This is a genomic window from Blastococcus sp. TF02A-26 (genome assembly GCF_003319125.1).
Taxonomy (GTDB): Bacteria; Actinomycetota; Actinomycetes; order Mycobacteriales; family Geodermatophilaceae; genus Trujillonella.
This window is the reverse complement of record NZ_QOHG01000019.1, coordinates 1-88236: the sequence shown is the minus strand read 5'-3', so window position 1 is coordinate 88236 and position 88236 is coordinate 1. Positions and strand designations below refer to the sequence as shown.

Sequence of the window (88236 nt, the reverse complement as noted above, 5' to 3'; positions counted from 1 at the left end):
GAGGACCTCCGGAGCTCGTGGAATGGGTGCCTTCAGCAGCTCCACTCCACGTCCGGAGGTCCTCCCCGAACAAGATCAATCAGATCGTGTCGTCACACGTCCTCGACCAACGTCTCCGGTCAGTACACCTAGCGGAGTCGCTCGAGTGCGTTTTCCGCACTCGAGCGACTCCACTCACTCTTCGCGGTGGACCTTGTGCTGGGCGGCCTGGGCCCGGGGACGGACGACGAGCAGGTCGACGTTCACGTGGTGCGGCCGGGTCAGCGCCCAGGCGATGCAGTCGGCGACGTCCTCGGCGACCAGCGGTTCGCGCACCCCGCGGTAGACCGCCGCGGCCGACTCCGCCGACCCGGTGCGGTTGAGCGCGAACTCGTCGGTGCGGACCATCCCCGGCGCGATCTCGATGACGCGGATCGGCTCGGCGACCAGCTCCAGCCGGAGCGTCCCCGCCAGCGTGTGCACCCCGTGCTTGGCCGCCGTGTACGAGGCGCCGCCCTCGTAGCTGACCATCCCCGCGGTCGAGCCGACGAAGAGGACGTCGCCGGCCCCCGACGCCCGCAGCGCCGGCAGCAGCGCCTTGGTCAGCCGGACGGCCCCCAGCACGTTCACGTCGAACGCGCGCTGCCACGAGTCGAGGTCGGCGTCGGCGACCGGCTTCGCGTCGAACGCGCCGCCGGCGTTGTTCACCAGGACGTCGACCCGGTCCAGCGCCGCGACGAACTCCTCGACCGACGCGGGGTCGGTCACGTCCAGCGGCAGCGCCCGCCCGCCGATCCGCTCGGCCAGCGCGGTCAGCCGGTCCAGCCGCCGGGCGCCGAGGACGACGTCGAAGCCCTCGGCGGTCAGGCGCTCGGCGGTCGCGGCCCCGATGCCGCTGGAGGCGCCCGTGACGACGGCGGTGCGCCCGGATCCGGGCAGGTCGGCGGGGGGACGTGACGAACCGGACATGCCCCCATCCTGGCGCTGTTGCAGGATGGGAGGTCGACAGGGGTGCCACACCGGCACCACGGCTCGCATCCCCCGCAGGTCCGGTCAGGAGGTCGCACGCGCGTGGTCTCCCGCCTGCACACCCCCGGTCCGCTGCGCCGGGTGGCCACGCTCTCGGTGCACACCAGCCCGCTCGACCAGCCCGGTGCCGGTGACGCCGGAGGGATGAACGTCTACATCGTCGAGGTCTCCCGCCGGCTGGCCGCCCGCGGCATCGACGTCGAGGTCTTCACCCGCGCCACCTCCAGCGACCTGCCGCCCGTGGTGGAGATGAGCCCCGGCGTGCTCGTCCGCCACGTCACCGCGGGGCCGTTCGAGGGTCTGGGCAAGGAGGAGCTGCCGGCCCAGCTGTGCGCGTTCACCGCGGCGGTGCTGCGCGAGGAGGCCCAGCACGAGCCGGGCCACTACGACGTCGTCCACTCGCACTACTGGCTCTCCGGGCAGGTCGGCTACCTGGCGCGCGACCGGTGGAGCGTGCCGCTGATCCACAGCGCGCACACCCTCGCGAAGGTGAAGAACGCCGCGCTCGCCGCCGGGGACCGCCCCGAGCCGCGGGCCCGCGTCATCGGCGAGGAGCAGGTCGTCGCCGAGGCCGACCGGCTGATCGCCAACACCGAGGACGAGGCCGCGCAGCTCGTCCGCCACTACGGCGCCGATCCGCGCCGCACCCTCGTCGTCCCCCCGGGGGTCGACCTGGACCGGTTCCGGCCCGGCGACCGCAGCGCCGCCCGCCGGGCGGTCGGCCTGCCGGACGACGCCGTCGTCCTGCTGTTCGTGGGCCGGATCCAGCCGCTCAAGGCCCCCGACCTGCTGCTCGAGACCGCCGCCCGGATGCTGGCCGACGACCCGGCGCTGCGCGACCGGCTGCGCGTGCAGGTGGTCGGCGCGCCCAGCGGCTCCGGGCTGGAGGCGCCGCGGCAGCTGCAGGAGCTGGCGGTCTCCCTCGGCATCGCCGACCTGGTGCGGTTCCTCCCGCCGCAGCCACCCGACCGGCTGGCCGAGCACTACCGCGCCGCCGACGTCGCCGTCGTCCCCAGCCACAACGAGTCCTTCGGGCTGGTGGCCCTGGAGGCGCAGGCCTGCGGGACCCCCGTGGTCGCCGCCGCGGTCGGAGGGCTCCCGACCGCCGTGCGCGACGGGTTCTCCGGGGTCCTGGTCGAGGGCCGCGACCCGGCGGACTACGCCGCCGCCGTCCGGTCCGTGCTGGCCCGCCGCGAGCTGCTCTCGGCCGGTGCGCGCCGGCACGCGGCCGCCCTCTCCTGGGACCGGACCGCGGACTCGCTGGTCGACGCCTACACCTCCGCGGCGGCCGAGATGGCCGGGGCGCCGCGCCGCCGGCGCAGCGGGCTGCTGCGGGCCGTGGGCAGCGCGCAGGTGGCCCGGTGACCCGGCGCTCGGTCGAGGAGCTCGATGCGGTGATCGCCGCGACGCTGCGCGACAGCGAGCTCGTCCACGAGCACCCCGCGCCCGGGCAGTGGCTGGTCGACCTCCCCGGCACCAAGAAGCTGAAGACCGTGTGCGGGCTGGTGGTCGGCGACCACGCGCTGCGGGTCGAGGCGTTCGTCTGCCGCCAGCCCGACGAGAACCGCGAGCAGCTGTGGACCTACCTGCTGCAGCACAACGCCCGGATGTACGGGGTGGCGTTCTCGATCGACGCCGTGGGCGACGTCTACCTGACCGGCCGGCTGCCGCACGCCGCGGTCACCGCCGAGGAGCTCGACCGGGTCCTCGGCTCGGTGCTCAGCTACGCCGACGACCACTTCAACATGATGCTCGAGATCGGCTTCGGGACCTCGATCAAGCGGGAGTGGGCCTGGCGGGTCAAGCGCGGGGAGTCCCTGCGCAACCTCGAGGCGTTCGCCGACTTCGCCGACCCCACCCGGCGCTCGGGGGCGGGCCCGGCCTCCTGAGCCGGCGTCGGGCAGGATGATCGCCGTGACCGGGACTCTGGTGCTGCTCCGCCACGGCGAGAGCGAGTGGAACAAGGCCAACCTCTTCACCGGCTGGGTCGACGTGCACCTGTCGGAGAAGGGCCGGGCCGAGGCCACCCGCGGCGGGGAGCTGCTCGCCGCGGCCGGGCTGCTGCCCGACGTGCTGCACACCTCCCTGCTGCGGCGCGCGATCACCACGGCCGAGCTGGCGCTGGCCGCCGCCGACCGGCACTGGATCCCGGTGAAGCGGTCATGGCGGCTCAACGAGCGGCACTACGGCGCGCTGCAGGGCAAGGACAAGGCCGCCACGCTCGCCGAGTACGGCGAGGAGCAGTTCATGATCTGGCGCCGCTCCTACGACACCCCGCCGCCGCCGATCGAGGCCGGCAGCGAGTACAGCCAGGACGGCGACGCGCGCTACGCGTTCCTGCCGCCCGAGGTCCGTCCGGCCACGGAGTGCCTGGCCGACGTCGTCGTCCGGATGCTCCCGTACTGGTACGACGCCATAGTCCCGGACCTGCGCGAGGGCAAGACCGTGCTGGTCGCCGCGCACGGCAACAGCCTGCGGGCGCTGGTGAAGCACCTCGACGGCATGGGCGAGGACGAGGTCGTCGGCCTCAACATCCCCACCGGCGTGCCGCTGCGCTACGACCTCGACGACGACCTGAAGCCGCTGAAGCCGGGCGGCGAGTACCTGGACCCCGAGGCCGCGGCCGCCGCCATCGAGGCGGTCAAGAACCAGGGCAAGAAGTAGCGCCCCTCCCGAGGCATGGGTACCGATACCCCCTCTGGCGGGCGCCAGGACGCAGGTATCGGTACCCATGCCTCGGGGGAGGCGTCGCTCAGCGGGTGCGCAACTGCTGGGCCCGCTCCCGGTACGCCGCGAGCACGGCAACTCGCACACCCTCGGGGTCGCGCACGACGTCCGCGTAGCTGAAGCGGAGTACGACCCAGCCGAGTGCGGCGAGCGCGCGGTCGCGCGCCAGGTCACGGCGGCGGTCCTCCGGCGAGGTGTGGTGCGCCGCGCCGTCCAGCTCCACGACGAGCTTGACCTCGGGCCAACAGCGGTCCAGGAACACGTCGCCCGTCGGCAATGTGACCCGGAACTGGCCGACGCTGCGCGGCAGCGACCGGTGCCGGAAGACCCGCAGCACGCCATGGGCCTCCAGCTCGCTCTGCACGCCGTCAGCGATGAGGTCGACCGTCTGAGCGAGAGCGCGTCGACCGGCGACGTTGGGACGCTCGGCGAGCGCGTCCCTCACCTGGTCGGCCGTGACGAGACGGCGCCGGGCGACGTCCAGCAGCAGCGGACGACGCTCCTCGGTCGGGAGCAGAGGCCAGGAGTCGACCAGTGCCCGGGCCAGCTGTGTCACGCGCAGACCCCGTCTCTCCACGCACTGCGCGGAGGTCGGATCGAACGAGAGCCGCCGGTGCACCACGAGGTCGGGTGCACCCACGCGCTGGAGACCGTGGTCGACGGTCAGGTGAAGGGGGCGCTCCAGGGTGCGGACCCCCCACACCGCCAGGGCCGTGGTGTGGCTCAGGGCGGATACCGGCCCAGCGTGCACGAGCGCGGCACGCAGCACCATGTGCTCGTCGACCGCGGCGTCCCGGAGCCGGTAGACGTGGGGGAACACGCGCACGAGGTTGCGCCGCCCGATGTGCCCGTCGAGGACGAGGGCCGGGACGTGCCCGAGCAGTTGCCGCCGCGTCGCCAGCTGCCCGTGCTCCGCCATCGCCGTCCGGATCGCCGCTCGCCAGTCCACGGCCGCAGCGTGACCAACTCGCCGGGTCCTCGGGCGAAGGGCCGGCGTCCTGTGGACAACCCCCGGCGAGTCACGACGGCCGTGCGCACCCAGGCATGGGTACCGATACCTACGCCCACGACCTCCGGAGCGCAGGTATCGGTACCCATGCCCGGGAAGGAGGCGTCACACCGAGCTGCGCATCTCCATCTCGCCGGTCACCAGGTAGACCACGCGGCGGGCGACGCTGACGGCGTGGTCGGCGAAGCGCTCGTAGTACCGGCCGAGCAGCGTCACGTCGATCGCCTGCTCCATGCCGTGCGGCCAGCTGTCGGACAGCAACTCGCGGAACAGCTGCCGGTGCACCTGGTCCATGAGGTCGTCCTCGGCCTCGAGCTGCGCCGCGGCCTCGACGTCCAGCTTGGCGATCACCGTGGCGGTCTTGCTGACCAGGCTTTCGGCGATGTGGCCGGCGTCGAGGAACAGCGGCCGGACCTCCTGCGGCACGGCCGGGTCCGGGAACCGCATCCGGGCCACCTTGGCCACGTGGACGGCGAGGTCGCCCATCCGCTCGAGGTCGGCGACGATCCGCATCGCGGCGGTGACGGTGCGCAGGTCGGTGGCGACCGGCTGCTGGCGGGCGAGCAGGGCGAAGCACCGCTGCTCGATGCTCTCGCGCACCGCGTCGATGTGCTCGTCGCCGGCGATCACGCGGTCGGCCAGGGCGACGTCGGCGTCGAGCAGCGCCGTGGTGGCGGTGCTCATGGCGGAACCGACGGAGTTCGCCATCTCCACCAGGCAGGAGTTGATGTCCTCGAGTTCCTCGCGGTAGTGCTCGCGCACGGCTGGTCCCTCCTCGTCGGCCCGCCACGGGCCGGGGGCGGCCTGGGACGGCCGCCGGTCGCTCCGGCGTCCACGCTCCGGGCCCCGAGGGTAGGCCGGGCTCTCTGACGTCGTCGGCGCGGTGAGGTGAACGAGGGGGCACGGGGACGTGAACAGTCCCGCGACCCCGTCGTGGCACCACTCGCACGGGGGATGACGGGAGATCCCCCCGGCCTAGCATCGGCCTCGTGAGCCCGACGGTCGCCCTCGTGACCGGCCTCGTCCTGGGTGCTGTCCTGGTCGGGGCCGTCGTCGTCACGCGCCGTCGGCTGGCCGAGGAGCCGGTGCGGGTCCAGCCGGACCCGACCCTCGAGCAGCTGCTCTCGCGGCGGCTGCTCGACCTGATGGACCCCGCGGTCGTGGTCGTCGACCTCGACGAGGCCGTGCTCCTGGCCAACCCGGCCGCGCGGGCGCTCGGCATCGTGCGTGGGACGCGCCTGCTGGTCCCGGAGCTGCTCCAGGTGGTGCGCGACGTCCGCGACGGCGGCAGCCGCCGGGCCGACGTCTCGCTGCCCGGAGACCTCGTGGGATCGGGCCCGCGGCGGGTGGGGGTGCACGGGGTCCGGCTGGAGAGCGGTTCCGCCCCCGTGCCCGGACCCGTCGCCCTCGTGCTGCAGGACGTGACGGAGGCCCGCCGCGTGGAGGAGGTCCGCCGGGACTTCGTCGCCAACGTCGGCCACGAGCTGAAGACGCCGGTGGGCGCGCTCGCGCTGCTGGCCGAGGCCGTGCAGGACGCCGCCGACGACCCGGAGACGGTGCAGCGGTTCGCCACCCGCATGTCGCACGAGGCCGACCGGCTGGCGCGGCTGGTCCGCGAGCTGGTCGACCTCTCCCGCCTGCAGGGCGGGGAGCCGCTGCCCGAGCTGGTCCCGGTCGACGTCGACACCGTGCTCCACGAGTCGACCGACCGCACCGGCCTCGCCGCCGCGGCCAAGAAGATCGACCTGGTGGTGGGCGGGGAGCGCGGGCTCGTCGTGCGCGGCGTCGAGGCCCAGCTGGCCACCGCCGTCACCAACCTGCTGGCCAACGCGGTGCACTACAGCCCGGAGAACACCCGCATCGCGGTCGCCGCGCGCGCCCGCTCGGGCTTCGCCGAGATCGCGGTCACCGACAGCGGCATCGGCATCCCGCGGGAGGACCGGGCCCGCGTCTTCGAGCGCTTCTACCGCGTCGACCAGTCCCGGGCCTCGAGCACCGGCGGCACCGGTCTCGGCCTGGCCATCGTCAAGCACGTCGCCAGCAACCACGGCGGCTCGGTCTCGGTGTGGAGCGAGGAGGGCCTGGGGTCGACCTTCACCCTGCGGATCCCGCTGGCCGCCGCCGACGCCCCGGACACCGCCGGGCAGACCCCCACAGACACCGGCAGCGAACCCGCCGCCGCGCAGGAGTCCCCGTCCGCCGTCTCGCATGCCGGCGGACACACGGAAGGACGGCCATGACCCGGGTGCTCGTGGTGGAGGACGAGGAGTCCTTCTCCGACGCGTTGTCGTACATGCTGCGCCGGGAGGGCTTCGACGCCGTCGTGGCCTCCACCGGCCCGCAGGCGCTCGACGAGTTCGACCGGCAGGGCGCCGACATCGTGCTGCTCGACCTGATGCTCCCCGGACTGCCCGGCACCGAGGTCTGCCGGACGCTGCGCAGCCGCAGCAACGTCCCGATCATCATGCTGACCGCCAAGGACGGCGAGATCGACAAGGTCGTCGGCCTGGAGCTCGGCGCCGACGACTACGTCACCAAGCCGTACTCCGCGCGCGAGCTCGTCGCCCGCATCCGGGCCGTGCTGCGCCGTCGCGGCGAGCCCGAGGTCACGGCCGACGGGGCGCTCGAGGCCGGCCCCGTGCGGATGGACGTCGACCGGCACGTCGTCTCCGTGGAGGGGCAGCCGGTGTCGCTGCCGCTCAAGGAGTTCGACCTGCTCGAGCTGCTGCTGCGCAACGCCGGCCGGGTGCTCACCCGCGCCCAGCTCATCGACCGCATCTGGGGCTCGGACTACGTCGGGGACACCAAGACCCTCGACGTCCACGTGAAGCGGCTCCGGGCCAAGATCGAGCCGGATCCGGCCAACCCCGAGTACCTGGTGACGGTCCGCGGCCTCGGCTACAAGTTCGAGGCCTAGGAGCTCGCCGGCCGGGGCTACTGGCCCCGGCCGGTCTCCTCCTGGAGCTCGTCGATCTTCACCGAGGCGTCGGCCTTGGTGATGTCGTCGGGCACCTCCTCACCGGCCTCGCGGGCCAGGGTGTTGAGGTAGCTCTTCTGCGCCCCGGTGGCCGGCTCGTCCCCGGTCACCCAGTCCTTCGGGTCCTTCTCGGTGCTGTTGGCTTCGCTCATGTGTTCGAGCCTAGGCCCGGGTGAGCTCCTGCGCAGCCCGAGCCGAGGCGGCGGTCGCCGCGGCCGTGGCCGAACGGGTGTCGGCCTCGGCGACCCGGCGGCGGGCGTCCTCCCAGCGCCGGCCGGTGCGGTAGACGTGCACGCTGCCGCAGGCGGGGCACTCGACCGAGAGGGCGACGTGCGTCGGGTGGTTGACGACCGACCGGATGCGCCGGTCGGCGACGAGCTCGTCGGACTGCGAGACGGGGCAGGTGATCAGCAACATGCGATCAGCCTGGCCGTCGGTGATCGCACCCACGAGTGGCCGGAGTGACACGGATCGCGTCATTCCTGCCATAGTGACTGCATGACCACTGCGCAGCGCCCGGTCGTCGTCAGCGCCATCGTCGCCGACGGCCTCGTCGGCACCTTCGGCATCGGGGTCGTCGCCGAGGTGTTCGGCTACGACCGCACCGCCATGGGGCTCCCGCCGTTCGACTTCGCGCTGGTCACCGACGAGCCGGGGATCATCCGGACCGACATCGGCATGCCGATCGTGGTCGAGCACGGGTTCGAGCGGCTGGCGATCTCCGACGTGGTGCTCATGACCGCGTGGGAGGGCATGTACGACAACCCGCCCGGCGAGCTCCTCGACGCCCTGCGTGCGGCCCACGCCCGCGGCGCGATCATCGTCAGCCACTGCACCGGCGCCTTCGCCGTCGCCGCGGCGGGGCTGCTCGACGGCTGCCGCGCGACGACCCACTGGCGCTACGCCGGCGAGCTCGCGGCCCGCTACCCGGCGGTGGACGTCGACCCCGCCGTCCTCTACGTCGACTGCGGGCAGATCATCACCGGCGCGGGCACCGCGGCCGGCGTGGACGCGATGCTCCACCTCGTCCGCCGGGAGTGGGGAGCCGCCGCCGCCAACGCGCTGGCCCGCGAGATGGTCGTGCCGCCGCACCGCGACGGTGGCCAGGCGCAGTTCATCGACGCCCCGGTCGCCGCGTGCGAGGACGACCTGCTCGGCGTGGTCCTCGAGTGGGCCCGCGGCCACCTGGCCGAGGAGATCACCGTCGAGGTGCTGGCCCGCCGGGCCCTCATGAGCCCGCGCAGCTTCGCCCGGCGGTTCAAGGCCACCACCGGCACCACCCCGCACGCCTGGCTGCTCGCCCAGCGGTTGTCCGCCGCGGAGACGCTGCTGGAGGAGAGCGACGCCCCGATCGAGGAGATCGCCCGGCTCGTCGGGTTCGGCACCGCGGCCGGGTTCCGCGACCAGTTCGCGCGGCGCCGCGGCGTCTCCCCGCGGGCCTACCGGCAGACCTTCCGCCGGGCGGTGCGGGCCGACAGCATCCCCGCGGACGACGACGCCGCGGCCTGACTAAGGAGCCCGCTGCCCCCCGCGCCTCGCGAGCTCGCCGCGGGCCCCTGCAGCGGGGCCGACCTCGACCGGCGGCGCCGTGCCCGCTGGGGGCGGACCGGCGCGGCCGGGGAAGCGCAGGCCGAGGAGGGTCCCGACCCGCTGGCGGACCGCCGGCGAGACCAGTCCGACCCCGGTCTCCCGCGCCTCGGCGCCCAGCTCCTCCCCGGCGACGACGACGTAGCGGTCCGGAGCGGCGTCCGCACGGCCGACGAACGCGCGGCGCACCGCGGCCGGGTCGGCGTCGACCGGCGCCTCGGTGACCGGTGCGTCGACGACGACGGTGAGGTCGGGGAGCAGGCCGCGGGTGGCCCACATCGAGGTCCGCAGGATGCGCTCGGCGTCCAGGCCCTGCCCGGCGCCGTGGAAGGCGATCGAGGCGTCGACGTAGTGCGAGCTGATCACCACCTGCTCGGCGGCCAGCGCCGGGCGGATGACGGTGGCCACGTGCTGGGCGCGGTCGGCGGCGGCGAGCAGGGCCGCGGTGTAGGCCTCCACCCGGGGGCCCTCGCCGTCGTCCCCCCGTGCGGGGCGGGGGACCGGCGCGGGCCAGCCGGGCTCGTGCGACGTCGTCGCCGGCCGCGGCGGGTAGAGCAGGCGGCCGACCCGACGGCCCAGGTCGGTGTCGCTGGGCTCGGACGTGACGACGACGGGACAGCCGCGGTCGCGGACGACGTCGGCCAGCGCCTCGGTGTACCGCCGGGTCAGCTCGCGGTCGGCGCCCTCGACGACGAGGAACAGCCCGGCCGACTGCGAGGTGCTGGTGAGGATGTCGGAGCTGCCCCACAGCAGCCGCAGGATGTCCCGCGCGCGGCTGCGGTGCCGGGGCGCCACCTGCCGGGTGGCGTAGACGCTGACCAGGAGCGCGATGGCGCTGCCGACCAGCAGGGTGAGCCCGGGGCCGGTGACGCTGAACAGCAGGTCGCCGATCCAGAACTCGTGCGAGCCGAGGACGCCGGCGAGACCGGGGCCGACCGCGACGGCCAGCAGCAGCACGATCCGGACCGAGGAGACGACGAAGGAGAAGACCCGGCCACGCAGCCGGTCCTCGACCTCCAGGCCGATCAGCGTGTAGCCGATGATCCAGCTCATCCCGGCGAACAGGCCCACGAGGAAGGCCGCGGCCGTGGCGAGGACGAAGTCCTGCAGCAGGCTCATCGCCAGCAGCGCCAGGCCGGCCATGCCGATGGCGCGGCCGAAGAGGGTGCGCCGCGGCACCGTCGGCAGGATGCGCGGTCCGACCAGCATGCCGAGCGCCAGGCCGGTGAACACGGTGCCGAAGATGATCCCGTAGCCGGCCGGCCCGGCCCGCAGCGTGGCGATGTAGAGCTGGGCCACGCCGATGATCAGCCCGCCGGCGCCGAACGCCCCGACGGTGCCGATGTAGAGCGCGCGCATGGTCGGCTGCCCGCGGAGGAACGAGACCCCCTCGACGATCAGCGAGAAGACGTTCGTCCCCTCGCTGCGTTCGGCGGCCCGCCCGGGCAGCAGGTGACGGGACAGGAAGATCGTGGACGCCGTCACCCCGTAGGTCAGCGCGTCGAAGACGAGCGCGACCTGGATCGCCGTCTGCTCGGCGCCGGGGCCGTCGGAGACGGCACGTGTCAGCGTCGACAGCAGGGCGAAGGCCAGCGCCGCGATCGGGACGGCGCCGTAGATGGAGAACTGCATCAGCTGGTTGGCCGTCGCCAGCCGCTCGCGGGGGACGATCGCCACCTGCATGGCCTGCTTGGCCGGGTTCGTGAACAGCCCGACCGCCTCGACCAGGAACTGGGCGACGTAGAGCCAGGTCAGCTCGTAGCTGACGGCGATCGACAGGTACAGGCCGAGCGCCAGCAGGTCGCCGACGACGGCGGTCACCCGCCGGTCGAGCTTGTCCGCGAGGGCTCCGGCCAGCGGGGCGAGCAGCAGGTCCGGCAGCAGCCGGGTCAGGATCACGCCGGAGATCGCCGCGCCCTGGACGGCCACCGACTCCTGCCGGGTGAGCTGTGCGGCCATCGCGGTGGTGGCGAGCAGGCCGAGCCAGTCGCCGAGGCTGGAGACGGTGACGGCCAGCCACAGCCGGCGGAACACCGGGATCCGGACGAGGCCCAGGAGCCCGCTGTCGGGCGGCGCGGGACCCCGGGGAGGACGCGCGCTCGCGTGGTCCTCGGTCACTGGCCTCGCCGTTCGCTCGTCGGTCGGTACGACGGGGAGGGTAGTGGCGGGGCTCCCCCGATCAGGGCTCCTGGAGCCCGGGGGAGTGGATTCCACCCGGACGGCGGACCTGCAGCGTCACGGGCTGCGGCTGCCGTCGCGGCGGCGGGCTGGCCGGGTGCGGGGCGACCATGCCGAGGTCCAGGCGGGCCTCGGCGAGCCGCCGGAGCTCCTCGTAGGCGGGGGCGCCGATGAGCGCGATCAGCTCGGCGGCGTAGGTGAGCACCATCGGCTCGGGGGAGACGTGGGCGGCCGGTGAGCCGGTGCACCACCAGTGCAGGTCGGCCCCGCCGGGGCCCCAGCCGCGGCGGTCGAACTCGCCGAGCGTCGTCACCAGGACGCGGCTGCCGTCGGGGCGGTCGACCACCTCCTGCTCGCGGCGGACCGGCAGCTGCCAGCACACGTCGGGCTTGGTGGTGAGCGGGTGCAGGTCCTCGCGCACCGCCATCCGGTGCAGCGCGCAGCCGGCGCCCCCGGGGAACCCGGGCCGGTTGAGGAACACGCAGGCGCCGTCGACCAGCCGGGTGCGCAGGGCCCGGGCGCCGTCCTCGGCGTCGGGGGCCTGCCCCTCGTCAGCACTGTCGGCCTCGGTCCACGCGCCGCGGCCCACCGGCGCGAGCTGCCAGTCCTCGTCGGTGAGCTCGGCCACCGCGGCGGTGACCCGCAGGAGGTCGTCCTCCTCGCTGAAGAACGCGCCGTGGCTGCAGCAGCCGTCGTCGGCGCGGCCCTCGACCACGCCGGCGCAGCCGCGGCCGAAGACGCACGTCCAGGCGGAGTTCAGCCAGGTCAGGTCGGCGCGGACGACGCGGCCCGGGTCGGCCGGGTCGGGGAACTCCAGCCACTCGCGGGGGTGGTCGGGGTCCACCTCGACCGGGACCTCGGGGTCGTTCTCGTGCGGCACGGACCCAGGGTAGGGAGCCCGGCGCCGGTGCCCGCGCGGCCGCGCTCGCGGGCGCCCGGCAGACTGACCGCATGCGGCTCGGGGTGCTGGACGTCGGATCGAACACCGTCCACCTCCTCGTGGTCGACGCCCACCGGGGTGGTCACCCCACCCCGACGCACGACGACCGGTGGCTGCTGCGCCTGGCCGAGCACGTCGGCGACGACGACCTGCTGTCCAAGGCGGGGGAGAAGGCGCTGATCCGCGCCGTGCGCGAGGCGTGCGCCCAGGCCGAGGAGCTGGGCTGCGAGGAGCTGCTGGGGCTGGTGACCTCGGCGATCCGGGAGGCCCGCAACGGCATGGAGGTCCTCGAGCGGGTGCGGGCCGAGACCGGCGTCGAGCTGCAGGTGACCAGCGGCGAGGACGAGGCCCGGCTGACCTTCCTCGCCGTCCGGCGCTGGTTCGGCTGGAGCGCCGGGCGGCTGCTCGTGCTCGACATCGGCGGCGGGTCGCTCGAGTTGGCAGCCGGCATGGACGAGGACCCGGATGTCGCGCTCTCCCTCCCGCTGGGTGCCGGCCGGATGACCCGGCGCTTCCTCCCGGAGGCCGCCTCGGGTGGCCGGCCCGACCTGGCTGCGCTGCGCGAGCTCCAGGAGCACGCGGACGACCTGCTGGCGCCCGCGGCCAAGAAGCTCCGGGCGGTGGGACCGCCCGACCTCGTCGTCGCGACCAGCAAGACCTTCCGGACCCTCGCCCGGCTGACCGGCGCGGCGCCCTACTCCGCCGGTCTGCGTGTCCCGCGCGAGCTGACCGCCGACGGGCTGGGGCAGCTGCTCGGCTTCGTCTCCCGCATCGAGAGCTCCGCGCTGGCCGAGCTGCAGGGCGTGTCGCCCGACCGCGCGCACCAAGTCCCTGCCGGCGCCGTGGTGGCGCAGGCGGCGATGCGCGCCCTGGAAGTACCGTTCGTCCGCATCGGTCCGTGGGCGTTGCGGGAGGGCGTCATCCTCCGGCGGCTGGATTCTCTGGGAGGCGTGTGATGTCCGCTCCGCGCAGGGACCCCGACACCGGGGGCCGGTCGCTGGCGGACATCCTCCGCGAGGCCGGGGTCGAGTCGCCGCGGACCGGCCGGCGCCGTCGCGGGGACAGCGTCGAGGAGCCCGTCGTCCGGCAGCGCGGCTCCCGGGGCGACGGCGACACCGGCCGGGTCGCCGACGGGCCGGCGTTCGGCCGCCGGGCGGGGGACACCGGCAAGACCCCGCCGATCGCGCCCGCCGACCCGGTGAAGGCCCGGGGACGGGTCCCCGCCGACCCGCTCGCCGGCCGGGTCCGCCCGCCGTCGCCCGACCTGCCCGCCTCTCGCGGGCGCGACTCGGGCGGGCCGTCGACCGCGGCCATCCCCGGACTGCGCCCCTCCCGCAAGCCCGGGGTGCCCGGCGCGCCGGGCGAGGACTCCGGGCCCTCGACCGGTCCGATCCCCGTCGTCCGGGACGACGACCCGCCGCTGCTGGAGGACGAGCCCGCCGGCGGCGCGCTCGCCTGGCTGCGGTTCGCCGGCGAGATGGTCGTCGCGCTGGCGGCCGGTGTCGGGATCTACCTGCTGTTCACCGTGCTCTGGGAGCAGCTGCCCCGGGCCACCGTCGTGATCGCCCCCCTCGCGGTCACCGCCCTGGTCGGCGCGGTCGGCGCCTGGCGGCACCGGTTCGGCGGCGAGCCCCTGGGGTTGCGCCTGGTCGTCGTCCTCGTCTTCGCCGGGACGCTGCTGACGGTGGCACCGGCCGCGGCGCTGGTGAACCGGATCTGAGCCCCTAGGCCTGCTCCTCCTCGGGATCGGTCTCGGCGTCGGCCCGGGCGAAGACGTCCACGATGGCGGCTCCGAACGCGTCGAGGTCGTCGGGGTTGCGGCTGGTCACCAGCGTCCCGTCGACGACGACCTCCTCGTCCACCCACGTGGCGCCCGCGTTGCGCAGGTCGGTCTGCAGTGACGGCCACGAGGTCATGCGCCGTCCCCGGACGACGTCGGCCTCGGCCAGCACCCAGGGGGCGTGGCAGATGGCGGCGACCGGCTTGCCGGCGTCGAAGAAGGCCTTCACGAACGCGACGGCGTCGGCGTCGGCCCGGACGAAGTCGCCGTTGATGACCCCGCCCGGGAGCACCAGAGCGGCGTAGTCGTCGGGATCGGCGTCGCCCACGGTGGTGTCGACCTTCCTGGGGTCGCCCTTGTCGATGTGCTGGTACATGGTGATCTGCCCCGAGTCCAGGGACACCAGCTCCGGCTCGGCTCCGGCCTCCTCGAGCGTCTGCCAGGGCCGCTCCAGCTCGACCTGCTCGACCCCGTCGGTCGCCAGGACGGCGACCCTCATCCCGCTCAGCTCGTCAGACATGGGGCGGCGGCTACCCCGCGACCCCGGGCGGCACACCCGGCCGGCAGACGGCGCCCGGATACGGTTCGGCTCCTGGTCCCGCGGACGGCGGGAGCAGCGGACGAGCGAGGGAGAGCGGGCGCATGACCGGACCGGTGCAGAGGCGAACCGGTGTGGCCGTCGTCGGCGGCGGCAAGATGGGCGAGGCGCTGCTGGCCGGGCTCGTCGCGCGGAGCGGCCCCGGCGAGGTCGTCGTCTGCGAGCGCAGCGAGGCGCGGGCCGCCGAGCTGACCGCCCGCCACGGCGTCGAGGTGCTCGGGCTGACCGAGGCGGCCGCGCGGTGCCGGGTGCTGCTGCTGGCGGTGAAGCCGCAGGACGTCGACTCCCTGCTGAGCGCGCTCGCCGGCTCGGTGGACGCCGGCCACCTCGTGGTGTCGGTGGCCGCGGGCGTCCCGACGGCCCGGATCGAGGCCGCGCTCCCGGCCGGTGTGCCCGTCGTCCGCGTCATGCCGAACACCCCGGCCCTGGTCGGGGAGGGCATGAGCGTGGTCTCCGCCGGTGCCCACGCGGGCGAGCAGCACCTGGACGAGGCCGAGGCGCTGCTGGCCGCCGTCGGCGCGGTGCGGCGGGTCCCCGAGGCGCAGCAGGACGCGGTGACCGCGCTGTCGGGCAGCGGGCCGGCCTACTTCTTCTACGTCGTCGAGGCCCTGGTCGACGCGGGTGTGCTGCTCGGCCTGCCCCGGACGCTCGCCGCCGACCTGGTCGTGCAGACCGCCGTCGGCGCCGCGGCGATGCTCCGGGACTCCGGCGAGCACCCGGTGCAGCTGCGCGAGGCGGTGACCAGCCCGGGCGGGACGACGGCGGCCGCGCTGCGCGCGCTGGAGGCGCACGGCGTCCGCGCCGCGCTCGCCGCAGCGGCCGAGGCCGCGCACGCCCGGAGCCTCGAGCTGGGCGCGCAGAACCCCTCAAGATAGGGGTCGACGGGCCCTCCGCGGCGCATCCGGGAGGCATGTCGCGCGCGCGGGTCGGCCGACGCGCCCGAGGGACATGTCGACAGAGCTACATAGGTGTATTTCTGCCCAGGACGGACCGGTCCGCATGTCCGTTTCATACGTCGCATCTGTCACGCCGGCCCCCCTACTCTCTGTATCAGCACGTGCGTGTCCCGTAGCCGGTGGGGAAGCCGGCACCCGATACGTGCTAGTCCGGAGACGAAGTCATGACCATGCCCCAGCAGCGTCACGCAGCCCAGTACGCCGCCCCCCGCCAGGGCGTCCCGGCTCCGCGTCCCGTCGGCCGGCCCATCTCGGCCGCCACGATGGCCCGCCCGGTCGGCCCGCAGCACCCGGCCGCGATGCCCGTCGGCCGCCCGGCCGCTCCGGCCCCCCGCGCCTCGGTCACCTTCCTGACCGTCGCCGAGGTCGCCAGCATGATGCGCGTCTCCAAGATGACCGTGTACCGCCTCGTCCACGCCGGCGAGCTCTCCGCCGTCCGCGTCGGCCGCTCCTTCCGCGTGCCGGAGCGCGCCGTGCAGGACTACCTGCGCGACGCCTACACCGACATCGCCTGAGGAAGGACCCCCTTCGTCCCCACCCTTCGCAGGCTCCGGGTGGGCCCCTGGGAGGGGGCGGAGGTGTGGCGGTCGGTCAGCTGCCTCACCCTCGAGCGGGGTGTCTCCGGCTCCCGCGGCAGCGTGGCCGCGGGCCTGCCGGGTATCCTCGGCGCGATGCGGCTCGGGGCACCGTCCCCGACCGGCCGCGCACGAGCTGATCACCCCCCGTGGCACCTGTCGACCTCACGGTCGCGGTGCCGCACCCGTAGACCTCAGGAGCACAGACCATGGGTTCGGTCATCAAGAAGCGCCGCAAGCGGATGGCGAAGAAGAAGCACCGCAAGCTCCTGAAGAAGACCCGCGTCCAGCGTCGCAACAAGAAGTGAGCTGACGCTCGTGCCGCCCGCGGTCGTCCTGGTCACCGGTGTCAGCCGGTGGCTGGGTGGTGCGCTGGCGGCCGAGCTCGCCCACGATCCCGCCGTCGGGCGGGTGATCGGGGTGGACACCGTCCCCCCGTCGGCGGAGATGCTGCGCCGGTTGGGCCGCACCGAGTTCGTGCGCGCCGACATCCGCAACCCGCTGATCGGCAAGGTGATCACGACGGCGTCGGTCGACACCGTCGTGCACATGAACATCAGCTCCACCCCGGCCGGGGCCGGTGGCCGCGGACCGATGAAGGAACTCAACGTCATCGGGACCATGCAGCTGCTGGCGGCCTGCCAGCGCGCGCCCTCGGTGCGCCGGCTGGTGCTGAAGTCGACGAGCGCCGTCTACGGGGCGTCCCCGCGTGATCCCGCCGTCTTCACCGAGGCGATGCCGGCCCGGCGGGTGCCGTCCGGTGGCTTCGCCAAGGACAGCCTCGACATCGAGAGCTACGTGCGGTCCTTCTCGCGCCGCCGTCCCGACGTGGGCGTGGCGGTGCTGCGCTTCACCAACTTCATCGGGCCGCGGATCGACTCGCTGCTCACCGGCTTCCTGCGGATGCCGGTCGTCCCGACGGCGCTCGGCTACGACGCCCGGGTCCAGCTCCTGCACGAGGACGACGCCCTGTCCGTGCTGACCCGCGCCACCACCGGGGACTTCGCCGGCACGGTGAACGTCGGTGGCGACGGGACGCTGCTGCTCTCCCAGGTGATCCGGCGGCTCGGCCGGTTGCAGGTGCCGCTGCCCTCACCCACCCTGGGCTCCCTGGGCCGGCTCACCCGCCGGTTCGGCTTCATCGACTACTCCCCGGAACAGATGCGCTTCCTCAACTTCGGCCGCGTCGTCGACACCTCCGTGCTGCGCACCGAGTTCGGCTACACGCCCCGGTACACCACCGAGGAGGCGCTCGCCGACTACGCGCGGACGGTCTCCCCCGTGGTCTCGCCCGAGCTCGTCGCCGGGGTGACCGGCCGGGCCGAGCGGGTGATCGGGCGCCTGGGGCACACCGCCGCCTCCGTGGGGGACCGGCTGCGCCCGGCCCCGCCGGCGCCGGGGCTGCGGGCGGTGCGCGATGCCTGAGGCCCGCGTCATCCCGCTGCGGCCCGACGACGACGAGCCGCACGTCCCGCCGTCGTCGCCGCCGAGCTGGGACCGGCAGCTCACCGACACCCTCGAGTTCCTGCAACGCCGACTGACCGGCGAGTACGCGACGGACGAGTTCGGGTTCGACCCCGACCTCACCGACAACGTGCTGCTGCCGATGCTCCGGCCGCTGTTCAACCGCTGGTTCCGGGTGGAGACCCACGGCGTCGAGAACGTGCCGGCCACCGGCGGCGCGCTCGTCGTGGCGAACCACTCCGGCACCATCCCGGTCGACGGGCTGATGACCACCGTCGCCCTCCACGACGACCACCCCGCGCAGCGGCGGTTCCGCCTGCTGGGCGCGGACCTGGTCTTCGAGCTGCCGTTCATCGGTGCGATGGCTCGCAAGTTCGGTGCCACCCTGGCCTGCAGCGAGGACGCCGAGCGGCTCCTCACCGACGGCGAGCTGGTCGGGGTCTTCCCCGAGGGCTTCAAGGGAGTCGGGAAGCCGTTCCGCGACCGCTACACGCTGCAGCGGTTCGGTCGGGGCGGTTTCGTCACAGCGGCTCTGCGGACCGGCGTGCCGATCATCCCCTGCGCCATCGTCGGGGCCGAGGAGATCTACCCGATGATCGGCAACGCCAAGACGGCCGCGCGGCTGTTCGGGCTGCCCTACCTGCCGATCACCCCGACGTTCCCGCTCCTCGGCCCGCTGGGTCTGGTGCCGCTGCCCTCGAAGTGGCTCATCGCGTTCGGCGAGCCCATCGAGACCGCCTCCTACGGTCCCGCCGCCGCCGAGGACCCGATGCTCGTGTTCAACCTGACCGACCAGGTCCGCGAGACCATCCAGCAGTCGCTCTACCAGCTCCTGCTGAAGCGCCCCTCCGTCTTCGGCTGACCGCTCAGAAGAGGCGGGCGAGCAGGCGCTTCGGGGCCGGGGGCGGCGGCGCGACCGGCTGGTTGCGGCGGCGGATCGCCAGCGTGCCGCCGACGACGCCGCCGGACAGCGCGGCCGCGGCCAGCGTCGGGATGCCGATCTTGGCGGCCTTGCGTCCGGTCCGGAAGTCGCGGATCTGCCAGCCGCGCGACCGCGCCACCGCGCGCAGCTCCGTGTCGGGGTTCACCGCGACCGCGGTCCCGGTGAGCGTGAGCATCGGCAGGTCGTTGGACGAGTCGCTGTAGGCCGTGCAGCGGGACAGGTCCAGCCCCTCGCGCTCGGCGAGCGCGCGCACGGCCTCGGCCTTGGCCTCGCCGTGCATCAGCTCGCCGACCAGGCGCCCGGTGTAGTGGCCGTCGCGGACCTCGGCGACGGTGCCGAGGGCGCCGGTCAGCCCGAGGCGCTGGGCGATGATGCTGGCCAGCTCCACCGGCGTCGCCGTCACCAGCCACACCCGCTGGCCGGCGTCGAGGTGCTTCTGCGCGAGCACCCGGGTGCCGGCCCAGATCCGGTCGGCCATCAGCTCGTCGTAGATCTCCTCGCCGGCCTCGATGATCTCGCTGACCGGTCGTCCGGTGACGAACGCCAGGGCGTTCTCCCGGATGGTGTGCATGTCGTCGGCGCTCTCGTTGCCGGCCATCCGGAACTTCGCCTGCTGCCAGGCGAAGCGGGCCAGGTCGCGCGCGGTGAAGTACTTCCGCGCCGCCAGTCCCCGGGCGAACCAGAACAGCGACGCGCCCATCATCATCGTGTTGTCGACGTCGAAGAAGGCGGCGCCGGTGGCGTCGGGGACGACCGCGGCCGGTGGCTCGACCTCGGCCGCGGCGGCGGAGGCGGCGCCGGCGACCGACGCCCGTGACTCCTCGCCGACTCCCGGGTTCTCCGGGACCCGGCGGCCGCGGAAGGGCAGGACCGGCACGGGCGACCTCCTCGGCTCCGGGCCCGCCACGAGCTGCAGCGGACCTGCACCCTGGACCCTAGTGCGACCCCGGGCCCCGCTCAGCTCAGCGGTCGCAGAGCAGCCCGAGGATGCACGGCAGCGGGAGGTCGATCAGCGGCGGGGGCAGGCCCGGCGTCGTCGTCGCGGTGGGCAGCGACGGCACGGTCGGCGTCGTCCCGCCCGGACCGGGCAGCGGCAGGGGCAGCGACGGCGCCGGCGGGCGCGGAGCGGTGGACGGCGCCCCACCCCCGGAGCCGGTGCCGCTCCCGGTGCCCGCCGGGGGAGCCGGCGGACCGGACGGTGCCGCGCTGGGCGCCGACGGGGCCGGCGGCTGCTCGCCGGCCGGAGGACCCGCCGGGTCGGCCGGGGGAGCGGGCGCCGCCGACGGCGGGGCGACGACCTCGCAGACGCCGGGGATCGGCCCCAGGTCGTCGCTGCCACGGCTGGGCGGGAGGGCGGCGCACCCGAGCGCGGCCTGGACGGCGGCGACCCGGGCGTCGACGGCGTCCAGCAGCTCGAGCGACGCCTGTGCCGCGCCGGTCGTGGCCGCGGGCAGGGCGGGCTGCAGCTCCGCCAGGGCGGTCGACTGCTCCTCGCTCCAGGCGGCCAGCCGGTCGACGGGTGCCGCGGACCCGGACCCGAGCGCGGAACCGACCAGCAGGGCGGTGCCCTCGGCGGTCTGCTCGTCCATCGTCGCGAGCGTCTGGACGACCAGCTCGGGGTCCTCGGGGGTGGCGGCCAGCTCGTCGAGCCGGGTGCTCGCGAACTCCAGCAGCGTGAGCGCCCGGTCGTCGCCGGCCAGCGCGAGCTGCGTCTGCTCGGTGCCCCGCTTCAGCGGGTACAGCAGGTCGCCCGGCTGGGCGTCGGCGGAGAGGGCGACGAGGGTGCCCAGGGCGCTGACGGCGAGCGCGGCGCCGGCGAGCCCGGCGGTGACCCGGGTGCGCCAGCGCGACCGCGGGCCGTCCGACGCCCGCGCACGGAGCAGCCGCCCGGCGAGACCCTCGGGCGCCGGCTCGGGGGACCGGACCGCGGCCATCGCCACCAGGCGGGCGCGAGTCGCGGCGCGGAAGTCGGCCGAGGGCTCGTCGTCCAGCGCGGTGCTCAGGTTCCGGAGCCGCTCGACGACCAGCTCCTCCCGGTCCCGCGCGCCGGCGGAACGGAAGGGGGGTACGGCGCTGTCCTCCGTCCTCATCGCGTCCCTCCGGTCGATCCCCGGCGGATCCCACTCCCCGGGACCCGCATCCGGCAGACCAACGACCCCTGACGGGGAGTCGTTACGGGGTACTCACGGGTAACCACAGAAATTCTCCCGGCCGGCCCCGCGCTCACCGCAGACCCTCCGGGAGCAGGCTCGCCAGCCGACGGACGGCGCGGTGCTGCAGGGCCTTGATCGCGCCGTCCTTCTTCCCCATGACCGCCGCGGTCTCGGCCACCGACAGCCCCTGCAGGAACCGCAGCGAGATGCACTCCTGCTGCTCGCTGCCCAGCTGCCGGACGCAAGCCAGGAGCTGCTCGTGCGTGAGCCGGGAGACGACGGCGTCCTCGGGGCCCTCGGTCGCCCGGTCGGCGTCGCGCATGTCCGCGGTCGCCACCTCCAGCCGGTACCGGCTGCTCTTCACGTGGTCCCGGACGATGTTGCGCGCGATCGTGACCAGCCAGGCGCCCACGTCGCGGCCCTGGAACGACAGCGAGTCGATCCGGCGCAGCGCCCGCACGAAGGTCTCGCTGGTGAAGTCCTCGGCCAGGGTCCGGTCGCCCACGCGGTGGTAGAGGTACCGGAAGACCATCGTCACGTAGTGGTCGTAGAGCCGGCCGAAGGCCTCGGCGTCGCCCTCCTGCGCCAGCCGGACCAGTTCCCAGACGTCGACCTGGTCGTCGGGCAGCGCGTCGGTGAGCGCGGCGTCCTCCGCCTCCGACTCCGCCTCCGACTCCGCCTCGGCGGTCGGGTCGTCGGCGAGGGCGCTGGGGTCGGTGTGCTCGGGGGCGTCCCCGACGGGTGCCGTCGGTGCCGGGGCGGGCAGCGGCGCCAGGTCCGCCACCACGTTCGGCAGCCGGGGCGGCGCGGCCACCGACTCCCCGCTGACCCGGGGGTGCGGCGTGGGCCGGGGTCGGGGGCTGGGCCGGCGCGGGGCGGGAGCCAGCCCCGTGGCCCCTTCCGGGACGGCGGCGGACCGCTCGTCCAGGGGTCGGGAGGAGGCCATGCGCGGCGTCGACCTCCTCGTCGGCCCGGGGGGATCGGGACCGGCTCGTCCGGGGCGCGCCCCGTCCGGAGGCCGCGCGCGTGCTGCGGTGCTGGTCACATGGTGACAACATCGCGGGAGCCCGTCCACGCCACCCGGGGAGCCGCCCCTCGCGGGTGTCCCTCCGCCGGGTGGAGACCCCGCGCGCCACGGAGGAGATGCCCAGTGTCCGGAGCACCGCCCTCGCTCTCCGCGCTGGTCCGCACCGCCGCGCGCGAGCGACCCGAGGCGCCCGCGGTGGTCGCCGGCGACGCCCGCCTGACCTGGTCGGAGCTGGACGCGCTGGTCGACCGCGCCGCCGCCGGGTACGCCGAGCGCGGCATGGCGCCCGGCGAGCGGGTCGCCGTCCAGCTGCCCAACGGCCTGGCGTGGCTGCGCGCCACGCTCGGCGCGCTGCGCGCGGGACTGGTCGTCGTCCCGGTGAACACGGCCTACACCGATCCCGAGCTCGAGCACGTCCTCACCGACTCCGGCGCGACCCTGCTCGTCGCGGGGGAGGACCGCGCGCCGATCGCCGGCGTGCCGGTCTGCCCCGGGCCGCCGGAGGGCGACGGCGCCCCGCCCGACGTCGAGGCCGCCCCCGACGGCCTGGCGTTCCTCGCCTACACCAGCGGCACGACCGGCCGGCCGCGCGGCGCGATGCTGAGCACCGCCGCGGTCCGGGCCAACCAGGAGCAGTGCCTGGCGATGGACCCGCCGCCGGTCCGCCCCGACGACCGCGTGCTGCTCGTGCTCCCGCTGTTCCACGTCTACGGCCTCAACGCCGGCTTCGGCCTGGTCGCCGCCACCGGCGCCTGCGCCGTGCTGATGGAGGCCTTCGAGCCGCGGGCGGCCCTGGCGCTGATGACGGACGAGCAGGTCACCGCCGTCCCCGGCGCGCCGCCGATGTACCAGGCCTGGCTGGCCGTCGCCGACGCCGAGGGGGACGCCGTCCTGCGGCGTGCCTTCGCCGCGGTCCGCATCGCCTCCTCCGGCGCGGCCCCGCTGCCCGAGGAGGTGTGGACGGCGATGCGGGACCGCGCGGCCGTCCGCGTCCACGAGGGGTACGGCCTGACCGAGGCCTGCCCGGTGGTGGCCAGCACGCTGGCCACCGGGCGGTCCAAGCCCGCCTGCATCGGCGGCCCGCTGCCCGGGGTGGAGATCCAGCTGCGCGACACCGCCACCCACGAGGTCGACCCGGACGTGCCCGCGGAGGAGGTCGCCGACGAGGGGCCCGGCGAGATCTGGGTCCGCGGCGACAACCTCTTCTCCGGCTACTGGCCCGACGGCGCCGACGGGCCCGACGCCGAGGGCTGGCTGGCGACCGGCGACCTGGCCTACCGCGACGACGACGGCGACCTGCACCTGGTCGACCGGCGCAGCGACCTGATCCTGGTCAGCGGCTTCAACGTCTACCCCGCCGAGGTGGAGCGCGTGCTCGACGCGCACCCCGCGGTGCGGGAGAGCGCGGTCATCGGTGTGCCCGACGCCCGGACCGGCCAGGCGGTGCGCGCCGTCGTCGTCCTGGAGCCGGGCAGCTCCGCGACGCTCGAGGACCTGCAGGAGCACGCGGCGTCGTCCCTCGCCCGGTACAAGGTGCCCACCTCCGTGCACTTCCTGGGGGCGCTCCCGCACTCGCTGACCGGCAAGGTCAGCCGCGCCCGGCTGCGCGAGCTGGGACTGACGCGGGCCGAGGAGGAGCCGGCCGGGGCGGTGACGCCCGGTGCCTGACCCGGGCCGGCTGCAGTTGGTCGTCCGGGAGGGCTGCCACCTGTGCGAGACGGCCGCGGGCGCGGTCGCGCCGGTCGCCGCGGAGGCCGGCCTCGCCGTCGTCCCGGTGGACGTCGACGCCGATCCCGGGCTGCAGGCCGAGTACGGGGACCGGGTGCCGGTGCTCCTGCTCGACGGGCGGGAGCACTCCTACTTCACCGTCGACGTCCCCCGGCTGCGCCGCGACCTCGGTCTCTGACCCCGTTCGGGTGGCCGGACCGCCGCGCGGCTATGGTCCTCACCACAGCCGGCCGCATTCGCGCTGCCCAGCGGCCCACGAGCCCGGCAGCGACTTTGTTCCTGCGTTCACAAGCGGTTAACGTGGGCGGCGCCGGGCGGTCTCCCGCTCGGATCCCGATGTCGACCGTCGCGCACCGGCACCCGCCGGCCGGACGGCGCGCCCGCTGTGGAGACAGTTCCCGTGAACCCGTCGAGGCCCCGGATCCCGGAGGCCACCGTGGCCCGCCTGGCCGTGTACCTCCGGGTGCTCGGCGGGCTCGCCGACAGCGGACGGTCCAGCGTCTCCTCCGGTGAGCTGGCCGGCGCGGCCGGGGTGAACCCGGCGGGGCTGCGCAAGGACCTCTCGCACCTGGGCCCGTGCGGCGTGCGCGGCGTCGGCTACGACGTGGCCGGCCTACGGGACCGCATCGCGCGGGTCCTCGGTGTCGAGCGTTCCCGCGCCTGCGTCCTCGTGGGCCTGGGCAACCTGGGCTCCGCGCTGGCCGACTACGCCGGTTTCGGCAGCCGCGGATTCGAGTTCGTCGGCCTGTTCGACAGCTCGCCCGAGCGGATCGGGCAGGACATCGGCGGCCGCCCCGTGCGGCCGCTGACCGAGCTCGACGAGGTGGTCGCCACGACGTCGGCCACCATCGGTGTCATCGCCACCCCCGCCGAGGTCGCCCAGTCGGTGTGCGACCGGCTGACCGCCGCTGGGGTGCGGAGCATCCTCAACTTCGCGCCGGTCACCCTCGCCGCGCCGGCCGGGGTCGACGTCCGCCAGGTGGACCTCTCCGTCGAGCTTCAGGTCCTGGCCTTCCTGGACACCAGCCGGGACAGCGACGACGTCGTCCGCGTGCCGGCGCTCGGGGGGATGTCATGAGCCTGCTGGCCGTCGGCATCAGCCACCAGACCGCGCCGGTCTCCCTGCTCGAGCAGTTCGCGATGACCTCCGACGACACCGTCAAGGCGCTGCACGAACTGGTCGGCAACGACCACGTCAGCGAGGCCATCGTGCTGGCCACCTGCAACCGGGTCGAGGTCTTCGCCGGCGTCGACCGCTTCCACGGCGGGGTCACCGAGGTCAGCCGGGTGCTCGCCCGCCAGGCCGGCGCCACCGTCGAGGAGCTCTCGCCGTACGTCACGGTCCACTACGAGGACCAGGCCGTGGCGCACCTGTTCACCGTCGCCGCCGGACTGGACTCCATGGTGGTCGGGGAGACGCAGGTGCTCGGCCAGCTGCGCAACGCGTACGCCCTGGCCCGCGACCAGGGCACGGTCGGCCGCGAGCTGCACCCGGTCGCCCAGCACGCGCTGCGGGTCGGCAAGCGGGTGCACTCCGAGACCGGCATCGACAAGGCCGGCGCCTCCCTCGTGTCGGTCTCCCTCGACCACGCCGAGGAGCGGATCGGCCCGCTCCGGGGCCAGACGGCGCTCGTCGTCGGCGCCGGGTCCATGGGTGCGCTGGCCGCGGCCACCCTGTCCCGCCGCGGCGCGCTGGTCACCGTGGCCAGCCGGACGCCGGAGTCGGCGGCCCGCCTGGCCGCCGCCGTCGACGGCGCGACCGCCGACCTCGACGACCTCCCGGCCGCGATCGCTGCGGCCGACCTGCTGCTGACCTGCACCGGGGCGACCGGCCTCGTCGTCGGCACCGACGCGGTCGCCGGCGCCATGCGCGCCCGGACCGACCGGCCGCTGGCCGTCGTCGACCTCGCGCTGCCCCGCGACGTCGACCCGGCCGTCGCGGGCCTGCCCGGCGTGCACGTCGTCGACCTGGCCCTGCTGCAGGGGGAGCGGACAGCGGCCGACGACGCCTCCCTGGCCGGCGCCGTCGCCGCCGACGACATCGCCGCCGCCCACGCCCTCATCGAGGCCGAGACCGCGCTGCTGCGGGCCGAGCGGCAGGCCGCGGCGGTCGCGCCCACCGTCTCGGCGCTGCGCAGCCAGGCCGCGGAGGTGGTGGACGCCGAGCTGCTGCGGCTGTCCACCCGGCTGCCCGACCTCGACGCGCGGGCCCGGTCGGAGATCGCGCGCACCGTCCGCCGGGTCGTCGACAAGCTGCTGCACGAGCCGACCGTGCGGGTGAAGGAACTGGCCAGCACCCCGGGCGGCGTCGACTACGCCGACGCGCTGCGCGAGCTGTTCGGCCTGGGCATCGACACCGGCGTGCCCGCCGAGCACGGCCGCCTCGCCGACGCCGTGTCCGTCGACCCCGACGAGCTCGGGGGGACGGCGTGACCTCGACGCAGACCACGACGACGCTGCGGCTGGGCACCCGCGCCAGCCAGCTCGCGACGACCCAGTCCCAGCACGTGGCCGACGCGATCACCGCCGCCACCGGCGTCCCGGTCGAGCTGGTGCACATCAGCACCGAGGGCGACCGCTCGGCCGCGGCGATCGCGCAGCTCGGCGGCACCGGGGTGTTCGTCACCGCGATCCGGCAGGCCCTGCACGAGGGCACCGTCGACGTCGCCGTCCACAGCTACAAGGACCTGCCCACCGCGCCCGAGCCGGGTCTGGCGCTGGCCGCCGTCCCGCCGCGGGAGGACCCGCGCGACGCGCTGGTCGCCCGCGACGGGCTGACCCTCGGCGAGCTCCCCGCCGGCGCCCGCGTCGGCACCGGGGCGCCGCGCCGGGTCGCCCAGCTGCGCGCGCTGGGCCTGGGCCTGGAGATCGTCCCCATCCGCGGCAACGTGGACACCCGCATGGCCCGGGTCGTGCCCGGTGACCTGGACGCCGTCGTCCTGGCCCGTGCCGGGCTGACCCGCCTCGGCCGGCTGGACGCGGTCACGGAGACGCTCGACCCGCTGCAGGTGCTCCCCGCGCCGGCGCAGGGCGCGCTCGCCGTGGAGTGCCGGGCCGACGACGCGGCGACCCTGGCCGTGCTGGCGGCGCTGGACGACACCGTCACGCGCACCTGCGTCCTCGCCGAGCGGACGGTCCTGGCCGCGCTCGAGGCCGGCTGCAGCGCGCCGGTCGCGGCCTACGCCGAGCTCGCCGAGGGGGAGGACGGCGCCGAGCTGTTCCTGCGCGCCTCGGTGACCGCCCTGGACGGCAGCGACGGCGTCCGCGGGTCGGTCACCGGCCCGGCGGAGGACGCCGTCCGGCTGGGGCGCGAGCTCGCGGCCGAGCTGCTCGACCGGGGCGCGGCCGAGCTGATGGCCGCCTCCCGGTGAGCCGACCCCCGACCTCCCCCCGCCGGGCACCGCGGCCCGGCACCCAGACCCCAGAACGAGCCCCGGGAGGGGCTCTCAAGTGAAGTGGAACAGGAGCACGCGATGACGCGCTTCCGCAGCAAGAGCGGCGGGGCGGCCGGCACGGTCGTCTTCGTCGGCGCCGGCCCGGGCGATCCCGGCATGCTGACCGCCCGGGCGACCGCGGCGATCGGCGAGGCCGACGTCCTCGTGGTCGACGCCGGGGTGGCCCCCGCCGTCACCGCCGCCGTCCGCGAGAGCCGGCCCGACCTGGAGCCGACGACGGCCACCGGCGAGCCCGACGAGGTGGCCAAGGCCGCCGTCGCCGCGGCCAAGAAGGGCGACACCGTCGTCCGGCTGGTCGCCGGTGACCCGTTCACCTCCGACGCGGTGGTCAAGGAGGTGCTCGCCGTCGGCCGCACCTCGGTGCCGTTCGACGTCGTCCCGGGCGTCGCCCCGGCCTCGGCCGTGCCGGCGTTCGCCGGTGTCGCCCTCGGCAGCACGACGCTCACCGCGGAGCTGCGCGGCACCGCCGACCTGGCCGCGCTGGCCTCGGCCGCGCACGGCCTGGGCGCGCCGCTGGTGCTCACCGGCGACGCCGCGGACCTGCCCGACGCCGCCGGCCGGCTGGTCGAGGGCGGCCTGCCCGGCGGGACCCCGGTCGTCGTCACCACCGCGGGCTCGACCACCGACCAGAAGAGCGTCCCCACGAAGCTCGCCGCGGTCGCCGAGAAGACCGCCGGCCTCGACGCGATCGGCGGGGCCGTGGTGGTCACCGTCGGCGCGGTGGTCGACAAGCGCGGCAAGTTCTCCTGGTGGGAGAGCCGGCCGCTGTTCGGCTGGCGGGTGCTGGTGCCGCGCACCAAGGACCAGGCCGGCGACATGAGCGACCGGCTGCGGGCCTACGGCGCGGTGCCGGTCGAGGTGCCGACCATCGCCGTCGAGCCGCCGCGCAGCCCGGCGCAGATGGACCGCGCCATCAAGGGCCTGGTCACCGGCCGCTACGGCTGGATCGTGTTCACCTCGGTGAACGCGGTGAAGGCCGTGCGCGAGAAGTTCGCCGAGCTCGGCCTCGACGCCCGGGCGTTCGCCGGCGTGAAGGTGGCCTGCGTGGGCGAGCAGACCGCCGCCGCGGTGCGCGACTTCGGCATCGTGCCGGAGCTGCTGCCCTCCGGTGAGCAGTCCAGCGAGGGCCTGCTGGCCGACTTCCCGGAGTACGACGACGTGCTCGACCCGATCGACCGCGTGCTGCTGCCGCGGGCCGACATCGCCACCGAGACCCTCGCCGCCGGGCTCAAGGAGCGCGGTTGGGAGATCGACGACGTCACCGCCTACCGCACCGTCCGGGCGGCGCCGCCGCCGGCCGCGGTCCGCGAGGCCATCAAGGGCGGCGGGTTCGACGCGGTGTGCTTCACCTCGTCCAGCACCGTGCGCAACCTGGTCGGCATCGCCGGCAAGCCGCACGCCAAGACCGTCGTCGCGGTGATCGGGCCGCAGACCTCGGCCACCGCGCAGGAGTTCGGCCTGCGGGTGGACGTGCAGCCCGAGACCGCCGCGGTCGGCCCGCTGGTCGACGCGCTCGCGGCCTTCGCCGAGGCGCGCCGGGAGGAAGGCGACTCCAAGTGAGTGCCGGAGCCAACCCGGGCTTCGCGCGCGGGCGTCGACTGCGGTCGACGCCCGCGCTGCGGCGGCTGACCGCCCAGACGCGGCTGTCGCCGGCCGACCTGGTGCTCCCGGTCTTCGTCAAGGAGGGCATCTCCGAGCCGCAGCCGATCACCTCGATGCCGGGCGTCGTCCAGCACACCCAGGACTCGCTCCGGAAGGCCGCGCACGAGGCGGCCGAGGCCGGCATCAGCGGGCTGATCCTGTTCGGCATCCCCGCCGACAAGGACCCGCTGGGCACCCAGGCCGACGCCGCCGACGGCGTGGTCAACGAAGCGCTGCGCCGGCTCCGTGATGACCTGGGCGACGAGCTCGTTCTCATGGCCGACCTCTGCCTGTGCGAGTACACCGACCACGGCCACTGCGGAGTCGTGACGCCCGCGGGCGTCGTCGACAACGACCCGACGCTGGACCGCTATGCCGCCGTCGCGCTGGCGCAGGCCCAGGCCGGGGCGCACGTCATCGCGCCCAGCGGGATGATGGACGGCCAGGTCGCGGCGATCCGCCGGGCGCTGGACGGCGGCGGGTTCACGGAGCTGCCGGTGCTGGCCTACGCGGCCAAGTACGCGTCGTGCTTCTACGGCCCGTTCCGCGAGGCCGCGGAGGGCGCGCCGCAGTTCGGTGACCGGTCGACCTACCAGATGGACCCGCCCAACGCCGACGAGGCGCTGCGGGAGGTCGAGCAGGACCTCGCCGAGGGTGCCGACGCCGTGATGGTGAAGCCGGCGCTGGCCTACCTCGACATCATCGCCCGGGTGGCCGACGAGGTCCGGGTGCCGGTGAGCGCGTACCAGGTCAGCGGCGAGTACGCGATGGTCGAGGCGGCCGCGGCCAACGGCTGGGTGGACCGCGACCGCGCCATCCTGGAGACGCTGACCGCCATCCGGCGTGCCGGAGCGTCCTCCGTGCTGACCTACTGGGCGGTCGAGGCGGCCCGCCTGCTCCGTCGCTGACCCGGACGGGACGGGTCGTGGCCGAGGAGTACGTCGAGCCCGGGGGCTCCTGGCGACCGTTCTGGCTGGTCGCCGGGGCGATGGTCCTCCTGCTCGTCATGGACCTGGTGCTGCCCGGCCCCGACGTGCCGCCGCTGCTGTGGGCCGGTGCCCTCGTCGTCGTCCTCGGCATCGTGGCCGCCGGTGCGGTCTCGGCCGGCCGGGTCTGGACGGTCCGCGTGTCGGCGGGACGTGCGGACGGCGAGGCGGAGCCGGTGCTCGCGGTCGGCCGCGAACGGGTGCCCCTGGCCGACGTCGACACCGCCCATCTCCGCGCCGCCACCGACGGCGAGGCCGGCGTCGACGCGGGTGCGCCGATCCTCGGCGGGGGCTGGTCGCTGCCCCGCGGGCGCACCGGCCTCCCGCTGCGGCTGACCGACGGGCGCACCGTCCTGGTGCCGACCCGGGACCCGTCCGCCCTCACCCGCGCGCTTCTGGCGGCCGCGCCGGGGGCGGGCGGTGAGACGGAGGCCCCACCCCGGCTGCCAGGGACAGAGGGGACACTGGGGACGTGACCTCGCCGGACGGTTCCCGCTACCCCTACGAGGCCCCGGTCTCCGCCGAGCTGTTCGCCCGCGGCCAGCGGGTGACCCCGGGCGGGGTGAACAGCCCGGTGCGTGCCTTCCGCGCCGTCGGTGGCACCCCCCGCTTCATGGCGGAGGGGCAGGGCCCCTGGCTCACCGACGCCGACGGTCGCCGCTACGTCGACCTCGTCGCCTCGTGGGGGCCGATGATCCTCGGCCACGCCCATCCGGCGGTCGTCGAGGCGGTCACCGCCGCTGCCCGGAGGGGCACGTCGTTCGGCGCGCCCACCGCTGGTGAGCTGGACCTGGCCGAGGAGATCATCGCCCGCATGCCGCCGGTGCAGCGGGTGCGGCTGGTCAACTCCGGCACCGAGGCGGTGCTCTCGGCGATCCGCCTGGCCCGCGGCGTCACCGGCCGCCGGCTGGTCGTCAAGTTCGCCGGCTGCTACCACGGCCACGTCGACGCGCTGCTCGCCTCGGCCGGCTCGGGCGTGGCCACGCTCGGGCTGCCCGACACCCCCGGCGTGACCACCGGCGCGGCCGCGGACACCGTGGTGCTGCCCTACAACGACGTCGCCGCGGTCGAGGCGGTCTTCGCCGAGCGCGGTGCCGAGATCGCCTGCGTCATCAGCGAGGCCGCGCCGGGGAACATGGGCGTCGTCCCGCCGCTGTCCGGGTTCAACACCGAGCTGCGCCGGATCACCGCCGAGCACGGCGCCCTGCTGGTGCTCGACGAGGTGATGACCGGTTTCCGGGTGTCCCGGTCGGGCTGGTACGGCCTGGACCCGGTGGACGCCGACCTGTTCACCTTCGGCAAGGTCATGGGCGGCGGTCTGCCGGCCGCGGCGTTCGGCGGCCGCGCCGACCTGATGGACCAGCTCGCCCCCTCCGGCCCCGTCTACCAGGCCGGCACGCTGTCGGGGAACCCCGTCGCGGTCGCCGCCGGGCTGACCACCCTGCGGCTGTGCACCGACGAGGTCTACGCCCGCTGCGACCAGGTGGCGGCCACCCTGCGCGGCGCCGCCAGTGCCGCGCTCTTCGCCGCCGGCGTGCAGCACCGCGTGCAGCAGGCCGGGTCGATGTTCTCCGTCTTCTTCGTGCCCGACGAGCGCCAGGTGCGCGACTTCGACGACGCGCGCAGCCAGGAGACCTTCCGCTACACCGCCTTCTTCCACGCCATGCTCAGCCGCGGGGTGTACCTGCCGCCGTCGGCGTTCGAGGCGTGGTTCGTCAGCGCCGCGCTGGACGACGCCGCCGTCGAGCAGGTGCTCGAGGCGCTGCCGGCCGCCGCCCGGGCGGCCGCCGAGGCCACCCCGGACGAGGCGCCGCGCGCCAGCGGCCAGGACCCGAGCGAGGTCAGCACCTGATGAGCGAGACCACCGTCGTCCACCTTCTGCGGCACGGCGAGGTGTTCAACCCGGCGAAGGTCCTCTACGGCCGGCTGCCCGGCTACCGGCTGTCCGAGGCGGGGGAGGGCATGGCCCGGGACGCCGCGCGCTGGTTCACCGGCGTGGCCGCCGACCCACCGGTCACCCACCTGGTGTCCAGCCCGCTCGAGCGCGCGCAGCAGACCGCGGCACCGATCGCCGAGGCGCTGGGCCTGCCCGTCGCCACCGACGACCGGCTGATCGAGGCGGCGAGCGACTTCGAGGGCCTGCGGGTCGCCGTCGGCGACGGCGCGCTGCGCGACCCCCGGCACTGGTGGAAGCTGCGCAACCCGTTCCGGCCGTCGTGGGGCGAGCCCTACGTGGAGATCGCCGCCCGCATGCTGCTCGCCGTCGAGGCCGCCCGGGACGCCGCCCGCGGCTCGGCGGCGGTCTGCGTCAGCCACCAGCTGCCCATCTGGACGCTGCGGCTGCACCTCGAGGGGCGCCGCTACGTGCACGACCCCCGCCGCCGCGAGTGCGCCCTGGCCAGCGTCACGTCGGTGACCTTCGAGGGCGACCGGTTCGCCGGCGTCACCTACGCCGAGCCCGCCGGCGCCACCGACCCCGACGCGGTACCGGGCGCATGAGGCGCGTCCTGCCCGCACTGGTGGGTGCCCTGCTGCTCGCGGCCGGCTGCACGACCGGCGAGGGCTCCGCGGTCGACGTCAACAACGGCGGGCAGTTCCGCTTCCAGGCCGGCACCCCGGCCGGCGAGGTCATCCCCGAGGGCGAGCGGGCGACCGCGCCGGAGTTCACCGGGGACCTGCTCGGCGGTGGCGACTTCGACTCGACGGAGCTCGCCGGCGACATCGCCGTCCTGAACTTCTGGGGCTCCTGGTGCCCGCCCTGCCGGGTGGAGACGCCGGAGTTCCAGGAGGTCTACTCGGAGGTCCGCCAGGAGGGCGTCGAGTTCCTCGGGCTCACCGTCAAGGACGACGAGCAGCTGGCCCAGGCGTTCCTGGACTCCAACGGCATCGAGTACCCGTCGCTGTTCGACCCGCGGGGCGAGGTGGCGCTGGCCTTCCGGAACTACCCCGCCAACGCCGTCCCCTCCACGATCGTGCTCGACCGCGAGTACCGGGTCGCCGCCGTCTACACCGCGCAGATCTCGCAGGAGGACCTGCGCGCCGTCCTCGACCGGCTGATCGCGGAGGGCTGAGGTGGGGGACACCTTCGAGGGCCTGGTCACCGACGGCCCGCTGCTCGTCGCCGCCGCCGTCGCGGCGCTCGTGGGTCTGATCAGCTTCGCCTCGCCGTGCGTGCTGCCCCTGGTCCCCGGCTACCTCTCCTACGTCGCCGGCCTCGCCGGCTCCGGGGACCGCGACGCCGCTGCCGGGACCGGCGGGGGCACGGCGACCGCGGTCGACCAGCGCACCGGCCGCCGGCAGATGGTGCTGGGCGCGCTGCTGTTCGTGCTGGGCTTCACCGCCGTCTTCGTCGCCCTCGGCACCGCGGCCGGGAGCCTCGGCCGGCTGCTGCTGGTGCACAACGACGTGATCACCCGGGTCATGGGCGTCGTGGTGATCCTCGTCGGGCTGGGCTTCCTGGGCTGGCTACCGCTGCTGCAGCGCACGAAGCGGCTGTCGATGCGCCCGGCCACCGGGCTGCTCGGGGCACCGCTCCTGGGCGTCGTCTTCGGGCTGGGCTGGACGCCGTGCCTGGGGCCGACCCTGGGCGCCGTCCTCACCCTCGCCTACTCGGAGGGCACCGCGGGCCGCGGTGCCTTCCTCTCCGTCGCGTACTGCCTCGGCCTCGGCGTCCCCTTCGTCCTGGTCGCGCTGGGTGCGCGCTGGGCGCTGGGGGCCACCGACCTGCTGCGCCGGCACGCCCGGACGGTGACGCGGGTCGGCGGCGGGCTGCTCGTGCTCGTCGGCGTCCTGCTGGTCACCGGCGCCTGGACCGAGATGATGGAGTGGCTGCGCTCCTGGCTGGCCGAGACCGGGCTCGGGGAGTCGTCGCTGTGACCGTGACCGCCCCGCCGCGCGAGGCCGCGGCCCCGCCCCCGCCGGCCCGCCCCTCGGCCGGCCGGCGTGCCTGGAACCTGTGGGTCCGGTGGTGGCGCCGGCTGACCGCCATGCGGACGGCGATCATCCTGCTCTTCCTGCTCGCGCTGGCCGCCATCCCCGGGTCGCTGCTGCCGCAGCGCTCGCTGTCGCAGTCCAACGTCGCGCAGTACTTCGCCGACCACCCGACGTTGGCGCCGGTGCTGGACCGGCTCTACCTGTTCGACGTCTTCAGCTCGCCGTGGTTCGCCGCGGTCTACCTGCTGCTGTTCGTCTCGCTCGTCGGCTGCGTCCTCCCCCGTGCCGCGGAGCACTACCGCGCCCTGCGCACCCCACCGCCGCCGGCGCCGCGGAACCTGCTGCGGCTGCCGGACTCGGGGCGGCTGGACACCCCGCTCGACGGCATGGCCGCCCTCGACGTGGTCGAGGAGGAGCTGCGGGTGCGCCGCTTCCGCGTCGTCCGCCGGGGGACCGCGGGTACCGATCCCGCCGGGTCCAGCGGCACCGGGGCCGAGCTCTCCGCCGAGAAGGGCTACCTCAAGGAGGCCGGCAACCTGCTGTTCCACCTCTCCCTGGTCGGCCTGCTCCTCGCGCTGGCCGGCGGGAAGCTGTGGGGGTACGAGGGCAGCATCCTGGTCGTCGAGGGCGACGGGTTCTGCAACAGCTTCCAGCAGTACGACACCTACTCCGCCGGACCGCTCGTGGACGGGGAGGACCTCAGCCCGTTGTGCGTGGACCTGGAGGACTTCCGCGCGGAGTACGAGACCGACCTCACCGCCGCCTCGTTCCGCGCCGACATCCGGTTCGGCGGACCCGACGAGGAGGGCGAGGCGCGGACCATCGGCGTCAACGACCCGCTGCGCGCCGACGGTGACCGGGTCTACGTCACCGGCCACGGCTACGCGCCGACGTTCACCGTGACGACGCCGACGGGTCAGACGTTCACCGACGTCCCCGCGCCGTTCCTCCCGACGAACCAGTCGACGATGGCGAGCGAGGGCGCGGCGAAGTTCCCCGACCTGGGTGCCGATGCCGACTCCCAGCTGGCGATCCAGGGCTTCTTCGCGCCGACCGGTGTCGTCCGCGACGGCATCCTGACCAGCATCGACCCCCGCCCGCTCGAGCCGCAGGTCGCGCTCATCGCCTACCAGGGCTACCTCGGCCTGGACTCGGGCCGCCCGCAGTCGGTGTACGCCATCGACCAGGAGCAGATCGACCGCGGCGCCCTCGAGGAGGTCGGCTCGGCCAACCTCGCCGTGGGGGAGACCCTCACGCTCCCCGACGGCACCGCGATCACCTTCTCCGGCTACTCCCAGTTCGCCGCCCTGCAGGTGTCGCACGACCCGGGACAGGTGTGGGTGCTCGTCGCCGCGATCGCCGTCCTCGTGGGCCTGCTGGCGATGCTCCTGCTGCGCCGCGAGCGGGTCTTCGCCCGCGCCGCCCCCGCTCCGGGGGGCGGCGGTACCGTGCTGACCGTCGGCTCGCTGACGCGGGGCGGCGGCGAGGGCGGGGAACGCTTCACCGCCCTGGTCGACGAGCTGCGGGTCGCGCTCGCCGCCCGTGCTCCCGCATCCCCGACCCCGCCGTCCGGCGGGGCCCACCCGGACCCGGAGGTCCCCACCCCGTGACCGTCGACACCACCCTGGCCGACCTCTCGGACACGCTGTTCTCCGTCAGCGTCGGCCTGTACTCGCTGGCCGTCGTCGCCTTCTGCGCGCAGCTGGCCTTCGGACGGCGTCCCGCGGCCACCCGCGAGCTGGTCGGCGCCGGTGCGCCCGTCGAGCCGGCCGCGCCCGCCGCCACCGGGGCCGCGGAGCCGCCGACGGTCCGCCGCTACGGCGTCGCGGCCATGGTGTTCACGCTGCTCGGGGCGCTCACCCACGCCGGCGTGCTGCTGTTCCGCGGGCTGGCCACCGACCGGCTGCCCTGGGGCAACATGTACGAGTTCGCCACCGCGGTGGTGCTCGTCGCGGTCGTGTCCTTCACCGTGCTCGCCGTGCGCCGGCCGGCGCTGCGGCACCTCGGGGTCTTCGTCCTCGCGCCGGTCGTGCTCTCGATGGTCGGGATCGGCCTGTTCCTGTACGCCGAGGCCGGCCCGCTGGTGGCCTCGCTGCGCTCGAGCTGGCTGGCCGTCCACGTGAGCACGGCGATCCTGGGCTTCGGCATCTTCTTCGTCAGCGGCATCGCCAGCGTGATGTACCTGCTGCGGCTGCGGCACGACGCCCGGGTCGCCGCCGGCACCGCGGAGACCGGGGGTCTGCTCGACCGCCTGCCGGCCCCCGCCGCGATCGACCGCGTCGCCCACCGCACCGCCGTCTTCGGCTTCCCGATCTGGACGTTCGCCGTGATCGCCGGCGCGATCTGGGCGGAGAGCGCCTGGGGGCGGTTCTGGGGTTGGGACCCCAAGGAGACGTGGGCCTTCATCGCCTGGGTCGTCTACGCCGCCTACCTGCACGCCCGTACGACCGCCGGCTGGCGGGGCAGGCCGGCCGCCTGGGTCAACGTCGTCGGCCTGGGTGTCATGATCTTCAACCTGCTCTACGTGAACATGGTGTCCACCGGCCTGCACAGCTACGCCGGCGTCTGACCCCACCGGCCCCCGCGGCCGGGTCGGAGTGGTCACTCCGGGTGATGTCGGACTCGTGCGAGCGCGCGGGCGGGTGACGTGACCACCTGGTCCGTGCTGCAATGCCGCCATGGACCAGCACGGGACTGATCACTGTGGGTAGGCACGCGGCGGCAACGGGCGCCGACGTGGACCCCGTCGTCGCGGCTGCGCTCGCCCGACGGGGCCCCGACGGCAGCGGTCCCCGGCACGCGGACGAGGCCGGCGAGCGGCACGGCGGCCCGGTCGGCTGGCCGGGCCGGGAGGACGACGGAGCGCCGGGCGGGTCACCCGTGGGCTGGCCCGGGACCACCGCCGCCGAACCCGCTCCGCAGCCCGCACGGAGGCCGGAGCGTGCCGCGCGCTGGCGCCGGCTGTTCGGCGGCCGCGCCGCCTAGGCCGGCGAGCCGTCGTCGCGGCGGGCGCGCCGCTCCAGCTCGCGGAGGAACTCGGGGTCGTCGTCGGGGGCCAGCGGGCGCGTGGTGCGCGGCGGGCGCGGACGACGCGGCGCGCGGGGAGCGCCCGGACCCGGGCCGCCGGCCCCGCCGGACTTCTCCGCGGCCCGCATGACGAGCACGACCACGGCGATCGCCATCACCAGGAACACCAGGAAAATCACGCGGCGCCACCTCTCCGTCTCCCCCTGCACCGACAACAGTACGTCCGCGGCGATACTCGGGGGCGGGGCCGGACGATCCGGCGCCGATTCCGGACGGAGGACGTCATCGACGCGGTCGACCGCAGGCTCATCGAGCTGCTGCAGGCCAACGGGCGGGCCAGCTACGCCGAGCTGGCGCGGCAGGTGGGCCTCTCGGCGCCGGCGGTGCACGAGCGGGTCGGCAAGCTCGAGACGGCGGGCGTCATCACCGGCTACCGCGCGGTGGTCGAGCCGACGGCGGTGGGGCTCGACGTCACGGCCCTGATCGGCGTCATCGAGAGCGACTCGGTCGACGAGACCGGTGTCGAGGCCGCGCTGGCCGCGATGCCGGAGGTCGAGGACTGCTGGCGGGTGGCGGGCAACGAGGGGTACGTCCTCAAGGTCCGCGTGACCGACATCCCGGCACTGGAAGCGGCCATCAGCGCGTTGAACCGGATCAGAGGAGTCGCACGCACCCGGACGACGGTGGTGCTCTCGACGAAGTGGGAGGGCCGGCATGGCTGATGCGACCGGAGCGGACACCCCCGGAGCCCCGGTCCCCGGAGCCCCGACCGGCGGTCCGGCGACCCCGCCGGGGGTGGCGGTGCCGCTGGCGCTGTACACGGTCGGCCGGGTGCTGATCACCGCCGCCCTCGTCACGATCATCTGGGTCGCCGGCCTGCCGGGCTTCCCCGCGCTGCTGTTCGGGCTGCTGCTGTCGATGCCGGTCTCCCACGTGCTGCTGCGTGGTGTCCGCGACCGGCTCACCGACGCGCTCGCGGCGCGCAGCATCGCCCGGCGCACCGCGCGCGAGGAACTCCGCGCCCGCCTGTCGGGCGACGCCGACGACGACGTCTGAGACCCTGGTCACCTAGGCCCGGTACCGGAACCCGATCGGAGGTCCGGCCGGGCGCGGGGGAGGGCGCATGACGGACCCGTACATCGGCGACCCCTGGGTGCGGCAGCTGCTGGACGCGGCACGGGCCCGGCTGCGCACCGACGTCGCCTACCTCTCGGAGTTCACCCCGGACCAGCAGGTCGTCACCACCGTGGTGGGCGACCCGTCGGCGGTCCCGATCCGGCCGGGGGTGTCCGCGCCGATCGAGGACACCTACTGCATCCGGGTGCTGTCGGGCGAGCTCCCGCCCGTGGTGACCGCGGCCCGCCGCGATCCCCGGACGCGGGAGCTGCCGGTGACCGGCGAGCTCGGCATCGGCTCCTACGTCGGTGCGCCCGTCCGCACCGTGGCCGGCGACCGGACGGTCGGGATGCTGTGCTGCGTCGGCCGCGAGGAGAACGCCGCCCTGGACGCCGACTCGGCGCGGTTCGTCGAGTTCCTCGCCGAGCTGCTCGGCCAGCACCTGGGGGCCGCCGCCGCCGAGGAGGGCGGCTGGGCGGCCCCGGGTCCGGACGAGATCCGGGCGGTCTTCCAGCCCGTCGTCGACCTGCGCACCGAGGACGTCGTCGGCTACGAGGCGCTGTCCCGGTTCCCCGCCGGGCCCACCGGCCGGGTGTTCGCCGCCGCGGCGCGCGCCGGGCGCAGCGTCGAGCTGGAGCTGCTGGCGCTGCGGACGGCGCTGTCCGCGGCACGGCACCGGCCGCTCGACGTCCCGATGGCGGTCAACCTCTCCCCGGAGGCGCTGACCGACCGCGAGGTGCTCGACGTCGTCCTCGCCGCGGCCGGCGACCGGATCGAGGTCGAGGTCACCGAGCACCGCCGGGTCGACGACTACCCCGCCCTCCTGGCGGCCCGCCGGGAGCTGCGGCAGGCGGGCGTGCCGGTGGCCGTCGACGACGCGGGCGCCGGCTACGCCTCGCTGCAGCACGTCCTCAAGCTCGAGCCGGAGGTGATCAAGCTCGACGGCGCGCTGGTCACGGGCGTGGACCACGACCCGGCCAAGCAGGCGCTGGTCGCGGCGATGCAGGCGTTCGCCCGCGACGTCGGCGCCGTCGTGGTGGCCGAGGGCGTCGAGGCCGAGGGCGAGCACCTGGCGCTGGTGGAGCGCGGGGTGGCCTGCGGCCAGGGCTGGCTGTTCGGCCGCCCGGAGCCCTTCGGCGTCAGCTGAGGGCGAGCCCGGCGCCCAGGAGCACGCCCGTGGCGAGGGTGACCAGACCGGTGGCCTGCAGCCCCGCGATGAGCGCCGGCCCGCGGACGCCGGAGAGCACCAGCCGCACCGGGGGCACCGCCAGCGGCGCGGCGAGCAGCGCGATGAGCGCCCAGGGCCGGACCACGCCGATCGCGGCGACGACGACGAAGGTGCCGGCCAGCAGCCCGGCGAAGGCCCACCGGGTGCCGCGCTCGCCGAGGAGCACCGCGAGGGTCCGCTTGCCCACGGCGGCGTCACCGGCGATGTCGCGCAGGTTGTTCACGACCAGGATCGCCACGATCGGCAGGCCGATCGCCACCGCGGCGGCGAACGCGAGCCCCTCCACGGTGCGGGTCTGGGCGAACGTCGTCCCCACGACCGCGACCAGTCCGAAGAAGACGAAGACGAACACCTCGCCCAGCGCCCGGTAGCCGTAGGGGAGCGGGCCGCCGGTGTAGGTCCACGCCGCGGCGATGCACACCGCGCCGACGGCGACCAGCCACCAGCTCGACACCGCCGCCAGCGCCAGGCCGGCGACCGCGGCCACGCCGAACGAGATCAGCGCGGCGACCAGCACCTGCCGCGCGGACGCCGCTCCCGAGCCCACGAGCCGCATCGGGCCGACCCGGTCGGCGTCGGTGCCGCGGCGGCCGTCGGAGTAGTCGTTGGCGTAGTTGACCGCCACCTGCAGTGCCAGCGCGACGAGCAGCGCCAGCAGCGCCGGGCCGAGGCGGAAGCCGTCGAGCGCGGCGGCGGCGCCGCTGCCCACGAGGACCGGGGCGACGGCGGCCGGCAGGGTCCGCGGGCGGGCACCGGCCACCCACTGCGCGGGGGTGGCCATCAGCGGCTCCCGCCGGTCAGGGCCGCGGCGACGCCGCGACGGTCGGGCTTGCCGGTGTGCAGCGTCGGGACGGCGGGGATGCGGTGCAGCTCCCGCGGTGCGGCGGGCGCTCCCAGCCGCTCGGTGACCCAGGGCCGCAGCTGGTCCAGGCCCGCGTCCGCGCCGGCGGCGGGGACGACGGCGGCCACGACCCGCTGCCCCCACTCGTCGTCGGGGCGGCCGAAGACCACGGCGTCGGCGACGGCCGGGTGCTCGCGCAGCACCGCCTCGACCGCCTGCGGGGCGACGTTGACGCCCCCCGTGACGACCACGTCGTCCAGCCTGCCGTGCACCGTGAGGACGCCGTCGGTCAGCTCGCCGGCGTCCCGCGTGCGGAACCACCCGTCGACGAAGGCCCCGGCGGTCCCCTCGGGGTCCCCGCGGTAACCCAGCGCCAGGACCGGGCCGCCCAGCTCGACGCCGCCGTCGCGCACCCGCACGTCGACGCCGTCCAGCGGCCGCCCGTCGTACACGCAGCCCCCCGCGGTCTCGGTCATGCCGTAGGTGGTCACCACGGCGACGCCGGCCTCCCGCGCGCGGGCGAGCAGCCCGGGGTCGGTTGCCGCGCCGCCGACCAGGACGGCGTCCAGCGCGCGCAGGGCGTCGGGCTCGGCGCCGAGGTACCGGCGCAGCTGGGTGGGCACGAGCGAGGCGTAGCGGCGGCCGGCCGGCATCCTCGCGACCGCCGCGGCCAGCGGCTCGCCGCGGCGCAGGACCGTGGGTGTCGTGCCGGCGAGCAGCGAGCGGCACAGCACCTGGAGCCCGGCGACCGCCGAGACCGGCAGCGCCAGCAGCCACGCGCCCGGCCCGCCGAGCCGGTCGGCGGTGGCCTCCCCGGAGGCGCGCAGGGCGCTCGCGGGCAGCAGGACCGCACGCCCGCTCCCGGTCGACCCGGAGGTCACGACGGCGAGGTCGGCGCCGTCCTCCAGGGGCTCCTCCGGGCGCAGCGCGGCGCGGGCGGCGGACACCGCGGCGGGCGGGCCGGCCGGCAGGACGGCCAGCGGCGCGGTGCCGGCCAGGCAGGCGCGCAGCGGCTCCAGCAGCTGGAGGGGGTCCTCGGGGGCGGGCACGAGGGTCAGGTGCCGGGCCACGGGGTCCGAGGCTACTGCGCGCCCGAACTACGCTCGGACCATGGCGGACGCGGCGGGGATCGACGCCGCGCACGTCTACTCGGTGCCGCTGCGCACCCGCTTCCGCGGCATCGACGTCCGTGACGGCGTCCTGGTGCACGGCCCGGCCGGCTGGGGCGAGTTCAGCCCGTTCTGGGACTACGACGTCGCCGAGAGCCGCCGCTGGTGGGCCGCCGCGCGCGAGGCCGCGGTCGAGGGCTGGCCGGCGCCGGTGCGATCCAGCGTGCCGGTGAACGTGACCGTCCCGGCCGTCGACGCCGAGCGCGCACACGGGATCGTCGTGGCGTCGGGCTGCCGCACCGCCAAGGTCAAGGTCGCCGAGCCGGGTCAGACGGCGGCCGACGACCTCGCCCGTGTCGAGGCCGTGCGCGACGCGCTCGGCCCCGCCGGCGCCATCCGGGTGGACGCCAACGCCGCCTGGGACGTCGACACCGCCGCGGCCCGGATCGGGGAGCTCGACGCCTGGGGGCTGGAGTACGTCGAGCAGCCCTGCGCCACGCTCGAGGAGCTGGCTGCGCTGCGCCGCCGGGTCGACGTGCGGGTCGCGGTCGACGAGGGGGTGCGCCGCTCGGACGACCCGCTGCGGGTCGACCTGCGCGAGGCCGCCGACGTCGTCGTCCTCAAGGTCCAGCCGCTGGGTGGGGTGCGCGCGGCGCTGCGGGTCGCGGAGGCGCACGGCCTGCCCTGCGTGGTCTCCTCGGCGCTGGAGAGCTCGGTCGGCATCGCCGCCGGCGTCGCTCTGGCCGCCGCGCTGCCGGAGCTGCCGTTCGCCTGCGGGCTGGCCACGGTCGCCCTGTTCACCGGCGACGTCGCCACCGAGCCCCTGCTCCCGGTCGACGGCGCGCTGCCCGTGCGGGCCGTCGACCCCGACCGGCTGGCCGCGCTCGCCGCACCGGCCGACGTCGACGCCCGCTGGCGGGCCCGGCTCGAGGCGGTGGCCGCGTGAACCCCTCCACAGCGCTGGCCACGGTGCTGGTCGACGAGATGGTCCGCGGCGGCGTGACCGACGCCGTGGTCGCGCCCGGCTCGCGGTCGGCCCCGGTCGCCCTGGCGCTGGCCGCCGCCGAGCGCGCCGGCCGGCTGACCCTGCACGTGCGGATCGACGAGCGGACGGCGGCGTTCCTGGCCCTCGGCCTGGCCCGGACCACCGGCCGGCCGGTGCCGGTCCTCACCACCTCCGGGACGGCGACGGCGCACCTGCACGCCGCGGTCCTGGAGGCCGACGCGAGCGGGGTGCCCCTGGTCGCGCTGACCGCGGACCGCCCGCCGGAGCTGCGGGCGACCGGCGCCAACCAGACCATCGACCAGCCCGCCCTCTACGGCGGGGCGGTGCGGTTCGCCGCCGACGTCGGCGTGCCCGAGGCCGGCCGCGAGGAGCAGCAGAACCGCTACTGGCGGGCGCTGGTCGCCCGCGCCCTGCTCATCGCCCGGGGCCTGGTCTCCGGCGACCCGGGCCCGGTGCACCTGGACCTGCCGTTCCGCGAGCCGCTGCTGCCCGAGGGGCCGGCGGTCGCCGAGGGCGTGTGGGCCGGGCGGGCCGACGGCTCGCCGTGGACGACCGCCGGTGCCGGGATGCCCGGGCCGGCGCCGCTGCCGGCCGGTCCGGCGCGCACGGTGGTCGTGGTGGGGGACGCGCCGGCGGCCCTGGGCCGCGCGGCCGCCGATCTGGCCGGGCGGCAGGGCTGGCCCGTGGTGGCCGAGCCCAGCGGCGGCGCCTGGGGCGCGGGCCTGCGCGGCGGAGCGCTGCTGCTCGGCGCGGCCGACTGGCTGGCCGCCCACCGGCCCGAGCGGGTCCTCGTGGTCGGCCGGCCCACGCTCTCCCGCCCGGTGAACGCGCTGCTGGCCGATCCCGCCGTCCGGGTGGAGGTGGTGCCGGCGGGGAGCCGGTGGGCCGACGCCGGCCGCAGTGCCAGCGCCGTGGGCGGGCTCCCGGTCGCCGGCGGACCGGTCGACCCGGGGTGGGCCGCCGACTGGACGGCCGCCGCGGACCGGATCGGCGCCGCCGTCGACACCCTGCTCGCCCAGACCGCGGGGACCGCGGCCCGCCTGGCCCGCGACGTGGTGGCCGCGACGCCGGCCGGGGGGCTGCTGGTGCTCGGCTCCTCGACCCCGGTCCGCGACGTCGACCGCCTCGCCGTCCCCCGCGGTGACCTGGCGGTGCTGGCCAACCGCGGGGTGGCCGGGATCGACGGCACGATCTCCACCGCGGTCGGCGCCGCGCTGGCCCACCGGCGGGCCGGCGGCGGCCCGGCCGTGGCGCTCATGGGCGATCTGACCTTCCTGCACGACCTCACCGGCCTGCTGCTCGGCGAGGGCGAGCCGGCGCCGGACCTCGCCGTCGTCGTCCCGGACAACGACGGCGGCGGCATCTTCGCCCAGCTCGAACCCGGGCGGCCGCGCTACGCCGCCGACTACGACCGGGTCTTCGGCACCCCGCACGGCCGCGACCTGGTCGCCGTCGCCCGGTCGCTGGGCTGGTCGGCCGACGCGGTGCCGGACGCGACGCAGCTGCCCGCCGCGCTGTCGGCCGGTGGACCGCGGGTGCTGGTGGTCCGCACCGACCAGCGCGCCGAGGCCGACCTCGCCGGCCGGCTCCGCGCGGCGGCCGCGGGGGCGCTGCGCCGGTAGCGGTCGGACGGCGCAGGTTAGGGTGCCCTGACCTGTTGTCCGGCGGCCGAGGAGGAGCCCTGCCTCCCACGGCGCGCACCGTGCTCCGGCGAGCGCTGCGCCGGCACCCGCGACGGCTGGGAGCCGCCGTCCTCCTGCTGTCGGTGCACCAGGCCTGCGAGGCGCTGGTCCCGGTCGCCATCGGGCTGACCATCGACCGCGCGGTGGCCACCGGCGAGGTCCCGGCCCTGGTCCTCGCCCTCCTGGGCACGGGGCTGCTGTTCGTCGTCCTCTCCCAGGCCTACCGCTTCGGCGCCCGGGCGGTGGTCGCGGCGTGGTGGGAGGAGACCCACCTCCTGCGCGTGGAGCTGACCGGCCGGGTGCTCGACCCACGCGGCCTGGCCGACCCGCCGCCGACCGGAGAGCTGTTGTCGACCGCGACCTCGGACGCCGACCGGGTCGGGCGGGTGATCGAGGCGGCGTCGGTCGTCGTCGCCGGCACGACCGCGCTCGCCGTGGCGGCGGTCTCGCTGCTGGTGGTGCACGTGCCGCTGGGCCTGGCCGTCCTGGTCGGTGCGCCGCTGCTGGTGGGCGCGCTGCAGCTGCTCGCGCCGCTGCTCACCCGCCGCACCGCCACCCAGCAGGAGGACGTCGCCCGCACCGCGGGAATGGCCACCGACCTGGTCCAGGGCGTCCGGGCGCTGCGCGGCATCGGCGCCGAGGACGCCGCGACCGAGCGCTACCGGCGGACCAGCCGCACGGCGCTGGCCTCCACCCTGCACGCCGCCCGGGCGGTCGGCGTCTACCGCGGGGTCACCACGCTGGGCAGCGGGCTGTTCCTCACCGCCGTCGCCGGGACCGCCGGGGCGCTGGCCTTCGACGGCCAGCTGAGCATCGGCGACCTGGTCACCGTCGTCGGCCTCGCCCAGTTCCTCGCCGAGCCGATCGGCCTGCTGGGCTTCGCCGGGCAGAAGTTCGCCGAGGCGAGGGCGTCGGCCGCCCGGATCGCCGAGGTGCTCGCCCGTCCGGTGCTGACCGCCGGCGAGCCGGGGCACGCGCCGTCCGGCGGCGGCCGGCTGGAGCTGCGGGACGTCGGCGCCGGCTCGCTCGCCGGGCTGTCGTTCACCGCATCGCCGGGGCAGCTCGTGGGCGTGGTCGCGCCCGACCCCCGGGACGCCGACGCCCTGGTCGCGGTGCTCGCCGGCCGGCTCCCCGCCGCCGACGTCCGCGGGCAGGTGCTGGTCGACGGCGCCGACGTGCGCGACCTGGAGCCGGCCGCGGCCCGCCGCGCCGTGCACGTCGAGCCCCACGCGGTGGTGCTCTTCGAGGGCACCGTCCGAACGGCGGTCGACCCGGACGGCACCGCTCCCGACGACCGCTTCCTCGCCGCGGTCCGGGCCGCGGCCGCCGAGGACGTGCTCACCGGCCACCCGGACGGCGAGCGGCGCGCGGTGGCCGACCGCGGGCGGACCCTCTCCGGTGGCCAGCGCCAGCGGATCGCCCTCGCCCGGGCGCTGCTGGCCGACCCCCCGGTGCTCGTCCTGCACGACCCCACGACCGCGGTGGACGCGGTCACCGAGGAGGCGATCGCGGCCGGGCTGACCGGGATGCGCCGCGGGCGCACCACGGTCCTGGTGACCAGCAGCCCGGCGCTGCTCGGCCGGTGCGACCGGGTGCTGCTCGTCGACGGCGGCCGGGTCGCCGCCACGGGCACGCACGCGGAGCTCGTCGACGCCGAGGCCTACCGGACGGCGGTGCTGCGATGACGCCCGAGGCCCTGCGGGAGGAGGTGACGGCGGTGCCGGCCGAGGCCCTGCTGCCCACCGCGACGGGCCGCCGGGCGGCGCAGGTCGTCGGCCGGTACGTCCGGCAGCGCCCCGGCGTCGCGGTCGTCGCCGGCGTCGTCAGCGTCGCGTCGGCCGCGGCCGGGCTGCTCGCGCCGGCGGTCCTGGGCCGCCTGGTGGACGCCGTGGCCGACGGCGGGTCGATCGGCGGCTACCTGGCCGCCCTCGTCGGAGCGGCCGTGCTGGCCGCCGTGCTGGTCGGGCTGGCGGCGCTCGCCATCAGCCGGCTGGGCGAGTCCCTGCTGGCCCGGCTGCGCGAGGACGTCGTCGCCAGGGTGCTGCACCTGCACTCCGCGACGCTGGACCGGGTCCGCCGCGGCGACCTGCTCTCCCGGGTCGGGGACGACGTGGCCCGGGTCAGCCAGTCGGTGACCACCGGCCTGCCCGAGGTGATCGGCGCGGGCCTGGCCGTCCTGCTGACCGTCCTGGGCCTCGGCGTCCTCGACTGGCGGCTGGCGCTGGCCGGTCTGCTCGCCGTCCCCGGCTACGTCCTCGCCCTGCGCTGGTACCTGCCGCGGTCGGGACCGGTCTACGCCCGGGAGCGGGTCGCCGTCGCCGAGCGCGCCGACGCCCTCCTCGGCGCGGTCCAGGGCGCCGAGACGATCCGGGCCTACGCCCGCAGCGGCCCGCACACCGCCGAGGTGGCCCGCCGGTCCGCGGTCGCCCGCGACGTCGGCGTCGGGGTGTTCCGGCTCTACACCGACCTCGGCTGGCGGATGAACGCCGCCGAGTACGCGGGCCTGGCCGCCGTCCTCGGCGTCGGGTTCGTGCTCGTGCGCGGGGAGGTGGCCAGCGTCGGCGAGGTGACGACGGCGGCGCTGCTGTTCCACCGGCTGTTCGCCCCGCTGGGCACGCTGCTGTTCTCGTTCGACGAGGTGCAGGCCGCGGGCGCGGCGCTGGTGCGTCTCGTCGGCGTCGTGGACCTGCCCGACCCGGAGGTCGTCCCGCAGCGCCCGCCGGCCGGGTACCGCCCCGCCGTGGAGCTGCGCGGCATCGGGCACCGCTACGGCGACGGGCCCGCGGTGCTCGCCGACGTCGACCTCCGGATCGCGCCGGGGGAGCGGGTCGCCCTCGTCGGCGCCAGCGGCGCGGGCAAGACCACGCTGGCCGCCGTCCTGGCCGGAGCGGTCGACCCGGCAGTCGGCGAGGTGCTGCTCGACGGCGTCCCCGCCGCCGCGCTCCCCGGCCGGGGGCTGCGCGACCTCGTCGCCCTCGTCAGCCAGGAGGTGCACGTCTTCGCCGGCACCCTGGCCGACGACGTCCGGCTCGCCCGGCCCGGCGCCTCCGACGACGAGGTGCGGGCGGCGCTCGAGCTCGTCGGCGCCCGCTGGGTGGCCGCGCTCCCCGAGGGGATCGCGACGCAGGTCGGCGAGGGCGGGACCGCCCTCACGCCGGCACGGGCCCAGCAGCTCGCCCTGGCCCGGCTGGTGCTCGCCGATCCGCCGGTCGCCGTGCTCGACGAGGCGACGGCGGAGGCCGGCAGCTCCGGGGCACGCGACCTCGAGGAGGCGGCCTTCGCGGCGACCGCGAGACGGACCACCCTCGTCGTGGCCCACCGGCTCACCCAGGCCGTGCGCGCCGACCGCGTCGTCGTCCTCCACGAGGGCCGGGTGGTGGAGGAGGGCACGCACACCGAGCTGGTCGCCGCCGGCGGCCGCTACGCGACGCTCTGGGCCGCGTGGCAGGGCCGCTGACACATCCGGGCGTGGGGTCGGGTGCGAAGGGGAGCCGGAACGGGCAGCTGCACCGCAGGAGCCCCACCCGGCGGGAGCGGGCCGACCGCATCGGGCGCGGGGAGGACGACCGGTAGTCCTCGGTCCGGGCCGGCGTCCGTCGTAGGTTGTCGGCGTGGGCCTGGAGATCGTCACGCGGGCGTCGGACTCGCCGTGGATCGCCGCGGTGTGGACCAGCCGCAGCGACGCGGTGTCGCAGATGACGTCGGTCGCGTCGGAGACCTGGGGGCTCGTCTTCTGGGAGCAGGACGGGGTGTCGCACGCCGCGGTGACCGGTCCCGAGACCCGCACCAGCTCCGCCGCGGTGCCCGAGGGTGCGGTGTTCTCCGGCATCCAGTTCGCCGTCGGCACCTCGCTGCGCGCCACGCCCACCTCGGGTCTGGTCGACTCGGGGATCGGGCTGCCCGACACGACCGAGCGCCACTTCCGGCTCCTCGGCGACCGCTGGGAGACCCCTGGCCCCGACGACGCGGAGGCACTGGTCGACCGGCTCGTCCGCAGCGGGGTGGTGGAGCGTGACCCGCTGGTCGCCGCGGCCCTGCGGGGCGGCGGCGTGCCCGGTTCCGACCGCACGGTCGAGCGCCGCTTCCGCGCCGCGACGGGCCTGACCCGGGGAGCGATCGACCAGATCAGCCGCGCCAGGACCGCGACGACGCTGCTGCTCGGCGGCGCGACCGCCGCCGCGGTCGTCGCCGACCTCGGGTACTACGACGAGCCGCACCTGGCGCGGGCGCTGCGGCGGTACGTCGGGCGCACCGCCGGCCAGCTGCGCAGCGGGACCGGCGGTGCGCTCGCGCTGGGTGCCGAGAGCCCGACGGCTCAGCGGACCACCTCGTAGATCGCCTTGAGGACGCCGTTGCCGTAGGAGGCCGACTCCCGCAGCGACAGCCCCGGCCGCTCGCGCTCCGTGCGGCTGAAGAGGCTCTTGCCCGAGCCGAGCAGGACCGGGAACACCAGCAGGTTGTAGCGGTCGATCAGGTCCGCGTCGGCCAGGTTCCGCGCGAGCTCGGCGCTGCCGTGCACGAAGATCGCGCCCCCGTCGGTCTGCTTGAGCGCCGCGACGTCGTCGAGGGTCCGCAGGACCTGCTGGGGGCCCCAGCCGTCGACCAGCGCGTCCTCGCTGAGCGTCCCCGACACCACGTACTTGGGCAGGTCGCGGTAGGCGGCGTGGTCCTCGGAGTCCGGCCAGGTGCTCGCGAAGGCCTCGTAGCTGCGCCGGCCGAACATCAGGGCGCCGGTGTCCTCCAGCTCCTCGGCCTTGAGGGCGAACGAGTCGGGGTCGAACGGCGTCCGCAGCACCCAGCCGCCGTGCGGGTGCCCCTCGACGGCGCCACCGGGGGAGTCGACGACACCGTCCAGGGTCATGAACCCCGTCCAGACGAGCTCGCGGGACATGGTCTACCTCCACGTGTGACGGGGATCGGCGATCCCCTCCGACCGGGAGACGTCCTCGCGCCTCCCGACGCACACGACGCTAGGTGCTGGGCTGCCGGCGGTCTTGGACGGAAACGACAGCGTCCGAGCCGCTCTCGGCTCAGCCCTCGAGGGCGGCCTGGAACGCGGCGAACTTCGACTGGGTCTCGGCGAGCTCGGCGGCCGGATCGGAGCCGGCCACGATCCCGCAGCCGGCGAACAGCCGGGCGCTGGCCGGGTCGTCGGGGGAGAGCTGCGCGCAGCGCAGGGCCAGGCCGAACTCCCCGTCCCCGCGGGTGTCGAGCCAGCCGACGGGCCCGGCGTAGCGCCCGCGGTCCATCCCCTCCAGCTCGCCGATGAGCGCGGCGGCCCGGTCCGGCGGGGTGCCGCACACCGCGGCGGTGGGGTGCACCGCGGCGACGAGGTCCAGCAGCGACGCGCGGCCGGCGGCGCCGGTGCGGGCCTGCGTGCCGGTCACGTCGGTGGCGAGGTGGCGCACGTTGGCCAGGGTCAGCAGCTCCGGCCCCTCCGGCGCGGTGAGCTCGCTGCAGAAGGGCGCGAGCGCCTCCACCAGCGAGTCGACGGCGAGCGCGTGTTCGGCGCGGTCCTTCGCCGACCCGAGCAGCGCGGCGGCCAGGCGCTCGTCGTCGGCGCCGGCGCCGCGCGGCGCGGTCCCGGCCAGCACCCGGGACGAGAGCTCGCGCCCGGTCCGGCGCAGCAGCAGCTCCGGCGTCGCGCCGAGCAGCCCGTCGACGGCGAACGTCCAGCAGTCGGGGAAGCGGGTGGCCAGCCGGTCGAGCAGGCGGCGGGGGTCCAGCGGCACGTCGGCGGTGACCAGCAGGTCGCGGGCCAGCACCACCTTCGCCAGCTCGCCCTCGCCGATGCGGCGCACGGCGGCGGCCACGGCGGCGCACCAGGAGACGGGGTCGAGCGCGCCGTCGGCGTAGCGGAGCCGGCCGGGCGCCGGTGCCGGGTCCGTGCGGGCCGGCCGCGGGGCCGGGTCGGGGTGGGTGGGAAGAGCGATCGTCGTCATCCACGCGACGCCGTCGCGCCGGCCGACGACGACCTCGGGGACGACGAACACCGACGTCCCGGCCGCGGGGTCGAACGCGACGCCGGCGAAGGCCACCGGTCCCGACCCGGGCACGGCCACCGGGTCGTCGGCCGCCAGCTCCGCGGACAGCTCCGCCCACCAGGCGGCCGCCTCGGCCAGCGCCCGCGGGCCGGTGACCTCCAGCCGCGCGGCCTCGCCCCAGCCGACCAGGCCCTCGCCGCGGCGCACCCAGGACAGCCCGCCGGCGGCCGGCAGCAGCCGGAGCAGGTCCGGGGTGTCGGGGAGCTCGACGGTCGTGACCGCGGACGCGGCAGCGTCCGGCGAGGTCACGGCCACGGTCGTCACCGCTCCAGAGTAGGCAGCCGGGGCGCTCCGCTGCCGCGAGAGGCTCTGTAACGTCGGTCGCCGTGGCAGACCGGCGAGACGAGGCACCCCGCGACGAGGCACCCGCCGGGCTCCGGGCCGGGCTCGACAAGGCACCCGCCGAGGTGGCCGCGATGTTCGACCGCGTCGCCCGCCGCTACGACGTCACCAACACGGTGCTCTCCGGCGGCCGCGACGCCGCCTGGCGCCGGGCCACCCGTGAGGCCGTCGGCGCCCGGCCGGGTCAGACGGTGCTCGACGTCGCGGCCGGGACGGCCGTCTCGACCGTCGAGCTGGCCGCCGGCGGGGTGACCGCGATCGCCTGCGACTTCTCCCAGGGGATGCTGCGGGCCGGCGCCGAGCGGCCGGTGCCCAAGGTGGCCGGGGACGCGATGGCGCTGCCGCTGGCCGACGCCAGCGTGGACGCCGTCGTCATCTCGTTCGGGCTGCGCAACGTCGCCGACCCCGACGCCGCCCTCCGGGAGTTCTCCCGGGTCACGCGGCCGGGCGGCACGCTGGTCGTCTGCGAGTTCTCCAGCCCCACCTGGGCGCCGTTCCGCACCGTCTACACCGAGTACCTGATGCGCGCGCTGCCCCGGATCGCCCGGGCGGTGAGCAGCAACCCCGATGCCTACGTCTACCTGGCCGAGTCGATCCGGGCCTGGCCGGACCAGGCCGCCCTCGCCGCCCGCATCGGCGCCGCCGGCTGGGACGACGTCGCCTGGCGGGACCTGACCGGCGGCATCGTCGCCCTGCACCGCGCCCGCCGCCGGGCCTGACCGCAGGGCGGCACACCGGCATGCGCTTCGCCGACCGCGCCGAGGCCGGCCGCGCCCTGGCCGAGGCGGTGACCGGCCGGGTCGGTGCCGACGCCGTGGTGCTCGGCCTGCCGCGCGGCGGGGTCGTCGTCGCCGCCCCGGTCGCGGCGGCCCTCGGCGCGCCGCTGGACGTGCTCGCCGTCCGCAAGCTCGGACTGCCCGGCCGCCCGGAGCTGGCGATGGGCGCCCTCGCCGCCGTCGGCGGGGTGGTGGAGACCGTGCGCAGCCCCGAGGTCCTTTCCGCCGCGGGCGTGGACGAGGCCGCCTTCGCCGCGGTGCGCGAGCGCGAGCTGGCCGAGCTGCGCCGCCGCACCGAGGCCTACCGCACCGGCCGGGCGCCGCTGCCGGTCGCCGGCCGCATCGTCGTGCTCGTGGACGACGGCGTCGCCACCGGTGCCACCGTGCGCGCGGCCCTGGCGGCGCTGCGGGCCCGGGCCCCTGCGCGGGTGGTCCTCGCCGTACCGGTCGCCTCGCCCCGGGCCCTGGCCGAGCTCGCCCCCGCGGTCGACGACCTCGTCTGCCTGACCGTGCCGCGGGCCTTCCGGGCCGTCGGCCAGGCCTACACCGACTTCCGGCCCACCTCCGACGACGCCGTGCGCGCCGCCCTCGCCGGTACCGGCGGACCGCCCCGGACGTGAACCTCGTCACGGGGGGCTTGTTCCCTGGCTCACACCCGGGCGTAGGCTCTGATCGGACCACTTAGTGAAAATGTTCACAAGCTCACCGGGAACCAGCGAGGGGGGAACGACGTGCCGCCGAGGTCGCTCGCGGAGGCGCCGCCGGACGGCGACCTCCGTGCCGACGTCGTCGTCGTGGGCGCCGGACCGGCGGGTTCGTCGGCCGCCCGGACGCTGGCGACCGCGGGTCTGGACGTCGTCGTCGTCGACAAGGCCGACTTCCCGCGGGAGAAGGTCTGCGGCGACGGCCTGACGCCCCGCGGCGTCAAGGCGCTCGACGACCTCGGGGTCGACACCACCGGCTGGATCCGGCACCGCGGCCTGCGGGTGTTCGGCGGCGGCCAGGTCGTGGAGGTCGACTGGCCGCAGCTGCGGTCCTGGCCGTCGTACGGCCTCATCCGCACGCGCAGCGACCTCGACACGCTGCTCGCCGACCACGCGGCCGCCGCCGGGGCGCGGGTGCACACCGGCGTCCAGGTCACCGATCCGTTCCTCGACGAGGCCGGCCGGGTCGCGGGCGTGCGGGCGCTGGTGGGGCCCGGCCGTGAACCGGTCACCTGGCGGGCGCCGCTGGTGATCTCCGCCGAGGGGTTGTCGGGCCGGCTGGCCAAGTCCCTCGGGCTCGTCCGCCGCGAGGACCGGCCGCTGGGCGTCGCCGTGCGCCGGTACGTGCGCACGCCGCGGTCGGTCGACGACTACCTCGACATCTCCTTCGACCTCTCCGCCGAGGGCCCCAGCGCCGACTCGATGCCCGGCTACGGCTGGTCCTTCGGCATGGGCGACGGCACCGCCAACGTCGGCTTCGGGCTGCTGGACACCCGGCGCGGCACCGGCGCCGAGCCCCGCGCCGTGCTGCGGCAGTGGCTGGCGACGCTGCCCCCCGAGTGGGAGCTGGGCGAGGAGCACGCGGTGACCCCGCTGCGCGGCGCCGGGCTGCCGATGGCGCTGCACCGCCAGCCCGCCTACACCCGCGGCCTGCTGCTGGCCGGCGACTCCGCCGGCGTGGTCAACCCGTTCAACGGCGAGGGCATCAGCTACGCGCTGGAGACCGGCCGGATGGCGGCCGAGACCGCGGTCGCGGCGCTCCGCCTGCCCGAGGGACCCGCCCGGGAGGTCGCGCTGCGCCGGTACCCCGCCCGGCTGCGCGAGGAGTACGGGCGCCACCACCGGCTCGGCATGGGCTTCCTCGCGCTGCTCGACCGTCCGGACGTCGTCCGCTTCGCCACCGCCCACGGCCTCAAGCGGCCGGCGCTGGTGAACCGGGCGCTGCGGCTGATGGGCAACCTCTCCGACGGCCGCGAGGGGGACCGGTTCGACCGGGCCCTGGCCGTCCTGACCCGACTGACCCCGGCGGTGTGAGGCCGACATGACGAGTTGGTATCGGATCGACACGGTGTGCCACTCCCGTGCACGGATCGTGACCTGGATCACCGTAGGGTGCCGCTGATGCTGTCGACCTACGTGCCGATCGTCGGCCTGTTCGGGCTGGCCGCGGCGTTCGCCCTCTTCTCCGTCACCGCCGCTCCGTACGTCGGCCCGCGCCGCTACAACCGGGCGAAGCTGCAGGCCTACGAGTGCGGGATCGAGCCGGTCGACCAGCCGCTCACCGGCGGCCGCTTCCCGATCAAGTACTACCTGACGGCGATGATCTTCATCGTCTTCGACATCGAGATCGTCTTCCTCTACCCGTGGGCGGTCGCCAACGACGCGCTCGGCGTCTTCGGGCTGGTCGAGATGGTCGTGTTCATCGCCACCGTGTTCATCGCCTACGTCTACGTGTGGCGCCGCGGCGGACTGGAATGGGACTGAGGTAGTCGACCATGGGTCTCGAGGAGAAGCTGCCCAGCGGCGTCCTGCTGACGTCGGTGGAGAAGCTGGTCAACTGGACGCGCAAGTCGTCGTTCTGGCCGGCCACCTTCGGGCTGGCCTGCTGCGCCATCGAGATGATGGCCACCGGCGCCGGCCGCTACGACCTGGCGCGGTTCGGCATGGAGGTCTTCCGGGCCTCGCCGCGGCAGGCCGACCTGATGATCGTGGCGGGCCGGGTGAGCCAGAAGATGGCGCCGGTCCTGCGCCAGATCTACGACCAGATGCCCGAGCCGCGGTGGGTGCTGGCCATGGGCGTGTGCGCGAGCTCCGGCGGCATGTTCAACAACTACGCGATCGTGCAGGGCGTCGACCACGTCGTCCCGGTGGACATGTACCTGCCCGGCTGCCCGCCGCGGCCGGAGATGCTCATGGACGCGATCCTCAAGCTGCACTACAAGATCCAGCACGAGCCGCTCGGCGAGAAGCGGGCCGCCCAGCTGGCCCGCGCCCGCGCCGAGGGGACGGCGCCGGACCTGCTGGTCGAGATGCCGTCGAGCGTGCGCGCGGACAAGACCGCCCGCCGGGCCTACGAGCAGGCCGCGGCCGAGGGTCGCACCGGGCAGTTCGCCATCGAGCAGCGCGGCGGCAGGGCCGTGCTGCTGCCGGAGCCGTACGTGCGGGGCCGGGCATGAGCAGCGACGGCGGCTTCCCGACCCCCGGCCCGGACGGCGGCCAGCAGGGCATCGGCGGCGGCCCGGCCGGCGGCTTCCGGCGCGGCGCGTTCGGCGTCTCCGGCAGCGGCGACACCTCCGGCTTCGGCGGGCTGGTCCGCGTGGAGCCCGGCGGCGCGGTGGCGCTGCACTCCACCGAGCGGCCCTACGGCGGGTACTTCGACGAGGTCACCGACGCGCTGGTGGAGGCGGTCGGCGAGGCGACCTACACGGCCGCCGTCCCGCGGGTGCTGGTGGACCGCGGCGAGATCACCTACTTCGTGGCGCGCGAGCACCTGCTGACCCTGGTCCAGGCCCTGCGCGACGACGACGCGCTGCGCTTCGAGCTGCTCAGCAGCGTCTCCGGCGTCGACTACCTCGACAGCGGCGGTCCGGAGGTCACGCCCGGCCGCCCCCGGCTGCACGTCGTCTACCACCTGACGTCGATGACCTACCGGCGCCGCATCCGGCTGGAGGTGGCGGTGACCGCGGAGGACCCGCACGTCCCGTCGGTGACCGGCGTCTACCCGACGGCGGACTGGCAGGAGCGGGAGGCGTTCGACATGTTCGGCATCGTCTTCGACGGCCACCCCTCGCTGACCCGGATCCTCATGCCCGACGACTGGGACGGCTTCCCCCAGCGCAAGGACTACCCGCTCGGCGGCGTCCCGGTGGAGTACCACGACGCCACCATCCCGCCCCCTGACACGCGACGTGCCTACCGATGAGGGGGGCCTCCCGATGACCGCCACCCAGGACCCGTACGCAGGGTCCCGCGAGACCACCGAGGGCCGGGTCTACACAGTCACCGGCGGCGACTGGGACCAGACCTTCGGCCAGGACCTCGGCGGCGAGGAACGCCTCGTCGTCAACATGGGGCCGCAGCACCCGTCCACCCACGGCGTGCTGCGGCTGGTGCTCGACCTCGAGGGCGAGACGGTGACCAAGGCGCGGGTGGTCATCGGCTACCTGCACACCGGCATCGAGAAGAACACCGAGTACCGCAACTGGACGCAGGGCACGACCTTCGTGACGCGGATGGACTACCTGTCCCCGCTGTACAACGAGGCCGGCTACTGCATGGCGGTCGAGAAGCTGCTCGGCATCCAGATCCCGCAGCGGGCGGCGACCATCCGCGTGCTGGTCATGGAGATCAACCGGATCGCCTCGCACCTGGTCGGCCTGGCCACCGGCGGCATGGAGCTCGGCGCGCTCACCGCGATGACCAACGGCTTCCGCGAGCGGGAGCTGTGCCTGGACCTCCTCGAGGAGATCACCGGCCTGCGGATGAACCACGCCTACATCCGCCCCGGCGGCCTGGCGCAGGACCTCCCGCCCGGCGCGGTGGAGTCCATCCGCGAGTGGCTGGAGGTCATGCCGAAGCGGCTGGCCGAGTACCACCGGATGCTCACCGGCCAGCCGATCTGGCAGCGGCGGCTCAAGGACGTCGGCTACCTCGACGTCACCGGCTGCGTCGCGCTCGGCGTCACCGGCCCGGTGCTGCGCGCCGCCGGCCTGCCGTGGGACCTGCGCAAGGTCGAGCCCTACCTCGGCTACGAGACCTACGACTTCGAGGTCCCGACCGCCGACACCTCCGATGCCTGGGGTCGCTACCTGGTCCGCATGGCCGAGATGCAGGAGTCGCTGAAGATCGTCGCCCAGGCGCTGGACCGGCTGGAGCCGGGCCCGGTCATGGTCGAGGACAAGAAGATCGCGTGGCCGGCGCAGCTCTCGCTCGGCGCCGACGGCATGGGCAACTCCCTGGAGCACGTCCAGCACATCATGGCCGGCTCGATGGAGTCCCTCATCCACCACTTCAAGCTGGTCACCGAGGGCTTCCGGGTGCCGGCCGGCCAGGTGTACGTGCCGGTCGAGTCCCCCCGCGGCGAGCTCGGCTACCACGTCGTCAGCGACGGCAGCACCCGCCCGTGGCGCGTCCACGTGCGCGACCCCAGCTTCGTGAACCTGCAGGCCACGGCCGCGATGAGCGAGGGCGGCATGATCGCCGACGTCATCGCGGCGATCGCCTCCATCGACCCCGTGATGGGAGGAGTCGACCGATGAGTGCGCTCCCCGGCTCCGCCGAGGGCACCGCGGTCACCGGGCTCGACAGCAGCCCGGTGCAGCCGGCCCCGGCCGACCTGCCGCCGCTGACCGAGCAGACCCGGCTCGAGGCGCGGGAGATCATGGCCCGCTACCCGCAGCCGCGCTCGGCGCTGCTGCCGATGCTGCACCTCGTGCAGTCGGTCCAGGGCTACGTCTCGCCCGAGGGCGTCGCGCTCTGCGCCGAGGAGCTGGGCCTGACCAAGGCCGAGGTCGGCGCGGTCGCGACCTTCTACACGATGTACAAGCGGCGCCCGACCGGCCGGCACCTGGTGAGCGTCTGCACGAACACCCTGTGCAACGTCCTCGGCGGCCAGCGGATCATGGACGCGCTCAGCGCCGACCTCGGCGTCCACCACGACGAGACCGCCGCCGACGGCTCGGTCACCCTCGAGCACGCCGAGTGCCTGGCGGCCTGCGACTACGCGCCGGTCGTCACCGTCGACTACGAGTTCTACGACCAGCAGGACGTCGAGAGCGCGCGCGAACTGGTCGCGGCCCTGCGCCGGGGCGAGAAGCCGCACCCCACCCGGGGCGCCCCGCTCACCGACTTCCGCGGCGTCTCCCGGCAGCTGGCCGGCTTCTCCCAGTACGCCGACGAGGTCGAGGCCGCCGCGGCGGTCGACGCGCCTTGGCAGGCGGGCCCGACCCTGATCGGCGTCCACCTCGCCGAGGAGCGCGGGGAGTCCGCTCCACCGATGCGCGGACCGGGCGCGCAGCCCGCCGACGCCGGCGAGCCGCGGGAGACCGTCCGGCCCTCCGGCCGCACCGGGCAGTCCCCCGGCGAGGAGGCGGCCGACGCCCGCGTCGCCGCCGCCGACAGCCCGGCCGAGAAGGCCGGCGCGGCCGGCTCGCACCCCGACGCCCCCGAGCCCGCCGGACGGCGGCTGCCCGACGGCGCGACCGGTACCGACACACCCGCGGGATCCGAGCCGGGCACCTCCGGCCAGGGTCCCGGGAAGGCGTGACCCCATGCCCCTGACCCCCGTCCTCACCTCGCGCTGGGGAGCCGACCAGCCCTGGCGGCTGTCCACCTACGAGTCGCTCGACGGCTACGCCGCCCTGCGCACCGCGCTGGGCATGGCGCCCGACGAGCTGGTCACCCTGGTCAAGGACTCCGGGCTGCGCGGTCGCGGCGGCGCGGGCTTCCCGACCGGCATGAAGTGGAGCTTCATCCCGCAGCCCAAGCCGGGGGAGACCCCGACCGGCCCGGCGGCCAAGCCCAAGTACCTCGTGGTCAACGCCGACGAGGGCGAGCCGGGCACCTGCAAGGACCTGCCGCTGATGATGACCGACCCGCACTCCCTCGTGGAGGGCGTGATCATCTCCGCCTACGCGATCCGGTGCCACTACGCCGTCATCTACGTCCGCGGCGAGGCCGTGCACGCCCACCGCCGGCTGGTCAACGCCGTGCAGGAGGCCTACGCCGCCGGCTACCTCGGCAGCGACATCCTGGGCTCCGGCTACGACCTGGAGCTGGTCGTGCACGCCGGCGCGGGCGCCTACATCTGCGGCGAGGAGACCGCGCTGCTCGACTCGCTCGAGGGCTACCGCGGTCAGCCCCGGCTCAAGCCGCCGTTCCCCGCGGTCGCCGGGCTCTACGGCGCGCCGACAGTGATCAACAACGTGGAGACGCTGGCCAGCGTGCCGTTCGTCGTCCGCGGCGGCGCCGACTGGTTCAAGGCCTTCGGCCCGGAGAAGTCCCCCGGCCCGAAGATCTACTCGCTGTCGGGCCGCGTCGTCCGCCCCGGCCAGTACGAGGCCCCCATGGGGACGACGATGCGCGAGCTGCTGGAGATGGCCGGCGGCGTCCGCCCGGGCCACGAGCTGAAGTTCTGGACGCCGGGCGGCTCCTCGACGCCCTACTTCACCGCCGAGCACCTCGACGTCCCGCTGGACTTCGACTCGGTCGCCGCGGCGGGGTCGATGCTCGGCACCACCGCGCTCATGGTGTTCGACGAGACCGACTCCATCGTCGAGGCCACGCTGCGGTTCACCGAGTTCTACGCCCACGAGAGCTGCGGCAAGTGCACCCCCTGCCGGGAGGGCACCTACTGGCTGGTCCAGATCCTGGAGCGGATCGTGCACGGCCGAGGGACGGCACAGGACCTCGACCTGTTGACCGACACCTGCGACAACATCCTGGGCCGCTCGTTCTGCGCCCTCGGTGACGGCGCCACCAGCTGCATCGCCAGCTCGCTGAAGTACTTCCGGGACGACTACGTCGCGCTGCTGCCGCCCGAGGAGCAGGCGCGGCTGGGCCGGTCCCTCCGCCTCGAGCCCGTGGGGGCCGCCTCGTGACGTTGACGCCCACCAGCCCGGAGCCGGCCGCGGCGGTGCCGCCCGGCGCCCCCGGGCCGCACACCCCGCCGGACGCCGTCCGCTGCACGATCGACGGCTTCGACGTCGCGGTCCCGAAGGGGACGCTGATCATCCGCGCCGCGGAGATGATCGGGGTCCAGATCCCCCGCTTCTGCGACCACCCGCTGCTCGAGCCGGTCGGCGCCTGCCGCCAGTGCCTGGTCGAGGTGGAGGGCCAGCGCAAGCCGGTCGCCTCCTGCACCATGCCGGTGACCGAGGGCATGGTCGTGCAGACCCAGCTCACCAGCCCGGTCGCCGACAAGGCGCAGCAGGGGACGATGGAGCTGCTGCTCATCAACCACCCGCTGGACTGCCCGGTCTGCGACAAGGGCGGCGAGTGCCCGCTGCAGAACCAGGCGATCAGCAACGGCCGCACCGAGAGCCGCTTCGTCGACGTCAAGCGCACCTACCCCAAGCCGCTGCCGATCAGCAGCGAGGTGCTCCTGGACCGCGAGCGCTGCGTGCTGTGCGCGCGCTGCACCCGCTTCTCCCAGCAGGTCGCCGGGGACCCGTTCATCGAGCTGTTCGAGCGCGGCGCGCTGGAGCAGGTGGCGATCTACGAGGACGAGCCGTTCGAGTCCTACTTCTCCGGCAACACGACCCAGATCTGCCCGGTGGGGGCGCTCACCAGCGCGCAGTACCGGTTCCGCTCCCGCCCGTTCGACCTGCGCAGCGAGGACAGCGTCTGCGAGCACTGCGCCTCGGGCTGCGCGCAGCGCACCGACTACCGCCGCGGCAAGGTGCAGCGCCGGCTGGCCGGTGAGGACCCGCAGGTCAACGAGGAGTGGAACTGCGACAAGGGTCGCTGGGCGTTCCGCTACGCGACCGCCAACGAGCGGTTCACCACCCCGCTGGTCCGCCGCGACGGCGTCCTCCAGCCGGCCTCCTGGCCCGAGGCCTGGGCGGCGGCCGCCGCCGGGCTCGCCGCGGCCCGCGCCGCCGGCGGCGTCGGCGTGCTGCCCGGCGGCCGGCTGACCGTCGAGGACGCCTACGCCTACGCCAAGTTCGCCCGCGTGGCGCTCGGCACCCACGACGTCGACGCCCGCGCCCGCGCCCACTCGGCCGAGGAGGAGGCCTTCCTCGCCGCGCGCGTCGCCGGCCGCTTCCCCGGCGCGGGTGCGGTCACCTACGACGAGCTGGGCGACGCCCCGGCCGTGCTGCTCGCCGGCTTCGAGCCGGAGGAGGAGTCGCCGATCGTCTTCCTCCGGCTCCGCCGCGCCGTGCGCACCCGCGGTCTGCCGGTGTTCGACCTGGCGCCGTTCGCCACCCGCGCCGCGGTCAAGCTGCAGGCCAACGTGCTCGGCGCCATCCCCGGCACCGAGGCCCGCTCGCTCGCCGCGCTCGCCGCCGGCACCTGGGGCGGACCGGCGGTCGAGGCGCTGCGGCAGCCGGGTGCGGTCGTGCTCGCCGGCGAGCGGCTGGCGGAGCTCCCCGGCGCGTTCAGCGCCCTGGCCGAGCTCACCCGGGTCACCGGCGCCCGCGTGGCCTGGGTCCCGCGGCGGGCCGGCGAGCGTGGCGCGGTCGAGGCCGGCGCCCTGCCCGGGCTGCTCCCGGGCGGCCGGGTCGTGACCGACGCCGCGCACCGGGCCGACGTCGCGGCGCTGTGGGGGCTGGCCCCCGACGCGCTGCCGGCGACCCCCGGCCGCGACCTGACCGGCATCCTCACCGCCGTCCGCGACGGCGCCCTCGGCGGGCTGCTCGTCGGCGGCGTGGACCCGCACGACCTCCCGGACCCGCGGCTGGCCGAGGCGGCGCTCGCCGCGGCCGGGTTCGTGGTCAGCCTGGAGATGCTGCCGAGCGCGGTCACCGAGCACGCCGACGTCGTCCTCCCGGTCGCCGCGGCGCCGGAGAAGGCCGGCAGCTACCTGGACTGGGAGGGCCGCGTGCGGTCCTTCGACGCCACGCTGCACGGGACCGGGCAGCTGACCGACGGCCGGGTCCTGCACGGGCTGGCCGAGGAGATGGGCGTGGACCTGCGGCTCCCGGTCGTCGAGGCGGCGCAGGCCGAGCTCGGCGCCCTCGGGCTGCCCGCCACGGTCGCCCCGGTCACCGGTCTCGACGTCGCGCCCGCCGCCGAGGCGGCGCCCGGTGAGGACGAGGCGGTCCTCGCCTCCTGGCGCCAGCTGCTCGACGTCGGCACCCTGCAGCGCGACGAGCCGGAGCTGGCCGGCACCGCCCGCCCGCCGGTCGCCCGCCTGGGCCGCGAGGCCGCCGCCCGCCTCGGTGTCGTCGACGGTGACCGGCTCACCGTCACCGGCGCCGCCGGTGCCATCACGCTCCCGGTGCGGGTCACCGAGATGCCCGACCGCGTGGTCTGGCTGCCGATGCGCTCGCCCGGCAGCGAGGTCCGCGACCAGCTGGGGACGGCACCCGGCGGCGTCGTCCGTCTGTCCGTCGGAGGAGTCGCGTGATCACGCTCGCCAGCCCCGACCAGCCCACGCTGGAGGACTTCGGCTCCGACGTCTGGTGGATCGTCCTCATCAAGATCGTCGGCGTCTTCGTCGTCCTCGTGGTGATGACGCTGTTCGCGATCGTCTTCGAGCGCAAGGTCGTCTCGCGGATGCAGCAGCGGATCGGCCCCAACCGGGTCGGCCCGCGCGGCTACCTGCAGAGCCTGGCCGATGGCCTGAAGCTCGCGTTCAAGGAAGACATCATGCCGGCGCTGGCGGACAAGCCGGTCTACTTCCTGGCCCCGGTCATCGCCGCCGTCCCGGCGTTCCTCGCCTTCTCGGTGATCCCCATGGGCCCGACGGTGAGCATCTTCGGCGAGCGGACGCCGCTGCAGCTGACCGACGCCCCCATCGGCGTCCTGGTCGTGCTGGCCTGCTCGGCGATGGGCGTCTACGGCATCGTGCTGGCCGGCTGGGCGTCCGGCTCGACCTACCCGCTGCTCGGCGGCCTGCGCAGCGCCGCGCAGATGGTCAGCTACGAGATCGCGATGGGCCTGTCGATCGTGGCGGTGTTCCTCTACGCCGGGTCGATGTCGACCTCGGAGATCGTCGCCGCCCAGGCCGACGGCAACGAGGTGTCGTTCTTCGGCTGGGAGTTCACCGGGCCCAGCTGGTTCGCGGTGCTGCTGCCGGTCAGCTTCGTCATCTACGCGATCGCCGTCGTCGGCGAGACCAACCGCGCGCCGTTCGACCTCCCCGAGGCCGAGAGCGAGCTGGTCGGCGGGTTCCACACCGAGTACTCGTCGCTGAAGTTCGCGCTGTTCTTCCTGGCCGAGTACATCAACATGGTCACCGTCTCCGCGCTGGCCGCGACGCTGTTCCTCGGCGGCTGGCGGGCGCCGTGGCCGCTGTCGATCTGGGACGGCGCCAACTCCGGTTGGTGGCCGATGCTGTGGTTCTTCCTCAAGGTCGTGGCCGCGCTGTTCGTCTTCATCTGGCTGCGCGGGACCCTGCCCCGGCTCCGCTACGACCAGTTCATGCGGTTCGGCTGGAAGGTGCTGGTCCCCACCGCGCTGGTGTGGATCCTCGCCGTGGCCACCATGCGCACCGTCTCCCGCGAGGCGGACCTCTCCACCGGCCAGGTGGCCCTGTTCGTCGGGGTGCCGATCGCGCTGGTGGTGCTCGGCGGCCTGGCGATCGCCAGCCGGGCGAGCAACCGCGACACCCGGCTCATGGCCGAGGAGGCAGCCGCCGGCGCGGTCCACGCGGTCGACCCCGAGCCGGAGGTGCTGGCCCCTGCCGGGCCGCGCCGCCGGCCGGCGCAGCGCACCGGACCCAGCCGGGCCGAGGGCGGCTTCCCGATCCCGCCGATGGACCTCAGGGTCCCGCCGTCGCCGCGACTGCGTCGCGCCGAGCCGGTGGGCGCCGCGACCCGCGGCGAGGGCGGCGTGGTCGCCACCGGCCGCCGCGGCAGCACCCGCACCGAGGTCGGCCCGACCGACAGCACGGAGGACGGCGATGTCTGACCCCAGCCGCACCGGCGACGAGAAGGGCCTCGCCCAGGCGACCCGGGGAGGCGAGGTCGAGCGGGCCGGTCGTGGCTCCGGCTCGGCCCCGGCGATCCGCCGCAGCCTGCTGCCGGCCCCCGGCCAGGGCTTCGGCGTCACCTTCGCGCAGATCTTCCGGAAGGTGACCACCGAGGAGTACCCGGAGGTCCCCAAGGTCACCAAGCCGCGCTACCACGGCCGGCACGTGCTCAACCGGCACCCCGACGGGCTGGAGAAGTGCGTCGGCTGCGAGCTGTGCGCCTGGGCCTGCCCGGCCGACGCCATCTACGTGGAGGGCGGGGACAACACCGAGGACGCCCGCTACTCCCCGGGTGAGCGGTACGGCCGCGTCTACCAGATCAACTACCTGCGCTGCATCTTCTGCGGGCTGTGCATCGAGGCCTGCCCGACGCGGTCGCTGACGATGAGCAACGACTTCGAGCTGGCCGACGACAACCGGCAGGACCTGATCTTCACCAAGGAGCAGCTGATGGCCCCGCTGCTGCCGGGGATGGAGGCGCCGCCGCACGCGATGCGCCTCGGCGACGACGAGAAGGCCTACTACCTGGCCGCGACCCAGCGCGGGGAGATGCCGTGAGCGTGCTCGCCGCGGCGGCGGACACCGGCGTCTCGCTGGGCACCGGCGAGGCCGTCGTCTTCTGGGTCCTGGCGCCGGTCGCCCTGGCCGGGGCGCTGGGGATGGTGTTCTCCCGCAACGCCGTCCACTCGGCGCTGTGGCTGGTGAACACGATGCTGGTCCTGGGCGTCTTCTACGTCGTCCAGGAGGCGCCGTTCCTCGGCGCGGTGCAGATCATCGTCTACACCGGCGCGATCATGATCCTCTTCCTGTTCGTGCTCATGCTGGTCGGCCGCGACTCCTCCGACTCGGTGGTCGAGACCCTGCGCGGGCAGCGGGTGGCCGCCATCGTGCTGGGCGTCGGCTTCGCCGGTCTGGCCGGCACCGGGATCGCCCGGGCCACCCAGGACCTCGGCGCGACGGGGCTGGCGGACGCGCAGCCCGACGGCAACATCGAGGCGATCGCCGAGCTGCTGTTCACCCGCTACCTGCTGGCCTTCGAGGTCACCAGCGCGCTGCTGATCACCGCCGCGGTCGGGGCGATGGTGCTGGCCCACATCGAGCGCGAGCCCGGGACGCGGCAGACCCAGAAGGAGCTCTCGCGGGCCCGGTTCCTCACCACCGACCGGCCGCAGACGTACCCCGGCCCCGGCGTCTTCGCGCGGGCCAACTCGGTGGCCGCCCCGGCGCTGCTGCCCGACGGCCGCCTCGCCGAGGACAGCTTCGCCACCGGCATCGATCCCCAGGAGGTCGACCAGATGCCGCGCCCCACCGGCCGTGAGCAGCTCGGCTCGCCCGACCACCAGCTCGGCACCCAGGACGGCAGCTCCGGCGGGGGTGCGCTGCGGTGACCCTCAGCCACTACCTGGTGCTGGCCGCGATCCTGTTCACCATCGGCGCCGTCGGCGTCCTCGTGCGGCGCAACGCGATCGTCGTGTTCATGTGCGTCGAGCTGATGCTCAACTCGGTGAACCTGACGCTGGTCACCTTCGCCCGGGCCACCGGCACCGTCGACGGCCAGATCATGGCGTTCTTCGTCATGGTCGTCGCCGCCGCCGAGGTCGTGGTCGGCCTCGCGATCATCATGTCGATCTACCGGACCCGCCGTTCGGCGTCCGTCGACGACGCGAACCTGCTCAAGTACTGACGGCGGGCAACTGAATGGACACGGTCATGGACTCCGGCGCCGCCTTCGTCCCCGCCGACGGGCTGCTCTCGGCCTCCTGGCTGCTCATCGCGCTGCCCCTGGCGGGTGCCGCGGTGCTGCTGCTCGGCGGCCGGCGCACCGATCGCTGGGGCCATCTGCTGGGCACGGCGACGGTCGTCGTCGCCTTCGTCGTCGCGCTCGCCTGCACCCTCCAGCTGGACGAGCGCCAGGTCTCGGTCGACCTGTTCACGTTCATCGACAGCGGCTCGCTGGACGTCGAGGCCGGGCTGCTGTTCGACCCGCTGTCGGCGGTCTTCGCGCTGCTGATCACCGGCGTCGGCGCGCTGATCCACGTCTACTCGATCGGCTACATGGCGCACGACCCGCGCCGCCGCCGGTTCTTCGCCTATCTGAACCTCTTCGTCGCGGCGATGCTGCTGCTGGTCCTCGGCGACAACTACGTCGCCCTGTACGTCGGCTGGGAGGGCGTGGGTCTCGCGTCCTACCTGCTCATCGCCTTCTGGCACGAGCGCCCGGCCGCGGCCACCGCCGCCAAGAAGGCGTTCATCATGAACCGCGTCGGCGACGTCGGGCTGGCGCTGGCGATCTTCATCATGTTCGCGCAGCTGGGCACGGTCACCTACGAGGGCGTCTTCGGCTCGGTCGGGTTCCTCGCCGGGGGCACGATCACCGCGATCGGGCTGCTACTGCTCCTCGGCGCCTGCGGCAAGTCGGGCCAGTTCCCGTTGCAGGCCTGGCTCCCCGACGCCATGGAGGGCCCGACGCCGGTGTCGGCCCTCATCCACGCCGCCACGATGGTCACCGCCGGCGTCTACCTCATCGCCCGGTCCGCGCCGATCTACGACCTCACCGAGACCGCGCGCACCGTCGTCCTGGTGATCGGCGCGCTGACGCTGATGATCGGCGCGATCGCCGGCTGCGCCTACGACGACATCAAGAAGGTGCTGGCCTACTCGACGGTCAGCCAGATCGGCTACATGTTCCTGGCGGTCGGCCTCGGCCCGGTCGGCTACGCGGCCGCGATCGCGCACCTGCTCACCCACGGCTTCTTCAAGGCCGGGCTCTTCCTCGGCGCCGGGTCGGTCATGCACGCCATGGACGACCAGGTGGACATGCGGCGCTTCGGCGGCCTGGCGAAGAAGCTCCCGGTCACCTTCGTGACCTTCGGCCTGGGTTACCTCGCCCTCATCGGCTTCCCGTTCCTGTCCGGCTACTGGACCAAGGACGCCATCATCGAGGCGGCGCTGGACCGGGGCGGCACATCCGGGTGGGTGCTCGGCGGGGTGGCGGTGCTCGGCGCCGGCCTCACGGCCTTCTACATGACCCGCCTGATGATCATGACGTTCCTCGGTCGGCCGCGCTGGGCGCCGTCGGCCCCGGGCCGGGAGACGCCGCACCCGCACGAGTCCCCGTCGGTGATGACGGTGCCGATGGCGGTGCTCGCCGTCGGCTCGGTGGCCGCGGGCTTCCTGCTGGTGTCGGCGTTCCCGCTGTCGGACTGGCTCGCGCCGGTCTTCGGTGAGCCGGAGGAGGCCGAGCACGTCGTCGCGCCCGCCGTCGTCGGACTGGTCGTCACCGCGGTGATGGCGCTCGGGGTCCTCGCCGCGTGGCTGTTCGTGGGCCGCCGCGAGGTGCCGGAGGTGGCGCCCGAGCGCGTCTCGGTGGTCACCCGCGCGGCCCGCAAGGCGCTCTACGCCGACGCGATCAACGAGTCGCTGTTCATGCGCCCCGGTCAGTGGCTGACCCGCGCACTGGTGTGGGTGGACAACCGCGGGGTGGACGGCGCGGTGAACGGCCTGGCCGCGGGGCTCGGGGGCTCCTCCTCCCGGCTGGGCCGCGCGCAGACCGGGTTCGTGCGGACCTACGCGCTGGGGATGCTCGGCGGCGCGGTGCTGGTCGCCGGGGCGCTGCTCGCGGTGACGGCGGGCTGAGCGGGATGGCCACGTTGACGACGGACCGAGAGGCTGCCCGGTGACCGACTTCCCGTTCCTGCTGCTGATGATCGTGGTGCCCGCGGTGGGCGCCGCGGCGGTCGCGGCACTGCCGCGCGGCCGCGAGCTGCTGGCCAAGCAGGTCTCCCTCGGCGTGAGCCTGGTGGTGCTGCTGCTGGCGGTGCTGGCCACGGCCGCCTTCGACGTCGGCGGGGACCGGTTCCAGCTGACCAGCTCGGTCTCCTGGATCGAGGACTTCGGGGTCTCCTTCGCCCTCGGCGTCGACGGCATCGCCCTGGTCATGCTGCTGCTCGTCGGCGTCCTCGTGCCGGTGGTCATCGGCGCCTCGTGGGCCGACGAGCCGGCGAACGGCCGGTCGACCACCACGTTCTTCGCCTGGATCCTGCTGCTCGAGGCGATGATGGTCGGGGTCTTCGCCGCGACCGACGTCTTCCTGTTCTACGTCTTCTTCGAGGCGATGCTCGTCCCGATGTACTTCCTGATCGGCAGCTTCGGCGGGCCGCGACGGCAGTACGCGGCGGTCAAGTTCTTCCTCTACAGCCTGGTCGGCGGGCTGATCATGCTCGCCGCCGTCATCGGCCTGTACGTCGTGAGCGCGCAGCAGGGCGAGGGCAGCTTCGCCTTCGAGGTCCTCAACGCCATCGACATCGACCCCGAGGTGCAGAAGCTGCTGTTCCTCGGCTTCTTCGTCGCGTTCGCGATCAAGGCCCCGCTCGTGCCGCTGCACACCTGGCTGCCCGACGCCGGTGCCGAGGCGCCGATCGGGGGAGCGGTGCTGCTCGTCGGCGTCCTGGACAAGGTCGGCACGTTCGGTTTCATCCGCTACTGCCTGCCGCTGTTCCCCGACGCCTCCCGGGACTTCGCGCCGTACGTGCTCGCCCTCGCCGTCGCCGGTGTCCTGTACGCGGCGCTGCTGGCGATGGGGCAGAGCGACATGAAGCGGCTGGTGTCGTACACGTCGATCGCGCACTTCGGGTTCATCGCGCTCGGGATCTTCGCCTTCACCACGGAAGCCGGCACCGGCGCGGTGCTCTACATGGTCAACCACGGCATCGCGACCGGCCTGCTGTTCCTCGTCGTGGGCATGCTCATCGCCCGCGGCGGCTCGCGGCGGATCGCGGACTACGGCGGCGTCGCCGCCCAGGCCCCGGCCTTCGCCGGCGTCTTCCTCGTCGCCGGGCTGGCGTCGCTGGCCCTGCCGGGCACCAACAGCTTCGTCAGCGAGTTCCTGGTGCTCATCGGCTCCTACCCGAGCCGGCCGGTGTTCACGATCGTCGCCACCGCCGGCATCGTCCTGGCCGCGCTGTACGTGCTGCTGATGTACCAGCGCACCATGCACGGCCCGCCGCGCGGGCTCATGGCGGCGCCCGGGGCCGGCGTCCCGGTGAGCGCACCCGCGCCGGCCGCCGGCGGCGGGACGGCGACCGCGACGCTGGCGGAGACTGCCACCGAGGCCGCGACCGGCCGGCGCTTCCCGGAGCTCAACCGCCGTGAGGTCGCCGTGGTGGCCCCCCTCGTGGCGCTGATCGTCGTCCTGGGCGTCTATCCGCAGCCGCTGATCGACCTGATCGAGCCGGCGGTGGCCGACACGGTCTCCGACGTCGGCGGGGACCCCGGCGGCGCCACGCCCGAGGTGGGTCCGAGCGGTGCCGAGACGGAGGCGGGGAACTGATGATCGAGGCACCGGATCTCGACTACGCGGCCCTGGCGCCGCTGCTCTTCCTGTTCGGGGCGGCCTGCATCGGCGTGCTCGTCGAGGCGTTCGCGCCGCGCGAGGTGCGCCACCCGGCGCAGGTCGCTCTGGCCCTGGTCGGCACGGTGGGCGGCCTGGTCAGCGCCGTCCTGCTCGCCGCGGGCCGCGACCTGACCGGAGCCGAGGCCGACGTGACCGCCGGGTCGGCCCTGGCCGTCGACGGCGCCGGGGTGTTCCTCCAGGCGACCATCGCCGGTCTCGGCGCGCTGTCGGTCCTGCTGTTCGCCGAGCGCGGGCTGGACCCGGCCCGGTCGTCGTTCGTCGCCTCGGCCGCCGTCCCGGCCGGCAGCGTCCGCGACCGGGAGCTGCTCACCGCCCACCGGGTGCAGACCGAGGTCTACCCGCTGGCCACCTTCGCCATCGGCGGCATGATGCTGTTCGTCGCGGCGAACGACCTGCTGGTCATGTTCATCGCGCTCGAGGTGCTCAGCCTCCCGCTGTACCTGATCAGCGGCCTGGCCCGCCGCCGCCGGCTGCTGTCGCAGGAGGCCGCGGTCAAGTACTTCCTGCTGGGCGCCTTCGCCTCGGCGTTCTTCCTGTACGGCCTGGCCCTCGTCTACGGCGCGGTCGGCAGCGTCCGGCTGTCGACGATCTCCGAGGCGGTGGCCACCGACGGCGGGGACGTCCTGCTGGTCCTCGGCCTGGCCCTGCTGCTGGTCGGCCTGATGTTCAAGGCCAGCGTCGCGCCGTTCCACACCTGGACGCCGGACGTGTACCAGGGCGCCCCCACACCGGTGACCGCCTTCATGGCCGCCTGCACCAAGGTCGCGGCCTTCGGTGCGATCCTGCGGCTGCTCTACGTCGCGTTCGGCACCGACGAGTGGACCTGGCGGCCGCTGGTCTACGGCATCGCCATCGTGTCGATGATCGTGGGCGCGGTCCTGGGGCTCACCCAGACCGACCTCAAGCGCATGCTGGCCTACTCCTCCATCGCGCACGCCGGCTTCCTGCTCACCGGTGTCATCGGCTTCGACGCCACCGGCGACAGCCCCGGCCTGTCGGCCACGCTCTTCTACCTGCTCGCCTACGGGCTGACGACGCTGGGCGCGTTCGCCGTCCTCACGATGGTCCGGGACGGCGACGGCGAGGCCACCCACCTCTCCTCCTGGGCCGGCCTGGCCCGGCGGTCGCCGGTGCTCGCCGCGGTGATGACCCTCTTCCTGCTCGCCCTGGCCGGGATCCCGCTCACCAGCGGCTTCACCGGGAAGTTCGCCGTCTTCCGGGCCGCGATCGACGACGGGGCGTGGCCGCTGGCGGTCGTGGCCCTGCTGACCAGCGCGGTGGCGGCGTTCTTCTACCTCCGGGTGGTCGTCCTCATGTACTTCTCCGAGCCGGCCGGGAGCACCGGGTCGGGCGCCGTGACGGAGGGTCCGACGGTCGGCGTCCCCGGGCTGCCCACGACGATCGTGCTCGCGGTGACCGCCGCGGCCACCGTGGTCCTGGGCGTCGTGCCCGGGTCGGTGCTCGACCTCGCCGGTGAGGCGGCTAGATTCGTCGGTTGATGACCGGAGCCCGCGCCGCAGTCGACGCCACGCCGCCCACCCAGGTGTGGCACCGCGCGTCGGCCCCGGCGTCCACGATCGGCGGCTGGCTGCCCGAGGGGGCCCTCGGGGACGCCCTCGCGGCGGGGCTGGCGCGCGTCGAGACGGCGCTGACGGCCTCGGTCGACAGCCCGCACGCCTTCGTGCGGGAGGCCGCCGCCCACCTCATGGCTGCCGGCGGCAAGCGGTTCCGGCCGCTGCTGACCCTCCTCGCCGCCCAGCTCGGCGACCCCGACGCGCCCGAGGTCACCCGCGCGGCCGTCGTCTGCGAGCTCACCCACCTGGCGACGCTGTACCACGACGACGTCATGGACGAGGCGGCGGTCCGCCGCGGTGCCCCGAGCGCGAACACCCGCTGGACCAACAGCGTCGCGATCCTCACCGGTGACTTCCTCTTCGCCCGCGCCTCGGACCTCCTGGCCGACCTCGGCCCGGAGGCCGTCCGGCTCCAGGCCCGGACCTTCGAGCGCCTGGTGACCGGTCAGATCCGCGAGACCGTGGGGCCGGCGGCCGACGACGACCCGGTGGGCCACTACCTCGAGGTGCTGGCCGACAAGACCGGCTCGCTGGTGGCGACCGCGGCCCGTTTCGGTGCCTCCTTCGCCGGTGTCGACGCCGCCCTCGTGGAGTCGCTGACCGCGTTCGGCGAGGAGGTCGGGGTCGCGTTCCAGCTCTCCGACGACCTGCTCGACATCGTCAGCGAGGGCGGGGCGTCGGGGAAGGCGCCGGGCACCGACCTGCGCGAGGGCGTGGCCACCCTGCCGGTGCTGTTCGTGCTCGCCGGGGACGACCCGGCGGAGGCGCGGCTGCGGGAGCTCGTGGCCGCCCCGCTGACCGACGACGCGGAGCACGCCGAGGCGCTGGCGCTGCTGCGGGCGTCGGCGTCGCTGGAGCGGGCCGCCCAGGTGCTGCGCGACTACGCCGACCGTGCCCGGGCCCGCCTGGCGGAGGTCCCGGCCGGCGAGGTGCGCGACGCGCTGTCGGCGCTCTGCGACTACGTCGTCACCCGCACCAGCTGATGAAGGACCCCCATGCCCCCCACCGCTCGCGAGCTCGCGGTGGGCCCCTGCATGGGGGCCTTGCTGCTCCTGGCTGCCTGCACCGCTGACGACGCCTCCGGCGGGGACCGGCCCGACGGGGCGCCGGCGCTCGAGGTGACCGTCGTCCTGGACGGGCTGGACCACCCCTGGGACGTCGCACAGGCGCCCGACGGCACGCTGGTCGTGGACGAGCGCTCCGGCGGCCTGACGGCCGTGCGGCCCGACGGTGAGGTGGTGGAGGTCGCCGCCGACTTCGGCGACCTCTACGCGGACGGGGAGACCGGCCTCATGGGACTGGTGCTCGATCCGGGCTTCGACGACAGCCGGCGGCTGTACACCTGCCAGGGCGTCGAGGACGACGGCGGTGCCGAGATCCAGGTGATCGCCTGGACCGTGGCCGAGGACTGGCGCTCGGCGACGCGGGTCGCCGATCCCGTGGTCGGCGGCATCCCGGCCAACGAGGCCACCGGGCGGCACGGCGGCTGCCGGCTGCGGTTCGACCCGGAGGGCGCCCTGCTGGTCGGCACGGGGGACAACGCCGTCGGCAGCTACCCGCAGGACCGCGCCGTCCTGGGCGGCAAGGTGCTCCGGGTCGACGCCTCGACCGGGGCGCCGTGGCCGGGCAACCCCTTCGCGACAGCGCCGGACGCCTCGCCGCTGGTGTGGACCTACGGCCACCGCAACGTGCAGGGCCTGGCCGTCCGGCCCGGGACGGGCCAGGTGTTCGCCGCCGAGCAGGGCACCGGGCGCGACGACGAGGTGACCCTGCTGTCCCCCGGCGCCAACGGCGGCTACGACCCGGACGGCGACGACGGCGGCTACGACGAGAGCGTGCCCATGACCGACCTCGACCTGCCGGACGCGGTGCCCGCGACCTGGGCGTCCGGGGACCCGACCATCGCCACCTCGGGGGCCACCTTCCTCGCCGGCCCGCAGTGGGGGACCTACGACGGGTTGCTCGTCGTCGGCGTGCAGAAGGACACCGGGTTGCTGGCCCTGCGCGTCGGCGCCGACGGCGGGCTGGTCGAGCAGTTCCGCGTTCCGGAGCTGGAGGACGTCCACGGCCGGCTCCGCAGCCCGCAGCTGGGCTCGGACGGCGCGCTCTACGTCACCACCGACAACGGAGACGACGAGGACGTGCTGCTCCGGGTCGCCCCCGCCTGAGAACGCGACAGGGCCCGCCCCCCCCGTGAGGGGGACGGGCCCTGTTCGGCCCCTTGCCGGGTCCCGCCCCGAGCTCGGAAGGGGTGGGGGGCAGGGGTGCTTCGTCAGGCGCTGACGGTCCAGGTGTCGTTGCCGCCCAGGATCGCGTCGAGGTCGTCGCTGCCCTCGGCGGCGGCCACGTCCAGCTGCTCGGACATCATCCGGTCGTAGGTCGGCTTCTGCACCGACCGGAAGACGCCCATGGGCGTGTAGCGGAGGTCCTGGCTGGAGAGCCGGGACAGCGCGTAGGCGTAGGAGGAGTCCTCGCGGTGCGCGTCGTGGACGACGATGTCCGAGGCGTCGACCTGGTTGGTCTCGGCGATGCGCAGCCCACCGAGGTCGTCGCGGACGACGCACGCCGCTCCGTCGGCCCCGAAGACCAGCGGCTCGCCGTGGACGAGCGGGATCGACCACTGGGTGCCGGTCGCCGGGTCCTTGAGCAGGTCGAACGCACCGTCGTTGAAGATGTTGCAGTTCTGGTAGATCTCCACCAGCGCGGTGCCCTGGTGCTCCGCCGCCTGACGGAGCACGTCGGTCAGGCCCTTGCGGTCGGAGTCCATGGCGCGGCCGACGAAGGTCGCCTCGGCGCCGATGGCCAGCGAGACCGGGTTGAACGGGTGGTCCAGCGAGCCCATCGGCGTGGACTTGGTGACCTTGCCGACCTCGGACGTCGGCGAGTACTGGCCCTTGGTGAGCCCGTAGATCCGGTTGTTGAACAGCAGGATCGTGATGTTGACGTTGCGGCGCAGCGCGTGGATCAGGTGGTTGCCGCCGATCGACAGCGAGTCGCCGTCACCGGTCACGACCCAGACCGACAGGTCGGGCCGGGAGACGGCCAGGCCGGTGGCGATCGCCGGGGCGCGGCCGTGGATCGAGTGCATCCCGTAGGTGTTCATGTAGTACGGGAAGCGCGAGGAGCAGCCGATCCCGGACACGATGACCATGTCCTCGCGGGCGATGCCGAGGCTGGGCAGGAAGCTCTGGACCGCGTTGAGGATGACGTAGTCACCGCACCCGGGGCACCAGCGCACCTCCTGGTCGGTCTTGAAGTCCTTGGCCTTGAGAGCGGTCTGCTTCTCGCCCTGGCTGGCGACCGAGGCCGCGACGGCGGCGTCGATCGGGTTGGCCGCGGGCATGCCGAGGTCGTGCACGTGGTCGGTGGTGCTCATTCCCCGCCTCCGGTGGGGTCGGCGGCCAGAGGTGCGCCGCTGGTGGAGTCGATGACGTCCTGGATCACGGCGGCGAGCTCGGCGGCCCGGAAGGGCAGCCCGCGCACCTGCGTGTGGCTCTGGATGTCGACGAGGTACTTCGCCCGCAGCAGCAGGGCGAGCTGCCCGAGGTTCATCTCGGGGCACACGACCCGGTCGTAGCGGGCGAGGACCTCACCGAGGTCGGCCGGGAACGGGTTGAGGTGCCGCAGGTGGATCTGGGCCACCTTGCGACCCGAGCGGCGGACCCGGCGGACGCCGGCGCCGATCGGCCCGTAGGTCGAGCCCCAGCCGATGACCGCGACCCGCGCGTCACCCGTCGGGTCGTCCACGTCGGTGGGCCCGATCGAGGCGGCGATGCCGTCGATCTTCGCCTGCCGGGTGCGGGTCATGAAGTCGTGGTTCTCGGGGTCGTAGGAGATGTTGCCGGTCTTGTCGGCCTTCTCCAGCCCACCGATGCGGTGCTGCATGCCCGCCGTCCCCGGGATGGCCCAGGGGCGGGCCAGCGTCTCCGGGTTCCGCAGGTAGGGGAGGAACTCAGGCGTCCCGTCGGCGGTGCTGCCGTTGGGCTCGGTGGCGAAGTCGACGGCGCCGGTGAGGTCGGGCAGGTCCTCGGACGAGGGGACCTGCCAGGGCTCGGCGCCGTTGGCGAGGTAGCCGTCGGACAGCAGCATCACCGGGGTTCGGTAGGTGATCGCGATCCGCGCCGCCTCGATGGCCGCGTCGAAGCAGTCACCGGGGGAGCGGGGGGCGATGACCGCCAGCGGGGCCTCGCCGTTGCGACCGAACATGGCCTGCAGCAGGTCCGACTGCTCGGTCTTGGTCGGCAGGCCGGTGGACGGCCCACCGCGCTGGACGTCGACGACGACGAGCGGCAGCTCGGTCATGATCGCCAGCGCCAGCGCCTCGGACTTCAGCGAGACCCCGGGCCCGGACGTCGTGGTGACACCCAGCGCTCCGCCGAACGAGGCGCCGATCGCCGACGCGATGCCGGCGATCTCGTCCTCGGCCTGGAAGGTCCGGATGCCGAACGCCTTGTGCTTGGACAGCTCGTGGAGGATGTCCGACGCCGGGGTGATCGGGTAGGCGCCGAGGAACAGCGGCAGGCCGGAGCGCTTGGCGGCCGCGACCAGGCCGAGCGACAGCGCCTGGTTGCCGGAGATGTTGCGGTACTTCCCCGGCGCCATCGGCGCGGGCTTGATCTCGTAGGAGACCGCGAACGCCTCGGTGGTCTCGCCGTAGTTGTAGCCGGCCCGGAAGGCGGCGATGTTGGCCGCGGCGATCTCGGGCTTGCGGCGGAACTGGCGCTCGAGGAAGCGGATGGTGCCCTCGGTCGGCCGGTGGTACATCCACGACAGCAGGCCGAGCGTGAACATGTTCTTGCTCCGCTCGGCCTCCTTCTTGCCGAGACCGGAGTCGGCCAGCGCGTCCAGCGTCATGCTGGTCAGCGGCACGCTGACGGTCTGCCAGCCCTCGAGCGACCCGTCCTCGATCGGGTTGGTCGCGTAACCGACCTTCGCGAGGTTGCGGGGGGTGAACTCGTCGGCGTCGAGGATGAGCAGGCCACCGCCGGGCAGGTCGGCCAGGTTGGCCTTGAGCGCCGCCGGGTTCATCGCCACGAGGACGTCGGGGGCGTCACCCGGCGTCATGATGTCGTGGTCGGCGAAGTGCAGCTGGAAGGAGCTGACGCCCGGCAGGGTCCCCGTGGGGGCCCGGATCTCGGCGGGGAAGTTGGGCAGCGTCGACAGGTCGTTGCCGAAGGACGCGGTCTCGCTGGTGAAGCGGTTGCCGGTCAGCTGCATCCCGTCGCCGGAGTCGCCGGCGAGCCGGATCACCACGCGGTCGAGTTCGACGACGCTCTTCACGAGTCCGCCGGGGGCCGAGCTGCCCGCCGTCACAGCCGGGTCGGTCGCAGTCATCAGTGGTCTACCTCCACCGGGCGAGGTTACGTGGACGTGACGAACAGGGGGTGTGGAATCGCACACTCCTACCGCCCTGTCGCGTATGACGAGATCCTGTCACGTACTGCGAGATGGCGGGGCGGTTTCGCGCGCGGTCCGTCTGGAAACGGCGGCCCGGGGCCGTCGCATTCCCGACCCCCCGGGGGAACCCGGGAACGGCGCCCCCACCGGCCACGTTGAGCCGGTCGTGCACCGCTGGAACAACGCGCTGAAGACGGCCCTGCTGCTGGGCCTCATGGGCGGGCTCATCCTCGTCGCCGGCGCGCTCATCGGCGGCCGGGGCGGGCTGTTCGTCGCCCTGCTGATCGCGCTGGCCGTGAACGGTTACGCCTACTTCAACTCCGACAAGCTCGCGCTGCGCTCGATGCGGGCCTTCCCCGTGACCGAGACGCAGGCGCCGCAGCTCTACGCGATGGTCCGCGACCTCGCGACCGAGGCCCGCCAGCCCATGCCCCGGCTGTACGTCAGCCCCACCGACCAGCCGAACGCGTTCGCCACCGGGCGCAACCCGCGCAACGCCGCGGTCTGCTGCACCCAGGGCATCCTCGAGCTGCTCGACCGGCGGGAGCTGCGCGGGGTGCTCGCCCACGAGCTCTCCCACGTCTACAACCGCGACATCCTGATCAGCTCGGTGGCCGGCGCCATGGCCACGGTGATCACCTACCTGGCGCACATGGCGATGTTCGCGTCGCTGTTCGGTGGCCGGTCCGAGGACGACCGGGGCGGCGGCAACGCCCTCGGCGGTCTGCTGCTGGTGTTCCTCGGCCCGGTGGCCGCCGGGCTCGTGCAGATGGCGGTCAGCCGCAGCCGCGAGTACCAGGCCGACGCCACCGGGGCGCAGCTGTCGCAGGACCCGCTCGCCCTCGCCTCGGCGCTGCGGAAGATCGAGCGGGGCGCCGGCGCGCGGCCGCTGCCGCAGGACGACCGGCTGGTGACCCAGAGCCACCTGATGATCGCCAACCCGTTCCGCGGCCAGGGCCTGGCGTCGATGTTCTCCACCCACCCCCCGATGGCCGAGCGCATCGCCCGGCTCGAGCAGATGGCGCGGGAGCAGGGCCAGGGGTAGCCGCCTAACCTCCCGACGCAGACGACGGGAGGAGTGCTGTGCGGTACGTGGCGGTGGGGGACAGCTTCACGGAGGGCGTCGGCGACGAGCTGCCCGACGGCGGTGTCCGGGGATGGGCGGACCTGGTCGCGGGCGGGCTCGCCGCCGCGTCGGGGGAGGCGGTCGAGTACGCCAACCTCGCCGTCCGCGGGCGGCTGCTCGGGCCGATCGTCACCGAGCAGGTCCCCGCGGCGCTGGCGCTGGACCCCGCGCCCACGCTGCTGACCTTCAACGGCGGCGGCAACGACCTCATGCGGCCCGGGGTCGACCCGGGGCGGCTGATGGAGCTCACCGAGGAGGCGGTCCGCCGGGTGGTGGACGCCGGCGTCCGGCTGGTGCTCATCAGCGGCGCGGACCCCTCGGACCGGCTCCCCTTCGGCCGGACCGTACGCCGGCGGGCCGCCCGGCTGACCGACGACCTCGAGCAGCTGGCGGCCCGGTACGAGGTGACGTTCGTGAACGCCTTCGCCGACACCGAGCTGCACCGGGCCGACTACTGGTCCCCCGACCGGCTGCACCTCGGGCCGCCCGGACACCGCCGGGTGGCCTCCCTGGTGCTGGCCGCGCTCGGGCACGACGTGGCCGCCGCGGCGGTCGACCCCGGCCCCGAGCCGCGCCGGCGGGTGCTGGCCGAGGCCAGGTACTACCGCGAGCACGTGCTCCCGTGGGTGGGCCGGCACCTGCGCGGCCGGTCCTCCGGGGACGCGCGCACCGGCAAGCACCGGGACTGGGTGCCGGTCACGCCGGTGCCGGCCGGCGCCGCGCCGCTGGCCTGACCGGGCGGGCGCCCCGGCCGGGGCGCCCGCCGGCCGGCGACTCAGCGGTAGTTGTCGAATTGATCAGTGGTCGTTGGTTGCCTATGGCAATCACCGCCTTCGGGCCTTGACCAGCGCATATGTCGTTGGGAACAGTCGATGGATGTCGGTCGGGACTGGCTGAATTGCGGACTTTCTGCGGACTCTGCGGACTGTGTGCGGACTGAACGAGGGTTAACCGTCCCCGGATTGGCGGCGGACAGGCCGGCTCGTGAGGGCGACGGCGGCCCGGGACTCGCCTCCTAGCATCGGGTGGGTGGATGCAGAGCGAGCCTCGTTCCTGGCCGCGGCGGACGCGCGGGACTCGGACGAGGGCCCGGGGCCGGCGGCGCTCCGGTCGTTCCTTGACGACATGCTGGCCCGGCAGGTGGCCGAGGACGACCCGCCGGAGGTGTGGGCGACCGTCCGTCGGTTGCTCGGCTCCGGGATGGGCTCGTCGGAGGTGCACCGTCAGCTTCGGTTGGCGCTGAGCGCTGAGGTTCTCGCCGCGGTCGGCGACGACGCCGAGTTCGATCGGCAGAGCTACGTCGCGGCACTCGGACGCTTGCCGCTTCCGTCCGGCGCACGGGTGGAGGCGGCGATCATCGAGGTGGTGGGGGAGCGGCAGCCGGTCGCTGCCGACGAGGTCGACCGGATGGTCGCTGAGCGGCTGGGGCTGTCTGTCGACGATCCGCTGACTGAGACCTTGTTGGACCGCGTCAGCGACCACCTCCTCGACGAGGACGGGCCGGTAGCGCTGCTGGCCGGTGACCTCATGGTGCATGTCCCGTCGCTGGTGGAGAATGTCGTGCTCACCCACCGGCTGACCGAGGACGAGCAACGCACCGGAGTGCTGGCCGCCGCCGATCTGCCGGGCCTGGACCGGCTCAGGCCGCTGCAGCTGGACGGGTCGCGAGTGCACGACTACCGGGGTGAGGACGGCATCCGGCGGTGGTGGGGCCCGGAGGGCTGGCTGGCAGCGGCGGCGCCAGGTTCGCTGCTCGCGGTGCAGGTGCGGTCCGACGGAGCGGTCGAGCGGACCGTGCTCACCGAGCAACCCGAGGCCGAACCAGCGTTGGTGGCAGCCATCCGTGCCGCGTACGACGCGACCGTCGAGGAGCCGTGGCTGCCGGTTGCTTTCGAGGAGCTGCTCCTGGCGGTGCTCGCCGCCGACCGGGGCGCGTTCACCCGCCCGGCGCCGCCGCTGTCCGAGCTGGCCGCCGCCGCGGGGCTGGAGCAGCGAGGGGACTACCTCGCCCACGAGGAGTCGGTGTGGGAGCAGGCCCGCCTCGCCGATCGGTCCCGGCGGGTGTTCGACCGGCTGGGCACCGGAGCGATGGCGCTGTCCGCGCTGCGGGCGCTGACTCTCATCGACACCGGGCTGCCTGACGCGTCGGCGGCGCACGAGCTGCTGGAGCTGCTGTACGACCTCGCGGTCCTCGAGGTGGTCGCCGACGAGCTGTTCGGCACGGACGACGACCCGATGCGGGTCGCTGAGTGCGCGGCGCTGGCCGGGCGGCTGACGGCTCGAGCGTCACGGCCGCGGGAGCGGGCGGTGGCGCACTGGCTGGCCGCGGTGGCCGCAGAGCGGAGGGGGGCGGTCGAGGAGGCGGAGTCGCTGCTGCGGTCGGCGGTGCGGGCCGACCCCGGGTGGCCGGCCGCGGAAGACCGGCTGGCCTGGTACGAGTTCGACCGTGGCCATGCCGCGGCCGCAGCCGCCGGCTGGCGGCGTCTCGGGCTCACTGCTGAGGACAGCGCGGACCTGGCCATGGCGGAGCAGTTCGAGACGCCGGCCGACGACATCCCGAGGCTGGGTCGCAACGAGCCCTGCTGGTGCGGGTCGGGACGCAAGTACAAGCACTGCCACCTGGGCCGGCCCGCCGAGTTGCCGCCGCTGCCCGAACGGACCAGCTGGCTGCGCCGCAAGACGCTGGCCTATCTGCAGCGCCGCGGCGGAGCGGTTGAGTCGGTCATCGCCGACCATGCGCTCACATTGCTCGGGGACGCAGCCGACGATGAGGAAGCCTTTGAGTCGGCGATGTTCGACCCACTGGTCATCGACGTGGTACTGCACGAGGACGGCTGGCTGCAGCGCTTCCTCACCGACCGCGGTCGGCTGTTGCCCGACGACGAGGCGATGCTGATCTCGGCATGGCTGCTCTGCGAGCGCACCGTGGTCGAAGTGCTCGACGCCGTCCCGGGCCGCGAGGTGACCGTCCGCGACTTGCGCACGGGCGATCGCATCGCGGTCCGTGAACACACCTTCAGCGAGGCGGCCGAGCCCGGTCAGCTGTTGTGCGTGCGCATGGTGCCCGACGGGCAGACCCACCAGTGCGTCGGCGCGGCCTTCCGGGTGGCCCCGGGTACAGAAGCCGGACTACTGGAGGTGCTCGACGAGCACGACGGGTACGAGCTGCTCAGTTGTGTGGCCGCGTTGTTGCGCCCGCCGACGTTGACGACGCGCGACGGTGATCCGCTGGCCGACTGCCGTGCCGAGCTCCGGGTGCCCGACCTGCGGGCCGCGCGGTCCGCGCTCAATGAGCGCTACGAGTCGGACGGCGACGGCTGGGTGTCTCTGTTCGCGTCCGAGGACGACCCTGAGGGAGTGGAGCGGTCGGTCCGGGCCTGGGTGCAGCTGAACGGGGACACGCTCAGCGTGCACACCATGTCCGAGTCGCGGCTGGACGCCGTCCTTGCCGACCTGCGTGCCGCGCTTCCTGACCTGCAGCTGCTGAGCGAGCAGCGCCAACCACTGCGGCAGAGCGACTCCCCATCATCGAACTTCTCTGCAGCAGCGACGTCACCCGCCCAGGTGCCGGCGGAGGCGCTGCTTGAGCTGCTCGACCGGCATGAGCGCCGTTGGTGCGACGAGCAGGTGCCGGCGCTGGGTGGCCTGACCCCGCGGCAGGCCGCCGCCGACCCCACTCGTCGGGACGAACTCGCCCGGCTGATCGCCGGCTTCCCCGAGATCGACCCGGCCAGCGGGGCCTTCGGTCTTCGCCCGGCCCGACTTCGACAGCTGCTCGGACTGGCTGACGGCTGACCACCGCGGTGTGCGCCGGGTCTGTGGCCGTGGGGATCGCTCGCCGCTATGGACTGACGGTGCGGGGACGCGTGTTGCGTGTGCGGTGGGCGTCGCCGCGTGGGACGCCGCTATGCAGCCGGATCACGCGCGGCCGGCTGATCGGCGAGAAGCTTGCCGGAGGGGACGTTGCGATCGTCGCTGCAGCGGCGACCGGCGTCGCTGGTCCTGTGGGCGGGCATCCGGTGCTGCACGTTGGAGCGGCCGGCCGACCCGTTCGGGATCGTCGGTGATGGCAGAAAGCGCCAGCATGTGCCGATGGTTGAGTCCAGGATGTGACAGCGGCTGCGGTCGGCCACGTCCGTCGCCGGTCAAGAACTAACGAGACGCCGGCCGCGGTGGGTCACACTCTGGTCACGCGCGTCCCCATCCGCCCCGCAGTGGGTGTCGGATACGTAACCGGACGGTCCGGTGGCGTTACGTTGCCGCCGCAGTCAGCGCCGCTGGGGCGCTGCGGTCGCCGGAAGGTGTGGCCGCGGCCACCGCGGCTCCGCCGCATGACGAGCCGCCCCAGCCCACGCTGCCGCCCGAGGGGACGACGCTGCCCGTTCCGTCCTCGAACGTGCACGTGACCGTCCCCGAGCTGGACGTGGATCTGCCGGTGCTGCCGCACACCCCGCGCGGCGGCGTCATCAACCCGCCGACGCTCACGGCGGCCTACTGGATCCAGCCCTACGGCGAGCCGGTCGGCACGCCGGAGCAGGCCGACAACACGCTCTATCTGGCCGCTCACTCCACCGGCACCGGCGAATACGGCTTCGACCCGCTGATGGAGACCGACGGTGGAGGCAGCACCCTCGGTCCCGGCGATGTCATCGAGGTCAGCACTCCGCAGGGCACGGTGCGCTACACCGTCGAACGCAGCCAGCGGTACGCCAAGGGCGAGTTGGACGACGCCACCGAGGTGTGGGAGGTCGCACCCGGGCGGCTGATCCTCATCACCTGTTTCCAGCGCGGCGGAGGCCGGGCGTCCACCGAGAACCTCGTGATCTTCGCTGAGTTTTGATCACGTGGTTAGTACTGGTAGCGGTCGATCGGCGAGCTGTCGGCCCAAACGTGGTTCATCCGGTCGGCGGTGCGGGCATAGGCGATCTCCTCGGCGTCGTCGAGCACACAATCGGCGCAGGGCGAGATGGCCCGCAACCGGGCGGTGAGCAGTCGGGTGTCGTCGGTAGAGGAGAGGTCGAGCAGGCCGACCAGCCGTCCGAGGGACGAGGCCAGGTGGGTGCGGTCGGCCCGGCGGTAGCCGTCGCCGAGCTGCTCGGCGTGGGCGTCTATCAGCTCGGCGATGTCAGCGTCCAGACCGGGGCGGCCGAGGGCGGCGGCGGTCGCGCGCAGGACGTTGATGTCGGCGGCGGACAGGGTGAGCACGGTCATCGGCGCGTGCTCGTAGCGGCCGTCCGGGGCGAGCAGCCGACCGCATACGGGTCCCTGGGACTGGGTGGGCGCCAAGGCGGCGAGCAGTCGTTGAGTGACGGCAAGGGCGACCCGGTCGGCCAGCGGCGCCGGCAATCGTAGAGGTTCGGTGTCGGCGCGCGGTTCCTGCCGGTCGTCGTCCTCCCAGCTGCCGAGGCACAACAGGATTTCCTCCAGGGCGCGCAGCGGCGCCAGCGGCTCGCCGTCGAGGTCGACGACGAGCACGGTGCGCTGCCTCGGCGGCGTTTCCTCGCTTGGGCCGGGGTGGCCCGTCGCCTGCTCAGTTACGGGCGGGCCACCGTTCGGTGGCCGACCGGCCGGTCATGCCGGTGGCCCGGCCGATGTCGGCCCACGTCGCTCCGGCGGCGAGTGCGGCGCGCACCGCGCGGTCCAGCGCGCGGGCGGCGGCGGCCTGCCGGGCAGTGGCCGCCTCGATGTCCTCGAGGGTCTGCCATGCGGCGATGTGCCGGCCCCATTCGGCCATTACCCCGTCCTCGTCGGCGGCCTCCAGATCAGCCCACCGGCCGGCGGTGGCCAGCCGCCGTGCCCCCACCCAGCCCTCGTGCTCCTGTCCGTCGGCGACCGGGCCCATCCATCCCTTCGCCCCTCCTCTCGATCCCTATGGGCAGCGTCGCCGTTTCGGTGCTGCCGCAGGACTGTCCCGGCCGGTTCGCTGGACGGCCGTCGTTGTCCACAGACGGGGCTGGCCGCGAGGCCTCGCCGTGTGCCCGGGGTCGGAAGCGGCTTGGCGTCCCGTCGAGCCGTTTTCCGGAGGCGGGGGCTATCGGCGGGGGGACTGGTTGGCTTGTGCGTCGATCCAGGTGCGCAGGTCGGCGCGGCGATAGAGAACGCGCCGGCCGAGCCGGAAGCTGGTCGGGCCGGTGCCGAGGTGCCGCCAGTACCGGAGGGTGGCGACGGGCGCGCGGAGCGCGCCCGCGGCCTCGGTGATGGTGAGCAACTCGGGTTCGTGGTCGGCGGTGGACGGGCATGGCTGGCTCCCGGGGGTCGTCGGTGGCGGGTGCCGTCACCACAGAAGGCGCCATCTCGGGCCCGGTGGTGACAGTGCACAGCCAGCGTTGTCTGACGGTCTCCAGTTGGTCTCCTGTAGAGCGGCCGCCGCTGGCGCGTCACCTGCCAGCGATGGAGGCCCTTCTTCTGCCGACGCCGGGCGGCGCCGGGACCGCCGGTGGACAACCCCCGGTCCTGGGTCTGGGTTCGACCCGTCGCGATCAGAGGCCGCCTCCCGGGACCGCCTGCAATTCGTCTCCGGCCGATGCCCGGGTGCCCGCCGCGACGCTGTCGCTGACCAACCCGCGCCACCCGCGCTTCTGCGGCACGTTCTCCGATAGGCCAGCGACGGTCGAGGGGTCCGTCTCCCGACCGGTCCCGGAGGAGCACTGGAGGTCCGCTCCGACCTGGGGCTCCTCCAGTTGTCCTCCCGTTGTCCTCCAGTCAGCCGGGGAAGGCCGCGAGCATCGGGGCCTGCTGCGCAAGTGGTCCTGGGGACAACCGCTCCGCGTCCACCACATCCAGACGCACGCCCACGGGCGAGCACCGGCCTGGACACGCTCGGCCCATGGCGGTCGACATCGCATTCAGGGCACGGCGAGTCCACGGAGCCCGTGGTCGGTCCGGCAGGGCACCTCGGGACGTGTCGGGTGACCGAGGCGGCCTGACCGGTGAGCGCGCCAGTTAGATCGCCGTTGCGCCGCGGTCGCGAGGGCAGGCCACGAGCACCCTTCGGGCCACGCTGCGCGCGGCGCCGGCTGCGCCATCGCCAAGGTCCGCCTGCGGCAGGCTGTGCTTGCTGGTCCCCCGACCCGTCCGGCAGCTCAGCGTAGGGGCCTTCCGCGCCGTCTCCTCCCGACCGGACCAAGATCCTTCCGCCCTTCGGGCGCTGCGCTGCGGAAGCAGTCTTGGTCCGGTCGTCCCCCGCCGTCGCTCCCGGCCCCTGAGCAGAGCCCTAGGCCGGACGGGCCGGGGAATGGGTGGCGGGGCACCTGTTCCGTAGTTCCTCCCGTACCGGTGTCGGCTCCAGTTCCGGGAGGGTCCAGATGACCAGCACCAGCAGTCTTCGCACCCCCGCGGGGGCCGTCACGCCGGGGCGGAGGGCTGGTACGGCCGGCTGGCCGGCGGCGGGGCTCCCGTGAGGCCCCACCGCTGGCGCGTCGAGGCCAACCGTCAGCAAGCTGCCGGCGGGCCTGCCGGCCCGAGGCGCTCACCAGACCCGCGACCGCTGCCCGACCGCCGTCACCGGCCGCGCGTGTCGGACCCCAACGGCACACTCAGCCCCGACCCCGCCAGCCGGGACAGGGAGAACTTAGTGATCTTCGAACCGAGAGCCGCCGATCTCTGCTGGTCGACGTGGAGAACGCCTGCTGCGCGCTGCCCTGGGCGACTACTCCGATGAGGCCGCGGTCCTCCTGCTGATTACGGCCGGCCACCGGCTGCCGCAGCTGCAGCACGCCGGGCTGATCACCGTCGACGGAGACGTGGAAGGGGAGGGGCTGTGGGTCCACGTCGCCCGGCCAGACCTCGATGGGCCCTGCGCATCGGCACGATCATCGGCAGGAGCAGTGACGAACAGGTCCTGCGGGCGGCCGCCAGCATCGCCGACGGTCGCCCCCGTAGACCTCGTGGCCGGCCTTGACCGCCTCGGCCTCATCCTCGTGCAACTGTCGCGCATGCACTCGACGCGGCCGAGGTGCACCCAGTTCACATCACTCCAGGATTGCCCTGGTGACGGCTGCCTGTTCGGTCAGCACGCCACCGATCACGCTCTGTGTCTCGTTGATCCGCTCAACCGCCTTTCCGATCTCGGCCAGCGCGGTCGTGACCAGGTCGACTTGCGACTGGATCGCCTTGATCTTGGCCTCGACCTCGGTCGTCGCGGTCGCGGTCTCGTTGGCCAGTTCCTTCACCTCGTTGGCCACGACAGCGAAGCCACGACCGGCCTCACCGGCACGGGCAGCCTCGATGGTGGCGTTGAGCGCCAGCAGGTTGGTCTGTGCCGCGATGCCGTTGATGACCTTGACGACCTTGCCGATCTCCGCGCTGGACTTCCCGAGGCTGGCCACCACTTGATTGGCCTCCTCGGTCAACCGGTGACCGTCACTGGCCACGGTCGTCGCTGACAGCACGTTGCGCTCCACCTCCTCGATCGAGGTGACCAGCTCGCGGCCGGCTGTCTCCAGCCGCTGCGTGGCCGCGAACCGCTCCAGTGCCTGTCCCAGCAGGAACGCGGTGTTGCGCAGCGCGTCCTCCCGTCCTGCCGACAGGGTCAGCGTCGTCGTGGCGAAGAAGTCCATCGTGCCCACGACCGCTCCGCCGACCATCACCGGCAGGCAGACACCGGACTTGACCCCGACGCGCTGCGCCGCCGGCGCGCGCACGCAATCGGTCACCTCGGCGAGGTCGGGCACGAACACCAGATCCCGCGCCCGCCACGCCCGGCCGGACAGCCCCACGCCCTCGCGGAACGTCGCCGCGAGGGTGACCTGGCGGAACTCCTTCCCGGCGTCACCGGATTCCTGTGCGAAGCGCAGCGCGCCCAGGGTGTCGTCGATGCGCCAGTAGGAGCCGTAGGCCCAGCCGAACCCGGTCCGAATGGTCTCCAACGCCCGCCCGAGCGCATACTCCTGCGTCGGCGCGACGGCGACCTCCCGCAGGACGCGGTTCACCGCCGCCATGTCCTGCGCCGCCTCCGCCTGGCGCTCGCCCACAGCGAGCCGCTCCAGCGCTTGGGACACCAGCACACCGATGCTGCGCAGTGTGTCCATCCGCTGGGCGGACAGGTCCAGCGTCTCGGTGGCGAAGAAGTCCATCGTCCCGGTGACCTCGCCAGCCTCCAGCAAAAGGGAAGCAGATGCCGCTGCGCACCCCGACCCGCTGGGCCACCGGCGCGCGCACACAGTCACCGACCTCGCCCAAGTCGGACACGAAGACCAGATCCCGCGCCCGCCACGCCCGACCGGACAACCCCACGCCCTCGCGGAACGAGGCGGCCAGGGATCGGCGCGAGCGCCGCGGCGCTGCGCCCGTACGCGGTCGAGGGCGGCCCGCGGGTCACCTGATCCCCCGGTGTCGGGCCTACCGAGTAGTCGAATGTTCGCTCGGTGCGCTTCCACGCCCGTCAGCGAAGCCCACGCTGCTTCGGAGTGCCTTCTTGGAAGTGCCTGACTCAAGTAGGTCACCGCCGTGCCGACTTGTCCCCTGCAGGCAGCTTCGGGATTCTAAATCTCGAACGGTCGCTATGGCGTCCCGGGCCGTTCGTGCCTACGCTTCGCACACCCACGGGGGCGCATATCCGGTTACCTGCAGGTTCGCACCACCGGAGACGGCCATGCCTCGACGTTCACCGAGCGACTCGGTGTCCGAGTCCGGCTGGCACTGGCGGGACGACGCGCTGTGTGCAGAGACCGATCCCGCAGCGTTCTTTCCTGAGAAGGGCGGGTCGACGCGGGAGGCGAAGTCGGTGTGCGGGGCGTGCACCGTGAGGCCCGAGTGTCTGGACTTTGCGCTCACCCACGACGAACGGTTCGGGGTGTGGGGTGGGCTGTCTGACCGAGAGCGTCGCCGATACGCCAATCGCGCTCACGAAGCTTGACCGTCCTGCCGAAGCCGGCTCGGTGAGCCGATGGGTGGGTCGGGCAGTGACGCGTACAGGGACGCCAGAACCATGCGACGGTCGTGGCGCTATTCGCCGGTCAGGCGGCCTGCGCGGAAGTCGCCGAGAGCGCTGCTGCCAGTGCCCGCCTTCGTCCCGGGCTGACGCGTGCCGCCCTTCGCGTGGCGTGGCCGACTCTCAACTGCCGGACGGTCGCCCGACCGCGCGACCGGCAGCCTCCTCCTCGTGCAGCTAACCCTCCCACGCTGGCCCGTGGCTCCAGAGGGTGCCATTGCCGGGGCTTTCGCCGCCGTCGCAACTCTTGCTGCCCGTTGGCCGCGGCTGCCCCTGCTGTCACGCCGGGGGACTTGACCCGTTCCACTCTTCGGCTCCCTCCGCCGATACAGCGAGCGCCGTGGCGGCAGCAAGCGGGTGAGAGTCACCCGCGATGCCGTCTCCGCTTCGAGGAGTGCGAGATATGGACAGTAAGTCAATCGATGGTGGTGCCGAGAGATCGCGCGTCGGCGTCCTGTGGGCCGATCGGGGCGTCAAGGTCAAAATCCTGGCCGCCGTCGCCGTCGCCGCCGTCGTGGCGGCAGGCATCGGCGTGCTGGGCCTGGTGAGCCTGAGCACTGCCGCTGACCGAACCCAGTCGCTGTATGACACCAACTTGCAGGGTGTGGTCAAGGTGACGGCGATGCGTGGAGCGATGAAGGACCTGCGGATCGCGAACCGGGACCTGATCCTCGCCGTCGACCAGTCAGCGGTGCAGTCAGCACTGGCGGCCAAGGACGACGCCCAGGCGCTGTTCACCGCCGGCGCGGAGACCTTCGCCGCCACGAACCCGCCCGCCGACGAGGCAGAGCTCATCGCCGGCGCCGAGGAGGCCTTCACCGGCTACGTACAGCAGAGCGACACGGTGCTGCGCCCGCTGGCGCTGGCGAAGAACTTCACCGCCTGGAGCGCTGCGGCTGCTGCGGCCGCTCCACTGCTGGCCGAGGCCGAACTGAACATCAACACCCTGATCGACATCGAGTCCGAGCACGCCGCCGACGCAGCCGCAGCGGCGCAGGCCGACGCCGCCAGCCAGCGAACTCTGTCCCTCGTGGTGCTCGCCGTCGGCATCGCCGTCGCCGCCGGCGTCGGACTCGCGGTGGCCATCGCCCTAGCCCGCGGTGTCCGCCGCGTGCAAACCGTGGCCGAGGCCCTGGCGACCGGTGATCTGACCCAGACTGCCGGCTTGACGTCCCGCGACGAACTCGGCCAGATGGCGGCGGCACTGGACACTGCCGTGGAGAACCTGCGGTCGGTCATGTCCGGTGTCGTCGGACTGGGAGACGCCGTCGGGGCCTCGGCGGAGGAGCTGAGCGCCTCCTCGGCTCAGATCTCCGCCGCGGCAGAAGAGACCAGCGCGCAATCCGGTGTCGTGGCCTCGGCTGCGGAAGAGGTGTCCCGCAGTGTGCAGACGGTGTCCGCAGGCGCCGAGCAGATGGGCGCCTCCATTCGGGAGATCGCACAGAACGCCAACGAGGCGGCCCGCGTGGCCGCGTCCGCGGTCAGCGAGGCCGACGCGGCGAACACCACCGTTGTCCGGCTGGGGGAGTCCTCCAAGGAGATCGGCAACGTCGTCAAGGTGATCACCTCGATCGCCGAGCAGACCAACCTGCTGGCGCTCAACGCCACGATCGAGGCCGCGCGCGCCGGGGAGGCGGGCAAGGGCTTCGCCGTCGTGGCCAACGAGGTCAAGGAGCTGGCGCAGGAGACCGCGCGGGCGACTGAGGACATCGCCCGGCGGGTCGAGGCCATCCAGGGCGACACGTCCGGCGCGGTCGACGCCATCGGCAAGATCGGAACCATCATCGCCCAGATCAACGACTTCCAGCTGACTATCGCCTCGGCGGTGGAGGAGCAGACCGCGACGACGCAGGAGATGTCCCGATCGGTCAGCGAGGCAGCGTCCAGTTCCAGTCAGATCGCCGACAACATCAACGGCGTCTCCACCGCCGCCGACTCCACCACCCAGGCGTTGGGGCAGGCTCGAATCGCTGTCGACGAACTGGCCCGCATGGCTGCCGAGCTGCGCACCAGCGTCGCCCGCTTCACCTACTGACCACGCGCGGCGCGGCGTGAGGCGCCAGGAGGGTCTGCACCTCACGCCGCGTCGCGCTCGGCCCCGCCCGAACACCGAAGGACTGATGATGCAACGAGACAAGCGCGCGATGAGCCCCGATGAGATCCCGCGAGCCAGTCGCGGAAGTCAGCTGGCGGCAGCCTTCATGCTCGCTCACCTAAGCCTCGATCCACCGACGGACCTGGGCGCGCCCGGTGAGGTCCGGCGGAGTGGCCGCGGTGGTGCCGGGGCGTGAGGAAGTCGCCGGTCTGCCCGGCTTTCCACGGAGTCCTCGGTCGTCGGGG

General features: G+C 74.5%; 82 protein-coding genes and 1 pseudogene. 61 read left to right on the top strand and 22 right to left on the bottom strand.

What is annotated here, in order from left to right:
• Positions 1-174: 174 nt before the first annotated feature.
• A complete protein-coding gene (locus tag DQ240_RS18975; protein ID WP_113841278.1) occupies positions 175-948 on the bottom strand; it encodes an SDR family oxidoreductase in 774 nt (257 codons plus the stop codon).
• 102 nt (positions 949-1050) lie between these two features.
• Between DQ240_RS18975 and mshA the strand changes: the two genes are divergently transcribed.
• From mshA to DQ240_RS18960, 3 genes are read left to right on the top strand one after another with little or no spacing between them, the layout of a single operon-like run.
• Positions 1051-2373, top strand: coding sequence for a D-inositol-3-phosphate glycosyltransferase (mshA, locus tag DQ240_RS18970; protein WP_233498823.1), 1323 nt, complete (start codon positions 1051-1053; stop codon positions 2371-2373).
• Positions 2370-2897 (top strand): YbjN domain-containing protein, encoded by a 528-nt coding sequence (locus DQ240_RS18965; protein ID WP_113841277.1) that lies wholly within the window; start codon positions 2370-2372, stop codon positions 2895-2897. The genes mshA and DQ240_RS18965 overlap by 4 nt, the downstream gene beginning before the upstream one ends.
• A gap of 19 nt (positions 2898-2916) precedes the next feature.
• Positions 2917-3672, top strand: coding sequence for a phosphoglyceromutase (locus tag DQ240_RS18960; protein WP_255410916.1), 756 nt, complete (start codon positions 2917-2919; stop codon positions 3670-3672).
• 88 nt (positions 3673-3760) lie between these two features.
• Here DQ240_RS18960 and DQ240_RS18955 read toward each other — a convergent pair whose 3' ends face one another.
• Together DQ240_RS18955 and phoU are read right to left on the bottom strand one after the other, a co-directional pair.
• The gene (locus DQ240_RS18955; protein WP_113841275.1) at positions 3761-4684 is read right to left on the bottom strand and encodes a DUF559 domain-containing protein; all 924 of its coding nucleotides are present in this window, start codon (positions 4682-4684) and stop codon (positions 3761-3763) included.
• A gap of 165 nt (positions 4685-4849) precedes the next feature.
• Positions 4850-5506 carry a phosphate signaling complex protein PhoU gene (phoU, locus tag DQ240_RS18950; protein WP_113841274.1) on the bottom strand — a complete coding sequence of 219 codons (657 nt, stop codon included), beginning with the start codon at positions 5504-5506 and terminating at the stop codon, positions 4850-4852.
• Between the two features lie 227 nt (positions 5507-5733).
• On the opposite strand from phoU, the gene DQ240_RS18945 reads away from it, so the two are divergent.
• Together DQ240_RS18945 and DQ240_RS18940 are read left to right on the top strand one after the other, a co-directional pair.
• The gene (locus DQ240_RS18945; protein ID WP_113841273.1) at positions 5734-6984 is read left to right on the top strand and encodes a cell wall metabolism sensor histidine kinase WalK; all 1251 of its coding nucleotides are present in this window, start codon (positions 5734-5736) and stop codon (positions 6982-6984) included.
• Positions 6981-7661: a response regulator transcription factor gene (locus DQ240_RS18940; protein ID WP_113841272.1), complete on the top strand. Its 681-nt coding sequence runs from the start codon at positions 6981-6983 to the stop codon at positions 7659-7661. Before DQ240_RS18945 ends, DQ240_RS18940 begins: the two co-directional genes overlap by 4 nt.
• Positions 7662-7678: 17 nt before the next feature.
• Here the strand turns inward: DQ240_RS18940 and DQ240_RS18935 are convergent, their stop codons facing one another.
• Complete coding sequence (locus tag DQ240_RS18935) at positions 7679-7873, bottom strand: DUF3072 domain-containing protein (protein ID WP_113841271.1); 195 nt, start codon at positions 7871-7873, stop codon at positions 7679-7681.
• 10 nt (positions 7874-7883) lie between these two features.
• The gene (locus DQ240_RS18930) at positions 7884-8138 is read right to left on the bottom strand and encodes a hypothetical protein (protein WP_147262036.1); all 255 of its coding nucleotides are present in this window, start codon (positions 8136-8138) and stop codon (positions 7884-7886) included.
• An 81-nt stretch (positions 8139-8219) separates the two neighbouring features.
• Between DQ240_RS18930 and DQ240_RS18925 the strand changes: the two genes are divergently transcribed.
• Positions 8220-9230 (top strand): helix-turn-helix domain-containing protein, encoded by a 1011-nt coding sequence (locus DQ240_RS18925; protein WP_113841269.1) that lies wholly within the window; start codon positions 8220-8222, stop codon positions 9228-9230.
• On the opposite strand, the gene DQ240_RS18920 is transcribed toward DQ240_RS18925, so the two are convergent.
• Together DQ240_RS18920 and DQ240_RS18915 are read right to left on the bottom strand one after the other, a co-directional pair.
• Positions 9231-11426, bottom strand: coding sequence for an MFS transporter (locus DQ240_RS18920; RefSeq protein WP_158548807.1), 2196 nt, complete (start codon positions 11424-11426; stop codon positions 9231-9233). It lies immediately after the preceding gene.
• 61 nt (positions 11427-11487) lie between these two features.
• Positions 11488-12366 (bottom strand): hypothetical protein, encoded by an 879-nt coding sequence (locus tag DQ240_RS18915; RefSeq protein ID WP_113841267.1) that lies wholly within the window; start codon positions 12364-12366, stop codon positions 11488-11490.
• 71 nt (positions 12367-12437) lie between these two features.
• On the opposite strand from DQ240_RS18915, the gene DQ240_RS18910 reads away from it, so the two are divergent.
• Both DQ240_RS18910 and DQ240_RS18905 read left to right on the top strand, forming a co-directional pair.
• Positions 12438-13382, top strand: coding sequence for a Ppx/GppA phosphatase family protein (locus DQ240_RS18910; RefSeq protein WP_113841266.1), 945 nt, complete (start codon positions 12438-12440; stop codon positions 13380-13382).
• Positions 13382-14146 (top strand): hypothetical protein, encoded by a 765-nt coding sequence (locus DQ240_RS18905; RefSeq protein ID WP_113841265.1) that lies wholly within the window; start codon positions 13382-13384, stop codon positions 14144-14146. The genes DQ240_RS18910 and DQ240_RS18905 overlap by 1 nt, the downstream gene beginning before the upstream one ends.
• Before the next feature lie 4 nt (positions 14147-14150).
• On the opposite strand, the gene DQ240_RS18900 is transcribed toward DQ240_RS18905, so the two are convergent.
• On the bottom strand, positions 14151-14726 hold the full coding sequence (locus DQ240_RS18900) for a type 1 glutamine amidotransferase domain-containing protein (RefSeq protein ID WP_113841264.1): 576 nt from the start codon (positions 14724-14726) through the stop codon (positions 14151-14153).
• 122 nt (positions 14727-14848) lie between these two features.
• Between DQ240_RS18900 and proC the strand changes: the two genes are divergently transcribed.
• The 5 genes from proC to DQ240_RS18875 all read left to right on the top strand — a co-directional run bounded on the left by proC (position 14849) and on the right by DQ240_RS18875 (position 18661).
• Entirely contained in the window at positions 14849-15679 is an 831-nt protein-coding gene (proC, locus tag DQ240_RS18895; protein WP_113841263.1) for a pyrroline-5-carboxylate reductase, read from the top strand.
• Positions 15680-16059: 380 nt separating this feature from the next.
• Positions 16060-16275: a helix-turn-helix domain-containing protein gene (locus DQ240_RS24550; RefSeq protein WP_091941630.1), complete on the top strand. Its 216-nt coding sequence runs from the start codon at positions 16060-16062 to the stop codon at positions 16273-16275.
• 269 nt (positions 16276-16544) lie between these two features.
• Positions 16545-16643 (top strand): 30S ribosomal protein bS22, encoded by a 99-nt coding sequence (locus DQ240_RS18885; RefSeq protein WP_012854759.1) that lies wholly within the window; start codon positions 16545-16547, stop codon positions 16641-16643.
• Between the two features lie 10 nt (positions 16644-16653).
• Positions 16654-17760, top strand: coding sequence for an NAD-dependent epimerase/dehydratase family protein (locus tag DQ240_RS18880; protein ID WP_113841262.1), 1107 nt, complete (start codon positions 16654-16656; stop codon positions 17758-17760).
• Positions 17753-18661, top strand: coding sequence for a lysophospholipid acyltransferase family protein (locus tag DQ240_RS18875; RefSeq protein ID WP_113841261.1), 909 nt, complete (start codon positions 17753-17755; stop codon positions 18659-18661). Before DQ240_RS18880 ends, DQ240_RS18875 begins: the two co-directional genes overlap by 8 nt.
• 4 nt (positions 18662-18665) lie before the next feature.
• Here the strand turns inward: DQ240_RS18875 and DQ240_RS18870 are convergent, their stop codons facing one another.
• The 3 genes from DQ240_RS18870 to DQ240_RS18860 form a co-directional block, all read right to left on the bottom strand.
• Complete coding sequence (locus tag DQ240_RS18870; RefSeq protein ID WP_113841260.1) at positions 18666-19619, bottom strand: HAD family phosphatase; 954 nt, start codon at positions 19617-19619, stop codon at positions 18666-18668.
• An 85-nt stretch (positions 19620-19704) separates the two neighbouring features.
• Complete coding sequence (locus DQ240_RS18865; RefSeq protein WP_113841259.1) at positions 19705-20832, bottom strand: DUF5667 domain-containing protein; 1128 nt, start codon at positions 20830-20832, stop codon at positions 19705-19707.
• A gap of 133 nt (positions 20833-20965) precedes the next feature.
• Positions 20966-21841, bottom strand: coding sequence for a sigma-70 family RNA polymerase sigma factor (locus DQ240_RS18860; RefSeq protein WP_113841258.1), 876 nt, complete (start codon positions 21839-21841; stop codon positions 20966-20968).
• Between the two features lie 204 nt (positions 21842-22045).
• On the opposite strand from DQ240_RS18860, the gene DQ240_RS18855 reads away from it, so the two are divergent.
• From DQ240_RS18855 to DQ240_RS18785, 15 genes are all read left to right on the top strand, one after another.
• The gene (locus DQ240_RS18855) at positions 22046-23590 is read left to right on the top strand and encodes an AMP-binding protein (protein ID WP_233498820.1); all 1545 of its coding nucleotides are present in this window, start codon (positions 22046-22048) and stop codon (positions 23588-23590) included.
• Positions 23583-23828, top strand: a complete 246-nt coding sequence (locus tag DQ240_RS18850) for a glutaredoxin family protein (protein ID WP_113841256.1) — start codon at positions 23583-23585, stop codon at positions 23826-23828. The genes DQ240_RS18855 and DQ240_RS18850 overlap by 8 nt, the downstream gene beginning before the upstream one ends.
• 222 nt (positions 23829-24050) lie before the next feature.
• Complete coding sequence (locus DQ240_RS18845) at positions 24051-24728, top strand: redox-sensing transcriptional repressor Rex (protein ID WP_113841255.1); 678 nt, start codon at positions 24051-24053, stop codon at positions 24726-24728.
• Complete coding sequence (locus tag DQ240_RS18840; RefSeq protein ID WP_113841254.1) at positions 24725-26083, top strand: glutamyl-tRNA reductase; 1359 nt, start codon at positions 24725-24727, stop codon at positions 26081-26083. Before DQ240_RS18845 ends, DQ240_RS18840 begins: the two co-directional genes overlap by 4 nt.
• Positions 26080-27021: a hydroxymethylbilane synthase gene (gene hemC, locus DQ240_RS18835; protein ID WP_113841253.1), complete on the top strand. Its 942-nt coding sequence runs from the start codon at positions 26080-26082 to the stop codon at positions 27019-27021. Before DQ240_RS18840 ends, hemC begins: the two co-directional genes overlap by 4 nt.
• 102 nt (positions 27022-27123) lie before the next feature.
• Entirely contained in the window at positions 27124-28665 is a 1542-nt protein-coding gene (locus DQ240_RS18830) for a uroporphyrinogen-III synthase (protein ID WP_113841252.1), read from the top strand.
• Positions 28662-29654, top strand: a complete 993-nt coding sequence (gene hemB, locus DQ240_RS18825) for a porphobilinogen synthase (protein ID WP_113841251.1) — start codon at positions 28662-28664, stop codon at positions 29652-29654. The genes DQ240_RS18830 and hemB overlap by 4 nt, the downstream gene beginning before the upstream one ends.
• 17 nt (positions 29655-29671) lie before the next feature.
• Positions 29672-30208: a hypothetical protein gene (locus DQ240_RS18820; protein WP_233498819.1), complete on the top strand. Its 537-nt coding sequence runs from the start codon at positions 29672-29674 to the stop codon at positions 30206-30208.
• Complete coding sequence (gene hemL / locus DQ240_RS18815; RefSeq protein ID WP_113841250.1) at positions 30205-31584, top strand: glutamate-1-semialdehyde 2,1-aminomutase; 1380 nt, start codon at positions 30205-30207, stop codon at positions 31582-31584. Before DQ240_RS18820 ends, hemL begins: the two co-directional genes overlap by 4 nt.
• Entirely contained in the window at positions 31584-32231 is a 648-nt protein-coding gene (locus DQ240_RS18810; protein WP_113841249.1) for a histidine phosphatase family protein, read from the top strand. Before hemL ends, DQ240_RS18810 begins: the two co-directional genes overlap by 1 nt.
• Positions 32228-32803 (top strand): TlpA disulfide reductase family protein, encoded by a 576-nt coding sequence (locus DQ240_RS18805; RefSeq protein WP_113841248.1) that lies wholly within the window; start codon positions 32228-32230, stop codon positions 32801-32803. The genes DQ240_RS18810 and DQ240_RS18805 overlap by 4 nt, the downstream gene beginning before the upstream one ends.
• Position 32804: 1 nt before the next feature.
• A complete protein-coding gene (locus DQ240_RS18800) occupies positions 32805-33608 on the top strand; it encodes a cytochrome c biogenesis CcdA family protein (protein ID WP_113841246.1) in 804 nt (267 codons plus the stop codon).
• Complete coding sequence (locus tag DQ240_RS18795; protein WP_113841244.1) at positions 33605-35275, top strand: cytochrome c biogenesis protein ResB; 1671 nt, start codon at positions 33605-33607, stop codon at positions 35273-35275. The genes DQ240_RS18800 and DQ240_RS18795 overlap by 4 nt, the downstream gene beginning before the upstream one ends.
• Positions 35272-36234 carry a c-type cytochrome biogenesis protein CcsB gene (gene ccsB, locus DQ240_RS18790; protein WP_113841242.1) on the top strand — a complete coding sequence of 321 codons (963 nt, stop codon included), beginning with the start codon at positions 35272-35274 and terminating at the stop codon, positions 36232-36234. The genes DQ240_RS18795 and ccsB overlap by 4 nt, the downstream gene beginning before the upstream one ends.
• Positions 36235-36401: 167 nt before the next feature.
• On the top strand, positions 36402-36650 hold the full coding sequence (locus DQ240_RS18785; protein WP_113841240.1) for a hypothetical protein: 249 nt from the start codon (positions 36402-36404) through the stop codon (positions 36648-36650).
• On the opposite strand, the gene DQ240_RS18780 is transcribed toward DQ240_RS18785, so the two are convergent.
• The gene (locus DQ240_RS18780; RefSeq protein ID WP_113841238.1) at positions 36647-36871 is read right to left on the bottom strand and encodes a hypothetical protein; all 225 of its coding nucleotides are present in this window, start codon (positions 36869-36871) and stop codon (positions 36647-36649) included. The two genes, DQ240_RS18785 and DQ240_RS18780, sit on opposite strands and share 4 nt — an antisense overlap.
• Positions 36872-36946: 75 nt before the next feature.
• Between DQ240_RS18780 and DQ240_RS18775 the strand changes: the two genes are divergently transcribed.
• The 3 genes from DQ240_RS18775 (at position 36947) to DQ240_RS18765 (ending at position 38955) form a co-directional block, all read left to right on the top strand.
• On the top strand, positions 36947-37414 hold the full coding sequence (locus DQ240_RS18775) for an Lrp/AsnC family transcriptional regulator (RefSeq protein WP_369832020.1): 468 nt from the start codon (positions 36947-36949) through the stop codon (positions 37412-37414).
• Positions 37407-37748, top strand: a complete 342-nt coding sequence (locus DQ240_RS18770; protein WP_113841234.1) for a DUF4229 domain-containing protein — start codon at positions 37407-37409, stop codon at positions 37746-37748. The genes DQ240_RS18775 and DQ240_RS18770 overlap by 8 nt, the downstream gene beginning before the upstream one ends.
• Before the next feature lie 67 nt (positions 37749-37815).
• Positions 37816-38955: an EAL domain-containing protein gene (locus DQ240_RS18765; protein WP_113841232.1), complete on the top strand. Its 1140-nt coding sequence runs from the start codon at positions 37816-37818 to the stop codon at positions 38953-38955.
• Here DQ240_RS18765 and DQ240_RS18760 read toward each other — a convergent pair.
• Together DQ240_RS18760 and menE are read right to left on the bottom strand one after the other, a co-directional pair.
• Entirely contained in the window at positions 38948-39817 is an 870-nt protein-coding gene (locus DQ240_RS18760) for a 1,4-dihydroxy-2-naphthoate polyprenyltransferase (RefSeq protein WP_113841230.1), read from the bottom strand. The two genes, DQ240_RS18765 and DQ240_RS18760, sit on opposite strands and share 8 nt — an antisense overlap.
• Complete coding sequence (gene menE, locus DQ240_RS18755; protein ID WP_113841228.1) at positions 39817-40947, bottom strand: o-succinylbenzoate--CoA ligase; 1131 nt, start codon at positions 40945-40947, stop codon at positions 39817-39819. Before menE ends, DQ240_RS18760 begins: the two co-directional genes overlap by 1 nt.
• Positions 40948-40987: 40 nt before the next feature.
• Between menE and DQ240_RS18750 the strand changes: the two genes are divergently transcribed.
• The 5 genes from DQ240_RS18750 to DQ240_RS18730 all read left to right on the top strand — a co-directional run bounded on the left by DQ240_RS18750 (position 40988) and on the right by DQ240_RS18730 (position 48008).
• Positions 40988-41932 carry an o-succinylbenzoate synthase gene (locus tag DQ240_RS18750; protein WP_113841226.1) on the top strand — a complete coding sequence of 315 codons (945 nt, stop codon included), beginning with the start codon at positions 40988-40990 and terminating at the stop codon, positions 41930-41932.
• A complete protein-coding gene (gene menD / locus DQ240_RS18745; RefSeq protein ID WP_113841224.1) occupies positions 41929-43614 on the top strand; it encodes a 2-succinyl-5-enolpyruvyl-6-hydroxy-3-cyclohexene-1-carboxylic-acid synthase in 1686 nt (561 codons plus the stop codon). Before DQ240_RS18750 ends, menD begins: the two co-directional genes overlap by 4 nt.
• Before the next feature lie 80 nt (positions 43615-43694).
• Positions 43695-45359 carry an ABC transporter ATP-binding protein gene (locus DQ240_RS18740; protein ID WP_199589398.1) on the top strand — a complete coding sequence of 555 codons (1665 nt, stop codon included), beginning with the start codon at positions 43695-43697 and terminating at the stop codon, positions 45357-45359.
• Positions 45356-47131: an ABC transporter ATP-binding protein gene (locus DQ240_RS18735; protein ID WP_113841220.1), complete on the top strand. Its 1776-nt coding sequence runs from the start codon at positions 45356-45358 to the stop codon at positions 47129-47131. Before DQ240_RS18740 ends, DQ240_RS18735 begins: the two co-directional genes overlap by 4 nt.
• A 154-nt stretch (positions 47132-47285) precedes the next feature.
• A complete protein-coding gene (locus DQ240_RS18730; protein WP_199589397.1) occupies positions 47286-48008 on the top strand; it encodes a helix-turn-helix domain-containing protein in 723 nt (240 codons plus the stop codon).
• Here DQ240_RS18730 and DQ240_RS18725 read toward each other — a convergent pair.
• Positions 47990-48565 carry a dihydrofolate reductase family protein gene (locus DQ240_RS18725; RefSeq protein WP_113841219.1) on the bottom strand — a complete coding sequence of 192 codons (576 nt, stop codon included), beginning with the start codon at positions 48563-48565 and terminating at the stop codon, positions 47990-47992. The genes DQ240_RS18730 and DQ240_RS18725 overlap by 19 nt on opposite strands.
• Positions 48566-48704: 139 nt before the next feature.
• Complete coding sequence (locus DQ240_RS18720; RefSeq protein WP_113841218.1) at positions 48705-49982, bottom strand: isochorismate synthase MenF; 1278 nt, start codon at positions 49980-49982, stop codon at positions 48705-48707.
• A gap of 62 nt (positions 49983-50044) precedes the next feature.
• Here DQ240_RS18720 and DQ240_RS18715 point away from each other — a divergent pair, with 62 nt between their 5' ends.
• The 19 genes and pseudogenes from DQ240_RS18715 (at position 50045) to DQ240_RS18625 (ending at position 71610) form a co-directional block, all read left to right on the top strand.
• Complete coding sequence (locus DQ240_RS18715; protein WP_113841217.1) at positions 50045-50779, top strand: demethylmenaquinone methyltransferase; 735 nt, start codon at positions 50045-50047, stop codon at positions 50777-50779.
• A gap of 20 nt (positions 50780-50799) precedes the next feature.
• On the top strand, positions 50800-51456 hold the full coding sequence (locus tag DQ240_RS18710) for a phosphoribosyltransferase (protein ID WP_113841216.1): 657 nt from the start codon (positions 50800-50802) through the stop codon (positions 51454-51456).
• A 111-nt stretch (positions 51457-51567) separates the two neighbouring features.
• Positions 51568-52854: a geranylgeranyl reductase family protein gene (locus DQ240_RS18705; RefSeq protein WP_113841214.1), complete on the top strand. Its 1287-nt coding sequence runs from the start codon at positions 51568-51570 to the stop codon at positions 52852-52854.
• Positions 52855-52944: 90 nt separating this feature from the next.
• On the top strand, positions 52945-53304 hold the full coding sequence (locus DQ240_RS18700; RefSeq protein WP_113841282.1) for an NADH-quinone oxidoreductase subunit A: 360 nt from the start codon (positions 52945-52947) through the stop codon (positions 53302-53304).
• 11 nt (positions 53305-53315) lie between these two features.
• Positions 53316-53867 (top strand): annotated as a pseudogene (locus DQ240_RS18695) (NADH-quinone oxidoreductase subunit B family protein); the annotation flags it as partial.
• A 125-nt stretch (positions 53868-53992) separates the two neighbouring features.
• A complete protein-coding gene (locus DQ240_RS18690; RefSeq protein WP_233498818.1) occupies positions 53993-54742 on the top strand; it encodes an NADH-quinone oxidoreductase subunit C in 750 nt (249 codons plus the stop codon).
• A gap of 13 nt (positions 54743-54755) precedes the next feature.
• Positions 54756-56078: an NADH-quinone oxidoreductase subunit D gene (locus DQ240_RS18685; RefSeq protein WP_113841210.1), complete on the top strand. Its 1323-nt coding sequence runs from the start codon at positions 54756-54758 to the stop codon at positions 56076-56078.
• Positions 56075-57085, top strand: a complete 1011-nt coding sequence (gene nuoE, locus DQ240_RS18680) for an NADH-quinone oxidoreductase subunit NuoE (RefSeq protein ID WP_113841208.1) — start codon at positions 56075-56077, stop codon at positions 57083-57085. Before DQ240_RS18685 ends, nuoE begins: the two co-directional genes overlap by 4 nt.
• 4 nt (positions 57086-57089) lie before the next feature.
• A complete protein-coding gene (gene nuoF, locus DQ240_RS18675) occupies positions 57090-58418 on the top strand; it encodes an NADH-quinone oxidoreductase subunit NuoF (protein WP_113841206.1) in 1329 nt (442 codons plus the stop codon).
• Positions 58415-60889, top strand: a complete 2475-nt coding sequence (locus DQ240_RS18670) for an NADH-quinone oxidoreductase subunit G (RefSeq protein WP_113841204.1) — start codon at positions 58415-58417, stop codon at positions 60887-60889. Before nuoF ends, DQ240_RS18670 begins: the two co-directional genes overlap by 4 nt.
• The gene (gene nuoH, locus DQ240_RS18665; protein WP_113841203.1) at positions 60886-62394 is read left to right on the top strand and encodes an NADH-quinone oxidoreductase subunit NuoH; all 1509 of its coding nucleotides are present in this window, start codon (positions 60886-60888) and stop codon (positions 62392-62394) included. The genes DQ240_RS18670 and nuoH overlap by 4 nt, the downstream gene beginning before the upstream one ends.
• A complete protein-coding gene (gene nuoI / locus DQ240_RS18660; protein WP_233498817.1) occupies positions 62387-63013 on the top strand; it encodes an NADH-quinone oxidoreductase subunit NuoI in 627 nt (208 codons plus the stop codon). The genes nuoH and nuoI overlap by 8 nt, the downstream gene beginning before the upstream one ends.
• Positions 63010-63843 carry an NADH-quinone oxidoreductase subunit J gene (locus DQ240_RS18655; RefSeq protein ID WP_113841201.1) on the top strand — a complete coding sequence of 278 codons (834 nt, stop codon included), beginning with the start codon at positions 63010-63012 and terminating at the stop codon, positions 63841-63843. The genes nuoI and DQ240_RS18655 overlap by 4 nt, the downstream gene beginning before the upstream one ends.
• Positions 63840-64139, top strand: coding sequence for an NADH-quinone oxidoreductase subunit NuoK (gene nuoK / locus DQ240_RS18650; RefSeq protein ID WP_029433506.1), 300 nt, complete (start codon positions 63840-63842; stop codon positions 64137-64139). The genes DQ240_RS18655 and nuoK overlap by 4 nt, the downstream gene beginning before the upstream one ends.
• A 26-nt stretch (positions 64140-64165) precedes the next feature.
• A complete protein-coding gene (gene nuoL / locus DQ240_RS18645; RefSeq protein WP_113841279.1) occupies positions 64166-66091 on the top strand; it encodes an NADH-quinone oxidoreductase subunit L in 1926 nt (641 codons plus the stop codon).
• 40 nt (positions 66092-66131) lie between these two features.
• Positions 66132-67784, top strand: coding sequence for an NADH-quinone oxidoreductase subunit M (locus DQ240_RS18640; RefSeq protein ID WP_113841199.1), 1653 nt, complete (start codon positions 66132-66134; stop codon positions 67782-67784).
• Positions 67784-69367: an NADH-quinone oxidoreductase subunit NuoN gene (nuoN, locus tag DQ240_RS18635; protein WP_113841197.1), complete on the top strand. Its 1584-nt coding sequence runs from the start codon at positions 67784-67786 to the stop codon at positions 69365-69367. The genes DQ240_RS18640 and nuoN overlap by 1 nt, the downstream gene beginning before the upstream one ends.
• Positions 69367-70425: a polyprenyl synthetase family protein gene (locus tag DQ240_RS18630; protein ID WP_113841195.1), complete on the top strand. Its 1059-nt coding sequence runs from the start codon at positions 69367-69369 to the stop codon at positions 70423-70425. Before nuoN ends, DQ240_RS18630 begins: the two co-directional genes overlap by 1 nt.
• Positions 70426-70437: 12 nt before the next feature.
• On the top strand, positions 70438-71610 hold the full coding sequence (locus tag DQ240_RS18625; protein WP_113841193.1) for a sorbosone dehydrogenase family protein: 1173 nt from the start codon (positions 70438-70440) through the stop codon (positions 71608-71610).
• A 104-nt stretch (positions 71611-71714) separates the two neighbouring features.
• Here DQ240_RS18625 and DQ240_RS18620 read toward each other — a convergent pair whose 3' ends face one another.
• Entirely contained in the window at positions 71715-72818 is a 1104-nt protein-coding gene (locus DQ240_RS18620) for a 2-oxoacid:ferredoxin oxidoreductase subunit beta (RefSeq protein WP_113841192.1), read from the bottom strand.
• Positions 72815-74776, bottom strand: coding sequence for a 2-oxoacid:acceptor oxidoreductase subunit alpha (locus DQ240_RS18615; RefSeq protein WP_113841190.1), 1962 nt, complete (start codon positions 74774-74776; stop codon positions 72815-72817). Before DQ240_RS18615 ends, DQ240_RS18620 begins: the two co-directional genes overlap by 4 nt.
• Before the next feature lie 229 nt (positions 74777-75005).
• Here DQ240_RS18615 and htpX point away from each other — a divergent pair, with 229 nt between their 5' ends.
• The 4 genes from htpX to DQ240_RS18595 all read left to right on the top strand — a co-directional run bounded on the left by htpX (position 75006) and on the right by DQ240_RS18595 (position 80805).
• Positions 75006-75884 carry a zinc metalloprotease HtpX gene (htpX, locus tag DQ240_RS18610; RefSeq protein WP_113841188.1) on the top strand — a complete coding sequence of 293 codons (879 nt, stop codon included), beginning with the start codon at positions 75006-75008 and terminating at the stop codon, positions 75882-75884.
• A 38-nt stretch (positions 75885-75922) separates the two neighbouring features.
• Entirely contained in the window at positions 75923-76699 is a 777-nt protein-coding gene (locus DQ240_RS18605) for an SGNH/GDSL hydrolase family protein (RefSeq protein ID WP_113841186.1), read from the top strand.
• A 295-nt stretch (positions 76700-76994) separates the two neighbouring features.
• The gene (locus DQ240_RS18600; protein ID WP_147262035.1) at positions 76995-79760 is read left to right on the top strand and encodes an SEC-C domain-containing protein; all 2766 of its coding nucleotides are present in this window, start codon (positions 76995-76997) and stop codon (positions 79758-79760) included.
• 607 nt (positions 79761-80367) lie between these two features.
• Entirely contained in the window at positions 80368-80805 is a 438-nt protein-coding gene (locus DQ240_RS18595) for a class F sortase (RefSeq protein ID WP_233498816.1), read from the top strand.
• 8 nt (positions 80806-80813) lie between these two features.
• On the opposite strand, the gene DQ240_RS18590 is transcribed toward DQ240_RS18595, so the two are convergent.
• From DQ240_RS18590 to DQ240_RS18570, 4 genes are all read right to left on the bottom strand, one after another.
• Positions 80814-81440, bottom strand: coding sequence for a LuxR family transcriptional regulator (locus DQ240_RS18590; protein WP_113841180.1), 627 nt, complete (start codon positions 81438-81440; stop codon positions 80814-80816).
• Positions 81441-81495: 55 nt separating this feature from the next.
• On the bottom strand, positions 81496-81807 hold the full coding sequence (locus DQ240_RS18585) for a hypothetical protein (protein WP_233498815.1): 312 nt from the start codon (positions 81805-81807) through the stop codon (positions 81496-81498).
• Between the two features lie 189 nt (positions 81808-81996).
• The gene (locus DQ240_RS18580) at positions 81997-82173 is read right to left on the bottom strand and encodes an AlpA family transcriptional regulator (RefSeq protein ID WP_113841178.1); all 177 of its coding nucleotides are present in this window, start codon (positions 82171-82173) and stop codon (positions 81997-81999) included.
• Between the two features lie 1762 nt (positions 82174-83935).
• A complete protein-coding gene (locus DQ240_RS18570) occupies positions 83936-85039 on the bottom strand; it encodes a methyl-accepting chemotaxis protein (RefSeq protein WP_158548805.1) in 1104 nt (367 codons plus the stop codon).
• Between the two features lie 518 nt (positions 85040-85557).
• On the opposite strand from DQ240_RS18570, the gene DQ240_RS18565 reads away from it, so the two are divergent.
• Together DQ240_RS18565 and DQ240_RS18560 are read left to right on the top strand one after the other, a co-directional pair.
• On the top strand, positions 85558-85821 hold the full coding sequence (locus tag DQ240_RS18565; RefSeq protein ID WP_199589396.1) for a WhiB family transcriptional regulator: 264 nt from the start codon (positions 85558-85560) through the stop codon (positions 85819-85821).
• A 478-nt stretch (positions 85822-86299) separates the two neighbouring features.
• On the top strand, positions 86300-87931 hold the full coding sequence (locus tag DQ240_RS18560) for a methyl-accepting chemotaxis protein (protein WP_113841174.1): 1632 nt from the start codon (positions 86300-86302) through the stop codon (positions 87929-87931).
• The last annotated feature ends 305 nt before the right edge of the window (positions 87932-88236 follow it).

Coding starts and splice junctions, on each gene's coding strand:
- DQ240_RS18560 (WP_113841174.1), top strand. CDS start 86,300: ATGGACAGTAAGTCAATCGATGGTGGTGCCGAGAGATCGCGCGTCGGC.
- DQ240_RS18760 (WP_113841230.1), bottom strand. CDS start 39,817: ATGGCCACCCCCGCGCAGTGGGTGGCCGGTGCCCGCCCGCGGACCCTG.
- DQ240_RS18735 (WP_113841220.1), top strand. CDS start 45,356: ATGACGCCCGAGGCCCTGCGGGAGGAGGTGACGGCGGTGCCGGCCGAG.
- DQ240_RS18905 (WP_113841265.1), top strand. CDS start 13,382: ATGTCCGCTCCGCGCAGGGACCCCGACACCGGGGGCCGGTCGCTGGCG.
- DQ240_RS18615 (WP_113841190.1), bottom strand. CDS start 74,776: ATGACTGCGACCGACCCGGCTGTGACGGCGGGCAGCTCGGCCCCCGGC.
- DQ240_RS18925 (WP_113841269.1), top strand. CDS start 8,220: ATGACCACTGCGCAGCGCCCGGTCGTCGTCAGCGCCATCGTCGCCGAC.
- nuoF (WP_113841206.1), top strand. CDS start 57,090: ATGCCCCTGACCCCCGTCCTCACCTCGCGCTGGGGAGCCGACCAGCCC.
- DQ240_RS18690 (WP_233498818.1), top strand. CDS start 53,993: ATGAGCAGCGACGGCGGCTTCCCGACCCCCGGCCCGGACGGCGGCCAG.
- DQ240_RS18570 (WP_158548805.1), bottom strand. CDS start 85,039: ATGGACTTCTTCGCCACCGAGACGCTGGACCTGTCCGCCCAGCGGATG.
- DQ240_RS24550 (WP_091941630.1), top strand. CDS start 16,060: ATGCCCGTCGGCCGCCCGGCCGCTCCGGCCCCCCGCGCCTCGGTCACC.
- DQ240_RS18940 (WP_113841272.1), top strand. CDS start 6,981: ATGACCCGGGTGCTCGTGGTGGAGGACGAGGAGTCCTTCTCCGACGCG.
- DQ240_RS18930 (WP_147262036.1), bottom strand. CDS start 8,138: ATGTTGCTGATCACCTGCCCCGTCTCGCAGTCCGACGAGCTCGTCGCC.
- nuoN (WP_113841197.1), top strand. CDS start 67,784: ATGATCGAGGCACCGGATCTCGACTACGCGGCCCTGGCGCCGCTGCTC.
- DQ240_RS18750 (WP_113841226.1), top strand. CDS start 40,988: ATGGCGGACGCGGCGGGGATCGACGCCGCGCACGTCTACTCGGTGCCG.
- DQ240_RS18725 (WP_113841219.1), bottom strand. CDS start 48,565: ATGTCCCGCGAGCTCGTCTGGACGGGGTTCATGACCCTGGACGGTGTC.
- DQ240_RS18805 (WP_113841248.1), top strand. CDS start 32,228: ATGAGGCGCGTCCTGCCCGCACTGGTGGGTGCCCTGCTGCTCGCGGCC.
- DQ240_RS18830 (WP_113841252.1), top strand. CDS start 27,124: ATGACGCGCTTCCGCAGCAAGAGCGGCGGGGCGGCCGGCACGGTCGTC.
- nuoL (WP_113841279.1), top strand. CDS start 64,166: ATGGACTCCGGCGCCGCCTTCGTCCCCGCCGACGGGCTGCTCTCGGCC.
- DQ240_RS18900 (WP_113841264.1), bottom strand. CDS start 14,726: ATGTCTGACGAGCTGAGCGGGATGAGGGTCGCCGTCCTGGCGACCGAC.
- DQ240_RS18585 (WP_233498815.1), bottom strand. CDS start 81,807: ATGGGCCCGGTCGCCGACGGACAGGAGCACGAGGGCTGGGTGGGGGCA.
- DQ240_RS18770 (WP_113841234.1), top strand. CDS start 37,407: ATGGCTGATGCGACCGGAGCGGACACCCCCGGAGCCCCGGTCCCCGGA.
- DQ240_RS18875 (WP_113841261.1), top strand. CDS start 17,753: ATGCCTGAGGCCCGCGTCATCCCGCTGCGGCCCGACGACGACGAGCCG.
- DQ240_RS18565 (WP_199589396.1), top strand. CDS start 85,558: ATGCCTCGACGTTCACCGAGCGACTCGGTGTCCGAGTCCGGCTGGCAC.
- DQ240_RS18860 (WP_113841258.1), bottom strand. CDS start 21,841: ATGGCCTCCTCCCGACCCCTGGACGAGCGGTCCGCCGCCGTCCCGGAA.
- DQ240_RS18620 (WP_113841192.1), bottom strand. CDS start 72,818: ATGAGCACCACCGACCACGTGCACGACCTCGGCATGCCCGCGGCCAAC.
- DQ240_RS18625 (WP_113841193.1), top strand. CDS start 70,438: ATGCCCCCCACCGCTCGCGAGCTCGCGGTGGGCCCCTGCATGGGGGCC.
- DQ240_RS18765 (WP_113841232.1), top strand. CDS start 37,816: ATGACGGACCCGTACATCGGCGACCCCTGGGTGCGGCAGCTGCTGGAC.
- DQ240_RS18885 (WP_012854759.1), top strand. CDS start 16,545: ATGGGTTCGGTCATCAAGAAGCGCCGCAAGCGGATGGCGAAGAAGAAG.
- DQ240_RS18865 (WP_113841259.1), bottom strand. CDS start 20,832: ATGAGGACGGAGGACAGCGCCGTACCCCCCTTCCGTTCCGCCGGCGCG.
- DQ240_RS18840 (WP_113841254.1), top strand. CDS start 24,725: ATGAGCCTGCTGGCCGTCGGCATCAGCCACCAGACCGCGCCGGTCTCC.
- DQ240_RS18685 (WP_113841210.1), top strand. CDS start 54,756: ATGACCGCCACCCAGGACCCGTACGCAGGGTCCCGCGAGACCACCGAG.
- DQ240_RS18630 (WP_113841195.1), top strand. CDS start 69,367: ATGACCGGAGCCCGCGCCGCAGTCGACGCCACGCCGCCCACCCAGGTG.
- DQ240_RS18935 (WP_113841271.1), bottom strand. CDS start 7,873: ATGAGCGAAGCCAACAGCACCGAGAAGGACCCGAAGGACTGGGTGACC.
- DQ240_RS18975 (WP_113841278.1), bottom strand. CDS start 948: ATGTCCGGTTCGTCACGTCCCCCCGCCGACCTGCCCGGATCCGGGCGC.
- DQ240_RS18910 (WP_113841266.1), top strand. CDS start 12,438: ATGCGGCTCGGGGTGCTGGACGTCGGATCGAACACCGTCCACCTCCTC.
- DQ240_RS18710 (WP_113841216.1), top strand. CDS start 50,800: ATGCGCTTCGCCGACCGCGCCGAGGCCGGCCGCGCCCTGGCCGAGGCG.
- nuoI (WP_233498817.1), top strand. CDS start 62,387: ATGTCTGACCCCAGCCGCACCGGCGACGAGAAGGGCCTCGCCCAGGCG.
- DQ240_RS18810 (WP_113841249.1), top strand. CDS start 31,584: ATGAGCGAGACCACCGTCGTCCACCTTCTGCGGCACGGCGAGGTGTTC.
- proC (WP_113841263.1), top strand. CDS start 14,849: ATGACCGGACCGGTGCAGAGGCGAACCGGTGTGGCCGTCGTCGGCGGC.
- nuoE (WP_113841208.1), top strand. CDS start 56,075: ATGAGTGCGCTCCCCGGCTCCGCCGAGGGCACCGCGGTCACCGGGCTC.